Annotated in this window: 115 protein-coding genes (2 of these 115 only partly in view); 70 read left to right on the plus strand and 45 right to left on the minus strand. The window is 68.0% G+C overall.

All coding sequences use genetic code 11. The annotated features are described in order from the left end of the window. A protein-coding gene (locus tag EV645_RS35810) for an adenosine deaminase (protein WP_130448634.1) crosses the window boundary here: on the minus strand, positions 1-854 show its 5' portion. Its footprint begins 172 nt before the window's first position; the window shows 854 of its 1,026 coding nt (coding positions 1-854); the start codon lies at positions 852-854; its stop codon lies beyond the left edge, outside the window. A 230-nt stretch (positions 855-1,084) separates the two neighbouring features. Between EV645_RS35810 and EV645_RS35815 the strand changes: the two genes are divergently transcribed. From EV645_RS35815 to EV645_RS35875, 13 genes are all read left to right on the plus strand, one after another. Continuing rightward, complete coding sequence (locus EV645_RS35815) at positions 1,085-1,864, plus strand: L-threonylcarbamoyladenylate synthase (RefSeq protein WP_242000871.1); 780 nt, start codon at positions 1,085-1,087, stop codon at positions 1,862-1,864. Further along, positions 1,864-2,982 carry a glycosyltransferase family 4 protein gene (locus EV645_RS35820; RefSeq protein ID WP_130448638.1) on the plus strand — a complete coding sequence of 373 codons (1,119 nt, stop codon included), beginning with the start codon at positions 1,864-1,866 and terminating at the stop codon, positions 2,980-2,982. Before EV645_RS35815 ends, EV645_RS35820 begins: the two co-directional genes overlap by 1 nt. Positions 2,983-3,186: 204 nt before the next feature. After that, on the plus strand, positions 3,187-3,651 hold the full coding sequence (locus tag EV645_RS35825) for a Cg1360 family ATP-synthase-associated protein (protein ID WP_130448640.1): 465 nt from the start codon (positions 3,187-3,189) through the stop codon (positions 3,649-3,651). Between the two features lie 123 nt (positions 3,652-3,774). Further along, entirely contained in the window at positions 3,775-3,987 is a 213-nt protein-coding gene (locus EV645_RS35830; protein ID WP_130448642.1) for an AtpZ/AtpI family protein, read from the plus strand. 118 nt (positions 3,988-4,105) lie between these two features. Then, positions 4,106-4,888, plus strand: coding sequence for a F0F1 ATP synthase subunit A (gene atpB, locus EV645_RS35835; RefSeq protein WP_130448644.1), 783 nt, complete (start codon positions 4,106-4,108; stop codon positions 4,886-4,888). A 77-nt stretch (positions 4,889-4,965) separates the two neighbouring features. After that, entirely contained in the window at positions 4,966-5,190 is a 225-nt protein-coding gene (atpE, locus tag EV645_RS35840) for an ATP synthase F0 subunit C (RefSeq protein ID WP_130448646.1), read from the plus strand. A 32-nt stretch (positions 5,191-5,222) separates the two neighbouring features. Then, positions 5,223-5,795 (plus strand): F0F1 ATP synthase subunit B, encoded by a 573-nt coding sequence (locus tag EV645_RS35845; protein WP_130448648.1) that lies wholly within the window; start codon positions 5,223-5,225, stop codon positions 5,793-5,795. Continuing rightward, the gene (locus tag EV645_RS35850) at positions 5,795-6,592 is read left to right on the plus strand and encodes a F0F1 ATP synthase subunit delta (RefSeq protein ID WP_130448650.1); all 798 of its coding nucleotides are present in this window, start codon (positions 5,795-5,797) and stop codon (positions 6,590-6,592) included. The genes EV645_RS35845 and EV645_RS35850 overlap by 1 nt, the downstream gene beginning before the upstream one ends. An 89-nt stretch (positions 6,593-6,681) precedes the next feature. Further along, positions 6,682-8,319: a F0F1 ATP synthase subunit alpha gene (gene atpA / locus EV645_RS35855; protein ID WP_130448652.1), complete on the plus strand. Its 1,638-nt coding sequence runs from the start codon at positions 6,682-6,684 to the stop codon at positions 8,317-8,319. Between the two features lie 6 nt (positions 8,320-8,325). Then, complete coding sequence (locus EV645_RS35860; RefSeq protein ID WP_130448654.1) at positions 8,326-9,237, plus strand: F0F1 ATP synthase subunit gamma; 912 nt, start codon at positions 8,326-8,328, stop codon at positions 9,235-9,237. 5 nt (positions 9,238-9,242) lie between these two features. Next, entirely contained in the window at positions 9,243-10,697 is a 1,455-nt protein-coding gene (gene atpD, locus EV645_RS35865; protein ID WP_130448656.1) for a F0F1 ATP synthase subunit beta, read from the plus strand. 1 nt (position 10,698) lies between these two features. Beyond that, the gene (locus EV645_RS35870) at positions 10,699-11,088 is read left to right on the plus strand and encodes a F0F1 ATP synthase subunit epsilon (RefSeq protein ID WP_130448658.1); all 390 of its coding nucleotides are present in this window, start codon (positions 10,699-10,701) and stop codon (positions 11,086-11,088) included. Positions 11,089-11,174: 86 nt separating this feature from the next. Continuing rightward, positions 11,175-11,606 (plus strand): DUF2550 domain-containing protein, encoded by a 432-nt coding sequence (locus EV645_RS35875; RefSeq protein ID WP_130448660.1) that lies wholly within the window; start codon positions 11,175-11,177, stop codon positions 11,604-11,606. On the opposite strand, the gene EV645_RS35880 is transcribed toward EV645_RS35875, so the two are convergent. After that, positions 11,597-12,625, minus strand: a complete 1,029-nt coding sequence (locus tag EV645_RS35880) for an alpha/beta hydrolase (protein ID WP_130448662.1) — start codon at positions 12,623-12,625, stop codon at positions 11,597-11,599. The two genes, EV645_RS35875 and EV645_RS35880, sit on opposite strands and share 10 nt — an antisense overlap. Positions 12,626-12,931: 306 nt before the next feature. Here EV645_RS35880 and EV645_RS35885 point away from each other — a divergent pair, with 306 nt between their 5' ends. The 14 genes from EV645_RS35885 to EV645_RS35950 all read left to right on the plus strand — a co-directional run bounded on the left by EV645_RS35885 (position 12,932) and on the right by EV645_RS35950 (position 31,938). Next, positions 12,932-13,963 (plus strand): hypothetical protein, encoded by a 1,032-nt coding sequence (locus EV645_RS35885; protein ID WP_130448664.1) that lies wholly within the window; start codon positions 12,932-12,934, stop codon positions 13,961-13,963. A gap of 116 nt (positions 13,964-14,079) precedes the next feature. Continuing rightward, complete coding sequence (locus tag EV645_RS35890; protein WP_130448666.1) at positions 14,080-15,726, plus strand: ABC transporter substrate-binding protein; 1,647 nt, start codon at positions 14,080-14,082, stop codon at positions 15,724-15,726. 4 nt (positions 15,727-15,730) lie between these two features. Continuing rightward, positions 15,731-16,729: an ABC transporter permease gene (locus EV645_RS35895; RefSeq protein ID WP_130448668.1), complete on the plus strand. Its 999-nt coding sequence runs from the start codon at positions 15,731-15,733 to the stop codon at positions 16,727-16,729. A 2-nt stretch (positions 16,730-16,731) separates the two neighbouring features. Further along, positions 16,732-17,592 (plus strand): ABC transporter permease, encoded by an 861-nt coding sequence (locus EV645_RS35900; protein WP_130448670.1) that lies wholly within the window; start codon positions 16,732-16,734, stop codon positions 17,590-17,592. Beyond that, on the plus strand, positions 17,589-18,569 hold the full coding sequence (locus EV645_RS35905; protein WP_130448672.1) for an ABC transporter ATP-binding protein: 981 nt from the start codon (positions 17,589-17,591) through the stop codon (positions 18,567-18,569). Before EV645_RS35900 ends, EV645_RS35905 begins: the two co-directional genes overlap by 4 nt. Beyond that, the gene (locus EV645_RS35910; RefSeq protein WP_130448674.1) at positions 18,566-19,522 is read left to right on the plus strand and encodes an ABC transporter ATP-binding protein; all 957 of its coding nucleotides are present in this window, start codon (positions 18,566-18,568) and stop codon (positions 19,520-19,522) included. The genes EV645_RS35905 and EV645_RS35910 overlap by 4 nt, the downstream gene beginning before the upstream one ends. Continuing rightward, positions 19,519-20,541 carry a LacI family DNA-binding transcriptional regulator gene (locus EV645_RS35915; RefSeq protein ID WP_198682095.1) on the plus strand — a complete coding sequence of 341 codons (1,023 nt, stop codon included), beginning with the start codon at positions 19,519-19,521 and terminating at the stop codon, positions 20,539-20,541. The genes EV645_RS35910 and EV645_RS35915 overlap by 4 nt, the downstream gene beginning before the upstream one ends. 4 nt (positions 20,542-20,545) lie before the next feature. After that, positions 20,546-22,105: an FAD-dependent oxidoreductase gene (locus EV645_RS35920; RefSeq protein WP_130448678.1), complete on the plus strand. Its 1,560-nt coding sequence runs from the start codon at positions 20,546-20,548 to the stop codon at positions 22,103-22,105. Positions 22,106-22,119: 14 nt separating this feature from the next. Next, positions 22,120-23,547 (plus strand): cellulase family glycosylhydrolase, encoded by a 1,428-nt coding sequence (locus tag EV645_RS35925; protein ID WP_157997238.1) that lies wholly within the window; start codon positions 22,120-22,122, stop codon positions 23,545-23,547. 98 nt (positions 23,548-23,645) lie between these two features. Next, positions 23,646-25,646, plus strand: a complete 2,001-nt coding sequence (locus tag EV645_RS35930; RefSeq protein WP_422386666.1) for a DUF6351 family protein — start codon at positions 23,646-23,648, stop codon at positions 25,644-25,646. A gap of 174 nt (positions 25,647-25,820) precedes the next feature. Beyond that, on the plus strand, positions 25,821-26,864 hold the full coding sequence (locus EV645_RS35935; protein WP_242000872.1) for an ABC transporter permease: 1,044 nt from the start codon (positions 25,821-25,823) through the stop codon (positions 26,862-26,864). After that, on the plus strand, positions 26,861-27,757 hold the full coding sequence (locus tag EV645_RS35940) for a carbohydrate ABC transporter permease (RefSeq protein WP_130448684.1): 897 nt from the start codon (positions 26,861-26,863) through the stop codon (positions 27,755-27,757). Before EV645_RS35935 ends, EV645_RS35940 begins: the two co-directional genes overlap by 4 nt. Next, positions 27,754-29,364 (plus strand): extracellular solute-binding protein, encoded by a 1,611-nt coding sequence (locus EV645_RS35945; RefSeq protein ID WP_130448686.1) that lies wholly within the window; start codon positions 27,754-27,756, stop codon positions 29,362-29,364. The genes EV645_RS35940 and EV645_RS35945 overlap by 4 nt, the downstream gene beginning before the upstream one ends. 72 nt (positions 29,365-29,436) lie before the next feature. After that, positions 29,437-31,938 (plus strand): DEAD/DEAH box helicase, encoded by a 2,502-nt coding sequence (locus EV645_RS35950; protein ID WP_130448688.1) that lies wholly within the window; start codon positions 29,437-29,439, stop codon positions 31,936-31,938. Here the strand turns inward: EV645_RS35950 and fabV are convergent. Continuing rightward, positions 31,925-33,094 (minus strand): enoyl-[acyl-carrier-protein] reductase FabV, encoded by a 1,170-nt coding sequence (gene fabV / locus EV645_RS35955; protein WP_130448690.1) that lies wholly within the window; start codon positions 33,092-33,094, stop codon positions 31,925-31,927. The genes EV645_RS35950 and fabV overlap by 14 nt on opposite strands. A gap of 111 nt (positions 33,095-33,205) precedes the next feature. Next, positions 33,206-34,492, minus strand: coding sequence for a UDP-N-acetylglucosamine 1-carboxyvinyltransferase (gene murA / locus EV645_RS35960; RefSeq protein WP_130448692.1), 1,287 nt, complete (start codon positions 34,490-34,492; stop codon positions 33,206-33,208). A gap of 49 nt (positions 34,493-34,541) precedes the next feature. On the opposite strand from murA, the gene EV645_RS35965 reads away from it, so the two are divergent. Continuing rightward, on the plus strand, positions 34,542-35,120 hold the full coding sequence (locus tag EV645_RS35965) for a cob(I)yrinic acid a,c-diamide adenosyltransferase (RefSeq protein ID WP_130448694.1): 579 nt from the start codon (positions 34,542-34,544) through the stop codon (positions 35,118-35,120). On the opposite strand, the gene sppA is transcribed toward EV645_RS35965, so the two are convergent. The 4 genes from sppA to EV645_RS35985 form a co-directional block, all read right to left on the minus strand. Next, the gene (gene sppA, locus EV645_RS35970; RefSeq protein WP_130448696.1) at positions 35,117-36,769 is read right to left on the minus strand and encodes a signal peptide peptidase SppA; all 1,653 of its coding nucleotides are present in this window, start codon (positions 36,767-36,769) and stop codon (positions 35,117-35,119) included. The two genes, EV645_RS35965 and sppA, sit on opposite strands and share 4 nt — an antisense overlap. A gap of 30 nt (positions 36,770-36,799) precedes the next feature. Further along, positions 36,800-37,921: a CU044_5270 family protein gene (locus EV645_RS35975; RefSeq protein WP_130448698.1), complete on the minus strand. Its 1,122-nt coding sequence runs from the start codon at positions 37,919-37,921 to the stop codon at positions 36,800-36,802. Next, the gene (locus EV645_RS35980; protein ID WP_130448700.1) at positions 37,918-38,550 is read right to left on the minus strand and encodes an RNA polymerase sigma factor; all 633 of its coding nucleotides are present in this window, start codon (positions 38,548-38,550) and stop codon (positions 37,918-37,920) included. The genes EV645_RS35975 and EV645_RS35980 overlap by 4 nt, the downstream gene beginning before the upstream one ends. A 142-nt stretch (positions 38,551-38,692) precedes the next feature. Next, positions 38,693-39,025, minus strand: coding sequence for a hypothetical protein (locus EV645_RS35985; RefSeq protein ID WP_130449444.1), 333 nt, complete (start codon positions 39,023-39,025; stop codon positions 38,693-38,695). A gap of 125 nt (positions 39,026-39,150) precedes the next feature. Here EV645_RS35985 and EV645_RS35990 point away from each other — a divergent pair, with 125 nt between their 5' ends. The 5 genes from EV645_RS35990 (at position 39,151) to EV645_RS36010 (ending at position 44,187) form a co-directional block, all read left to right on the plus strand. Next, a complete protein-coding gene (locus EV645_RS35990; RefSeq protein WP_130448702.1) occupies positions 39,151-39,483 on the plus strand; it encodes an STAS domain-containing protein in 333 nt (110 codons plus the stop codon). A gap of 93 nt (positions 39,484-39,576) precedes the next feature. Next, on the plus strand, positions 39,577-41,553 hold the full coding sequence (locus EV645_RS35995) for a protein meaA (protein ID WP_130448704.1): 1,977 nt from the start codon (positions 39,577-39,579) through the stop codon (positions 41,551-41,553). Positions 41,554-41,621: 68 nt separating this feature from the next. Then, a complete protein-coding gene (locus EV645_RS36000; protein ID WP_242000873.1) occupies positions 41,622-42,395 on the plus strand; it encodes an aldo/keto reductase in 774 nt (257 codons plus the stop codon). After that, positions 42,383-43,387, plus strand: coding sequence for a Dyp-type peroxidase (locus EV645_RS36005; RefSeq protein WP_206751463.1), 1,005 nt, complete (start codon positions 42,383-42,385; stop codon positions 43,385-43,387). Before EV645_RS36000 ends, EV645_RS36005 begins: the two co-directional genes overlap by 13 nt. Next, complete coding sequence (locus EV645_RS36010; RefSeq protein ID WP_130448708.1) at positions 43,384-44,187, plus strand: family 1 encapsulin nanocompartment shell protein; 804 nt, start codon at positions 43,384-43,386, stop codon at positions 44,185-44,187. The genes EV645_RS36005 and EV645_RS36010 overlap by 4 nt, the downstream gene beginning before the upstream one ends. Before the next feature lie 10 nt (positions 44,188-44,197). On the opposite strand, the gene EV645_RS36015 is transcribed toward EV645_RS36010, so the two are convergent. From EV645_RS36015 to EV645_RS36035, 5 genes are all read right to left on the minus strand, one after another. Then, positions 44,198-44,545, minus strand: a complete 348-nt coding sequence (locus EV645_RS36015) for a DUF488 domain-containing protein (RefSeq protein WP_130448710.1) — start codon at positions 44,543-44,545, stop codon at positions 44,198-44,200. 21 nt (positions 44,546-44,566) lie between these two features. Beyond that, positions 44,567-45,877: an MFS transporter gene (locus tag EV645_RS36020; protein WP_130448712.1), complete on the minus strand. Its 1,311-nt coding sequence runs from the start codon at positions 45,875-45,877 to the stop codon at positions 44,567-44,569. Then, the gene (locus EV645_RS36025) at positions 45,874-47,067 is read right to left on the minus strand and encodes an amidohydrolase (RefSeq protein ID WP_130448714.1); all 1,194 of its coding nucleotides are present in this window, start codon (positions 47,065-47,067) and stop codon (positions 45,874-45,876) included. Before EV645_RS36025 ends, EV645_RS36020 begins: the two co-directional genes overlap by 4 nt. Positions 47,068-47,130: 63 nt before the next feature. After that, positions 47,131-47,769 (minus strand): GntR family transcriptional regulator, encoded by a 639-nt coding sequence (locus EV645_RS36030; RefSeq protein ID WP_130448716.1) that lies wholly within the window; start codon positions 47,767-47,769, stop codon positions 47,131-47,133. A 95-nt stretch (positions 47,770-47,864) separates the two neighbouring features. Next, entirely contained in the window at positions 47,865-48,353 is a 489-nt protein-coding gene (locus tag EV645_RS36035; protein WP_130448718.1) for a pyridoxamine 5'-phosphate oxidase family protein, read from the minus strand. An 84-nt stretch (positions 48,354-48,437) separates the two neighbouring features. Between EV645_RS36035 and EV645_RS36040 the strand changes: the two genes are divergently transcribed. Continuing rightward, positions 48,438-50,357: a hypothetical protein gene (locus EV645_RS36040; protein ID WP_130448720.1), complete on the plus strand. Its 1,920-nt coding sequence runs from the start codon at positions 48,438-48,440 to the stop codon at positions 50,355-50,357. On the opposite strand, the gene EV645_RS36045 is transcribed toward EV645_RS36040, so the two are convergent. After that, a complete protein-coding gene (locus EV645_RS36045) occupies positions 50,347-51,054 on the minus strand; it encodes an SDR family NAD(P)-dependent oxidoreductase (RefSeq protein ID WP_130448722.1) in 708 nt (235 codons plus the stop codon). The genes EV645_RS36040 and EV645_RS36045 overlap by 11 nt on opposite strands. Positions 51,055-51,200: 146 nt before the next feature. Here EV645_RS36045 and EV645_RS36050 point away from each other — a divergent pair, with 146 nt between their 5' ends. Then, on the plus strand, positions 51,201-52,187 hold the full coding sequence (locus EV645_RS36050; protein WP_130448724.1) for a sigma-70 family RNA polymerase sigma factor: 987 nt from the start codon (positions 51,201-51,203) through the stop codon (positions 52,185-52,187). 9 nt (positions 52,188-52,196) lie between these two features. Here the strand turns inward: EV645_RS36050 and EV645_RS36055 are convergent, their stop codons facing one another. From EV645_RS36055 to EV645_RS36065, 4 genes are all read right to left on the minus strand, one after another. Then, entirely contained in the window at positions 52,197-52,910 is a 714-nt protein-coding gene (locus EV645_RS36055; RefSeq protein ID WP_130448726.1) for an isocitrate lyase/PEP mutase family protein, read from the minus strand. A gap of 13 nt (positions 52,911-52,923) precedes the next feature. After that, positions 52,924-53,385 (minus strand): carboxymuconolactone decarboxylase family protein, encoded by a 462-nt coding sequence (locus EV645_RS36060; protein ID WP_130448728.1) that lies wholly within the window; start codon positions 53,383-53,385, stop codon positions 52,924-52,926. A gap of 90 nt (positions 53,386-53,475) precedes the next feature. Continuing rightward, positions 53,476-53,637: a hypothetical protein gene (locus EV645_RS42035; protein ID WP_157997239.1), complete on the minus strand. Its 162-nt coding sequence runs from the start codon at positions 53,635-53,637 to the stop codon at positions 53,476-53,478. Positions 53,638-53,745: 108 nt separating this feature from the next. Then, entirely contained in the window at positions 53,746-54,420 is a 675-nt protein-coding gene (locus EV645_RS36065; protein ID WP_130448730.1) for a TetR/AcrR family transcriptional regulator, read from the minus strand. Positions 54,421-54,546: 126 nt separating this feature from the next. Here EV645_RS36065 and EV645_RS36070 point away from each other — a divergent pair, with 126 nt between their 5' ends. From EV645_RS36070 to pdxR, 5 genes are read left to right on the plus strand one after another with little or no spacing between them, the layout of a single operon-like run. Continuing rightward, positions 54,547-55,545: an NAD(P)-dependent alcohol dehydrogenase gene (locus tag EV645_RS36070; RefSeq protein WP_242000875.1), complete on the plus strand. Its 999-nt coding sequence runs from the start codon at positions 54,547-54,549 to the stop codon at positions 55,543-55,545. Further along, a complete protein-coding gene (locus tag EV645_RS36075) occupies positions 55,542-56,441 on the plus strand; it encodes an ABC transporter ATP-binding protein (protein WP_130448732.1) in 900 nt (299 codons plus the stop codon). The genes EV645_RS36070 and EV645_RS36075 overlap by 4 nt, the downstream gene beginning before the upstream one ends. After that, the gene (locus EV645_RS36080; protein ID WP_130448734.1) at positions 56,438-57,241 is read left to right on the plus strand and encodes an ABC transporter permease subunit; all 804 of its coding nucleotides are present in this window, start codon (positions 56,438-56,440) and stop codon (positions 57,239-57,241) included. Before EV645_RS36075 ends, EV645_RS36080 begins: the two co-directional genes overlap by 4 nt. Before the next feature lie 20 nt (positions 57,242-57,261). After that, positions 57,262-58,098 (plus strand): SDR family oxidoreductase, encoded by an 837-nt coding sequence (locus EV645_RS36085; RefSeq protein WP_130448736.1) that lies wholly within the window; start codon positions 57,262-57,264, stop codon positions 58,096-58,098. 21 nt (positions 58,099-58,119) lie between these two features. Then, positions 58,120-59,517 carry a MocR-like pyridoxine biosynthesis transcription factor PdxR gene (gene pdxR / locus EV645_RS36090; RefSeq protein WP_130448738.1) on the plus strand — a complete coding sequence of 466 codons (1,398 nt, stop codon included), beginning with the start codon at positions 58,120-58,122 and terminating at the stop codon, positions 59,515-59,517. Here pdxR and mmuM read toward each other — a convergent pair. The 7 genes from mmuM to EV645_RS36125 form a co-directional block, all read right to left on the minus strand. Further along, positions 59,485-60,369: a homocysteine S-methyltransferase gene (gene mmuM / locus EV645_RS36095; RefSeq protein ID WP_242000876.1), complete on the minus strand. Its 885-nt coding sequence runs from the start codon at positions 60,367-60,369 to the stop codon at positions 59,485-59,487. The genes pdxR and mmuM overlap by 33 nt on opposite strands. Further along, on the minus strand, positions 60,353-61,279 hold the full coding sequence (locus tag EV645_RS36100) for an FAD-dependent oxidoreductase (protein ID WP_130448740.1): 927 nt from the start codon (positions 61,277-61,279) through the stop codon (positions 60,353-60,355). The genes mmuM and EV645_RS36100 overlap by 17 nt, the downstream gene beginning before the upstream one ends. Before the next feature lie 171 nt (positions 61,280-61,450). Next, the gene (locus tag EV645_RS36105) at positions 61,451-62,554 is read right to left on the minus strand and encodes an esterase-like activity of phytase family protein (protein WP_130448742.1); all 1,104 of its coding nucleotides are present in this window, start codon (positions 62,552-62,554) and stop codon (positions 61,451-61,453) included. Between the two features lie 70 nt (positions 62,555-62,624). Next, positions 62,625-63,449 carry a M55 family metallopeptidase gene (locus tag EV645_RS36110; protein ID WP_130448744.1) on the minus strand — a complete coding sequence of 275 codons (825 nt, stop codon included), beginning with the start codon at positions 63,447-63,449 and terminating at the stop codon, positions 62,625-62,627. Further along, entirely contained in the window at positions 63,450-64,781 is a 1,332-nt protein-coding gene (locus EV645_RS36115) for an enolase C-terminal domain-like protein (RefSeq protein WP_130448746.1), read from the minus strand. Then, on the minus strand, positions 64,778-65,704 hold the full coding sequence (gene kdgD / locus EV645_RS36120; RefSeq protein WP_242000877.1) for a 5-dehydro-4-deoxyglucarate dehydratase: 927 nt from the start codon (positions 65,702-65,704) through the stop codon (positions 64,778-64,780). Before kdgD ends, EV645_RS36115 begins: the two co-directional genes overlap by 4 nt. 52 nt (positions 65,705-65,756) lie before the next feature. Then, a complete protein-coding gene (locus EV645_RS36125) occupies positions 65,757-66,647 on the minus strand; it encodes a LysR family transcriptional regulator (protein ID WP_130448750.1) in 891 nt (296 codons plus the stop codon). A 72-nt stretch (positions 66,648-66,719) separates the two neighbouring features. Between EV645_RS36125 and EV645_RS36130 the strand changes: the two genes are divergently transcribed. Continuing rightward, the gene (locus EV645_RS36130) at positions 66,720-67,961 is read left to right on the plus strand and encodes a glucarate dehydratase family protein (protein WP_130448752.1); all 1,242 of its coding nucleotides are present in this window, start codon (positions 66,720-66,722) and stop codon (positions 67,959-67,961) included. 79 nt (positions 67,962-68,040) lie between these two features. Here the strand turns inward: EV645_RS36130 and EV645_RS36135 are convergent, their stop codons facing one another. Both EV645_RS36135 and EV645_RS36140 read right to left on the minus strand, forming a co-directional pair. Then, positions 68,041-68,724 (minus strand): FadR/GntR family transcriptional regulator, encoded by a 684-nt coding sequence (locus tag EV645_RS36135; protein WP_130448754.1) that lies wholly within the window; start codon positions 68,722-68,724, stop codon positions 68,041-68,043. Next, positions 68,721-69,839: an L-talarate/galactarate dehydratase gene (locus EV645_RS36140; protein ID WP_130448756.1), complete on the minus strand. Its 1,119-nt coding sequence runs from the start codon at positions 69,837-69,839 to the stop codon at positions 68,721-68,723. Before EV645_RS36140 ends, EV645_RS36135 begins: the two co-directional genes overlap by 4 nt. A gap of 157 nt (positions 69,840-69,996) precedes the next feature. Between EV645_RS36140 and glsA the strand changes: the two genes are divergently transcribed. Further along, a complete protein-coding gene (gene glsA, locus EV645_RS36145) occupies positions 69,997-71,463 on the plus strand; it encodes a glutaminase A (RefSeq protein ID WP_130448758.1) in 1,467 nt (488 codons plus the stop codon). A gap of 138 nt (positions 71,464-71,601) precedes the next feature. On the opposite strand, the gene glmS is transcribed toward glsA, so the two are convergent. The 5 genes from glmS to nucS all read right to left on the minus strand — a co-directional run bounded on the left by glmS (position 71,602) and on the right by nucS (position 75,134). After that, entirely contained in the window at positions 71,602-73,422 is a 1,821-nt protein-coding gene (gene glmS, locus EV645_RS36150) for a glutamine--fructose-6-phosphate transaminase (isomerizing) (protein WP_130448760.1), read from the minus strand. Between the two features lie 35 nt (positions 73,423-73,457). Continuing rightward, complete coding sequence (locus EV645_RS36155; protein ID WP_242000878.1) at positions 73,458-73,742, minus strand: hypothetical protein; 285 nt, start codon at positions 73,740-73,742, stop codon at positions 73,458-73,460. Positions 73,743-73,813: 71 nt separating this feature from the next. Further along, entirely contained in the window at positions 73,814-74,116 is a 303-nt protein-coding gene (locus tag EV645_RS36160) for an ArsR/SmtB family transcription factor (protein WP_130448762.1), read from the minus strand. Then, complete coding sequence (locus tag EV645_RS36165) at positions 74,113-74,427, minus strand: hypothetical protein (RefSeq protein WP_130448764.1); 315 nt, start codon at positions 74,425-74,427, stop codon at positions 74,113-74,115. Before EV645_RS36165 ends, EV645_RS36160 begins: the two co-directional genes overlap by 4 nt. A gap of 47 nt (positions 74,428-74,474) precedes the next feature. After that, positions 74,475-75,134: an endonuclease NucS gene (nucS, locus tag EV645_RS36170; RefSeq protein WP_130448766.1), complete on the minus strand. Its 660-nt coding sequence runs from the start codon at positions 75,132-75,134 to the stop codon at positions 74,475-74,477. 49 nt (positions 75,135-75,183) lie between these two features. Here nucS and EV645_RS36175 point away from each other — a divergent pair, with 49 nt between their 5' ends. From EV645_RS36175 to EV645_RS36190, 4 genes are all read left to right on the plus strand, one after another. Then, positions 75,184-75,507: a hypothetical protein gene (locus tag EV645_RS36175; RefSeq protein ID WP_198682097.1), complete on the plus strand. Its 324-nt coding sequence runs from the start codon at positions 75,184-75,186 to the stop codon at positions 75,505-75,507. Continuing rightward, positions 75,504-76,385, plus strand: a complete 882-nt coding sequence (locus EV645_RS36180; RefSeq protein ID WP_130448768.1) for a class I SAM-dependent methyltransferase — start codon at positions 75,504-75,506, stop codon at positions 76,383-76,385. Before EV645_RS36175 ends, EV645_RS36180 begins: the two co-directional genes overlap by 4 nt. Further along, complete coding sequence (locus EV645_RS36185; protein ID WP_130448770.1) at positions 76,355-76,837, plus strand: NUDIX hydrolase; 483 nt, start codon at positions 76,355-76,357, stop codon at positions 76,835-76,837. Before EV645_RS36180 ends, EV645_RS36185 begins: the two co-directional genes overlap by 31 nt. 64 nt (positions 76,838-76,901) lie before the next feature. After that, positions 76,902-78,680, plus strand: coding sequence for a 3-hydroxyacyl-CoA dehydrogenase family protein (locus tag EV645_RS36190; RefSeq protein WP_130448772.1), 1,779 nt, complete (start codon positions 76,902-76,904; stop codon positions 78,678-78,680). A gap of 27 nt (positions 78,681-78,707) precedes the next feature. Here the strand turns inward: EV645_RS36190 and EV645_RS36195 are convergent, their stop codons facing one another. Beyond that, complete coding sequence (locus tag EV645_RS36195) at positions 78,708-79,490, minus strand: phytanoyl-CoA dioxygenase family protein (protein ID WP_130448774.1); 783 nt, start codon at positions 79,488-79,490, stop codon at positions 78,708-78,710. 168 nt (positions 79,491-79,658) lie between these two features. Between EV645_RS36195 and EV645_RS36200 the strand changes: the two genes are divergently transcribed. The 4 genes from EV645_RS36200 to EV645_RS36215 are packed head-to-tail and all read left to right on the plus strand — an operon-like array spanning position 79,659 to position 82,903. Beyond that, entirely contained in the window at positions 79,659-80,456 is a 798-nt protein-coding gene (locus EV645_RS36200) for a helix-turn-helix domain-containing protein (RefSeq protein ID WP_130448775.1), read from the plus strand. Positions 80,457-80,466: 10 nt separating this feature from the next. Continuing rightward, entirely contained in the window at positions 80,467-81,327 is an 861-nt protein-coding gene (locus EV645_RS36205) for an ABC transporter substrate-binding protein (RefSeq protein ID WP_130448777.1), read from the plus strand. After that, positions 81,324-82,175, plus strand: coding sequence for an amino acid ABC transporter permease (locus EV645_RS36210; RefSeq protein ID WP_130448779.1), 852 nt, complete (start codon positions 81,324-81,326; stop codon positions 82,173-82,175). Before EV645_RS36205 ends, EV645_RS36210 begins: the two co-directional genes overlap by 4 nt. Beyond that, positions 82,172-82,903 (plus strand): amino acid ABC transporter ATP-binding protein, encoded by a 732-nt coding sequence (locus tag EV645_RS36215; protein WP_130448781.1) that lies wholly within the window; start codon positions 82,172-82,174, stop codon positions 82,901-82,903. Before EV645_RS36210 ends, EV645_RS36215 begins: the two co-directional genes overlap by 4 nt. A gap of 4 nt (positions 82,904-82,907) precedes the next feature. On the opposite strand, the gene EV645_RS36220 is transcribed toward EV645_RS36215, so the two are convergent. Together EV645_RS36220 and EV645_RS36225 are read right to left on the minus strand one after the other, a co-directional pair. Continuing rightward, entirely contained in the window at positions 82,908-83,555 is a 648-nt protein-coding gene (locus EV645_RS36220) for a response regulator (RefSeq protein ID WP_130448783.1), read from the minus strand. Then, the gene (locus tag EV645_RS36225) at positions 83,507-84,805 is read right to left on the minus strand and encodes a sensor histidine kinase (protein WP_130448785.1); all 1,299 of its coding nucleotides are present in this window, start codon (positions 84,803-84,805) and stop codon (positions 83,507-83,509) included. Before EV645_RS36225 ends, EV645_RS36220 begins: the two co-directional genes overlap by 49 nt. Positions 84,806-84,936: 131 nt before the next feature. On the opposite strand from EV645_RS36225, the gene EV645_RS36230 reads away from it, so the two are divergent. From EV645_RS36230 to EV645_RS36285, 12 genes are all read left to right on the plus strand, one after another. Next, positions 84,937-85,962, plus strand: a complete 1,026-nt coding sequence (locus EV645_RS36230) for a fatty acid desaturase family protein (RefSeq protein WP_130448787.1) — start codon at positions 84,937-84,939, stop codon at positions 85,960-85,962. A gap of 84 nt (positions 85,963-86,046) precedes the next feature. After that, positions 86,047-87,429, plus strand: coding sequence for a M28 family peptidase (locus EV645_RS36235; protein ID WP_130448789.1), 1,383 nt, complete (start codon positions 86,047-86,049; stop codon positions 87,427-87,429). A gap of 30 nt (positions 87,430-87,459) precedes the next feature. Then, the gene (locus EV645_RS36240; RefSeq protein ID WP_130448791.1) at positions 87,460-87,753 is read left to right on the plus strand and encodes a hypothetical protein; all 294 of its coding nucleotides are present in this window, start codon (positions 87,460-87,462) and stop codon (positions 87,751-87,753) included. Between the two features lie 23 nt (positions 87,754-87,776). Further along, positions 87,777-88,544 (plus strand): alpha/beta fold hydrolase, encoded by a 768-nt coding sequence (locus EV645_RS36245; protein WP_130448793.1) that lies wholly within the window; start codon positions 87,777-87,779, stop codon positions 88,542-88,544. Positions 88,545-88,650: 106 nt separating this feature from the next. After that, positions 88,651-89,757 (plus strand): exo-beta-N-acetylmuramidase NamZ family protein, encoded by a 1,107-nt coding sequence (locus EV645_RS36250; RefSeq protein ID WP_130448795.1) that lies wholly within the window; start codon positions 88,651-88,653, stop codon positions 89,755-89,757. After that, positions 89,754-90,749: a GNAT family N-acetyltransferase gene (locus EV645_RS36255; protein ID WP_130448797.1), complete on the plus strand. Its 996-nt coding sequence runs from the start codon at positions 89,754-89,756 to the stop codon at positions 90,747-90,749. The genes EV645_RS36250 and EV645_RS36255 overlap by 4 nt, the downstream gene beginning before the upstream one ends. A 9-nt stretch (positions 90,750-90,758) precedes the next feature. Beyond that, the gene (locus EV645_RS36260) at positions 90,759-92,051 is read left to right on the plus strand and encodes an extracellular solute-binding protein (protein ID WP_130448799.1); all 1,293 of its coding nucleotides are present in this window, start codon (positions 90,759-90,761) and stop codon (positions 92,049-92,051) included. After that, the gene (locus EV645_RS36265) at positions 92,048-92,986 is read left to right on the plus strand and encodes a carbohydrate ABC transporter permease (protein ID WP_130448801.1); all 939 of its coding nucleotides are present in this window, start codon (positions 92,048-92,050) and stop codon (positions 92,984-92,986) included. The genes EV645_RS36260 and EV645_RS36265 overlap by 4 nt, the downstream gene beginning before the upstream one ends. Then, a complete protein-coding gene (locus tag EV645_RS36270; protein WP_198682098.1) occupies positions 92,983-93,858 on the plus strand; it encodes a carbohydrate ABC transporter permease in 876 nt (291 codons plus the stop codon). Before EV645_RS36265 ends, EV645_RS36270 begins: the two co-directional genes overlap by 4 nt. Before the next feature lie 10 nt (positions 93,859-93,868). Next, entirely contained in the window at positions 93,869-94,609 is a 741-nt protein-coding gene (locus EV645_RS36275) for a PIG-L deacetylase family protein (RefSeq protein ID WP_130448803.1), read from the plus strand. 107 nt (positions 94,610-94,716) lie between these two features. Further along, on the plus strand, positions 94,717-95,454 hold the full coding sequence (locus tag EV645_RS36280) for a carbohydrate deacetylase (RefSeq protein WP_277877155.1): 738 nt from the start codon (positions 94,717-94,719) through the stop codon (positions 95,452-95,454). Further along, positions 95,451-95,957, plus strand: a complete 507-nt coding sequence (locus tag EV645_RS36285; RefSeq protein WP_130448807.1) for a GNAT family N-acetyltransferase — start codon at positions 95,451-95,453, stop codon at positions 95,955-95,957. The genes EV645_RS36280 and EV645_RS36285 overlap by 4 nt, the downstream gene beginning before the upstream one ends. Here EV645_RS36285 and EV645_RS36290 read toward each other — a convergent pair. Continuing rightward, positions 95,941-96,690 carry a helix-turn-helix transcriptional regulator gene (locus EV645_RS36290; RefSeq protein ID WP_198682099.1) on the minus strand — a complete coding sequence of 250 codons (750 nt, stop codon included), beginning with the start codon at positions 96,688-96,690 and terminating at the stop codon, positions 95,941-95,943. The genes EV645_RS36285 and EV645_RS36290 overlap by 17 nt on opposite strands. 63 nt (positions 96,691-96,753) lie before the next feature. Between EV645_RS36290 and EV645_RS36295 the strand changes: the two genes are divergently transcribed. Together EV645_RS36295 and EV645_RS42450 are read left to right on the plus strand one after the other, a co-directional pair. Further along, positions 96,754-97,527 (plus strand): phytanoyl-CoA dioxygenase family protein, encoded by a 774-nt coding sequence (locus EV645_RS36295; protein ID WP_242000880.1) that lies wholly within the window; start codon positions 96,754-96,756, stop codon positions 97,525-97,527. A gap of 147 nt (positions 97,528-97,674) precedes the next feature. Further along, on the plus strand, positions 97,675-98,298 hold the full coding sequence (locus EV645_RS42450; protein ID WP_198682100.1) for a type II toxin-antitoxin system HicB family antitoxin: 624 nt from the start codon (positions 97,675-97,677) through the stop codon (positions 98,296-98,298). Positions 98,299-98,349: 51 nt separating this feature from the next. Here the strand turns inward: EV645_RS42450 and EV645_RS36305 are convergent, their stop codons facing one another. The 5 genes from EV645_RS36305 to mce form a co-directional block, all read right to left on the minus strand. Continuing rightward, positions 98,350-99,756 carry an AI-2E family transporter gene (locus EV645_RS36305; RefSeq protein WP_130448811.1) on the minus strand — a complete coding sequence of 469 codons (1,407 nt, stop codon included), beginning with the start codon at positions 99,754-99,756 and terminating at the stop codon, positions 98,350-98,352. Continuing rightward, entirely contained in the window at positions 99,753-101,726 is a 1,974-nt protein-coding gene (locus EV645_RS42985) for a transposase (RefSeq protein WP_242000881.1), read from the minus strand. Before EV645_RS42985 ends, EV645_RS36305 begins: the two co-directional genes overlap by 4 nt. 94 nt (positions 101,727-101,820) lie before the next feature. Continuing rightward, complete coding sequence (ccrA, locus tag EV645_RS36315; RefSeq protein WP_130448813.1) at positions 101,821-103,152, minus strand: crotonyl-CoA carboxylase/reductase; 1,332 nt, start codon at positions 103,150-103,152, stop codon at positions 101,821-101,823. Between the two features lie 141 nt (positions 103,153-103,293). After that, entirely contained in the window at positions 103,294-104,196 is a 903-nt protein-coding gene (locus EV645_RS36320; RefSeq protein ID WP_130448815.1) for a sensor histidine kinase, read from the minus strand. Positions 104,197-104,248: 52 nt separating this feature from the next. Next, positions 104,249-104,680 carry a methylmalonyl-CoA epimerase gene (gene mce / locus EV645_RS36325; RefSeq protein ID WP_130448817.1) on the minus strand — a complete coding sequence of 144 codons (432 nt, stop codon included), beginning with the start codon at positions 104,678-104,680 and terminating at the stop codon, positions 104,249-104,251. A 126-nt stretch (positions 104,681-104,806) separates the two neighbouring features. Here mce and EV645_RS36330 point away from each other — a divergent pair, with 126 nt between their 5' ends. The 4 genes from EV645_RS36330 to EV645_RS36340 all read left to right on the plus strand — a co-directional run bounded on the left by EV645_RS36330 (position 104,807) and on the right by EV645_RS36340 (position 108,276). Next, on the plus strand, positions 104,807-106,018 hold the full coding sequence (locus tag EV645_RS36330; protein ID WP_130448819.1) for an acetyl-CoA C-acetyltransferase: 1,212 nt from the start codon (positions 104,807-104,809) through the stop codon (positions 106,016-106,018). Between the two features lie 32 nt (positions 106,019-106,050). Continuing rightward, positions 106,051-107,007: a methylmalonyl Co-A mutase-associated GTPase MeaB gene (gene meaB / locus EV645_RS36335; protein WP_130448821.1), complete on the plus strand. Its 957-nt coding sequence runs from the start codon at positions 106,051-106,053 to the stop codon at positions 107,005-107,007. Between the two features lie 305 nt (positions 107,008-107,312). Then, the gene (locus tag EV645_RS42455; protein ID WP_166678426.1) at positions 107,313-107,471 is read left to right on the plus strand and encodes a hypothetical protein; all 159 of its coding nucleotides are present in this window, start codon (positions 107,313-107,315) and stop codon (positions 107,469-107,471) included. Between the two features lie 88 nt (positions 107,472-107,559). Beyond that, entirely contained in the window at positions 107,560-108,276 is a 717-nt protein-coding gene (locus tag EV645_RS36340; RefSeq protein ID WP_130448823.1) for a PH domain-containing protein, read from the plus strand. Between the two features lie 157 nt (positions 108,277-108,433). Here the strand turns inward: EV645_RS36340 and EV645_RS36345 are convergent, their stop codons facing one another. The 4 genes from EV645_RS36345 to EV645_RS36360 form a co-directional block, all read right to left on the minus strand. After that, positions 108,434-109,723 carry an RNA polymerase sigma factor gene (locus tag EV645_RS36345; protein WP_198682101.1) on the minus strand — a complete coding sequence of 430 codons (1,290 nt, stop codon included), beginning with the start codon at positions 109,721-109,723 and terminating at the stop codon, positions 108,434-108,436. Between the two features lie 14 nt (positions 109,724-109,737). After that, positions 109,738-110,085, minus strand: coding sequence for a YciI family protein (locus tag EV645_RS36350; protein ID WP_130448827.1), 348 nt, complete (start codon positions 110,083-110,085; stop codon positions 109,738-109,740). A gap of 76 nt (positions 110,086-110,161) precedes the next feature. Beyond that, positions 110,162-110,884 carry a maleylpyruvate isomerase family mycothiol-dependent enzyme gene (locus EV645_RS36355; protein WP_130448829.1) on the minus strand — a complete coding sequence of 241 codons (723 nt, stop codon included), beginning with the start codon at positions 110,882-110,884 and terminating at the stop codon, positions 110,162-110,164. Between the two features lie 31 nt (positions 110,885-110,915). Continuing rightward, complete coding sequence (locus EV645_RS36360; protein ID WP_130448831.1) at positions 110,916-111,362, minus strand: DUF4231 domain-containing protein; 447 nt, start codon at positions 111,360-111,362, stop codon at positions 110,916-110,918. Between the two features lie 32 nt (positions 111,363-111,394). Between EV645_RS36360 and EV645_RS36365 the strand changes: the two genes are divergently transcribed. Both EV645_RS36365 and EV645_RS36370 read left to right on the plus strand, forming a co-directional pair. Beyond that, positions 111,395-111,895, plus strand: coding sequence for a MarR family winged helix-turn-helix transcriptional regulator (locus tag EV645_RS36365; RefSeq protein WP_130448833.1), 501 nt, complete (start codon positions 111,395-111,397; stop codon positions 111,893-111,895). Positions 111,896-111,986: 91 nt separating this feature from the next. Next, positions 111,987-112,529, plus strand: the start of a protein-coding gene (locus EV645_RS36370) for a coenzyme B12-dependent isobutyryl-CoA mutase large subunit (protein ID WP_130448835.1). Its footprint extends 1,131 nt past the window's final position; only the first 543 of its 1,674 coding nucleotides appear in the window; it begins with the start codon at positions 111,987-111,989; its stop codon lies off the right edge, out of view.

The raw sequence follows: 112,529 nt of genomic DNA on the forward strand, positions 1-112,529 counted from the left end.
AACATCGGCGGGTCGTCGGAGTTGATCGTCACCACCAGGCCGGCATCGGCCATCGCGCGCAGCGGGTGGACGTCGTACGAGGCGACGGCGCGGGTGGCGATGTTCGACGTCGGGCTGACCTCGAGCGGGATCCGGTGCTCGCGCAGGTAGTCGACCAGCTTCGGGTCCTGCATCGTCGACGTACCGTGGCCGATCCGCTCCGCCTTCAGCACCCGGACCGCGTCCCAGATCGTCTCCGGCCCGGTCGTCTCGCCCGCGTGCGGCACGCTGTGCAGACCCGCCGCGATCGCCGCCTCGAAGTGCGGCTGGAATTGCGGCCGCGGTACGCCGATCTCCGGCCCGCCCAGCCCGAACCCGACCAGCCCCTCCGGGCGGATCTTGGTCGCGATCCGCAGCGTCTCCTCGGCGGCCGGGATCCCTGCCTCACCGGAGATGTCGAAGATCCACCGCAGTACGAGACCGAATTCCTTCTCGGCCGCGACCCGCGCGTCCTCGATCGCCTCGCAGAATGCCTCGGCCTGGATCCCGCGCACCACCGAGGTGTACGGCGTGACCGTGAGCTCGGCGTACCGCAGGTTCTGCTGCTCGGCCATCTCGCGGGCGATCTCGTACGTCAGCAGCCGCACGTCCTCCGGCGTCTTGATCAGCTCGACGACGGACAGGTAGATGTCGATGAAGTGCGCGAAGTCGCTGAACTTGAAGTACTCCGTCAGCGCGCCCGGGTCGGCCGGCACCGGCGATCCCGGGTGCCGCGCGGCGAGCTCGGCGACGATCCGCGGCGACGCGGACCCGACGTGGTGGACATGCAACTCGGCCTTCGGCAACCCGGCGAGGAACTCACGCGACACGGTCATGGGGCCTCCCGTCCTGGACTGAGGAGCGGAGGGAGCGAAGCGACCGGAGCGACGAGGGAAGGCCGGGAGTTCCAGCCCCGTGACCCGTCGCGACGGAGTCGCGACAATTCAATACAGTCATGACCGGGATCTTAAGGAGATCGCGGACCGGTCTGCCCGGAAATTGACAATCGACTGTCAGCATCGACCCGGTTAGGGGTGGGGCCCGCCTGAGTGGCACGATTCACCCCGTGAGTGAGCGCTTCGACTTCACCGGGGACGAACTGGCACCGGCGTACCGCGCGGCTGTGGACGCCATCGAGGCCGGCGACCTGGTCGTGCTGCCGACCGACACCGTGTACGGCATCGCCGCGGATGCCTTCAAGGCCGACGCCGTCCAGCGGCTGCTGGACGCCAAGGGCCGCGGCCGGGACATGCCGCCGCCGGTGCTGATCTCGGTGGTCGAGTCGCTGGACGCGCTCGCCACCGACGTACCGGAGAACGGGCGCAAGCTCGCGCAGGAGTTCTGGCCCGGGCCGCTGACGCTGATCTGCCACGCGCAGACCTCGCTGATGTGGGACCTGGGGGAGACCCAGGGCACCGTCGCGCTCCGCGTGCCGGACCACGAGAACACCCGCGAGCTGCTGTCCCGGACCGGACCGCTCGCGGTCAGCTCGGCGAACAAGTCCGGTCAGCCGGCGGCGCTGGACGTGTACGACGCCGAGGAGCAGCTGGCCGAGTCGGTCGCGGTCTACCTCGACGGCGGCCAGGTCACCGGCGGCGAACCGTCCACGATCGTCGACATCACCGGCGACACACCCCGGGTGGTCCGCGTCGGCGCGCTGTCACTCGAGCAGCTACGCGCCGTCGTACCCGAGGTAAGCACCGAGGACGACGAACCGAAGCCGGCCGACGAAACCAACCCGGACGAAGCCGAGCCGGACGAAGCCAAGCCAACTGAAGAGCCGGTCGCAGCGTCCAACCAGGACGACGAGAACACGACCGATCCCGATGCGAGGCCTGCGGACTAGTGCGCGAGTACCTGCTGGTCCTGTTCGTGGCGATGGCCACGACCTTCTTGCTGACCGGCGTCGCCCGGCAGATCGCGCTGCGGTACGGCGCGGTCGCCAAGGTCCGGGCCCGGGACGTGCACAAGGTACCGATCCCGTACTTCGGCGGCCTGTCCATCCTCGGCGGCCTGATCGCGGGGTTCGCGGTCGCGTCCAGCCTGCCGTTCCTCGGCAACAGCCTGCAGGTCGCCCACGATGCTCGCGCCATCCTGATCGGCGGCGTGGTGATCTGCGCGGTCGGTGTGGTCGACGACCTGTACGAGCTGGACGCGATCACCAAGCTGGCCGGCGAGGTCCTCGCGGTCGGCGTACTAGTTGTCCAAGGCATCCAGTTGTACTGGCTGCCGCTGCCCGGCGGCGTGATCTCGCCGTCGCCCGCGCAGCTGGCCGTGCTGACCGCCGGCATCCTGCTGGTCTCCTGCAACGCGGTGAACTTCGTCGACGGCCTGGACGGGCTCGCGGCCGGTGTGACCGCGATCGGCGCGACCGCGTTCTTCGCGTACTCGTACCTGCTGAACTTCCACGAGAACCTCGACCGCGCGACCACCTCGACCCTGATCACGGTCGCGCTGGCCGGCGCCTGCCTCGGTTTCCTGCCGCACAACTTCTTCCCCGCAAGGGTCTTCATGGGCGACTCCGGCGCCCTGCTGATCGGCCTGATGCTGGCCGCGTCGACGATCAGCCTGACCGGCCAGATGGACCCGAACGCCGTCCCGTACGAGGTCGGCGGCTCGAGCCTGCTGCCCGCACTGCTTCCGTTGGTGCTGCCAATCGCCATCCTCGCGATCCCCGCGCTGGACCTGACGCTCGCGTACATCCGCCGTACCAAGGCCGGCCGCTCGCCGTTCGCCGCCGACAAGCAGCACCTCCACCACCGCCTGATGCAACGCGGCCACTCGCACCGCCGCGCCGTCCTGCTGATGTACCTGTGGACCGCCCTGATCGCGTACGGCGTCGTGGTGCTCGGCCTCGTCCTGTACTGGTGGACGGCCCTGATCGTGCTGGCCGTCGCGGTCACCGCGGTGCTGCTCACGACCGGTCTCCCGAGGCGTTCCCGGAAACCGCTCGCCAAGGTTTGATCCCCGCTGGCAGGGACCAGACCACTCGCCTTCCTGGCATACCGATAAGGTGTGGCTGTACAGCGGGAGGGACCCTCGTTTTGCTGACTGTGCAGACTTTGTGCTAGTTTTCACAAGCACCAGCAAAGAACAGCGACACCCCTGACCCCGCCCACCCGACGAATTGGCCGCGAGCCAGTTTCGCCAGCAGGACGGAACCACCAGATGGCTCCCACGGATCACAGCCCGAAACCCGCCGGACAAGCGACAAAGCACCCGGCGCTGGCAATGCTGCGTGGCGCTCTGATCGCCGCCCTGGTCGTCGGAGTGAACGCGACCGCGGTGTCCACGGTTGCGGCCGGAGTCGCCGGTCTCTGGGGTGCCCTGCTCGGCCTGCTGATGGTGATCGTCTTCTCCGGCGCCGGCCTGATCGCGCTGCACCTGTCCCGCAAGACTTCTCCGACCATGCAGCTCGCCGTCGCGATGGCCAGCTACACCGGCCGGATCGCGTTCTTCGGCGGTCTGCTCGCGGTCGCGCTGAGCTCGGACAGCCTGGCCAGGCACGTGAATCTGACCGTGCTCGGCCTGGTCGCCCTGGTCGTCGTGATGGGCTGGATGGCCGGCGAGATCTGGGCCTGGTCCCGGCTCCGCGTGCCGATCTACGACCTCGACAAAGAGGTGACCGCATGAGCACCGTAAGTAACGGCTTGAGCGAGCGGAGCGAGCTCATCATCAAGTTCTTCCCTGCTGTGGTGAGGATTACGTGGCCCGATGTGACCGCATCTGTCGCCAACTGGTACGTTTCGGGTGCCAATGAGCGAGCATCAGGATCCGAAGCCATCACCCCCGAACTCGGGCGACGGCTGGCGGGTCCTGTCCTACTTGATCGGCGGTGTCCTGATCTACGGGGGCATCGGCTTCGGGCTGGATCGCCTCTTCGGCACCGAATTCTTGCTTCCGGTGGGCATCGTCCTCGGTGCCGGGCTCACCATCTTGTTGCTGCACTTCCGGTACGGAAAGTCCTGACCCCCTCGGGGACTGGCGCGATCCGCACCGGGTCTGACGTTGTTGACCGCCATGCCCTGAGCCGCCCTGCCCTTACTTACAAGGCGTCCGACTTGAGCACGACGCGAGAGGAGACCCGGTGATAGCCGGCGTTCCGACCGAGTTCATCCCGCCCGGTCCCCAGAACTTCGACACCCCGCCCATCATCGACGGCGTGGAGTGGTTCACCAAGCCTGTGCTGGTGTCCGCGCTGTCCGTCGTCGTGATCATCTGGTTCTACTGGGCAGCGTCCCGCAAGGCCGCCATCGTCCCGAGCAGGCTGCAGTTCGCGGGGGAGTTGGGCTACAACTTCGTCCGCAACTCGATCGCCCGGGACGCGATCGGCAGCCAGGAGTACATGAAGTACGTGCCGTACCTGTGCGGCCTGTTCTACTTCATCCTGCTGAACAACGTCGCCGGGACGATCCCGCTGGTCCAGTTCCCGACCTTCAGCCATATCGGCTGGGCGTACGCGGCCGCGATCATGAGCTGGATCATCTACAACGCGGTCGGTATCCGGAAGAAGGGCCTCTGGGGCTACTTCAAGCACCAGACGATGCCGGCCGGTGTCCCGGTCTGGCTGATGCCGCTGATGATCCCGATCGAGTTCATCTCGAACATCGTGGTCCGGCCGATCTCGCTGAGCCTGCGGTTGTTCGCGAACATGTTCGCCGGTCACATCCTGCTGCTGGTGTTCGTGCTCGGCGGCCACTACATGGTGTTCGAGTCCGGGAACGTCCTGCTCGGCGGCGTCGGCGTCATCACGTTCATCTTCGGTCTCGCGATCGCCGGGCTGGAGCTGTTCGTCCAGGCCATCCAGGCGTACATCTTCGTGGTGCTGACCGCGCAGTACATCGGCAGCGCCATCGCCGACGAGCACTGATCCGCAGTACCCCTCCATAGACCCGTAGTAACGGAAACCCGGATAGTCCCTATCCGTACCGAAAGGAAACACCTGAAATGGCTCTCGAGATTGCCGGCAACATCGCAGTCCTCGGCTACGGCCTCGCCGCCATCGGCCCGGGCGTCGGCGTCGGTCTGATCTTCGCTGCCGTCATCAACGGCACCGCGCGTCAGCCGGAGGCCCAGAGCAAGCTGCAGTCGATCGCGTGGATCGGCTTCGGCGTCACCGAGGTTCTGGCGATCATCGGTATCGCGCTCGCCTTCGTCTTCAAGGCCAGCTGACCCCTTTCCAGACTGACTGACAGGACGCAGACATGACGACGTTGGTGCTACCGCTCAGCGAGGCAGCCGGTGAGGACGTGAACCCGCTGCTGCCGCACACCCCAGAGATCATCTTTGGCTTCGTCTTCCTGGTCCTGCTGGCCATCCTCTTCGCCAAGGTCGTCGTCCCGAAGTTCGAGAAGGCGTACGCCGATCGGACCGCGGCCATCGAAGGCGGCATGGAAGATGCCAAGCAGGCCCAGGCCGAGGCGAAGGCTGCACTGGACAAGTACAACGCGCAGCTGGCGGAGGCCCGCCAGGAAGCTGCGAAGATCCGCGAGGACGCCCGCGAGCAGGGTGCGGCGATCATCGCGGAGATGCGTGAGCAGGCGAACGCCGAGTCCGAGCGGATCGTCACGCACGCGCGCGCCCAGATCGACGCCGAGCGGGCCCAGGCGGTCGCCTCACTGCGCAGCGAGGTAGGCACGATGGCGACCACGCTGGCCGGCCGGATCGTCGGTGAGTCGCTCGAGGACGAGGCGCGTCAGCGCCGGACGGTCGAGCGCTTCCTGGCCGATCTCGAGGCGTCGGAGTCCGCGCGTCAGGCCGTCGGAACGGACGGCTGATGCGCGGCGCGTCGCACGAGTCACTCGCCCGGGCCGAAGAGGTCCTGGCGGGGACGACGCCGGTCGAGGGGCTGGGCAGCGAGCTGTTCTCGATCGCCCGGCTGGTGGACGGCAACGGCGCGCTCCGGCGCGCACTGACCGACCCGGCCCGTCCGGCCGGCTCGAAGGCGGATCTGGCCCAGCAGTTGTTCAGCGGCAAGATCTCCGCGACCGCGCTGGAGATCCTGACCGCCGCGGTGACCGGTCGCTGGGTCAGCGGCCGGGACCTGGGCGACGCCCTGGACCAGCTCAGCATCGAGGCCGAGGTGGCCTACGCCGACACCATGCGAAAGCTGGACGAGGTCGAGGACGAGCTGTTCCGGCTGGAGCGGGTGGTCGCGGCCGAGCGTGCGCTGGCCGACAAGCTCAGCGACCGCAGGATTCCGGTCGACCGGCGGCAGGAGCTGATCCGCGGACTGCTGCAGGGCAAGGCGGATGCCACCACGGTGCGGCTGGTCGAGCGCGCGGTGGACGGCCGGGGCCGCAGCTTCGCGGCCTCGATGCGGGCCTACCAGGTCGCCGCGGCGGCCCGGCGGAACGCCAGCATCGCGACCGTCCGGGTGGCTGCCCCGCTGACCGAGATGGAGCGCAGCCGGCTCGCTGCCGCGCTCGGACAGCAGTACGGCCGGGACATCCAGCTGAACGTGATCGTCGACCCGAACGTGGTCGGCGGCGTCCGGGTGGACATCGGCGACGAAGTGATCGACGGAACCATCGCGGCCAGGCTCGACGAAGCGCAACGGCGCATCGCGGGCTGAACCCCCTTAACGACATACAGCGGCGCTAAGGGTCGGGAAAGCCTTTAGAGCCACAACAGGCCAGCAAGGGTCAAGGAAGCAGGAACACAATGGCTGAGCTCACGATCAGGCCGGAGGAGATCCGGGACGCCCTGGATCGCTTTGTCACCGAGTACCAACCGGAGCAGACCAGCGCCGAAGAGGTCGGCACGGTTGTCGACGCGGGTGACGGTATCGCGCACGTCGAGGGCCTGCCCTCGGTGATGACGAACGAACTGCTCGAGTTCGAGGACGGCACCCGGGGTATCGCGCTGAACCTCGACGTCCGCGACATCGGTGTCGTCGTCCTCGGTGAGTTCGACGGGATCGAGGAGGGCCAGCAGGTCCGCCGGACCGGCAGGGTGCTGTCGGTGCCGGTCGGCGAGGGCTACCTCGGCCGCGTGGTCGACCCGCTGGGCAAGCCGATCGACGGTCTGGGCGAGATCCAGAACCTCGAAGGCGAGCGGGCCCTGGAGTTGCAGGCGGCCGGCGTGATGGACCGCCAGGAGGTCCGCGAGCCGCTGCAGACCGGGATCAAGGCGATCGACGGCATGATCCCGATCGGCCGCGGCCAGCGCGAGCTGATCATCGGCGACCGCAAGACCGGCAAGACCGCGATCGCGATCGACACGATCATCAACCAGAAGGGCAACTGGGAGTCCGGCGACCCGAAGAAGCAGGTCCGCTGCATCTACGTCGCCATCGGCCAGAAGGGCTCGACGATCGCCGCCGTCCGCGGCGCGCTCGAAGAGGCCGGCGCGATGGAGTACACCACCATCGTCGCCTCCCCGGCGTCCGACCCGGCCGGCTTCAAGTACGTCGCGCCCTACACCGGCTCGGCCATCGGCCAGCACTGGATGTACCAGGGCAAGCACGTGCTGATCGTCTTCGACGACCTGACCAAGCAGGCCGAGGCGTACCGCGCGATGTCGCTGCTGCTGCGCCGCCCGCCGGGCCGCGAGGCCTACCCGGGTGACGTCTTCTACCTGCACAGCCGCCTGCTCGAGCGTTGCGCGAAGCTGTCCGACGCCCTCGGCGCCGGTTCGATGACCGGTCTGCCGATCATCGAGACCAAGGCGAACGACGTGTCGGCGTTCATCCCGACCAACGTCATCTCGATCACCGACGGCCAGATCTTCCTGCAGTCGGACCTGTTCAACGCCAACATCCGGCCGGCCATCGACGTCGGTATCTCGGTCTCCCGGGTCGGCGGCGCCGCGCAGGTCAAGGGCATGAAGAACGTGTCCGGCTCGCTGAAGATCGACCTGGCCCAGTTCCGCGCGATGGAGGCGTTCGCGATGTTCGCGTCCGACCTCGACGCAACCTCCCGCCGGCAGCTCGACCGCGGTCAGCGGCTGGTCCAGCTGCTCCGGCAGCCGCAGTACTCGCCGTACCCGGTGGAGGACCAGATCGTGTCCATCTGGGCCGGTACGAAGGGCCACTTCGACGACGTCCCGGTCAACGACGTACTGCGCTTCGAGCGGGACTTCCTGGACTACCTGCGCCGGGAGAGCAAGGTGCTCGACAGCATCCGCGAGTCCGGCCTGTTCAACGACGACTCGGCCCAGGCCGTGACCGAGGCGCTGGACGCGTTCAAGCCGACCTTCCAGACCTCGGAGGGCACGCTGCTCGGCACCGAGGCCGAAGCCGAGGCGATGAACGAGGGCGACGTCGAGCAGGAGCAGATCGTCCGGCAGAAGCGGGGTTGATCGACCGTGCCAGCCAATCTGCGGGAGCTTCGCGATCGCAAGGCCTCGGTCTCGACGATCAAGAAGCTCACCCGGGCGATGGAGCTCATCGCGGCGTCCCGGATCGTCAAGGCGCAGCAACGCGCCCAGGCGGCCGGTCCGTACGCGCGTGAGCTCACCCGTGCCGTGTCGGCGGTGGCGACGTTCTCGAACGTCGACCACCCGCTGACCACCGAGAAGCCGAACCCGAAGCGGGCCGCGGTGCTGCTGATCACCTCCGACCGCGGGCAGGCCGGGGCCTATTCGGCCAACGTGATCCGCGAAGGAGAGCGGCTGAACCAGCTGCTGCGCGAGGACGAGAAAGCCATCGTCCCGTACATCAGCGGGCGCAAGGGCATCGCGTACTACACCTTCCGGCAGCGCGACATCGCGCAGTCGTGGAGCGGTGACTCCGACGCCCCGTCGTTCGCCCGGGCCCGGGAGATGGCCGACGCGCTGATCGAGGCGTTCCTGACCCCGACCGAGGAGGGCGGCGTGGACGAGATCCACATCGTCTTCACCCGGTTCGTGTCGATGCTGACCCAGCGCCCGGACGTGATCCGGCTGCTGCCGTTGGAGGTCGTCGAGGGCGAAGAGGCGCCGGCGGCCGACGACGTGCTGCCGCTGTACGAGTTCGAGCCGTCCGCCGAAGAGGTGCTCGACGGGCTGCTGCCGAAGTACGTCGCCAGCCGGATCCACTACTGCATGCTGCAGGCGGCGGCCTCCGAGCTGGCCAACCGGCAGCGGGCGATGAAGTCTGCGACCGACAACGCGCAGGACCTGATCGAGAGCCTGACCCGGGACCTGAACCAGGCCCGGCAGGCACAAATTACCCAGGAAATCAGCGAGATCGTCGGTGGCGCCAGCGCGCTGGCCGACGCGAGCGCCGGGAGCGAGTGAGAGAGATGACTGCCACGGTTACCGAGAAGAACAACGAGGCCGGCGCGGCTGCCGTCGGTCACGTCGCCCGGGTGATCGGCCCGGTCGTCGACGTCGAGTTCCCCGCGGACGCGATGCCCGACATGTACAACGCGCTCGAGGTGGACATCACCCTGGGCGACACCACCCAGACGATCACCCTCGAGGTGGCGCTGCACGTCGGCGACAGCATCGTCCGGGCCATCTCGATGAAGCCGACCGACGGCCTGGTCCGCGGCGCCGAGGTGCGCGACACCGGTGCCGCGATCTCGGTCCCGGTCGGCGACGTCACCAAGGGCCGGGTCTGGTCCGTGACCGGCAAGTGCCTGAACCAGGACGAGTCCGAGTTCGAGATCGCCGAGCGCTGGCCGATCCACCGCAAGGCACCGGCCTTCGACCAGCTCGAGTCCAAGACCGAGATGCTGGAGACCGGCATCAAGGTGCTCGACCTGCTCACGCCGTACGTGCAGGGCGGCAAGATCGGCCTGTTCGGCGGTGCGGGTGTCGGCAAGACCGTTCTGATCCAGGAGATGATCTACCGGATCGCCCACAACTTCGGTGGTACGTCGGTGTTCGCCGGCGTCGGCGAGCGGACCCGTGAGGGCAACGACCTCATCACCGAGATGGAAGAGGCCGGCGTCTTCAAGGACACCGCGCTGGTGTTCGGCCAGATGGACGAGCCGCCGGGCACGCGTCTTCGCGTCGCGCTGTCGGCGTTGACGATGGCGGAGTACTTCCGCGACGTGAAGGAGCAGGACGTACTGCTCTTCATCGACAACATCTTCCGGTTCACCCAGGCCGGTTCCGAGGTCTCCACGCTGCTCGGCCGGATGCCGAGCGCCGTCGGTTACCAGCCGAACCTGGCCGACGAGATGGGCGTGCTGCAGGAGCGGATCACCTCGACCCGCGGTCACTCGATCACCTCGATGCAGGCGATCTACGTACCGGCCGACGACTACACCGACCCGGCGCCGGCGACCACCTTCGCCCACCTCGACGCGACCACCGAGCTCTCCCGTGACATCGCGTCGCGTGGTCTGTACCCGGCCGTCGACCCGCTGACCTCGACGTCGCGGATCCTCGACCCGCAGTACATCGGCCAGGAGCACTACGACGTGGCCGTCCGGGTGAAGCAGATCCTGCAGAAGAACAAGGAACTGCAGGACATCATCGCGATCCTGGGTGTGGACGAGCTCTCCGAAGAGGACAAGATCACCGTCGCGCGGGCGCGCCGGATCGAGCAGTTCCTCTCCCAGAACACCTACATGGCGGAGAAGTTCACCAACATCCCGGGTTCGACCGTGCCGCTGAAGGACACGATCGAGTCGTTCAAGAAGATCACCGAGGGCGAGTACGACCACGTCGCCGAGCAGGCCTTCTTCAACGTCGGTTCGCTCGAGGACGTCGACCGCAAGTGGGCCGAGCTGCAGAAGGAAAACTGAGATGGCTGACCACTTGGAGGTGGCGCTCGTCGCCGCCGAGCGGACGGTCTGGCAGGGGCAGGCGAAGATCGTGATCGCCCGGACCACGGACGGCGACGTCGGCATCCTGCCCGGCCACGCGCCGCTGCTCGGCCTGCTGCAGGGCGGTTCCGTGCAGGTGCGGACCGTCGACGGCGAGTACTTCGTCGCGGCCGCACCGGACGGGTTCATCTCGGTCGCGAACGACCGGGTCTCGATCCTGGCCGAGAACGCCGAGATGGGTCACGACATCGACCTCGAGGAAGCCCGGCGGGAACTCGAGGAGGCACTGGCGGCCGGTCTTGCCGACGCCGACGCCGACGAGGTGCGACTCGCCGAGGCCAGGGTCCGGGCGGCCGAGCAGACCTCCTGACCACCTGCCATAATCAAATATCGTCACGAACAGTACGGTTCTCCGGGGTGCCCGGGGTCGGGCACCGGAAATGAGGTCGGCAACGTATGAGAACAGTCCTCGATGTCGTCGGGGTCTGTTTGCTTGCCGCTGTGCTGTTCATCGTGCTCGTCGCGTTCCGCCGTCGCTGGTTGTCCAGGGACGGCGGAACTTTTGATTGCAGCCTGCAGCTCGCCGAGAAGGAGCACGGCCGCGGCTGGGCCCTCGGCCTGGCCCGGTACGTCGGCGACGAGCTGCAATGGTTTCGCGTCTTCAGCCTGGCCTGGTGGCCCAAGCTCGTCGTCAACCGCCGCCAGCTCGACGGCATCAGCACCCGCCGGCCGATGGGCAACGAGCCCCTGGTCACCTACGCCGGCCACGTCATAGTCGACGCCGACCTCAAAGAACGCACCGTCCACTTCGCCATGACCGAAGAAGCCCTGACCGGCGTCCTGGCCTGGATGGAATCCGCACCCCCCAGCACCCAGACCTATCTCTGATTGACGTGCAGGGCCTGGAGCAGCATCGGCAGGGAGGCGTGTAGTTCGCGTTGCCAGTAGCCCCACGCGTGGGTGCCGGGGCCGTAGAAGTTCGTGGTGAGGTGCTTCGCGCCGAGTTGCCGGAGTTCGGCGGCCAGGGCGTGGTTCTGCCGGTTGAAGTCGGCTTCCAGCGCGTCGGTCTTCCCAGGCGGGTCGAACGGTCCGGCGGTGCCGTCGCCACAGGACAGGTAGACCGGCAGCGACTTGAGCCGGCGGGCGAGGTAGTACGGATCGTGCGCCGCCCAGATCGAGCGCTGCGCGACAGGGTCGCCCCAGACGCGGAGCGGGTCGTTGCCCTGACCGGCGAAGAATCCCATGATCCGGTTGATCGACTCGTCGTTCAGCAGCGGATGGACCGAGCCGGAGTACGCCGCGGCCGCGCGGAACATGCCGGGATGGCGGGCGGCGTACAGCAGTGCGCCTTGGCCGCCCATCGACAGGCCGGCCACGACGCGATTCGAACTCGCGCCCCAGCCGTGTTCGAGCAGGTGCGCCAGCTCGACGGTGTGGAACGTCTCCCAGGCCGGATCGCCGCCGGCGCCATAGTTCCACCAGTCGCTGTACCAGCCGTTCCAGCCGGCCTCGGGCATGACGACGAGAACCTTGCGCAAACTCGGGATCGTCGCGATGTCCGTGCCGGACCACGACGTGTAGTCCCCGCAGCAGCCGTGCAGCAGCCAGAACGTCGGCCAGTGTTGCGTGCGGTCGGCGGGATTCCAGCCGTCGGGTGTGAGCAGCCGGACGTTGACGGTGCGGCCACCGAGAGCTTGGGACCGCACAGTCAGGTCGGTCAGCCGGTCCGCGACCTGCTTGACCGCAACGACTTCGGCGCCACGCGGCGCACTGTGGACAGTCGCTGTGGTCCGTGCGGGCACCGCCTGTGCGGGCACCGCCTGGGCGGGTGCGAGGGGAGAGACTCCGAGGAGCACGGCGGCGACGAGGAGCGCTCGCCGGCCGATCCAGGACAGCTTTGCGTGCACGAGAAACCTCCGGGGCGGGGACGGATTCCTGGTCACAGCAGGTCGCCGAGCGACCACCTGAAGTTGAAACCATTCACGATGGTTCCTCAAGACTGCGTCCGGCCGCGTCGATCGGCGGTCCGTGATCTGCGGCGAACGGTCGGGTAATTCAGTGGGCCTGGCGTCCGCTGCATGCCATCATCTCCGCCATGGAGACATACTTCTTCCGCGTGGGCTAGCTTCCGCTGGCCTGTTCGAGGTTTCCCGCGGTCAGCGATGCGGGAGTGACCGGTTGGTTGTTCCCGGGTGCTATCCGGGAGATTCTCCATGCACTGGGTGCTGGTGCGGACTGTCACGGGGTTGGAAGGACTGGCGGCTGAGGAAGTCGTCGCTGCGGGGCATCGGGTGGTCGAGGTGTCCAAGCGGCAGGTGGTTGTCGAGTGGGCGCCGGGTGAGTCCGCTCCGCCGCGGCTGGCGGACGACGTGTTCGTCGTACATGGCATTGCGGTGGATCCTGGGCGGACCAGGGACGCGCTGACGGCGGCGATCCGATCGCTGGAGTTGCCGGCGGGGCAGGGTGCGTTTGCGGTCAGTGCGTCGTTCGTGGGCGTGCGGAACTACAACCGGTTCGACATCGAGGACCTGGTGGGGGCGCGGCTCGGCGGACGGTACTACTCGCGGCGCGACGGTGCCGTACCGCCGGTCGAGCGGTCCGAGTGGCGAGTCGTGCTGGACGGAAAGACGCTGTGGGTCGGGCTGAGGCCGTACGCCGTACCACTGCATCGGCGGGCGTGGCGGACGCGGACGGTGCGGGGGAGTCTGCATCCGCCTGTCGCCGCCGCGATGGCTCGGCTGGCGGGCATCGCGCCGGGCCACACGGTCCTCGATCCGTTCTGCGGTGCCGGGACGGTGCTGCTCGAGGCACACGCGATCGAGTCGCGAGCCAGGTACGTCGGCATCGACCGCGACCTCGCTGCGGTCGGCGCGGCCAGGGCGAACGCGCCCGGGGCGGGCGCCGCAGAGGCGGGAGTCGCGGGAGAGGGCGGCGCCGAGGCGAGTGGCGGGGAGGCGGGCGTCGGTGGGATGTTGTGGCGGGTGGGGAATGCGCGGCGGTTGGACGTGACCGCCGATCGCATCATCACCAACCCGCCCTGGGACGTACGGCTCAGCATCGGCGATCTCGGGCCGTACACCCGCGAGTGGCGTCGGGCGCTGCTCTCCGGCGGGCGGGTCGTCGCCGTCCTCAGCCAAGCGCAGGCCGCTCAACTCACCCGCGGTTGGCGGGTGCAGGCCGCCTACGACCTGTCCGTCGCGGGGCAGCATGCGCGGATTGTTGTTGCTGAGCCGTCTCGGTCTTGACATGCGCGCGTAACGTTCGTAGGTTCCTGCGCATACGTAAGAGCAACCCGGAAATAGCTCATACCAGAGTGCTCATACGTATGAACGTGCAGCCGCTCTAGTCTGGGGTGGGAGATATGCGCAGTCGGTGGCGGGTCCTACTGGTGGTCGGTGCGGTGCTGGCGGCGGGGTGCTCAGGCCCCGCGGCCAGGCCGGCGGGCGGCGGCGGCGCGGCGGACGCGTCGGTTGTCTACGCGAAGACCGACGGCGGTACGACGTTCGTCCGCAACTACAACGTGATGGGCCCGGCGACCGACAAGGCGCCGAACATGGAGCTCGTCTACGAGCCGTTGATGCGGGTCGACTACGGCGACGGCGGCGTGGTGAAGCCGTGGCTGGCGGAGAGCTGGACGTTCTCCGCGCAGGGCAAGCAGCTGACGATCAAGCTCCGTAAGGACGTGACCTGGTCGGACGGGCAGAAGTTCACCGCGGACGACGTCGTCTACTCGCTCGGCCTGCCGATCGAGAAGCCGGACTTCAGCATCGCCGGTGTCACCTACAAGTCGGTGAAGAAGGTCGACGACGCGACGGTCGCGGTCACCTTCGCCGAGCCGTCGTACGCGACGCTGAACCAGTTCGCGAACATCCTGCTCCCGATGGTCCCCAAGCACATCTGGTCGACGCAGAACCTCAACACCTGGACGAACCCGGAACCGACCGGCACCGGCCCGTTCAGGCTGAAGGAGTTCAAGCCGCAGCAGATCACGCTCCAGGCCCGCACCGATTACTGGGGCGGGAAGCTGCCGATGACGACGTACAAGATCATCCCGACCAGCGCCGACGCGCTCAAAGCCCAGCTGCTGAAGGGCGATATCGACTGGGCGTCCGCGAGCTGGCCGAACGGCGAGAAGGAGTACGTCGCCAAGGACCCGGACAAGCACCTCTACCAGCTCTACTCCAACGGCGGAGCGATGTCCGTCCTGTTCAACACCGCCAAGGCACCCTTCGACGACGTGCACGTACGCCGGGCCCTCGCGCTCACCATCGACCGCACCGCCGTCGTCACCACGCTCCAGCGCCCCGGCACCGAGGCCGGCCCGACCGGACTGTCCGACCAGCTGTTCGCCGACTGGCTCGACCCGGCGTACAAGGGCAAGGTCCAGAAGGTCGACGCCGCCGCGGCGAAGGCCGAGCTGGCGGCGGGCGGCTGGACGATCGACAACGGCGCGCTGGTCAAGGACGGCAAGCGGTACCAGCCGAGCATCCTGTTCAACTCGGACTGGGGCTGGGGCAACTACGCCGACATCCTGATCAACACCTGGAAGCAGAACCTCGGCCTGCAGGTGAAGGGCGCCGGCCAGCCGAGCGCCGGGTACTACGACAAGCAGAACCTCGGCCAGTTCGACCTGGCCGCCGCATCGACAGGCGGCTCCGGGGTGTACGGCGTCTACCGCTTCCTGAGCAGCTCGTACAAGGTCCCGATCGGCAAGTCCGCGACGCTGAACCAAGGTCGTTGGAGCGACCCGCAGACGGACTCGATCCTGGCCTCGATGGAGCGCACCGACAACGTCGACCAGCTGAAGACGCTCGGCCGCGAACTGCAGAAGATCGTCGTCGACAAGGTCCCGTTCAGCCCTATCTACAACAACTTCTACTTCGTCGACATCAACGCGACCCGCTGGACGGGCTGGCCGACGCCGGACGACTTCGACCACATCCCGTTCGTCGGGATGGGACCGGACACGATCCTGACCATGCTGAAGCTTCAGCGCCGGGGGAGCTGAGACGATGCGATGGGCTTTCCTGGCCCGGCGGCTGGGTTTCTACCTGGCCGCCGCGGCCGCCGCGATCGGGCTGAACTTCCTGCTCCCCAGACTCATGCCGGGCGACCCGTCGTCGGCCATCGTCGAGGAGCTGGAACGCGTCAGCGGTCAGCAGGTCCCGGCCGAGACGTTGATGTCGATCCGTGCGATCTTCGGCAACCCGCACGCCAACCTGGCCCAGCAGTTCGCCGACTACCTCCGCCAGTTGTCCCACGGTGACCTCGGCGTCTCCGTGGTCAACTTCCCGGTCCCGGTCGCCGACCTGGTCTGGCAGGCGCTGCCGTGGACGCTGCTGCTCGTCGGTACGACGACGATCACCGCGTTCGCGATCGGCACCCTGCTCGGCGTCGTCGCCGGCTGGAAAGCAGGCAGCCGCCTCGACGCGATCCTCACCCCGTTCACCACGTTCCTGAGCAGCGTCCCGTACTTCTGGGTCGCCCTGCTCGCCCTCTGGATCTTCGGCTTCGTCCTCGGCTGGACCCCGCTCTCCGGCGGGTACGACGCCGACCTGCCGCAGGGCTTCAGCCTCGCGTACGCCGTCAGCGTGCTGCACCACGGTGTGTTGCCGGCAGCAACCATCGTGTTCTCGGCCTTCGGCGGCTGGCTGCTCGGGATGCGCAACATGACCGTCACCACGGTCCGCGAGGACTATGTCCTGCTGGCCCAGGCGAAGGGCCTGTCGCCGAGGCGGGTGATGTTCAGGTACGCCGCCCGAAACGCGATGCTGCCGAGCTTCACCGGGTTCGCGATGGCACTCGGCGGTGTCGTCGGCGGCGCCCTGCTGACCGAGATCGTGTTCAGCTATCCCGGCATCGGCTACCTGCTCTACGAGTCGCTGCAGAAGCGCGACTACCCCATGATGCAGGGTGTCTTCCTGCTGATCACGCTCGCCGTACTGCTGGCCAACCTGGTCGCCGACCTGGCCTATGTGCTGCTCGATCCGCGCATCCGGGCGAGGGGATGACCATGCTCAAGAGCTGGAAGGTCCGCATCGGCCTCTCAATCCTCACGTTCTTCGTGCTGCTCGCCGTCCTCGGACCCGTGATCGGCGGTGACCCGCGAGCGAACGACATCAGTTCGATCTCGCAGCCGCCCAGCGCGCACCACCTCTTCGGTACGACGCAGTTCGGCCAGGACGTGCTCGCACAGACCGTCGCCGGCGCGCGGGGTTCGATGCTGGTCGGGATCCTCGCCGCGGCGATCGGCACGCTGATCGCGATCCTGGTCGGCGTACCGGCCGGGTACTTCGGCGGCGCGGTCGACAACGGCCTGAACTTCTTCACCAACCTGTTCCTGGTGATGCCGGTCCTCCCGCTGATCCTGATTGTCGCGGGCTACGTGCAGGGCACCGGGCCGTTCGTGATCGCGTTGATCATCGGCCTGTTCGGCTGGTCGGGCGGCGCGCGGACGCTGCGGGCCCAGTCGCTCAGCCTGAGCAGTCGTGACTTCGTGCTGGCGATGCGGATGATCGGCGAGCCGCACCGGCGGCTGATCTTCTTCGAGGTGCTCCCGCATCTGACCGGCTGGATCTCGGCGATGTTCCTGCACGGGATGATCGGCGGCGTGATGGCCGAGGCCGGGCTGGCCTTCCTCGGCATCACCGACTCGGGCTCGATCAGCTGGGGCACGATGATCCAGGCCGCGCAGCAGCAGAGCGCCGTACTGCGGGGCTTGTGGTGGTGGTTCGTGCCGCCCGGGCTGTGCATCGCACTCATCGGTACGGCGGCAACGCTGGTGAACTTCGGCGTCGACGAGATCTCCAACCCGAAACTGCGTCAGGCCCGCCGGTCGGTCGTCGTACGCGCGCGAAAGGTGGTCGAGGCATGAGCGTGCTGACAGTCGAAGGTCTGACAGTCGACTATGTGAGCGGCGAGAGGCCTGTGCGGGCGTGCGACGACGTGACGTTCGAGCTGCGTCAGGGCGAGATACTGGGCGTGGCCGGGGAGTCGGGGTCGGGCAAGTCGACGCTGATCACTGCGCTGACCCGGCTGCAGCGCCCTCCTGCGGTCACGACGGCCGGGCGGATCGAGTTCCGCGGCACCGACCTGGTCTCGCTCAACGCCGACGAGCTCAGGAAGCTGCGCTGGACCTCGCTCGCGATCGTTCTGCAGAGCGCGATGGATGCGCTCAACCCGGTGATGCGGGTCGGCGCGCAGTTCGTCGACGTACTGCGCTCCCACGACAAGACGCTCGGCAACAAGGATGCCTGGGCGAAGGCGGCCGACCTGCTGGGGATGGTCGGGATCTCCGCAGACCGCGTGCGCAGCTACCCGCACGAGCTTTCCGGCGGCATGCGGCAGCGCGCCAGCATCGCCCTCGCGCTCGCCTGCGGTCCCGAGCTGGTCGTGATGGACGAACCGACGACAGCCGTCGATGTGGTGATGCAACGCCAGATCCTCGCCCAGGTGCTGCGTCTGCGCCGCGAGCTTGGATTCGCGGTCGTCTTCGTCACCCACGACCTGTCCTTGCTCCTGGAGCTCGCCGACCGGATCGCGATCATGTACGGCGGCCGCATCGTCGAGATCGGCACCGCCGAATCGCTCTACACGAAGCCCCGGCACCCCTACACCCGCGGTCTGCGCGACTCGTTCCCGCCGTTGCGTTCGCCGCTCCGCAAGCTGACCGGCATCCCCGGCAGCCCGCCGGACCTGCGCAATCCGCCGCCCGGCTGCCCGTTCCACCCGCGCTGCGCGGACCGCTTCGACGGTTGCGACGAGCAACGGCCGGAGCTGCTGACGATCGAGGATCACGCCGACCATACCGTCGCGTGCCGGCTCTATCCGTCAGGAGATGATCAGCTATGAGCCAACCTGTTCTCGAGGCCCGCGCGGTCTCGAAGCACTTCCCGGCGGGCCGGTCGACGGTCCGTGCCGTGGAGGACGCGACGCTCGCGTTGCAGCCGGGCCGGATCGTGGCACTGGTCGGTGAGAGCGGCAGTGGAAAGACCACGCTGGCGCGGCTGCTCGCACGGTTCTATCCGCCGACGTCCGGTGAGATCCGGCTGCACGGCGAGACCGTGAAGGGCAAGCCGCGGGCCTACTACAGCGACGTACAGCTGATCTTCCAGGACCCGTTCGGCTCGCTGAATCCGCTGCATCGCGTCCGCTACAACCTGGAGCGCGCGGTCAAGCTGCATCACGCCGTCCGTTCTCGCGCTGAGCTGGACCAAAAGGTCACCGAGCTGCTGGAGCGGGTCAGTCTGACGCCGACCGAGCAATATCTCGACAAGTTCCCGCACGAGTTGTCCGGCGGGCAGCGGCAGCGGGTGGTGATCGCGCGGGCGCTGGCGGTCGAGCCGAAGGTGCTGCTCGGCGACGAGCCGATCTCGATGCTGGACGTGTCGATCCGGCTCGAGATGCTCAACCTGCTGGACCGGTTGCGGACCGAGGACGGCCTGGCCCTGCTGTACATCACCCACGACATCGCCAGCGCGCGCTATCTGTGTGACGACATCGTCGTGATGTACGCCGGACGCATGGTCGAAGGCGGTCTGAAAGAGGACGTCATCGCGAACCCGTTGCACCCGTACACGCAGCTGCTGATCGACTCGTCTCCCGATCCTGAACGCAGAGACCGGCCGAACCTGTTCGACGCGGAGGACCTGGGCGAGCCGCCGAGCCTGATCGACCCGCCGGCGGGCTGCCGGTTCCACCCACGCTGCCCGTTCGCGATGAACAAATGCCGCACCGAAACGCCGCCCCGGACCGAATTGCCCGAGGGGCGATGGACCCATTGCTGGTTGCAGGAGAACGCATGAAAGCGCCACGACAATCCGACGTCGCCCGGGTCGCGGGCGTATCCCAGTCCGCCGTGTCCCGGGTGGTCAGCGGGGACATCGACCGGATCCCGCAGGAGACCCAGGAGCGGATCCGGGCCGCGGTCAAGGAGCTCGGATACGTCCCGAACGCGGCCGCGCGGAACCTCCGCAACAAGCGCAACCGGCTCCTCGGCGTACACACCTTCGAGGCCGTGTTCCCGCACGCGCGTGAGGACTTCTACTTCGAGTTCCTGCTCGGGATCGAGGAGCGGGCCGAGGAGATCGGGTACGACCTGGTCCTGTTCACCTCGACCGGGACGAGCGACGGCCGGCGCCGGATCTACCGCGACGGCACGAACCGGCTCAACCTCGCGGACGGCACCGTGCTGCTCGGCGCCGCGACCGATCGCGAGGAACTCGCCCGGTTGTGGCACGACGGGTACCTGTTCGTCCACATCGGCCGCCGTGAGGTCCCGGGTGCGGAGATCCCGTGCATCATCCCGGACTACGTGTCGGCCGCCGACCGGCTCGTCACGTCCCTGGCCGAGCGCGGTCACCGGCACTTCGCCTACCTGCGCTCGGGGATCGAGCAGGAGGCGTACGCCGATCGCAGGGCCGGCTACCGCAACGCGGTCGAGCGGCTGGATCTCCAGGACCGCTCGCCCGGATTCCGCGGCGAACCGGAGCTGACGGAGGAGTGGCTGGACGAACTGGCGTCCGGCCCCGAGACCGCGGTGGTCGCCGAGAACATCGGCCTGGCCGAGCACCTGCGGACCGGGCTGGCAGCGCGCGGGCTGAGCATCCCGGGGGACCTGTCGGTCGCGGTGCTGGAGGGGTCGGGTGACGAGCCCGGGCACCGCTGGGACTGCCTCGTCATCCCGCGCAAAGAGATCGGCCGGATCGCGATCGACGCCCTGGTGGCGCGGGTCGAGAACCCGGACGAGGAACCGGTCAGCCAACTGGTGGCCTGTGATCTGGTGGCCGGCGAAACCGTCGCCGCACCTCGAGTAAAGGAGTGAACGGGTGGAACTCGAGACGGATGTCCTGGTCGTCGGCGGTGGACTCGGTGGGGTCGCGGCTGCGCTGACCGCGGTACGGCTGGGTCACCGCGTCGTACTGACCGAGCCAACCGACTGGCTGGGCGGGCAGCTGACCAGCCAGCTGGTGCCGCCCGACGAGCACCCGTGGATCGAGCAGTACGCCGCCACCGGGTACGCCGAACTGCGCGGCCGGATCCGGGAGTACTACCGCCGCAACTACCCGCTGACGCCTGAGGCCGCCGCCGATCCGCTGCTCGATCCGGGCCTCGGTGTCGTCAGCCGGTTCTGCCACGAGCCGCGCGTGGCCGCCGCCGTACTCGAGGAGATGCTCGCTCCGTGGCGAGCGTCCGGCCGGCTCCGCGTGTTCCTCGAGCATCAGTCGGTCGCGGCACATGCGGCTGGCGACGAGATCGAGGCGGTGACGCTTCGGGATCTGCGCAGCGGCGACGAGCTGACGGTGTCCGCGACGTACGTCGTCGACGCGACCGAGCTCGGCGACCTGTTAGAGCTGGCCAACGTCGAGCACGTGATCGGTGCGGAAGGTCGTGACCAGACCGGCGAGCTGCATGCGCCGGCGGTCGCGAATCCCCTTGATCAGCAGGCATTCTCGTGGTGCTTCGCGCTCGAGCATCGGGCGGGGGAGGATCACACGATCGACCGTCCGGCTGGGTATGAGCATTGGCGGGACACGGTCGCGCCGTTCTGGCCGGGGCCGCAGTTGTCCTGGACGGACGTCGTACCGGTGACGCTGGAGCAGCGGGAGTGGAAGTTGCTCGAGGCAAATCAGGATCGCCGGGCCCCGTTCTCGCTCTGGCGCTACCGGCAAATCCTTGCCAGCAGCAACTTTGTCGACAAGGCGATCCCGGATGTCACGGTGGTCAACTGGCCGCAGCTCGACTACTGGGAACAGCCGCTGCTCGGCGGGTCTGACCCCTCGAAGGCTCTCGCTGCCAGCCGGGACCTGTCGTTGTCCTTCCTCTACTGGATGCAGACCGACGGCGGTTACCCCGGTCTGACGCTGCGCCCCGACGTCACCGGCACTGCGGACGGCCTGGCCAAGGCGCCGTACATCCGGGAGTCGCGTCGGATCCAGGCCGAGTTCACGGTGCTCGAGCAGCACGTCGGCGTCGAGGCGCGGCCGGATGGCGCGGGCAGTGAGGTGTTCGCGGACACCGTCGGGCTCGGTCGCTACCGGATCGATCTGCACCCGAGCACGGCGGGGCGGACGTACGTCGACATCGAGGCGTATCCGTTCCAGATCCCGCTCGGCGCGCTGATCCCGGTCCGCGTCGACAACCTGCTGCCCGCGAACAAGAACATCGGCACGACGCACATCACCAATGGTTGCTACCGCCTGCACCCGGTCGAATGGAGCATCGGCGAGGCGGTTGGCGCACTGGTCAGCTTCTGCCTGACCGAAGGCCTGTCACCACGCAAGGTCCGCAACGATCCGACCCACCTCGCTGACTATCAGCGCCTGCTCGCGGACAGCCTGAAGATCCCGCTGGCATGGCCGGAAGAGATCCGCACCCATCGCGACTGAAAAGGGATGATGCTGTGTTCCGAAAGTCTTTGGCCGCCCTGTGTACTGCGTTGCTGTTCTCGGCTGCTTCCCTGGTGAATGCCGCAGCGAACACCACCGCCCTCCCCGCCCTGCACACCGAAGGCAATCGCATCAAGAACAGCGCCGGGACCGCTGTGACCCTGAAGGGTCTGTCGGTCATCGCCCCCGAACAGAACTCGGTCTGCACCGACTGCAACTCCAAGCCGATCAACGACCTGATCGACATGACGGTGTCGAACGGCTGGAACTCCAAGGTCCTCCGCCTGCTCGTCACCGAGGCCATCGGGACGGACCTGAACGCCTACGACGCGACGTACATCAAGCCGTACGTCGACCATGCCGTTGCCAAGGGCCTCTATGTGATCATCGACCTGCATCTGGTCCGCAACTACGGTGACGCGGCCGGCGCCGTACCGCAGTCCGATGTGAAGGGGTTCTGGGACTTCATCGCGCCGCGCTACGCGAACAACCCGAACGTGTTGTTCGAGGTGTTCAACGAGCCGATCGCGCCGGACAACTGGTCCACCTGGAAGTCCTACATCCAGCCGGTGGTCGACTCGATCCGGTCGGTGGCGTCGAACGTGATCCTGATGGGCAGCCCGTCCTGGAGCACCCGGCTCAACGGCGCCGTGACCGACCCGATCACCGGCGGCAATATCGCGTACGTCTACCACCTCTATCCGAACCAGGGCCCGACGACCGCGGCCAGTCTCGATCCGAAGTTCGGCACCGCCTCGGCGACGCTGCCGGTGGTGTTGACGGAGTTCGGCTGGGATCCCTCGTCGTCGGCGAACCAGGTCACGGCCGGTACGACGTCCGGCTGGGGATTGCCGTTGCGCCAGTATCTGGATGCTCGTCCGCAGATCGGTTGGGTCGGCTGGGTGTTCGACAACTTCTGGGCTCCGGTGATGTTCGACAAGAACTGGAATCTGCTGTCGGGCGAGTACGAGGGAGCGTTCATCCGCGACTGGCTGGCCGGAGCGCCGGCGGCCTCGCCGTGTTCCGATCACCTGGCGCGCGGTGCGACGGTGACCGCGTCGTCGACGTACGACGCGAACTCGGGCGCGCCGAAAGCGGTTGACGGGTCCTGTCTGGACAGCGGACGCTGGATGTCGGCCGTCGGTGACACGACGCCGGTGCTCACAGTGGCTCTGGGGACCTACAAGGATGTGAGTCAGGTGGACGTGTACAGCGGGTACGGGTACCCGAACGTTGCCACCGGCACCGTTCTGACCGCGTTCAAGGTCGAGGGACACACCTCCGCGGGCTGGGTCCAGCTCGGGAGTTATACGGCCAACACGAAGGCCCTGGTCTCCACTCCGGTGACGACTGCGGCGATCGACCAGATCCGGCTGACGATCTCCGATCCGTCCAGCACGACTCCTGACATCGCCCGCGTATATGAGGTGGCCGCCCACTAGGAGGACGCGTGATTGGTTCACGACCAGTTCGTTTGGCCGTAGTCCTGCTCGCCAGTGCGCTCGTCCTTCCCGCGGTTCCGGCCGTGGCGTCGCGGGAGGTGAAGCTGGAGATCTTGTCCAGCCGCCCGGACAAGATCACCGGCGGCGATGCGCTCGTCCACGTCGATGGCGCTGACGACAACGTGCACGTCATGCTCAACGGCAAGGACGTGTCGTCGGTGTTCACCGCTGATGGGCACGGTCTGACCGGACTGGTCGGGAACCTCAGCTTGGGATCGAATGTCCTGCAGGCAGAGTCTGGAGGACGACGTACGACGCTTGACGTGCGCAACTATCCGCGCCAGGGTCCGGTGTTCTCGGGTCCGCACGAGCAGCCGTTCGTGTGTGAGACGGCGCAGTTCACGATCCCGGTGATCGGCGGCACGCTCGGTGCTCCGCTCGACGCCGACTGCACGGTCAAGCCGCGGGTCGACTACTTCTACCGGACGACCGCGGGGACCTTCGCGAAGTGGCCGGTCGGTACGACGTCGTACCCGGCGGATCTCGCCAAGACCGACGACGGCGATCCGTTCATCGTCCGGATGGAGACGGGGAACGCGAACCGGGCCGTCGTGCAGACGACGATGCTGCACGATCCGTTGCGCGAGGCAACGCCGACGCCGACCCGACGGTCGTCGAGCTGGAACGGGCGCGCGATCTTCACGCTCGGTGGCGGCTGCGCCGGCGGGTGGCATCGATCGGGATCCACGACCGGTGGCGTGACGGATGCGTTCCTGCTGGGTCGTGGGTATGCGCTGATGTCCTCGTCGCTCAACGTCTTCGGGCAGAACTGCAACGATCTGACCGCGGCCGAGTCGGCGATGATGACGAAGGAGCTATTCGTCGAGCACTACGGGCGGCCGGAGTACACGGTCGGCTTCGGGTGCTCGGGAGGGTCGTACCAGGCGCATCAGATCACCGACAACTACCCGGGCATCTTCGACGGGATCATCGTCGGGTGTTCGTTCCCGGAGGTCGGGTTCGGCACGATCTCGTTCATCAGCGACTCGTGGTTGCTGGACTCGTACTTCAACAAGTCGAGCATCGCGTGGACGCAGGAGCAGAAGCGGCAAGTGGCCGGGTTCGCGACGTACGCGACGCTGCCGAGCATGGCAGCCGGCGCGAACCGGATCGACCCGCGGCGCAACTGCGACATCGTCCCGGCGGCGCAACGCTACGACCCGGTTGCGAATCCTCGCGGGGTGCGGTGTGACGTCTTCGACCACGCGATCAACACGTACGGCGCGGATCCGTCGACCGGGTTCGTACGGCGGCCGTTGGACAACGTCGGCGTGCAGTACGGGCTCGGCGTACTGAAGTCCGGCGTGATCACGCCCTCGCAGTTCCTCGACCTGAACGAGCACGTCGGCGGATTCGACGCCGACGCGAATCTCGTGCCGGCTCGCACTGTCGCGGATCCGCAGGCCGTGCGTACGGCCTACCGGACCAGGCGGCTGACCAACGGCGGGGGAGGGCTGAAGGACGTCCCGATCATCGACTACCGCGCGTACTTCGATACCCAGTCGTACGGCGACATCCACGTTCGGTACCACACGTTCTCGATGCGGGCCCGGCTCGAGAAGGCGAACGGTACGTCGGCGAACCAGGTGAGCCTGCTCGAGGACGCGCGCTACGGACTGTTCAGCACCGAGAGTCCGTTGCTGCAGCACGCGATCGACTCGATGGACAGTTGGCTGACCGTGCTGGACGCCGACGGCACCTCCCGGCCGCGGATCGACAAGATCGTCGCCGCGAAGCCCGACACACTCGTCGAGGGTTGTCGCGGGCCGGACGGTTTCGTCGCCCAGCCGCTGAACCGCGACCCGGCCTCGCGCTGCGAGCAACTCTTCCCCTCAGCCTCGTTCCCCCGCGAGGTCGCCGGCGCCGGAGTCGCCGCCGACATCATCAAATGCAAGCTGCGTGCCCTGGTCCGCTCGGACTACCCGGCCTTCAGCGACGCGCAGTGGACGCGACTGCGGACGATCTTCCCCGGCGGTGTCTGCGACTGGTCCAAGCCCGGCGTCGGCCAGCAACGACGACCGATCGGGACCTGGCAGTAATTTCGTCGTAACCGTCCGTGCGATTGATCACGTGTGGTGGTCATGCGGCCACGAATCCGGGATGACGCTCCGAACGAAGCTGCGCGATTCCCCAAGACACGACAGCATCGAACAAAGGGGAACGGAAAACGCTCTCCGTTGCGGGAGCGACGACAACCACCCAGGGAGTCTCGCGTGGCTCGAACAGACGCAATCAACAGCCTCCAGACGGACCGGACCACCCCGAGCGACAGCGCCGGGGCGACCGGTTCCGGACCACCGGGCGCGGCCGTTCAGAACGGCGCCGGGCTGCGCTCGGCCGCCAAACCGCTGTCCTGGTGGGCCCGGGCCCGCCGGGACAAGATCCTGCTGCTGATGGCCCTTCCCGGGCTGGTGCTGCTGCTGGTGTTCCACTACCTGCCGCTGCTCGGGAATCTGATCGCGTTCCAGGAGTACCTGCCGTTCGTCCCGTTCGGACGCAGCGCGTGGGTCGGACTGGACAACTTCGCCGTGATCTTCAACGGCGACCAGGAATTCCTCAACGCCCTCAAGAACACGCTGCTGATCACCCTGGTGCAGGTCATCTTCGTGTTCCCGGCGCCGATCGCGCTGGCGCTGCTGCTGAACAGCCTGCTGTCGGAGCGGATCAAGCGGATCGTGCAGTCGGTGCTGTACCTGCCGCACTTCCTGTCCTGGGTGATCGTGATCGCGATCTTCCAGCAGATCCTCGGCGGCAGCGGCCTGATCAACAACTTCCTGCGCTCGCACGGGATGGGCACGATCGACTTCCTCGGCAATCCGGACGGCTTCATCGCGTTGCTGACCAGCCAGGTGATCTGGAAGGACACCGGGTGGGGAACGATCCTGTTCCTGGCCGCGCTGACCCAGATCGATCCCGGGTTGTACGAGGCCGCTCGCGTCGACGGAGCCTCCAGATGGCGGCAACTGTGGCACGTGACGGTGCCCGGTATCCGCGGACTGATCATCCTGCTGCTGATCCTGCGGCTCGGCGATTCGCTGACTGTGGGCTTCGAGCAGATCATCCTGCAGCAGAACCTGGTCGGCAGACCGGCCTCCGAAGTACTTGACACGTACGTCTACAACAACGGCGTACTCGCCGGCCAATGGGGTGTGTCCGCCGCGGTCGGTCTGGTGAAGGGACTTGTTGCCGTCGTCCTGGTGGTCGGCGCCAACAAGATCGCGCACATCTTCGGCGAGGCGGGGGTGTACCAGAAATGAGCACGATTCAGAAGGGAATCGAGGATGGACCGGCGATGTCGTCGCGGGTCCTCAAAACCCTTGTACTGGTGGTCTGTTGTGCGGTCGTCGTCATCCCGTTCCTCGGGGTGATCTCGACCAGCATCGCCAGCCAGCAACACGTCACGAACTCCGGTGGGTTCGTGCTGTGGCCGGACGCGTTGCACCTGGACGCGTACAAGGCGATCTTCAACGGCGGCGTGGTGCAGCGGGCGCTGCTGGTCAGCGTCGTGATCGCCGTCGGCGGCACGCTGATCAGTCTCGCCGGGTCGACGATGCTGGCCTACTCGCTCAGCCGGAAGGGGTCGTTCGGGCAGCGGCCGATCCTGATGATCGTGTTGTTCAGCATCCTGTTCAGCCCGGGCCTGATCCCGAACTACCTGGTGGTGAAGCAGTTCGGGCTGCTCGACTCGCTGTTCGCGCTGATCCTGCCGACGGCGATCAGCGGCTTCAACGTGATCGTGCTCCGGTCGTTCTTCATGGGCATCCCGGACTCGGTGCTGGACTCGGCCCGGATCGACGGCGCCGGCGACTTCCGGATCTTCTGGTCGATCGTGCTGCCGCTGTCCCGGGCAGTGCTCGCGGTCGTCGGGTTGTTCTACGCGGTCGGCTACTGGAACGCGTTCTTCAACGCGATGCTCTACATCAGCGACACCGCGAAGTGGCCGTTGCAGCTGGTACTGCGGACGTACGTCATCAACAACACCGAGCTCAGCAGCGGTGATCTCGGTGGCGCGGCGGCCGATCAGCTGCCGCCGCAGGAGTCGATCCAGATGGCGATCCTGGTGGTATCGCTGGTCCCGATCCTGATCGTGTACCCGTTCCTGCAGCGGCACTTCGCCAAGGGCATGCTGACCGGGGCGGTGAAGGGATGAACGTCAGCAGAAGGACCCTCCTCGGCGGGTCGCTGGCCGCGGCCGCCGTCAGCCTCACCGGGTGCTCCACGGTGACCCGCTCGGACGACATCGCAGCGTTGAACAAGCCGGTCGCGCTGCCGACGTACAAGCGGTTCGACGGGCCGAAGCCCGACCTGCCGCGGAGCCATCCGTTGATGCCGGACTGCTTCTACCGGTTCCCGGCCGATCCGCAGAAGGTGACCAGCGGGGTACCGGGCGACGGGAGCGAGGTGGCGGGATCGACCCTGACGTCGAACCCGATTCCGCCGACCGCCGATCGCAACAAGTACTGGCAGGAACTGAACCGCAGGCTCGGGTCGCCACTCGAGCTGACCATCACGGCGGCGACCGACTATGTCAACAAGTTCGCCACGTCGGTGGCCGGTGACACCTTGGGCGACGTGTTCAACGTGGACGGGTCGTTCGCGTACCTGCCGCAGTTCCTGGAGGCGCGGGCGCAGGACCTGACCGAGTTCCTGTCCGGCGACGCCATCCTCGAGTACCCGTTCCTGGCGAACGCGCCGCAGGCGTCGTGGCGCGGGTGCGTGTTCTCCGGCGGTATCCGCGCCGTACCGATCCAGCGCGGCGTGATGTCGTCGAACACATTGCTGGCCCGCCAGGACCTGCTCGACAAGCTCGGCGTCGAGCTCGGCTCGCCGACCGTCGACGAGCTGCAGAAGGTCGCGAAGGCGGTCACCGACGGGAAGAAGAACCGGTGGGGCTTCGCGGTGCCGCCGACCGCCGCGGTGAGCGCGATGCTCGGCCTGCCCAACGGCTGGGAGGTGCGCGACGGGAAGCTGGTGCACAGCCGGGAACTGCCGGAACACAAGGAGATGCTGGCGGTCACGCGGCAGATGGTGAAGGACGGCACGATCCATCCGGACGGGGTGGCGAAGAACAATCAGAAGGTCTGGTTCACGCAGGGGTCGGCGGTGATGACCCAGGACACGTACTCGTCGATCCAGAGCTTCTACCGGCGAGCCACGGACCAGGACTTCAACATCTCGATCCCGGTACCGCGTGCCGACGACGGCAAGGTCGGGCGGGTACTGCTCGGTTCGCCGAACAACTCGATCGCCGCGATCAGGCCGGGCCCGCCGGAGCGGACGAAGCTGCTGCTCCGGATGCTGAACTGGATGGCGGCGCCGTTCGGGACCGAGGAGTACCTGTTCCGCAAGTTCGGCCTGCCCGGGCGGCACTACACGCTGAACGGGACCGATCCGGTGCTGACCAAGGACGGTGGCAGCGAGGTGTGCCTCGGGGAGTTCCCGATCCAGTACCTCTCCGACGGGCCCTACCCGGCGTACTTCCCGGGCCATCCGGAAGCTGTCGACACCGCGTACGGCCACTTCAAGGCAGTGCTGCCGACGGCGATCCTGCCGCCGACGTACGGTCTGTACTCACCCACCCAGTCGACCAAGGGCAAGATTCTCGACACCCGGATGGACTCCATCACCAAGGACATCCAGCTGGGCCGCGCCGACCTCAACTCCTGGGACGAGGCCGTGGCCGACTACCGGAAGGCCGGCGCGGACGCGATCCGTCACGAGTACGAACAAGCCCTGGCCATCCAGGGCCGCAAGTAACCACCGCTGCCGTCGCACCTTCCCGGAGGTGCGGCGGCAGCAGTTTCGGTTGGTCAGGGACAATGGGTGACGATGACGCTGACTGAGCAACTGCCGGGGACGACCGAGCCTGACGACCTGTACGACGTGTTCGCGCGTTGGGTGGGGGAGCAGGGGATCTCGTTGTATCCGGCTCAGGAAGAGGCGTTGATCGAGGTGATGACCGGGTCGAACGTGATCCTGTCGACGCCGACCGGCTCCGGGAAGAGCCTGGTGGCCACCGGCGCGCACTTCGCGGCGCTCGCGCACGGGCAGCGGACGTTCTACACGGCCCCGATCAAGGCGCTGGTGTCGGAGAAGTTCTTCGCGCTGTGCGACGTGTTCGGCGCGGACAAGGTCGGCATGCTGACCGGCGACGCGTCCGTCAACGCCGGCGCCCCGATCATCTGCTGTACGGCGGAGGTCCTGGCCAACATCGCCCTGCGCGAAGGGGCGGAGGCGGACGTCGGCCAGGTGGTGATGGACGAGTTCCACTTCTACTCAGAGCCGGATCGCGGCTGGGCCTGGCAGGTCCCGCTGCTCGAGCTGCCGAAGGCGCAGTTCATCCTGATGTCCGCGACTCTCGGCGACGTCGAGCGGTTCAAGATCGACCTGTCGCGCCGTACCGGCCGCCCGACCTCGATCGTCGCGTCCGGCGAACGCCCGGTGCCGTTGATCTACAAGTACGTCACGACCCCGTTGCACGAGACGCTGGTCGAGCTCCTCGTGACTCACCAGGCCCCGGTGTACGTCGTCCACTTCACGCAGGCGGCCGCCCTGGAACGCGCCCAGGCGCTGACCAGCATCAACGTCTGCACGAAGGAAGAGAAGGAGAAGATCAAGGAGCTGATCGGGCACTTCCGGTTCGGCTCGGGCTTCGGCCGGACCCTGCAGCGGCTGATCATGCACGGGATCGGGGTCCACCACGCCGGCATGCTTCCGAAGTACCGCAGGCTGGTCGAGCAGCTCGCGCAGGCCGGTTTGCTGAAGGTCATCTGCGGCACCGACACCCTCGGCGTCGGGATCAACGTGCCGATCCGGACCGTCCTGCTGACGGCGCTCAGCAAGTACGACGGACGCCGGCAGCGGATCCTCAAAGCCCGCGAGTTCCACCAGATCGCGGGCCGGGCCGGCCGAGCGGGGTACGACACGTCGGGCACGGTCGTCGTCCAGGCGCCGGACCACGTGGTCGAGAACGTCCGGCTGCTCGCGAAGGCCGGCGACGACCCGAAGAAGCAGCGCCGGGTACAGCGCAAGAAGCCGCCGGAGGGATTCGTCACCTGGGGCGAGGACACCTTCGACCGGCTCGTCGCCGCGGATCCGGAGCCGCTGCAGTCGAGGATGCGGGTCAGCCACGCGATGCTGCTGAACGTGATCGCCCGCGACGGCGACGCGTTCGCGAGCATGCGGCACCTGCTGCAGGACAACCACGAGGACTCCCGGGCGCAGATCCGGCTGATTCGCCGCGCGATCCAGATCTACCGCACGCTGCTGACCGCGGGAGTGGTCGAGCGCCTCGACGAGCCCGACGAGTTCGGCCGGTCCCTGCGGCTGACGGTCGACCTGCAGAAGGACTTCTCACTGAACCAGCCGCTGTCCACCTTCGCACTGGCCGCGCTGGATCTGCTCGACCCCGAGGACCCGTTGTACGCGCTGGACGTGGTGTCGGTGGTCGAGGCGACGCTGGAGGATCCGCGCGCGATCCTGATGGCGCAGCTGCATCACGCCAAGGGCGAGGCCGTGAACTCGATGAAGGCCGACGGCATCGAGTACGAGGAGCGGATGGAGCTGCTCGAGGACATCAGCTGGCCGAAGCCGCTCGAAGAGTTGCTCGAGGCAACTTTGGAGATGTACCGGCAGACCCATCCGTGGATCGCGGAGGCCGGGCTGTCGCCGAAGTCGGTCGTCCGGGACATGTTCGAGCGGGCGATGACGTTCGGCGAGTACATCCAGTACTACGGTCTGGCGCGCTCCGAGGGCATCGTCCTGAGGTATCTGAGCGACGCGTACAAGGCGCTCCGGCAGACCGTGCCGCCGGACAAGGTGAACGAGGACCTGACCGACCTGATCGAATGGCTCGGCGAGGTCGTCCGGCAGACCGACTCCAGCCTGCTCGACGAGTGGGAGGAGCTGACCAACCCCACCGACGAGCCGGAGGCCGAGGTCACGCCGACCGGCCCGCGCCGGATCACCTTGAACACAAGGGCTTTCCGCGTCCTCGTCCGCAACGCGATGTTCCGCCGCGTCGAGCTCCTGGCCCTGCACCGCTGGGCCGAGCTAGGCCAACTCGACGCCGGCGCCGGCTGGGACGCGGGCCGTTGGGCCGAAGCCGGCACGGCGTACTACGCCGAACACGACGTGGTCAACACCGGCCCGGCGGCCCGCGGCCCCGCGCTGTTCATGGTCGAGGAGCACCCCGGCTACTGGGAAGTCCAGCAAATCATCGACGACCCCGAAGGCAACCACGACTGGCGAATCAACGCATCAGTAGACCTGGCCGCCTCCGACGAAGCCGGAGACCTCGTGCTCGAGCTCGCGTCGTTCAAGCCTTTGTAGGCCACTCCACGTCGACCTCGGTTTCGGCTTCGTAGTTCACGCCTGGTACGCCGAAGCCGTAGAGGCGGTGTACTTCGGCGAGGAACCACTCGGTGTCGGCTACCTCGGCGATGTTGGTTGGGGTGGCGGACTCCCATTGGGTGCGGATCGCGGACTGGACGTCGTCGGCGAGTTCCCAGCGGTCGAGGCGGATGCGGCCCTCGTCGTCGAGGTCGAGCGGGGCCTCGCCGGTGAGCTGGTCCCAGAGCGAGATCGACTGCTGCACGGGAGTCTGCAGGCCGTGCACCTTGTGCAGGATGCTGACGTAGAGGCCGATGCCCGGGATCGCGGACGATGCCTGCGTGACGGCCGCGCCGTTCACCGAGGTCATCGCGGTCACGCCGTCCTTCGCGAGGTTCAGCGCGGTCTGCTCGAGGTCGGCCTTCGCGGTGCCGATCGAGCCCTGGCGGTAGATCGGCCCGGTCAGCTCAGATCCGATGTACGTCAGCGCAACGGTGTTGAACCCGGGCTTCAGCAGGTCACGCTCCTGGAGCGCGGTGATCCACCGGGCCCAGTCCTCGCCGCCCATCACCTTCACGGTCTGGGCGAGCTCGTCGTCGGTCGCGACGTCGATCCCGACCTCCTGCAACACCGGCTCGCCGTCCTCGTACGCGAGGCTCTTGGTCGAGTACGGCGTACCGATCGTCTTCAGCGCGGACTGGTACGTCTCGCCGTTGCGCGGATCCACCCGCCGCGGCGCGGCCACGCTGTAGATCAGGTGGTCGATCCCGCCGAGCTCCGCGACCTTGTCGAGTACGTCGTTCTTCGTGTCGTCCGAAAACGCATCCGCGTTCACGAAGCTCCACGACCGCCCGAGCTCCTCAGCCAGCGCGGCGGTCTCTGCAGTGCGATACCAGCCCGCGGTCGCCGTACGTCGAGCCGTCGGCGCCTTCTCGAACGACACCCCGATCCCGTCGACGCCGTACCGCGCCAGCCCCGCGATCGTCGTCGCCAGCCCGTACCCGGAGCTGGACCCGATCACGAGCGCCGTACGACGGGCCGGAGTCCGTGGCTCGACCTCCGCCGCCATCTCCCGGACCACCCGCACACATCCCGCCGGATGCGAGTCGAGAAACAGAAAACCGCGGCCAACGGGCTTGATCACGCGCTCAGTCATGCCTCAGACCCTAACCCGCCGGCCGGCTGGCGGGTTGTGTGACGGATGACGCGCTACAACGCGCCGGCAGGCAAATAACCCGCCAGCGGGTGGACTCCGCGCGGGCGGGCGTCAGTTCCAGTACAGCTCGGCGTCGTCGGGCTCGACGACCACGTCGGCGCCGAGGCGGCGGAGGTTGCCGGCGAAGTCGGTGTAACCGCGGTGCACGTGATGGGCGGCCGACACCAGCGTCTCGCCCTCGGCCGCAAGACCGGCGAGCACCAGCGCAGCGCCCGCGCGGATGTCAGAAGCGACCACTGGCGCACCAGACAGCCGCGGTACGCCGCGAACGACAGCGTGATGCCCGTCCGTCTGGATCTGCGCCCCGAGCCGGGTGAGCTCCTGCGCGAACGTGAACCGGCCCTCGAACAGGTTCTCGGTCACCATCGCGGCGCCGTCGCTCAGCGCGTTCAACGCGATCACGAACGCCTGCAGGTCCGTCGCGAACCCCGGGTACGGCAGCGTCACCACGTCCACCGGCTTCGGCCGGTCGTGCATCCGGACCCGGAACCCCGGGTTCAGCACGGTGATCTCCGCGCCGGCCCTGTGCAGCTTGTCGAGCGGCAGCTCCAGATGCTCCGCGTGGCCGTTCGCGATCGTGATGTCACCCTTGGTGATAGCAGCCGCGAACGCCCAGCTCCCGGACACGATCCGGTCCGGCACGACGGTGTGGTCGACCGGGTTGAGCAGCCCGTCCACGCCGGTGATCTCGATCCGCGGCGAGCCGGCGCCGTCGATCTGGGCGCCCATCTCGACGAGCATCTTGGCGATGTCCTGGATCTCCGGCTCGCGGGCGGCGTTCTCGATGATCGTCGTGCCCTTCGCGAGCACGGCCGCCATCATGATCGTCTCGGTCGCGCCGACGCTCGGGAAGTCCAGCCAGACCTCGGCGCCGTGCAGCCCCTGCGGCGCCTCGGCGATGACGAACCCGTGCTCGATATGCACCTTCGCGCCCATCGACTCCAGGCCGGCGACGTGCATGTTCAGCCCGCGGGAGCCGATGTTGTCGCCGCCCGGCAGCGCGACCTCCGCCTGACCGCAGCGGGCCAGCAGCGGGCCGAGCACCGAGATCGACGCGCGGAGCTTGCGCACCAGGTCGTAGTCGCACTGGTGCTTGACCGTGGCCGGTACGGCGATCGTCGCGAGCTGTCCGTCCGGATCGACCTTCACCGAACACCCGAGCGTGTCCAGCAGTTGGGCCATGAACGTGACGTCCAGGATCCCCGGCACCTGCCGCAGCGTCGTCGTACCCTCAGCCAGCAGCGCTGCCGCCATCAGCTTGAGCACACTGTTCTTCGCCCCGGCTACCTCGACAGCGCCGTCGAGCCGTGCCTCACCCGCGATCCGAAACCGTTCCACCGGTCGACTGTAGCGTTTGACCGGATCCGCCTTTGCGTAGAGTCCTGGCATGGCTGTGAACTTGACGCGGATCTACACGCGCACCGGTGACGCCGGCGAGACCCGCCTGGGCGACAATTCCTCGATCTCGAAGACGGATCCGCGCCTGGCGGCGTACGGCGAGGTGGACGAGGCGAACTCCGCGATCGGTGTGGCCATCGCGGCCGGGCACATGAACAGCGCGATCGTGGTGCTGCTCACCCGGATCCAGAACGACCTGTTCGACGTCGGGGCCGATCTGTGCACGCCGATCGCGCCCGATCCGGAGTACCCGCCGCTGCGCATCACGCAGGACTACGTCGACCGGCTGGAAGGCTGGTGTGACGACTACAACGGTCGTTTGACCAAGCTCCGCTCGTTCATCCTGCCCGGCGGGACCGAGGGCGCGGCCTACCTGAACGTCGCGCGCGCGGTCGTACGCCGTGCCGAGCGGGCCGGCTGGGCCGCCGTCGAGGCGCACGGCCCGTCGGTCAACCTGCTGGCGATCACGTACCTCAACCGCCTGTCCGACCTGCTCTTCATCCTGGGCCGCGTCGCCAACCTGTCCTCCGGCGGTGACGTCCTCTGGGTCCCAGGTGGCGAGCGCTAGCTGATCTCCCAATTGAAGGGCATCCGGAGTACTCCGGCCGGCGGGAGGCCCAGTGCGCTGTAGAGACCGCTGGTCAGGCCGTCGAGCGTCAACGGGGCCGCACTGACAGCTAGATCATCGGTCGTGACAGGCGCACGCAGCTGGCTGAGCAGATTGCGGTGTGGCACGGCCGTCACGCCGATCTCGTCGCGGTCCAGACCAGCGCGGTTGCAGGCGAGCGTCAGCGCGTGCTGGAACCCGCCCAGCTCGTCCACGAGCTTGTGACCGTGCGCGTCAGCGCCCGTCCAGACACGTCCGCGTGCAAGGGACTCCAGTCGCTCTTCGGGCAGTCCGCGGTCCTGAGCGGCTTTGGCGACGAAGTCCTTGTAGATGCGGTCGAGTGTCTCCTCCAGCCGCGCCCACTGCTCGTCGGTGAACTCCTCCTGCGCCGAGTACATCTGCGCGTTCGCGCCCTCGGACACGGCGTCCCGTGAGATCCCGATCCGGCCGAGTGCATCGCGTACGACGCCCTTGCCGGTCAGTACGCCGATGGATCCGGTGATCGTGCCGGGCTGCGCAACGATCACGTCGGCCGGCATCGCCACGAAGTACCCGCCTGATGCGGCCACGCTGCCCATTGACGCGATCACAGGTCGTCCGGTCGAGCGGAGCCGCAGGACCTCGTTGCGGATCGCGTCGGAGGCGACGTACGAGCCGCCGGGGCTGTCCACTCGCAGTACGACGGCCTTCACGCGCTCGTTCTCGGCCACGGCACGCAGTGCGGCGCCGACGGTGTCGGAGCCGGATCCGGGGCCGCCCATCGGGCTGTTGGAGTTGCGGCCGACTGAAATGCCGCCCGCCACGCGGACGACTGCTACCAGAGGCTTCTGCGGCCAGGGGACTGTTTTGCGCAGGTCCTCGAGACTGCGCGGACCACGCCGGATGTACCGCTCGGCCAACAGCCGGTCGTCGTACTGGAGCTGCTTCTCGAGCTCGTCGTACACATCGGACCGGTAGCCGAGTCGATCGACCAGTCCTGCGTCCAGACCGTCCTGTGCGGGCAGCGGTGCGGTGTCGACGAGCTCCCGAACCCGCGTGGTGTCCAGACGCCGCCGTACTGCGATGCCCTCGACGATCTGCTCGTACGCCGACTCCGCGAGCCGCGACGCCATCTCGCGTCCCGGCTCGGTCATCTCCTTCTCGGTGAACGTGTCCGCCGCCGTCTTGTACTCACGCCGCTTGCCGAACTGCGGGATCACACCCGCCTTGTCCAGCGCACCGCGGATGAACACGGCCTGCACGGTCACACCGGTGATCGCCAGGTCACCGGACGGCTGCAGCCAGATCTCGTCGAACGCGGTCGCCAGGTAGTAGGGCACCGTGCCCTGACCGGACTCCCCGAACGACTCGCTCCAGGCGACCGCAGGCTTCCCCGACGTACGGAAGTCGGCCACCGCCTCCCGCAGCTCCTGCACCTGCGCCAGCGAGAGCCGAGAACCGCCCAGGTGGGCGACCACGCCGACGACCGAGTCGTCCCGCGCACCCTTCCGCAGGGCAGACACCAGCTCGCGCAGCGTCGGCAGATGACGGGCCCGAAAGGCCGCCAACGGAGAGGCAGGCGGCGTCTCGAGAACACCACGGGTCAGATCCAGTTCCAGGAGAGTCCCCATGCACCCAACCTAGACGCTGGATCCAACCGGTCAACGGACGGCGGCGGAGGGACGAGTCGGCTTGTCGTCGGTCCAGCCGGACTCCAGTACGACGGTCGAGCCGGGCTTCGGCCCGCCGAGCGTGGAGCTCAGGAGCCGACCGGTCGTCGGGTCGATGATGTACGTCGCTCCGCTCCAGAACAGGCTGGTCCGGTTACTACTGGGCTTGCTCAGGGTCGCGGTGATGCTGACCTCGGTGCCTACGCGGCCGAGTGGATCCTTGACGCCGGTGCGGACACGTGTGCCCGGCAGTCCGGCAAGCACCCGGAGTGCTGCGCCACGGAGCTTCGGGGGAGCGGGCATCTCGAACAGGAGCCTGCCGGCAGCGGCGAAGACGGCGTACTCACGGTCGGCTGCCGCCTCGTGCAAGCCGGCGGTGTTGGCGAGGTACTGGTAGAGCTGGACCGGGCTGGTGGGAAGGGCCGCGATCTGCTCCGCGCTGAGCGGCTTGTCGCCGGTCAGGTAGTACCCGGGCGGGACGTCGCGGAACGACATCTTGTTCACCACAGGTACGCCGTCCGTCATGGTGATCGGAGTGCGCTCGTACGGCAGCTGCCAGGACGTCGGCGACCCCTGCGCACGCCACTTCGCGACATCGGCCGGGCTGATGAGCTGATAGCCGAGGTTCACCCAGCCGAACCAGGACTCCACGCCCGGCTTCATCGGCATCCAGCTCTCGGTGATCGACCGCCGCTCCAGCGTGTACTTCGGGTTGCCGACCCGCGTCGTCGGGTTCAGCTGCAGACTGCGCACCCGGTAGTACTTCCCGGACACCTTCTCGTCCTTCTCCTGGCGGACCGCTGCTGCGATCAGCACCTCCGCTGCTGCGGTCAGCCGAGGCGCAGTAGTAGTCGTCGGGCCACTTGGCATTGACCCGCCACCGTTGCCTCGCCCCACCACCAGTGCGCCACCTAGCCCGACTACCGCTACCAGTGCAGTGGCAGCAGTAACAGCAGTGCCGAGCCACCCCGCCCGGACAAAGCTCGTGAAAGACCTGGCTGGCTTGGCCTGGTGGATCAGCTCCTCCACCTGGCGCCGGGCCGCGTCGGTCGCCTCCGGTGTGGGCCCGTCTGTCTCGGGGAACGCCTTCCGCAGTACGTCGAACTCGTTCATGCCGGATCCTCCGCGGGGTTGGTCACGGCTGCCCGTACTACCCGGCGCGCACGCGACAGCCGCGAGCACACCGTCCCGTACGCGATCCCGAGTGCCGCCGCTACCTCGTCGTACGTCAGTTGTCCGAGCGCCACGAGCAGCAGGACCTCCCGATCCTTCGCGTTCAGCTTTGCCAACGCGGCCGCCAGCTCTGGCGAGGCCCCCTGCGCGGTCACCTGTGCGGCGACCCGGTCCTCATGTGTCGCGGCCGGGACCGGCAGCGGAAGCTTTGCCGCTGCGCGCCACGCCCGTACCTCGTCGCGGCGGTGCCGGCGGATCAGATTGGTCGCGATGCCGTACAGCCACGCCCGCACCACCCCGCTGCGCCGGTCGAAGCGCGCCCGCTGCCGGAACGCGATCAAGAATGTCTCCGCTGCCAGATCGTCCGCGACATCGCTCCCGAGCCGGCGGGCGACGTACGCGTGCACCTGGCCGAAGTACCGGTCGAAGATCGCCGCGAACCGCTCCGGCTCCTGGACCGACGCCTCCAGCTCCCACCCGTCGTCGTCCGCGGGTACGGCGTCACGGCGTAGCGCGCGCTGTCTATGGCTGGGCAGCGTGACGGCCGCGAGGGCCACCTCGGGCGTCATGGTCCTCCTCGTGGGCTCGCTCTGTTCTTGTCCGATGTCCCCAGACCCCTTCTCGCGACCCCCGTCGTCGCTAGAGGACGCACGAGAGCGCTCTCCGGATGACAGCCGGAGAGGATCAGCGCCGCTGGATCAGCGGAGCTGATCAGGAGTGGTCGAGCAGCCCGCGGGCGGCGGCTTCGTCGCGCGGCCAGACATAGATGGTCCAGCCGTCCTTGGTGTGCGCCGCGGTCGCCTTGATGCCGAAGTCCTTGAGCCGCGACACGAGCACGCGCGCCTCGTTGTAGTTCGGCACCGTCCGGATGTCGGTGAGCAGGCCGAACGCGTCCCGCTCGGCCGGGCGGTGGTCGACCCGCCGGACCAGCGAGCCGCCCTTCGCCTTGGAGAAGGCCCAGCGGCACAGCAGCACCATCACGCCGGCCAGGGCGATGGCCACCACCGGGAACAGGAAGTAATGCTCGGCGAACACGGACACCATTGTCTCGCGAAACAAAAGATCGCGAGCTCTTGGCAACCTTCCGTGTCTGCGGGGAGTCTTTACCATCAAGACGCTGCCACGCGGCCGATCACTCGGGGGCCGCCGTAAGAGCGGAGGGCACGGACATGCTCGCACCGACCCACAGAACACCAGCTGAGCCTGACAACGTCATACACCTGACCGGCATCCTCGACGTCCGGTCCGTCGGCGACGTCCGCCAAACTCTCAACCACCTCATCGACACCTCCGACGGCGACGTGATCGTCGACCTCGAGGAGGTCGACGCGGTCGACGCCACCGGCCTCGGCCTCCTGGTCGCCACCCACCGCCGCACCCAGTCCCTGGGCCGCCAACTGGTCCTCTGGCATCCCCTACCCTCGGTCATCCGCATCCTCGCGGTAACCCGCCTCCACCGAGTCCTCAAGGTCGAGCGAACCCCGCTACCGCTGAGCGCCTAGGCCGTGTCTGGTGGTCCCCTGTGATCCACGCCCCTCGTGACACCAGTCACGAGGGGCAGACTCACAAGGGCACACAGTCCTACTCTCGGGTACATGGCGACCTCGGATCGACCCTGGGTGATGCGCACGTACGCGGGCCACTCGTCCGCGGCTGAGTCCAACGCGTTGTTCCGCCGGAACCTGGCGAAGGGGCAGACCGGGCTGTCGGTCGCGTTCGACCTGCCGACGCAGACCGGGTACGACGCCGATCATCCGCTGGCGAAGGGTGAGGTCGGGAAGGTCGGCGTACCGGTCGCTCATCTCGGCGACGTCCGGGCGTTGTTCGACCAGATCCCGCTCGCGCAGATGAACACGTCGATGACGATCAACGCGACCGCGATGTGGCTGCTCGCGCTGTACCAGGTCGCGGCCCAGGAGCAGGGCGCGCTGCCGGACGAGCTGACCGGTACGACGCAGAACGACATCGTCAAGGAGTACCTGTCGCGCGGGACGTATGCGTTCCCGCCGGACGCGTCGCTGCGGCTGACGACCGACGTGATCGCGTACACGGTCGCGCAGATGCCGAAGTGGAACCCGATCAACATCTGCAGCTACCACCTGCAGGAGGCGGGGGCGACGCCGGTGCAGGAGCTGGCGTTCGCGCTGTCGACGGCCACCGCCGTACTCGATCGGGTCCGCGACGGCGGGCAGGTGCCGCCGGAGCGGTTCGGCGACGTCGTACAGCGGATCTCGTTCTTCGTGAACGCCGGCGTGCGGTTCATCGAGGAGACGTGCAAGATGCGCGCGTTCGTGCAGCTGTGGGATCAGCTGACGCTCGAGCGGTACGGCGTGACAGATCCGAAGGCGCGGCGGCTGCGGTACGGCGTACAGGTGAACTCGCTCGGGCTGACCGAGGCGCAGCCGGAGAACAACGTGCAGCGGATCGTGCTCGAGATGCTCGGCGTCACGCTGTCGAAGAACGCGCGGGCGCGTGCGGTGCAGCTGCCGGCGTGGAACGAGGCGCTGGGGCTGCCGCGGCCGTGGGACCAGCAATGGTCGCTGCGGATGCAGCAGGTGCTGGCTTATGAGAGCGACCTGCTCGAGTACGACGACATCTTCGACGGATCGCACGTGATCGAGGCGAAGGTGGCCTCGCTGGTCGAGGGCGCACGCGAGGAGATCGACCGCGTGCAGGCGATGGGCGGTGCGGTCGCCGCGGTCGAGAGCGGGTACTTGAAGCAGGCGCTGGTCGCATCGCACGCCGAACGTCGCCAGCGGATCGAGTCCGGCGAGCAGGTCGTGGTCGGCGTGAACCGGTTCGAGAACACCGAGCCGTCGCCGCTGACCGCCGACCTCGACACCGCGATCCAGACCGTCGACCCGGCCGCCGAGTCGGCTGCGCTGACCTCGTTGCAGAGTTGGCGCGCTCAGCGTGACGCCTCCGCGGTTGACGCCGCGCTGGGCAAGCTACGCGCCGCTGCCAAGACCACCGACAACCTCATGCCCGTCACGCTCGAGTGCGCTCGCGCCGGTGTGACGACGGGGGAGTGGGCCGGGGTCCTCCGCGAGATGTACGGCGAGTACCGCGCGCCGACCGGCGTATCCGGATCGGTCGGAGTCTCTGCGGGCGGCGCCCAGATCGCGGCGGTCCGCGCGAAGGTCGCGGAAACCTCCTCGGAACTCGGTGGCCGCCTCCGTCTCCTCGTCGGCAAGCCGGGCCTCGACGGTCACTCCAACGGCGCCGAGCAGGTCGCCGTCCGCGCCCGCGACGTCGGCTTCGAGGTCATCTACCAAGGCATCCGCCTGACCCCCGAGGAGATCGTCGCCGCCGCCGTAGCCGAGGACGTCCACTGCGTAGGCCTCTCCATCCTCTCCGGCTCCCACATGGAGCTGGTCCCACAGGTGGTAGCCGGTCTCCGCGAGGCAGGCCTCGAAGACGTGCCCGTTGTCGTCGGCGGCATCGTCCCCGACGCCGACGCCAAGTCCCTGCGCACCGCCGGCGTAGCCGCCATCTACACCCCGAAGGACTACGACCTCACCGGCATGATGGCCGACGTCGTCCAAGTAATCCGCCACGCCAACAAGCTGTAGGTCGCGCGTGGTAGAAGAAGTACATGACCGTGACGACTCGTAAGCTCTCGAATGGAACTGAGATCCCGATGTTTGGGTTGGGGGTCTGGCAGGTTGACGACGGTGCGCAGACTGAGCGCGCTGTCACCTGGGCGCTCGAAGCCGGTTACCGGCTGATCGACACAGCTCAGGCGTACGGGAACGAAGCCAGTGTCGGAAAGGCGATCCGCGAGAGCGGCGTACCGCGGGAAGAGATCTTCCTCACGACGAAGTTCTACCCGGGCGGCAAAGACGCGCGGGTCGAGGCGGAGAAGAGCCTCGAGCGGCTCGGCACGGAGTACCTCGACCTGTACCTGATCCACTGGCCGCAGGGCGGTCCGACCTGGGCCTGGCCGGGCATGGAGGCTGCGGTCGAAGCCGGCCTGACCAAGGGCATCGGCATCTCGAACTTCGGCGCCGACGAGATCCAGGAGCTCTCGAAGGTCGCCAACATCCAGCCCGCCGTGAACCAGATCCAGTTCAGCCCGTTCGAGTACCGCGCCGGGCTGGTCGCCGCCGGTGAAGAGGCCGGCGTCGTCTCGCAGGCCTACAGCCCGCTCGGCACCGGCCGCCATCTCGACGGCCCGGCCCTCGCCCGGATCGCGGAGGCCACCGGCCACACCCCGGCTCAGGTCCTGATCCGCTGGGCGATCCAGAAGGGGCTCTCGGTCATTCCGAAGTCCGTCCACCAGGACCGGATCGTCGAGAACTTCAACGTGTTCGACTTCGAGCTCGACGACGCCGCGGTGGCCGACCTCGACGCCCTCGACACCACGCACCAGACCGCGGACGCGCTGTCCAGCAGCGGGAAGTGGTGGTCCTGATTCAGGAGGTACTGCGTGAGCCCGCGAAGGCGGCGGTCTTCCTGGTGCTCGCCGTACGTCCCGGATCCGAGGACACCGCGCGGGCCCTGCTCGAGGACGTCGCCGGGCTCACGCGTGCTGTCGGATTCCGCGCGCCGGACGACCAGCTGAGCTGCGTCGTCGGCATCGGCGCGTCCGCGTGGAGCCGGCTGTACCGTGCGCCGGCTCCACGCGAGCTGCATCCTTTCCGGGCGTTGTCCGGTGCGAAGCACAGCGCGCCGGCGACGCACGGTGACCTGCTGTTCCACTTCCGCGCCCGCCGCCTCGACCTGTGTTTCGAGCTCGCCCGCCAGGTGATGGCCCGGCTGGCCGGCCACGTGAAGGTGCTCGACGAAGTACAGGGCTTCAAGTACTTCGACGAGCGCGACCTGCTCGGCTTCGTCGACGGCACCGAGAACCCGACCGGCTCGAAGGCGGTCGCCGCGATCACGGTCGGCGACGAGGACCCGGCGTACGCCGGCAGCAGCTATGTCGTCGTACAGAAGTATCTGCATGACCTCGACGCCTGGCAGGCGCTGCCGGTCGCCGAGCAGGAGCGCGTGATCGGCCGGGAGAAGATCAGCGACTTCGAGCTGTCCGACGCTGACAAGCCGGCCAACTCGCACGTCGCGGCCACCACGATCGTCGACCCGGACGGCACCGAGCGGCAGATCGTCCGCGAGAACATGGCCTTCGGCTCACCCGGGGCGGCCGAGTTCGGCACCTATTTCATCGGGTACGCCGCCACGCCGGACGTGATCGAGCGGATGCTGCACCGGATGTTCGTCGGTGAGCCGCCCGGGAACCACGACCGGATCCTTGACTTCTCGACCGCGGTCACCGGCAGTCTGTTCTTCGTGCCGACCGCGGAGTTCCTCGAAGACCCGTCGCCTGCACCCACCCGGACCACGCCCGCAACGAATACCGCGGACGGGTCGCTGGGTATCGGCAGCCTCAGAAGGAGTCGCACATGACGAACAACCTGCACCGCGAGCTGGCCCCGGTCTCGGACGCCGCCTGGGGCGAGATCGAGGAGGAGGCTCGCCGTACCTTCACCCGCGACATCGCCGGGCGACGGGTGGTCGACCTGGTCGGCCCGTCCGGACCGGAGCTGTCCTCGGTCGGCACCGGCCACCTCGAGACGGTCGAGGCGCCGGGCGACGGCGTGATCGCGCACCGGCGGCTGTCCCAGCCGGTCATCGAGCTGCGCGTCCCGTTCACCGTCACCCGGGCGGCCGTCGACGACGTGGAGCGCGGCGCGAAGGACTCCGACTGGCAGCCGGTCAAGGACGCCGCGAAGCAGATCGCGTACGCCGAGGACCACCTGGTCTTCCACGGCTCCGGCGCCGCCGGGATCGAGGGTCTCGCGCCGAGCAGCTCGAACGACGTACTCGCGTTGCCGTCCGATGCTAAGGACCTGCCCGACTCTGTGGCTCAGGCACTGAGCGTGCTTCGACTCGCCGGGGTCGACGGGCCGTACAGCTTGCTGCTGTCCGCCGACCTGTACACCGCGGTCGCCGAGACAACGGACCACGGCTACCCGATCCGCGACCACCTGGCCCGGCTGGTCGGCGACGGCGAGATCATCTGGGCACCGGCTCTCGAAGGCGCTCTGCTGGTGTCGACGCGCGGTGGTGACTACGAGCTGCACCTCGGCCAGGACCTGTCGATCGGCTACCTGTCCCACGACGCCGACACCGTCGAGCTGTACCTGCAGGAGTCGCTGACCTTCCTCGCCCTGACGTCGGAGTCCAGCGTCGTGTTGCGCGGCTGATCTGCTGTTCTCAGTCGACGAGTTCGGCGAGGACGGCTGCCTGGCTGATTGCGAAGTCCTTCGTGGCGGTGAGGAGTGTCAGGGTGCCGTTCTCGGCCAGCTCGCGGAGGTGGCTGAGGGCGGCAGCGCGGACGGGATCGTTGAGCTCGGTGCGGTAGCGGCGCGCGAACTCGTCGTACCGGGTCGGGTCGTGGCCGTACCACTCGCGCAGTTCGGTCGACGGGGCAACGTCCTTGCACCAGTCGTCGATCCGCGCCTTCGATCGGCTGAGCCCGCGCGGCCACAGCCGATCGACCAGCACCCGCTCGCCGCCGTCGTCCTCCACCGGGTCGTAGACCCGCCGAACCCTTACCGCCATCAGCCCTCCTTCAGAGGAAGCTCACGGAGTCACGGTAGTTCGTCCGGTGCTGTGACCGCCTCCCTGGTCGCCTCCCTGGTCGCCGCTGTGGTCGCCGCTGTGGTCGCCGCCGTAGCGGAGGAGTCGCGGCGTCCAGATGCCGAGGGCGGCGACCGTAACGACAAGCAAGACGGCGCTGACGAACGTGGTGATGTCGACGCCGTAGCGCTCGGCGAAGGCACCGAGAACGAGGCTCGCCGCAGGCATGATGCCGATGGCAAGCTCCTGGACGCCCAGCGCACGACCGTGAAGGGACTCAGGCGTCGTCATCAGGAGCAGAGTGGTTTGCAGTACGCCGAACGCCGCGCTCATCACACCGATCGCGGTCATCAGGACGAACGACGCGATCACGCTGTGGGACAGACCGAACATGCCCCAGAGCGCGCCCCACACGGCCGTGCCGACAAGGAACATGCCGCCCTTGAAGCGGAAGTCGCCCAGCCAAGCGATCACCAGCGAACCGGCCAGACCTCCGACGCCCGCACAGGTGAGGAGCCAGCCGAGGCCGGCAGCATCGAGGCCGAGCGACTCCTGCGCGAAGACCGGTATGAAGCCCTGCGCGACCGGCCACAGCAGAGTGTTCGCCGCCAGGGTGATCAGGAGGACGGTGGCGGCGAGCCGGTTCCGGGCGATCTCGCGTAGGCCGCTCGTCACCATTCGCACTGCTGATTCGGTATGCCCGCCGACCACCTGCCCGTACCGCCGCAACGGCAGCAGGGTGACCAGAGAAATGGCATACCAAAATGTCGAGACCCACAGCGCGGCCGGCGCACCGAGCCCGGTGATCATCAGACCGCCGATCGCCGGCCCGATCACCTGCGTCATGTTCAGCGCCATCGAGTTGAGTGCGTTCGCGTTGCTGAGGTTCTGACGCCCGACGAGATCGAGCACGAGGGAGGCACGCGCCGGTTGCGACGGGGACTGCGCGAGCCCGATCGCGAACCCGCCGAGCACCAGCACCCAGTACGTCGCCCGCCCGAGCGACGCCAGCGTGGCAACGGCACTGACCGCGACGAGCGCCCACGAGGCCGCGATGATCAGCAAGCGGACCCGGTTGTGCCGATCCGCGAACGCACCCGCGAACGGTCCGAGCAGCAAGGGAGCCAGCCGCACAGCCGTGAACACCGCGACGAGAAAGTCGGAGTGCGTGGTCTGATACGCGAGCCATCCGAGTACGAGCGTCTGGGTCCACACGCCACCGAAGAAGAACAGATTCGAGAACCAGAACAGGCGAAACGCCCGGTTGTCCCGCAGCGAGCCAAGCGTCCGCTCGACGACAGAGTTGGTGCTCACGCCCGGAGTTCGCCGTCGCGTACGACGACCTGCCCGCCGGCGATGACCAGCTCACGACGCGGCGCACGAACGAGCACATCCGGCACGTTCTCGGCATCGAGCAGTACGACGTCCGCGCGCGCTCCCGGCGTCAGGCCGTAGTTCTCGCGGTGGACGAACGGCGCGCCGTACGTGGTCGCGAGCTCGATCGCGTACGTGAGGTCCTCGTCGGCGCGCAGCCCGTGCAGCCGCGCGAACTGGCGAGCAACCTGGAGCAGGTCGCCATCGCCGTACGGCGACCAAAGATCGCGGATGCCGTCGGTGCCGAGCCCGATCGCGACGCCCGCCGTACGCATCTCCTGCCAGGGCAGCGGCGCCGAGTTGATCGGCGCGACCGTCGTCCACGAGATCCCGGCTTCGCCGAGTTGGTCTACCATTTCGGCCCGTCGCGCCGGGGCCAGCTCGCCGAGGGCGAATCCGTGGGACACGTTGACCTTGCCGCCGAGGCCGGCCTGCTGGGTGCGCTCGATGATCAGCTCGTACTGGAACGCGCCGAGGTCACCGCGGTCGTGGAGATGGATGTCGATGCCGACCTCACGCCGCGCCGCGATCTCGAACAACGCATCGAGCTGGCCAACGGGGTCGCGGTCGATCGACGCCGGGTCGAGTCCGCCGATGCTGGTGGCGCCCTCTGCCGCGGCCTTGTCCAGCAGCTCGAGTACGCCGGGACGCCGCAGTACGCCGTCCTGGGGGAATGCGACGATCTCCACCTCGACCGCACCGCCGAGCGCGTCGGCCGCCTCGCGCACGTTCGCGATCCCGTCGAGTCCGACACCGAGGTCGACGTCGACGTGCGTGCGGGTGGCCGTCGTGCCGTGCCGCAAGAACTCACGCAGTACTGCGGTGGCGCCCGCGACGCTTGGGATCCCGTACTTGCCGCGCTCGGCACGCTCGTGGGCGATCCGGCCCTGCGTCGTCGGCTCGCCGCCGTACGAGACCCATGGCTGGCCCCACCAGCTCTTGTCCACGTGAGCGTGCGCGTTGACGAAGCCCGGCAGCGCAAGAAGACCGCGACCGTCGATGACCTGCTGCTGATCTGCCGAGGCCCGACGTCCAGTCTCCGTGATCTCCGTGATCACACCATCGGCGATCGCGAGGTCGACCGGGTCACCGCCCCACGGGCGCACGTCAGCAAGCAGCAAGGAGGTCATGACAAAGAATGGTATACCAAATTTACCTCACCGCCATCGGCCGGGAGAGCGCCCGGCCGGCCGTCAATCCATGCCGCGGCTGAACCGGAACAGGACCTGCGACTGGGCCAGATGGTCGCTCGCCAGCCGCTCGGCTTGGTCGACATCGCGGTTCGCTATCGCCCTGTACAGCTCGAGGTGCTGACCGGCGACCGCGATCAGGTCGTCGTGCTGGGTGAGCAGCCAGCGCATCCGGCTGCGCAGCGGGCGCTCGATCTCGATCAGGAGTTCGTTCGAGGCCAGCTCGGTGACGATCTCGTGGAAGTCGGCCGCCTTCCGCCGGGCGACCACGGCGTCCTTCGCGCGTGCTGCCACAAGCTGTTCGTCCAAAGTCTTTCTGAGCCGATCGAGCCCTTCGCGGGTCCGGCGCTCGGCCGCCAGCCGGAACGTCAGCGGCTCGAATGCGGTCCGCACCTCGGTCAGATCGGCGATGTCGGAATCGGTGAACGTGCGGACGACCGACCAGGACCGCGGCCGCGGAGTCACCAGTCCTTCGCTCACCAGCACCTTGAGCGCCTCCCGGACGGGCACTCGGCTAACATCGAGCGCGGTCGCCAGCTCTCGCTCGACCAGCCGCTCACCGGGTGGCCGCACGCCGTCGAGGATCTCGTCCCGCAGCTGCCGCGTGACCCGCTCGGTTTCGGACTCCCGGCTGTCGCTCATCGACGTCTCCTGGGTTTGGTATACCATTCCCCAAGCATGCCGTACTCCACCGACAGTGTCGGACAGGGGCAGACCGGTTCCGGCACGGGCCGTGCTCAGCCGGCGCTTTTCTCCTTGATCAGGTCCTCGACGGCCTTCGGGATCGTGGTCTCGAAGTCGAGCAGCTTGGCCCAGGTCGGCGTGATCGTGATGACGACCATCTCGTCGTACAGGCTCTGGACGCCGGCGGCCCAGTCCGGGTACTGCTCGTCGGTCATCACCTTGTGGCCGGCGGTCAGGTAGCCCTCCGGGACGCCCTGGACCAGCTCCAGCGAGGCGGTGCCGCGGATCAGCAGGACCTTGGGCGGGAACGCGCCGGTGTCGATGGTCAGCGCGACCTTCGGGTTCTTGCGGAGCGCCGCGACCTTGGCGGACTTGGGCACCGTGGCGATCAGGAGCTGCTCGCCTTCGACCCAGAAGCCGATCGGGATGACGCGCGGGTCGCCGTCCAGTCCGTCGTAGGCGAAACGCGCCGGCTCGGGGCCGTTGAGGAGCTGCTGGGCGTACGGCTTGGCGAGGATCTCGGCGATCTGCTGCTTGTTCACTGGAGTCGACCTTTCGCTTGAGCGTGTTCTCATCAGGGGGACGGAGCCGTAGAACGGTTCTCGACATCGATAGGTTGGCGAACCGTGGAAAGTTTCGGATTCGGTGAGAGCGAGAGCAAGGGCGAGGTCCAGGTCGGCGACGACGGGGCGGTCGTGCAGGTGCTGCACCCGGACGGCCGGCGAGTGCTGCTGGACGACGGGGTCGTGCACGACAGTCTGCATGCCTGGGGCAAGGGATTCGTGATCACGGACCGTGCGGCATACCGTTTCGACAACCCCGCGTTCACTCGGTGGCGGAGCAGCGGCATCGACCTGATGTACCAGTTCGGCGAGCTGGAGCTCCGCGTCGGCCGCCGGTTCGGCGAGCAGTGGACCGAGACGTACGAGCTCCGCAACACGAGCAGCGAGTCCATCGAGATCGGCTCCCTTGCGATCAGTACGCCGTACCGCGACGTCTACACGTCCAGCCGCGAGAGCCTCACGGGCGCCGTGCACGCGCATGTCTGGACCGGCGGCGCGGACGCGTGGGTCTGGGCGGTGCCGATGGACGGCAGCGGACCGGGGCTCGGTCTGCAGCTGAAGGAAGGCGAGCTCTGGGCGTACTCCGTCGAGTCCCGCGAGCCCGGCACGAGCAGCAACATTCGCGGGCACATCTACCTCCACGTCACCGACCACGCCCGGGTACCTCACGCGATGGGAGGCCAACCGGCCATCACACTCGAGCCCGGCGCCTCGTACCGGTGGACCTGGCAGCTCGGTTGGTATACCGATCTGCCCGCCTTCCACGCGGATCGTCAGCCACTGATCGGAGCCGACCGCCTGGCAGCCGCGATCACCGAGCCGATCCAGCTCCACGACGGCCGCGAGATCACCGCCACCGAGCCCGGCCTGCAGTACGTCGAATCACCCGACGGCAGGTCCCGGATCGCCGTCCTCTTCCACGAACCACTCCAGCAGCTCGCTGAACGCCGCGTCCGCTTCATCCTCGACCACCAACGCCGCCCCGAGCTGGGCGGCAGCCGCAAGTACGCCTTCGTGCCGTACGACAACGACAGCGGCCTCACCGTCCTGTCCAGCGCCTGGCGGGACTGGTCGGACGCGCGCGAACGAGTCGGGATGGCCCTGCTCCTGCAGGAGGTTCGCGACCGCGGCTGGGGCGACCGCGCCGAGTTGGACGAGGCGCTCAACGGGTACGAGCGGTTCGTCCGCGAGTACTTGCTCGATGACGCCGGCACGATCCAGGACGACAGCGTCCACCAGAGCGCCGTGCGCCTCTACAACTTCCCGTGGTTCGCGCGCTTTCTGCTCGGCCAGGGCGACCGCGCCGGCGCGACCCGCGTCCTCAATCGGTACTACGAACTCGGCGGCGACCACTTCCTCGCGTTCGATCTCGGCCCGCTCCTCAGCGAGCTCGGTCTCCGCGAGCACCTGATCCGGCATACCAAAACCTTCATCGGGTACGGCGACGAGCTGCCGCCGCACGAGGTCAACTACGAGCAGTCGATGGTTGCCCCGCTCCTCGAGCTGCTCGTTTCGGCATACCAAATCGCGCCGGACGAGATCGACGGCGCCGAGCTGACCCGCCGCCTGCCCTGGCTGACCGCGTTCGCCGCCGACCAACCCGACGTACGGCTGCGGCATGTTCCGATCCGGCACTGGGACGGCTACTGGTTCGGCCGGCTGCGGTTGTGGGGCGACGTCTTCCCGCACTACTGGTCGGCGCTGAGCGCGGTCGTGTACGCCGCCTGGCCGCGCGAACTCGTCACGCCTGAGCAGGCCGCCTGGCTCGACGCCGCCGAGGACGCGATCCTCCGCGCGAACCTGGTCAGCTTCACCGCGGACGGATCGGCGACCTGCGCGTTCGTCTACCCGAGCTGCGTCAACGGCCAGCCCGCGCACATCGCCGACCCTCTCGCGAACGACCAGGACTGGGCCCTCGTCTACGCGCTCCGGCTACTCAGCCATGGCGCGCCGCTCAGCCGATCAGCTCCGATCAGCCGATGAGCGCCGCATTCTGACGCTCAAGAGCCTTCACCGAGCCGTCCGCCCAGCTCGGAGCCAGCATCGCCGACAACGGATCCGGGAAGATCTCCTCGTCCCCGGCCGCGACCCCGTCGAAGATCGCCCGCGCGACCGACTCCGGTGACGCCTTGGGTACGTCGAGATCCCGCGACATCTCGGTATCCGTCGGCCCGGTCAGGACGGCATGCACCCGCACACCCTGCGGCGCGAGCAACGCACGCTGCGACTGCGTGAGCGAGAACGCCGCCGCCTTCGAGATCGAGTACGCCGGGATCATGGGCAGCGACGCGAGCGCCGCCACCGACAACACGTTGACGATCGCGCCCCGCGACTCGACGAGCTGCGGCAGGAACGCCGAGGTCATGGCATGCGGCCCGAAGAGATTGACGGCCAGGTGCTGCTCCAGCAAGGCGCGGTCCCCGAGGTTGTCGTACGCCGCCAAGCCGGCGTTGTTGACCAGGACGTCGAGCGATTCGACGGTCTTCGCCGCCGCCTCGATCTGGGCCTGGTCGGTCACGTCCAGGCTCAGGTACGTCACCCGTTCATCCGGATGGATGAGCGCGACCCGCGTTCCGGCGTACACGCGCTTGGCGCCTCGGCGCAGGGCTTCCTCGACCAGGGCACGTCCGATGCCTCGGTTGGCGCCGGTGATCAGGACAGTGCGGTTCTCGATCGACATGGTGGTGTCTCCGTTCGGTCTTCACAGTGCTTGCACAGGAGACAGACAGCACCGACGACCAGAACTGCTCGCTCCGCGACCGATCAGTTCGGGCCCATGCCGGTGTCCACAACCAGTGCGAGGATTGATGACTACGGAGGTGACTCATGCCGGACGACCTGCTCCAGCGTGCGCGGGAAGGTGACCGGGAGGCATTCGCGGCGCTGGTCGAGCCGCATCGCCGGGAGCTCCAGCTGCACTGCTACCGGATGCTCGGATCGTTGCAGGACGCCGAGGATGCGCTGCAGGAAACGTTGCTCTCGGCATGGATCGGGCTGAGCGGATTCGAGGGCCGGTCGTCGATCCGCACCTGGCTCTACCGCATCGCCACCAACCGATGCCTGAACGTACTGCGGTCGTCGTCGCGCCGACCGTTGCCGACGGCACCGCTCCCGGTCCCGGCGCCGGAGCCCTATCGTTCGGGCGAAGTGCTGTGGCTGCAGCCCTATCCCGATGTGCTCCTGGATGGCATACCAGATCAGCTGCCCGGCCCAGAAGCGCGGTACCAGTCGCGCGAGGCGATCTCGCTCGCCTTCGTCACCGCAGTACAGCTCCTCCCGCCGAATCAGCGCGCGGTGTTGTTGCTGCGCGACGTACTGGGCTATCGAGCCAGCGAGACCGCGGAGCTGCTCGGCCTCACCGAGGCCGCGGTCAACAGCGCACTTGCTCGCGCTCGGTCGACGATCGACGCGGCCGACCGGCCATCAGGTGTCGGCGGGGCAGAGGAGCGGGAGCTGGCCGACCGCTTCGTCGAGGCGTTCACCGCGCAGGACGTCGATGCGCTGGTCGCGCTGCTGACCAGCGACGCGTGGGTGCGGATGCCGCCGCTGCCGTTCGAGTACCACGGCATCGAGGCCGCGCACCGATTCTTCACCGCACTCGTCGCGCACCGGCGGCTGATCGCGGCGATGGTGCCGGTCGGCGCGAACGGTCAGCCGGCCTGGGGCGAGTACATCCGTGATCCGGTCACCGGCGGCCTTCACCTGATCGGGGTGGTCGTGATCGGCATCGCCGGCGACCGGATCCACGAGATCATCCACTTCGAAACGACAGTCGCGTCCTACTTCGGTCTACCACGCACGCTCGAGGGTTAGGGCATGTGCCTAGCCCAACGTCGGCAGTAGTTCCTGCAGCTTGGTCATCAGGTAGGCGTGAACGCTTGTCCCATAGGAGATTCGCGTCGCACCGACCGCCGCAAGCTCGGAAGGCGTAGGCCCACCCGGCGAAGCGTGCGCGTTGATCGGTCCGCCGACGCCCTCGACCACCTCAGCCAATTGGTATACCGGCGCGAGGATCGGATAGACGCAGTCGACACCGGCGCGACGGTACTCACGTCCCCGGCGTACCGCCTCGGCGACCGGATCGTCGACGGGTCGGACGAATGTGTCCACCCGCGCGTTGATCACCAGCTCAGCTCCCGCGGCGGCGCGCACCTCGGCCAAGTAGTCGGCCTGCTTCGCCACGTCGACAAGCCCGCCGTCGAGCGAGTCCTCCAGGTTGCAACCGACCGCGCCGGTCTCGAGCAACCTCTCCGCGAACTCCTTCGCCGGCAGGCCGTACCCGGCCTCCATGTCCGCCGTGACGGGTACGTCGACCGCGCGGACGATCTTGGCGACCGCGCTGAACATCGTCGCCGGCGGGGTCAGCTGCCCGTCGTCGTACCCGAGGACGCGGGCGACCGCCCCGCTGCTGGTCGCAACAGCGGGGAAGCCGGCCTCGGCGATCAGTCGGGCGCTCACCGGATCCCATGCGTTCGGAAGGATGAGGGGAGTGCCCCCGTGGTGCAGTGCTCTGAACAACTCTGCAGTCTGTGTCATAGGGGATACGACCTCACGGCTTGTAGTGGCCGGGCTCCATCTTCCCGGTGACACCGACCCGGGTCCACATGTTGATCGTGATGATCAGCGCGATCAGCTGGGCCAGGTCCTTCTCGCCGAAGGCCGCGGCCGCGACCTCGTACACGTCGTCCGGCACGTGGTCGACGCTGATCAGCGTGATCGCCTCGGTCAGCTGCAGCGCGGCCTTCTCCTGCTCGGTGTAGAACTTCTCCGCCTCCCGCCAGACCGGGAGCAGCGCGATCCGCTGCTGCTGCTCCGAGCCGAACTCCATCAGGTCGAGCGAGTGCATGTCGGTGCAGTACGCGCAGCCGTTGATCTGCGAGGCGCGGATCCGGACCAGGTGCGCGAGCTTCGGGTCCAGCCCGGTGTCGGACACCTTGTCCAGCTCGATCAGGGCCTGGTAGAAGTCGGGCGCGAGGTTGGCGAGCTTCACTCGCCGCGTGGTTGAACTCATGCCTTCACGCTATGACCAGATCGGCCCAGGGACGTGGTCCACTTCCGTGGAGGATCCCTGGGCCAATGCGGTCAGCGTGACGGCAGCCGGTCAGGCCTTGTCGCGGCGTACGAGGTTGCGCAGCTGAGTCCAGGCGGTGCGCAACGGCGTACGCGGCGCCCGCTTCGTCAGCGGCTTCATCAGCTCGTCCACGGGCGACGGCGGCGGCGTGACGGGGGCAGCGCTTTCAGGCGTGCTCTGAGGATCGGACATGACGTTCCCTAACGGGAGGGCCGGTTTGGCTGCACCACGAGGTGGGATGTCGTCGTTCCGGAGCTACCCTCACCGTACTCCGGTTTGGACCGGAAAGCGCTGGCCCGGCTATGACAGGGAGTTGCTCAGGGCGTCGAGGATCAGGTTGAGGCCGAAGTCGAACTCGTCGGCGAAGTCGTAGCTGGTTTTGAAGTAGTAGCCGGTGGCCATCTCGACGAGGTGGGGATAGTCGCCTGCGGGAAACTGCTCCATGATCGAGTCCGCGACCGGGGCCACCGTGTCGGGGCCCTCGAAGGGGAGGCCGGCTTCCTGGAGTGCGAAGCCGTAGGTGTAGCTGTCGATCAGCGCGTAAGCGTGGGCCGTCATCTCCAGTGAGAAGCCGGCCGCGCGAAGGGTCGCGATGACCGCGTCGTGGTGGCGTAGCGTCGCTGGACCGGGGGTGGTCCGTGACTCCATCAGCCCGATGGCCCAGCGGTGTCGCCGCAGTACCTGCCGGGCCGAGGCTGCGCGCCGGCGCAACTCCGAGCGCCAGTCGCCGCCGGGCGACGGCAGGTCGATCTCGCTGAAGACCACATCGACGATGCCGTCGAGGATCGCCTCCTTGCCGGCCACGTGGTAGTAGACCGACATCGGTTTCGCCCCGAGCTCCTGGGCGAGTGAGCGGATCGTGAGTGCGCCGATCCCGCCCGCGTCGGCAATCCCGACGGCGGCGTCCAGTACCCGCTCGCGGCTGAGCCGCTGCCGTCCCCGCGGGGTGTCGCCAGTGCTCACGGACCTTTCCATCCCCGGACCATAGCAGTTTCGTACAAAGTACGATACGGTCGCCGTACTTAGTACGAAAAGCCATCGGCGCTGGGGGCTCCGAGATCCGGCACACGCTCCGAGATCCAGCTCACCAGGGGGAACACCATGGCCAGCACGACCACGACCACGATGCGAGCGATCGTGCAGGACAGGTACGGCGAGGCCGACGTCCTGCGGGTCGGCCAGATCGCCCGTCCCGAACCGGCCGCCAACGAGGTGCTCGTCCGCGTGCACGCCGCCGGCCTCGACCGCGGCACCTGGCACGTGATGACAGGTACGCCGTACCTGCTGAGGCTCGCGTTCGGACTCCGCGGCCCGCGAAACCCGGTGCCCGGACGGGATGTGGCCGGCACGGTCGAGGCCGTCGGGCCCGGCGTGACCAGGTTCTCCGTCGGTGACGAGGTGTACGGCGTCGCGCCCGGCTCGTTCGCCGAGTACGCCGTGGCCCGCGAGGACAAGCTCGCCCACAAGCCGGCCAATCTCGCCTTCGAAGAGGCTGCCGTGGTGCCGATCTCGGCCCTCACCGCCCTCGACGCGTTGACCACCGGCCGGATCGAGGCCGACCAGCATGTCCTGATCATCGGCGCATCGGGTGGAGTCGGCAGCTTCGCCGTACAGCTGGCCAAGGCCTTCGGGGCGGAAGTCACCGGCGTGGCCAGCACCTCCAAGCTCGACCTCGTCCGCGCGCTCGGCGCCGATCACGTCATCGACTACACGCGCGACGACTTCGCGGCGACCGGCAAGCGTTACGACCTGATCATCGATATCGCCGGCAACCCGACGCTGTCCCGCCTGCGACGCGCACTCACCCCGACAGGGACGGCCGTCATCACCGGTGGTGAGGACGGCGGCGGTCTGAGCGGCGGGATGAACCGGCAGTTCCGCGCGCTGGCCCTGTCGCTGTTCGTGCGCCAGCGGCTGACCTTCTTCGTCAACAAGGAACGCGGCAGCGATCTCCCGCGGCTCACCGCCCTCATCGAGACCGGCAAGATCACCCCGAGCCTCGACCGGACCTACCCGCTCGACCAGGTCCCGGATGCCATGCGCCACCTGACGACCGGCAAGGTCCGCGGCAAGATCGCCATCACCGGCCTGTCCGCATGATCACCGTCGAAGGACTCTCGAAGAGGTACGGCGGCACGCTCGCTGTCGACGACGTCAGCTTCACCGCGGCCGCGGGGCGGGTGACCGGATTCCTCGGCCCGAACGGCGCCGGCAAGTCGACCACCATGCGGATCATGGTCGGGCTCACCCGGGCCACGTCCGGCACTGCCACGATCGCCGGGCGGAAGTTCGCGGATCTGCCCAACCCGGGACGTGAGGTGGGAGTCCTGCTCGACGCGTCGGCCCAGCACGCCGGCCGCACCGGCCGCGAGATCCTGACCCTGGCCCAGCGTCTGATGGGCCTGCCGCGCACCCGGGTCGAGGAGATGCTGACCACGGTCAGCCTGACCCCGGACGAGGCGTCCCGGCGGGTGGGGGAGTACTCCCTCGGCATGCGTCAACGGCTCGGTATCGCGACCGCCCTGATCGGCGACCCGGACGTGCTGATCCTCGACGAGCCCGCGAACGGCCTGGACCCGGCAGGTATCCGCTGGATGCGTGACCTGCTCCGCGGGTACGCCGACCGCGGCGGAACTGTCCTGCTGTCGTCGCATCTGCTGCACGAGATCGAGGTCATTGCCGACGACATCGTGATGATCGGCCACGGCCGGATCGTCTCCCACGGCACCAAGACCGAACTGCTGCACGCGGCCGGCACCATCGTTCGCGCAGTGGACCTGGCCCGCCTCGAGCAAGCACTGATCGACTGGGGACTCACCGCGAGCCCGACCGGTGACGGCGCGCTGCGGACCGACGCGGACGCAGCACTCGTCGGGACGGTGGCGCTCGAGTCGGGCATCGCCCTCACCGAACTGCGGGCCGCCGAAGGTGCCGGCCTGGAGGAGATGTTCCTCGAGCTCACCTCCACGACCCAGCGCGAAGGAGCACCGGCATGACCGCCGCCGCAGTGGAAGGCGTCCGATCCCACCGAGCCGTCGTCCGTCCGGTCCCGTTGACCCGGATCATCGCCGTCGAGCTCCGCAAGATGTTCGACACCCGATCCGGTTTCTGGCTGATCGCCAGCATCGCGATCACCGCCGTACTGGCCGCCGCCGGTGTGATCCTGTTCGCCGAGCACGACCAGCTCACCTACTCCACCTTCGCGACCGCGATCCGCTTCCCGGTGGTGATCATCCTGCCGCTCGTCGCGATCCTGGCCGTGACCAGTGAGTGGAGCCAACGCACCGGCCTGACCACGTTCACGCTGGTCCCGCACCGGGGCCGGATCATCACCGCAAAGGCGATCTCGTCGGTCGTCATCGCGATCGCGGCGATGGCGCTGACGTTCGCGGTCGGTGCCCTCGGCAACCTGTTGGGCGCCGCCGTCACCAGCACCCCGCTGGTGTGGGACGTCACGATCACCCAATGCCTGTACTACGTCCTCGGCATGGTGCTGAGCCTGCTGATCGGTTTCATGCTGGGCGTCCTGATCCGGGCGTCGATCGGGGCGGTGGTGGCGTACTTCGTCCTCACCTTCCTGCTGCCCACGATCTTCAGTCTGCTGGCCGCAGGCTCACAGTGGTTCCACACCCTGCAGCCCTGGGTCGACATCCAGTTCGCGCAGAGCGGTCTGTTCGTCTTCGACAAGTCCCTGACCGGCGAGCAGTGGGCCAACATCGGCGTCACCGGGATCGTCTGGCTCGTCCTGCCGATGCTGGTCGGGCTCCGGATGGTCATGCGGGCCGAGGTCAAATGAGGATCGCACAAGAAGGGCGGATGACCGGGCGGACGGTCCTGGTCACCGGCGGCAGCGGCGGCATCGGGAAGGCGACCGCCACCGGCCTCGCCGTCCTCGGCGCCCACGTCGCGATCACCGGCCGCGACCGGGCGCGGGCCGAGTCGGCCGCGGCCGAGATCCGGGCCGCGTCCGGTGCCCAGGTGGACGTGTTCGTCGCCGAGCTGTCGTCCCAGGCGGAGGTACGTCGCTTGGCCGCCGACGTACTCGCGAAGCTTCCCCGGATCGACGTACTGGTCAACAACGTCGGCGGGTACTGGGACACGCGGCACGTCACCGCCGATGGCCTCGAGCGGACGTTCGCAGTGAACCACCTCGCGCCGTTCCTGCTCACTCAGCTGCTCCTCGACCGGCTCGAGGAGAGCGCGCCGGCGCGTGTGGTCACGGTGTCGTCGAATGCACAGGCCAGCGGACGGATCGATTTCGGCGATCTCCAGGGAGAGCGCTCGTACTCCGGTGCGGCCGCCTACAGCCAGTCCAAACTCGCCAACCTCCTGTTCAGCTACGAGCTCGCCAGGCGAGTGGGATCTGGGCGCATCACGGCCAACGCGCTGCACCCCGGTGTCGTGAGTACGTCGTTCGGCGCTGAGGACCCCAGCGGCGTACACCGGGTGCTGGTCCCGTTCCTGCGGCCGTTCATGCGGTCCGCGGCCAAGGGCGCGATGACTTCGATCCACCTGTCATCGGCGCCTGCGCTCAACCGGGTGACGGGCGGATTCTTCACCAACGGCAGACCCACCAGATCCTCGGCGCGCAGCTACGACGAGGCGGCCGCGTCCCGGCTCTGGAAGATCAGCGAGGAACTGGTCGCGGCGTGAGGCGCGATAAGGTCCGGTTTCATGGAGACCTCGGGGGATCAGGGGGTTGATACCGGCGTCGCCGGGGCGGATCTGCATCTGGATCTGGCCGCGGCGCGGGGTCGCAACGAGCTCGTCGACGCCTTGCACGAGTCGATCCGGACGGGGCGGCTGCCGGCCGGGACGCGGCTGCCGTCGTCCCGGTCGCTGGCGAAGGACCTCGGGATCGCGCGGAACACGGTCGCGGACGCGTACGGGCAGCTGGTCGCCGAGGGCTGGCTGACCGCGCGACAGGGGTCCGGGACGGTGGTTGCGAGCCGTGCCGCCGTACCGTCGATGCCGGCTGTGGTGCTGCCGGAAGAGCGGTCATTTCGGTACGACCTGAGGCCCGGGTCACCTGATGTGGCGACGTTCCCGCGGACGGAGTGGCTGGCGGCGGCTCGGAAGGCGTTGACCTCGGCGCCGAACGAGGCCTTCGGGATGGGAGATCCGCGCGGCCGGATCGAGCTGCGGCGGGTGCTCGCGGACTACCTCGCGCGGGCCCGCGGGGTGCGGGCGGATCCGGACCGGATGCTGATCTGCTCGGGGTACGTGCAGGCGGTGAGTCTGCTGGGCGAGGCGATCAGGAACATGGGCGGTACGACGATCGCGGTCGAGGAGTTCGGGTACGGGTTGCACCGGGACGTGATCCGGGCGCGGGGGCTCTCCGCGGTGCCCGTGCCGGTGGACGAGCTGGGTGCGCAGACGTCACACCTCGCAGGGCAGGGCGTGTTGCTGACGCCGGCGCACCAGATGCCGACGGGCGTGCCGCTCGCGCCAGAGCGTCGTACCGCTGCCGTGGAGTGGGCGCGGGAGACGGGGGCGGTGCTGATCGAGGACGACTACGACGGCGAGTTCCGGTACGACCGGCAGTCGGTGGGGGCGCTGCAGGCGCTCGATCCGGAGCGGGTCGTGTACACGGGTACGGCGAGCAAGAGCCTCGCGCCCGGCCTGCGACTGGCGTGGATGGTCCTGCCGCAACGCCTGATCGAACCGGTCGTCGCCGCGAAGCGCACCGCGGACTACCAGACCGCGACGCTCGAGCAGTTGACCCTCGCCGAATTCATTGCCTCCGGCCACTATGACCGCCACGTACGCCGCTCCCGCCTGCACTACCGTCGCCGCCGCGACCGCCTGGTGGAACTCCTGGCCGTCCGCGCCCCGAACGTCCAGGTAGCCGGCATCTCCGCCGGCCTCCACGTCCTCCTCGATGTCCCCGCCGACGCCGAAGACATAGTCAGTCGAGCTGCCCGCCAGGGCCTCGGCTTAGCCAGCCTCTCCACCTACCACTTCAACCCAACCCCCGCCACCCGCCAAGCAGTAATCGTCGGCTACGGCACCCCACCCGACCACGCCTACCCCGGAGCCCTAGACCTCCTCTGCCAGGTACTTGGTGTGTAGCTCGCGGATGTCATCGGGTCCGACCCGGCAGCAGCCGCCGATGTATGTCGCCCCGGCTGCCGCCCAGTCGCGGGCGAAGGTCGCTGGGGCTGTGCCGTCGCCGACCCAGCCACGCGCGACCGGGTCCCACGACTCGCCGCGGTTGGGGTAGGCGATGACGGGCTTGCTGGATGCGCTCACTGCAGTTCGGATGGCAGGCAGCACGTCGATGGGGGTGCAGCAGTTGATGCCTATGGCAACCACCTGGTCGATCGCCGGGATTGCGAATGCTTCGTCGAGCGGTTGGCCGGCCCTCGTGAATGCGCCGTCGATCGAGTAGGAGAACCAGGCGGGGAAGTTCAGCTCGGTCAGCAGCCTGACCAGGACTTCGGCTTCCTGCGTGTCCGGGATTGTTTCGATCGCGAGCAGGTCGGGGCCGGCGCTCATCAGCAGTTCGAGGCGCGGCCCGTGGAAGTCGCGTAGGACCGCAGCTGAAACGCCGTAGTTCCCGCGGTACTCCGAGCCGTCCGCGAGCATCGCGCCGTACGGTCCGGCAGACGCGGCGACCAGCCGCCCGGGGAACTCGTCGCGCACCTCCCGCGCGATCCGCACGCTGCTCGCGATCAGCCGCTCCGCCTCGGCTCGCCCGACGCCGGCCCGCTCGAACCCGACCACACTCGCCTGGTAACTCGCCGTCGTCGCGACCATCGCCCCGGCGTCGTAGTACGCGCGATGAACCGCCGCGATCTCCGCCGGATCGTCCCTCAACAGCCGCGCCGACCACAGTGCGTCGGACAGGTCGTGCCCGCGGTCCTCGAGAGCGTTCGACAGACCACCGTCGAGGATGACCAAGCGGTCAGAGACCTTGGACAAGTTCGAAGACCTCGTCCGCGCAGCCCCACGACAGCGTCACACCAGACCCGCCGTGCCCGTAGCAGTGGATCACAGGCTCGCCGGGCCGCGTACGCACGAGCTCGCACCGGATCGTCGGCCGTGCCGGACGCAGACCGACTCGCTGCCGGACGATCTTCGCCTTACGGAGCTGAGGAACGAGCTCCGCCGCCCGCTCCAGAATTGCCGAGCTGGTCGCAGGATCCACGGCCATGTTCCAGTCGCCCGGCTGACTGGTCCCACCAACGACCACGTCGTGCTCACGCGGTACGACGTACGTCAGCTCGGTCGGCGAGCGATCCGCGAGCAGCCACTCGGTCAGCCCGCACGGCTCGACCGTCATCACCTGACCGCGGACTGGCGTCACCGTCGGGTCGCTCGCAGTCAGTCGCGCACCGAGCCCGGTGCAGTTCACGACCAGATCGGCCCCGGTCGGCAACGCGGACAGCGCCGCCCGCGTCAACGTTCCGCCCGCTTGCTCGAGCCGCTTCACCAACGCCGGCAGGTACGCCGGCATGTCGATCACCGGCGCCGTGAACGACCACCCGTCCGCGAAACCCTCCGGCGGCGACCCCACCCGGGCCAGATCAGGCAGTACGTCGGCCCACCGCGGATCCGGCGTACGGTCGGTCAGGAACTCGCGCCCGTGCCGCAACTGCACCGACGGCTCGATCTCCGCCAGCTTCGCGAACTCCTCGTACGACGCCCGCGACCAGCCGGCCACCCGGTCCTCGGGCGCCGACAGGTACGGGTACCAGATCGCGGCCGCCACCGACGACGTCGTCTCCAACGGCAGGTCCCGGGCGAAAACAGCCACGTCGTACCCGCCCTCGGCGAGCCGGATGGCACAGCTCAGCCCGATCACGCCCGCCCCGACCACGATCACGCGCATCCACACAGTGTTCCCCACACTCCGTGATCACGCCAGCGCGTCGCGGCGTTGGTGAGTGGCGCAGGTAGGCGGGCCGGATGCCCAGGCCATCACAATCACCGACTCGTGCGCTTGCTCCCGCGGTGGGACCCGTGCTCGAGCGCATTGTGATGGCCTGGGGATCCGCCTCGATCAGTGGAGGTTGACGGCCAGCGAGTAGAAGCGGGTGATCTGGGTCGCGCCGTTGTTGTCGTCGGACATGAGGTACAGCTGGCGCCGGCCGCCCGGCAGGTATCCGCCCAGCGCGAGCGCCTCGACGTTGTCCAGCAGCGGGTTCGGTTGCGGCTGCTTGGCGACCGCGCCAGACGGCGGGCAGTTCACCAGGTCGAACAGCTGCTTCTTCTGCAGGAAGACCTTCTCCGACGCATCCGCCAGCGACGCCACCTTGGTCACGTCGGTCGCGCGGCGCAGCGAGACCGTGAACACGCGGATCGTGTTCCCGACGCCCGCGGTGAACGTCCGCTCCATCGACACCAGCTCCGTCGGGCTCACCCACGCCAGCTCGACCAGCGCGAGGCCCGGGTCCGGCTTGTAGGCGTACTGCGCGATCGGCCGGTACTGGTGCCCCGGCAGACCGACGTACCGGATGATCCGGTTCCGCGTCCGGTTGTTGGCGTCCGTGCCGTCCGGCGCGAGCGGACCCTCCATGCCGGCGAACAACGACAGCCCGTCGCGGCTGACCGCGAGCGACTCGAACGTCGCGTTGCTCGTCGCCTCGCCGGCCGGCGCGACCTGGAACCGGCTCGGGACCGGCAGCGACGCGATCTCCTTGCCGTCCGACAGCCGGAAGCGGCGGATCGACGGCTCACGCTCCGAGGTCGCGAGGATGGTGCGGTCGCCGCGCTCGACGACGAGGCCCTCGCCGTCGAAGTCGCCACCGTTGTACGGCGTACCGTCCGGGCGCGTCAGGATCGTCATGCCGTCGACGCGGACCGAGGTCGGCTTGCTGTTGACCTTGAGGTCGAACACGCGGGCCGGCGTGGTCCCGACGTTGTCGACCAGCGCGAGCGCGCTGTGCGGCCCTGTGACGTTGAGTGCGGACAGGCCTGCGACCGGTTGTCCGTCGAACGTCGTCTTGTCCAGCGCGTCGCTGAACCCGAGGAAGTTCGCATCCGGCGAGCAAGCACTGCCGCCATTACCGCCGCCGTCGTGCCTTGGGACCGTGGCCGACGCGGTCAGCGTCGTGGTGAGTGCGGTCAGGACAACTGCTGCGGCAAGCGGCTTGTGCCAACGCATTGCGGGCTCCTCGGTCGAGACGACAGCTGCGATCAAAACCTATCCTGCGCAACAGCAGTTGAACGCCCGGTTACTCACTCACTCCGCGGCTCAGCAGCACGGTGGCGATGAAGGTCCTGTACAGCTGCAGCGGATCATCGTTGCGCAGAGCAACGACCTTGTCCTCGCGGCGTTCGACGTTCCGCAGTGCGCAGGCCAGTTCGGCGAACGCCCGGCTGTGGAACCGGACGGTCAGCTCGGCCGGCAGCGTGATGCTCGGCGGCCTGATGTCGCTCAGCCGCGCCAGCGCACGCCGGGCGCCGTCGTGGATGAGCTCCCGGGCCCGCTCCGGATGCACGGAGAGGGCGGCGTTGTGCGAGATCGAGTCCTTGACGACGACCGACTCGATGTCCGGGCAGAACGGCTGTGCCTCGTCGATCGTCACCCGGTCGCCCGAGATCAGTACGACGGGAACGCCGTGCGCGAGCGCTACCAGCGCGTTGATGCCAGCCTCACCGGTGACGACGCCGTTCAGCCGTACTTCGGCGATCGCGCGCGGGTTGTACGTGTGGTGCAGTACGGAACCAGTCGACCCGGCCGACCCGTGGTACGAGACGAAGAACGCCGCGTCGTACGAATCGTCGAGGCCCTCCATCATGTAGAGCGGCTTGTGCTTCCCGGACAGGTAGCTCGCGCGACCGTGCAGCTCGTCGGGACGCAGGTTCTGCATGGTCGAGTGCGAGTCGTTGACCAGGAACTCCGTACCGCCCGCAGCCATCGCACCGTCGATCGCGGCGTTGACCTCCGCCTGGAGCTGACCCCGGTAGTAGTCGTACTCCTGGCCCGGCCCGCGACACTGACTCCAGTCGACGACGCCCGCCGTACCCTCCATGTCCGTTGACAAGAAGACCCTCATCTAGCGCACCATACAGGGCCTTTTCGGGTCGAACTCCCAGTCCTCGATGAGGTACTGCATCGCGATCGCGTCGTTGCGTCCGCCGAGCCCATGCTGCAGATACAGCTCGTGCGCCGCGTCCAGCGCATCACGGTCCAGCTCGACGCCCAGGCCGGGACGTGTGGGTACGGCGATCTCGCCGCCGACGATCTGCAACGGCTCCTTGGTGAGGGCCTGACCGTCCTGCCAGATCCAGTGCGTGTCGAGCGCCGTGATGTCGCCGGGCGCGGCGGCTCCGACCTGCGTGAACATCGCGAGCGAGATGTCGAAGTGGTTGTTCGAGTGCGAACCCCAGGTCAGGCCGAAGTCGTTGCAGAGCTGCGCGACCCGCACCGATCCGGCCATCGTCCAGAAATGCGGGTCGGCCAGCGGGATGTCGACCGCGTCCATCCGGATCGCGTGCGCCAGTTCGCGCCAGTCGGTCGCGATCATGTTGGTCGCCGTCCGCAATCCGGTATACCGCTTGAACTCGGCCATCGTCTCCCGCCCGGAGAACCCAGGCTCAGCACCGCACGGGTCTTCGACATACGCGAGTACGTCGTCCAGCCCCGAGCAGACTGCGATAGCTTCGCGGACGGACCACGCGCCGTTCGGGTCAACCGTGATCCGTGCCGCCGGGAACCGTTCGTGCAGCGCCCGCACCGCGTCGATCTCAACCTGGGCGTCGAACACGCCGCCCTTCAACTTGAAGTCCGCAAACCCGTACCGCTCCTGAGCAGCCTCCGCCAAGGCAACGACATCCTCTTGGGTGAGTGCCGGCCGACGCCTCAGCTGCGTCCACTTGCCACGGCCGCCTCCGTCGCCGTCCTCCGTCTGATAGGGCAGGTCGGTTTGGGCTGAATCGCCTACGTAGAACAAATAGCCCAGCACTGGGACAGCGGTGCGTTGCTGCCCGTCACCAAGCAGCTCGGCGATTGGTATACCAAGGTGCTGGCCAAGCAGATCCAACAGCGCAGACTCGAGCCCGGTGACCGCGTGAACCGTCGTGCGCAGGTCGAAGGTCTGTAGTCCGCGCCCATCGCTGTCCCGGCCCGCGAATGTGGTCGAGATGGAGCGGAGCAAGCTCCGATGGTGGCTGAGCTGGTGGCCGACCAGCAGGGGCGCCGCGTCGCGGATGGTGGACGCGATCTTCTCCCCGCCCGGTACCTCGCCCAGGCCTGTGTTTCCCGAGCTGTCCGTCACGATCACAACGTTGCGCGTGAAGAACGGCCCGTGCGCACCGCTGAGGTTGAGCAGCATGCTGTCGTGGCCGGCGACCGGCACGACCTCGACGGACACAACGGTCGGAGTCATTTGACCTTCCCGATCAACTCGGTCAGCTGCGCGAGCTCGTCGTCGGTCAGGTCCTGCAACGGCGGCCGCACCGGCCCCGCCGACCGCCCGATCGCGTTCACGCCGGCCTTCACGATCGAAACGGCATACCCCTTCGTCCGGTCGCGGATGTCCAAGTAGGGCAGGACGAACTCGTTGAGCTTTTGGTATACCGAAGTACGGTCCTGCGCGACCACGTCCGCGTAGAAGCTGAGCGCGAACTCGGGCACGAAGTTGAAGATCGCCGACGAGTACGTGCTGTACCCGAGCTGCAGCAGCGGCAGCGCGAACGTCTCGGCCGTCGGCAGGCCGCCGATGTACGTGAGCCGCTCGCCCACCCGCGCGTACGTCCGCGTCATCATCTCGATGTTGCCGACGCCGTCCTTGAGGCAGACCAGATTCGGATTCCGCTCTACGAGCTGAGCGACCGACGCGTCGTTCAGAATCGCGTTCGCGCGGCTGTACACGGTCACGCCGAGGCTGGTGCTTTGGCATACCGCCGACACGTGCTCGATCAGACCGCGCTGCCCCGCCTCGGTCAGGTAGGGCGGAAGCAGCAGGATCCCATCGGCTCCAGCAGCCTCGGCAGCCTGTGCTCCGGCGATCGCCGTCGCCGTACCGCCGGTCGCCGGGGCGATCACCGGAACCCGGCCGTTCACCTCGGACACGGCCGCTCGTACGACTGTGTCGATCTCGGCTGTCGTCAGCGAGAAGCCCTCGCCGGTACCGCCCGCGGCGAACAGACCCGCGACGTCGTACTGGCTAAGCCAGGACAGGTGCTCGCGGTACGCGGCCTCGTTGAAGCTCAGATCCGGGTGGAAATGCGTCACGGGGAACGAGAGCAGCCCGGTCTTCAGCTGCGCGGCGAGTTCGCTGGGGGAGTAGCGGGGGGAATTGTCGGTCACACTCGCCAGCGTAGGAAGAGTCGTGGATACCTGTCCAAGATCGATTTTGGATCTAGTGATGCTCTGGGAGCATCGTGAGCACCCGTCGCAGCACCGGACTGGTCGCGTCCCGCCGCCAGATCGCGTGCAGTTCGACCGGGTCGCCGGCACCGGTGCCATCGAGGTCGAGGTCGCAGTACGCAACGCCCTCCACGCCGAGGCTGCGGGCCGACGCCGGGACGAGCGCGACGCCGCGGCCGGCCGCGACCAGCAGGATCACTGTGAGGATCTGCTGCACCCGCTGTTCGATCCGCGGATGCGACTCGGCGAGGAACCGGACCGTCAGCTCGTGGAAGTACCGGGCCTGCGTCGGCGAATAACTGATCACCTGCTCACCCGCGAAGTCGCCCGCAGACAACGGTCGCCCGAGCGCCGCCAGTCGATGGTTGCCGGGGACAACGGCACACAGCGGCTCGCGGTATACCACTCGCGAGTCCAGTACGTCGGTGTCGAACGGCGGCCGTCCCAGACCGAGATCGAGTTCGCCACGCAGCAGGCCGTCGAGCTGAGCGGGTGTCACTCGCTCGTGCAGGATCACGTCGACGTCCGGCAGTTCCTCGGACATCCGGCGCAGGAGCGGACCGAGCGTACGAATCGCCGACGTCGCGGTGAAGCCGAGGCGTAGCGTCCCCGCTGCACCCTGGTCGACGCGCCGCGCGAGATCGCCCGCGGTCTCGACCAGCGCAAGTAGCCGGCGAGCCTCGACCAGGAACGCCTGGCCGGCCTCGGTGAGCTCAACCTTGCGATTGTCGCGTTCGAGCAATCGGGCCCCGACGGCGCGTTCGAGCTTCTGCACCTGCCGGCTCAGCGGCGGCTGAGTCATGTTCAGCCGTTCCGCGGCCCGGCCGAAGTGCAGTTCCTCGGCGACGGCGACGAAGGCGCTCAGTTGATCGAGCGAGAACATGATTCCCGAAAGGTATCACTCGATGCCCTATCGGCCTTGGACACGCATGATCAGCGTTCCTAGGCTCGTCCGATGAGCACGGTTGCGCGGATCGAACTGACACCGGTCGCGTTCGCGGATCCGCCGCTGCTCAACGTATCGGGGGTGCACGAACCGTTCGCACTGCGGACGATCGTGCAGATGTGGACGGACGACGGGCTGGTCGGGCTGGGCGAGACGTACGCCTCCGACGACCACCTGGCACGGTTGCAGGCTGTCGCCGACGTACTGCCCGGGCTGGACGTGTTCGACCTGAACGGTCTCCGCCGGCGGGTCAGCACCGTGCTCGCGCCTGGTGGTATACCAAACCACCAAGACCCCGTTGATGTGGTGATGTCCCCATTCGAGGTCGCCCTGCTCGATGCCCAGGGCAAGCAGTTGGGCCGGCCTGTGGTAGACCTGCTCGGCGGCGCGGTACGGGACGAGGTCTCGTTCAGCGCATACCTGTTCTACAAGTGGGCCGGCCATCCGGGGCGTCCCGGGCAGGAGCCGGACTCGTGGGCTGAGGCGCTCGATCCGGACGGGATCATGCGGCAGGCGCGAACGATGATCGAGCAGTACGGCTTCACGGCGATCAAGCTGAAGGGCGGCGTGTTCCCTCCCGAACAGGAAGCCGAGGCCGTCCGCGCGCTGGCCGCGGCGTTCCCGGAACACAAGCTGCGGATCGATCCGAACTGCGCGTGGACCGTGGACACCTCGATCCGGCTCGCGCGTGAGCTGTCCGGGATTTTGGAGTACCTCGAGGATCCGACGCCGGGGATCGACGGGATGGCGGAGGTCGCGCAGCATACCGAGATCCCGCTGGCGACGAACATGTGCGTCGTCGCGTTCGCCCATCTCAAGCCGGCCGTCCTCGCGGATGCCGTGCAGGTCGTGTTGTCGGACCATCACTACTGGGGTGGATTGAGGCGGTCGCAGCTCCTGGGCGGGATCTGCGGCATGTTCGGCCTGGGGCTGTCCATGCACTCCAACTCGCACCTCGGCATCAGCTTGGCCGCGATGACACATCTGGCCGCGGCAACGCCCAACCTCACGTACGCGTGTGACACCCACTACCCGTGGAAGACCGAGGACGTCATCAAGCCCGGCGTCCTGTCGTTCGAGTCCGGGAGCGTGCGGGTCCCCAGCGGACCCGGGCTCGGCGTCGAGCTGGACGACGATGCGCTAGGGGAGTTGCACGAGCAGTACCTCCGCTGCGGCATCCGCAAGCGCGACGACACGACGTACATGCGGACCTTCCACCCGGCCTTCACCCCAAACACCGCCCGCTGGTAGCCACGGACGACGACCGCCATCCACACTGGCGGGCCTGCAGCCGAGCGCTGCGGGTTTGGTGGGTCGGTGGCCGGCGGTGCTACTCGGGGTGGTGGGTCTGCAGTCGGTGGCGCGTGCTCGAGAGGTGTACCCGCATCGCCGCGCGTGCCGACTCGGGGTCGGCGTGTTTGATCGCCGCGTGGATGTTCTCGTGCTCGTGGATTACCCGGGTCAGATGGTCGGGGTCGGACATCTCGTAGGCCGGGTCGAGCCGGGTTCGCGGCAGCATGATCATCATCGGGCCGAGGTCCGCGATCAGGTCGGAGTAGAACCGGTTGCCTGAAGCAACCGCTACCTTCAGGTGGAACGCGAAGTCAGCCTCCACCGACCGGGCCGGATCGTCCCCGATTCGCCGGTACTCGTCCAGTGCTCGCTCGATCCCCTTCAGTTGGTATACCGTCCGTCGGCCCGCGGCCAGCCCGGCGGCCTCACTCTCCACGCCGACACGGAAGTCCATCAGCTCCAGCACGTCCCGATGCGAGCGCACCTCGCGCAGTCCCGACGTACGCTCCGGAACCTCCAGCACGAACGAGCCGCGGCCCTGGAACGTCTCCACGAGCCCGGCCGCCTGCAGCCGGGAGACGGCTTCGCGTACGACGGTGCGGCTGACGCCGAACTCCTCGACCAGGCTGTTCTCACCCGGCAGCTTCTCGCCGGGTGCGATCTCCCCGCTCAGAATTCGTTGCTTCAGCTCCTCAACGATTTGGTATGCCAAACCGCTCATCGGCCGAACTCGCAACTGTCGACCGTCCAGCGCGCGCACTGCTCGCTGGTCGTGAAGCCGAGGCCCGGCCGGTCCGGCACGAGCATGCGGCCGTCGACCGTCTCCAGACGCTCGTTGAACAAGGGGTTCAGCCACTCGAAATGCTCGACCCACGGTTCGCGCGGATAAGCGGCCGCGAGGTGCAGGTGGATTTCCATCGCGAAGTGCGGAGCCAGCTGAAGACCATTGTGATCGGCAAGCATCGCCAACTTGAGGAACGGCGTGATGCCACCGATCCGCGGTGCGTCCGGCTGGATGACGTCGGCGGCCCGCGCCTCGATCAGCCGGACGTGCTCGCCGACGCTCGACAACATCTCACCGGTCGCGATCGGGGTGTCCAACGCTGCGGCAAGCTCCGCATGGCCCACGGCGTCATACGCATCGAGCGGCTCCTCGATCCACACCAGGTTGAACTGCTCGAGCACGCGGCCGAAACGCAGCGCTGTCGGGCGGTCCCATTGCTGGTTCGCATCGACCATCAGCGGTACATCGTCGCCCAGGTGCTCGCGGACGGCGCTGACCCGTTCGAGATCGATCCGGGCATCGGGCTGCCCGACCTTGATCTTGATCCCGCCGATGCCGTCAGCAAGCGATTTCGAGGCGCGTTCTTTCACCTCCTCGATCGGCGCCTGCAGGAAGCCGCCGGAGGTGTTGTATGCGCGGACCGAGTCCCGATGAGCGCCGAGCAGCTTGGCCAGCGGGAGGTCGGCCCGCTTCGCCTTGAGGTCCCAGAGCGCGATGTCGATCGCCGCGATCGCCTGCGTCGCGACCCCGGACCGGCCGACCGACGCGCCGGCCCAGAGCAGCTTGTCGTACACCTTGCCGATATCCGACGGGTCCTCGCCGATCAGACCGGCCGCGATCTCCTTCGCATGCGCGTACTGCGCCGGGCCGCCGGCGCGCTTGGAGTAGCTGAACCCGATCCCGTGCTGCTCCTGCTCGGTCGCGATCTCCGCGAACAGGAACACGATCTCGGTCATCGGCCGCTGCCGCCCGGTCAGCACCTTCGCGTCGCTGATCGGCTGGTCGAGCGGAAGAACCACGGACGAGAGCTTCACCTGGCGGATGCGATCCATGACAAGTGATCGTACAAGTCGTCAACTTGTCCAACAAGAGCGCGGATTGACGTTCCCGTAACACCAGGTGACCTGCGCGGAAACACGAAAGAGACAGGCTGCTGCCCGCCGACAGCGTCGTCGTGTGCCCACATCTGCCCTGGGGAAGGAAGTCGCGATGGATGTGTCGGAGTCCGAGCTCCTGCGGACGTTCACGTCGGTGGACAAGGACGACAACGGCCGGGTCTGGGCCTGGGAACTGCTGAGCTCGCTGGGACAGGCCGGGATCCAGCCAACGGATCCACGGGTCCGGGCCGCGCTCGCCGACGTCCGTGGTGAAGACGGCCGTGAGATCAGGATCGACATCCAGCCTGTGGAGATCGACTTCCGGCAGTACGCCGAGATCGCCCAGCACGGCGACGGGGTGGTGTACCGCGCCCTGGCCGGTCAGTTGGCGGTCTCGCCGGAGGAGTTCCGGGAGTACGCGCGGAGCATCGAGGCGATGTACGCCGACCTGCTGCCGAACCGGGACGGGCACGTCGCCGACTACATCCCGACGCTGCGGGACGCCGATCCGGAGAAGTTCGGGATCGCGATCTGCACGGCCGACGGCCAGGTGTTCTCGATCGGTGACACGACGGACGAGTTCAGCGTCCAGTCGACGTCGAAGCCGTTCAACTATGCGATCGCGCTCGAACAGCTCGGGCCGGAGGAAGTGCATCGCTGGGTCGGCCAGGAGCAGAGCGGTGGTCCCTTCAACGACCCCAACCTGTCGCTGGGACGGGACGGCAGGCCGCGCAACCCGATGATCAACGCGGGAGCGATCGGTACCCTCGCGCTGGTTGATACCGGCCAGGACCAGTCGGCCCGGTTCACCACCGTCCGGGACACCTGGGCCGCGATGACAGGCAAGCGCCCGGAGCTGCATGGCGCAACGTTCCTGGCTGAGCGCGACACCGGATTCGGGAACGTCAGGTTCGCGAACGGCCTGATGCAGGCGAACAAGCTGAGAGGCGCCCGGCCGAACGATCGGCGTGCCCCGGAGGACGCCGTCGAGTTCTACACGATGATCTGTTCGCTCAACCTGAACGCCGAGCTGCTGGCCAGGGCCGGCGCCACACTCGCGAACGGCGGAGTTGCGCCGAGCGGTGAACGTGTGTTCTCGCCGGAGACCGCTGGACGGGTGCTGGCCGTGATGGGGCACAGCGGGATGTACGACGGCTCCGGGGAGTTCTCCGACCAGGTCGGGTTGCCGGCCAAGAGCGGTGTGTCAGGCAACGTGATGATGGTGGTGCCGTCGGAGGGTCTGGCGGTGGTGACGTACTCGCCCCGCCTGGACCCGACCGGCAACTCCGTCCGCGGGGTCGAGGTCTGCAAACGCTTCGTCAACGAGTTCGGCCTCCACCCGTACCGCGGAACGGGCGCCGAGCGCGGGCGGCCCGCGGCCGCGGGCTCCGGCCAGCAGTTCGCCGGCGCGCTCAACGAGGCGGACCGACGAGCCGAGGCGGCGAGTGCCGTCGACCGCGCGCTCGGCGGCCTGTCCAGGCCGGGCACCGGTGGCGCGGGTGTCCTGCAGACCACCGACGCCGAGCGAACCGGCGTGGCCGCCACCCGCCGTGCCGCCCAACCAGGCCAGCAGCTCTGACGGGCGGCTGCGCTCGTCCGCCCAGGAGTCCTGGCGGGCGAGTGCGGATCCCCAGGCCATCACAACGCACAGACCCCCGCCGCGCTGAGCGTGGCGGGGGTCGTGATGTTGCAGTTGTGATGGCCTGGGGATCCAGGGCTACTCGACGGTGACGGACTTCGCCAGGTTGCGGGGCTTGTCCACGTCGTGGCCGAGGGCAACCGCCGCGTAGTACGCGATGATCTGCAGCGGGATCGTCAGCAGGATCGGGTCCAGCTCGTGCTCGTTCTTCGGGACCACGATCTTCGCGGCGACCCCGTCCGGGACCTCGACGCCCGGGTGCGTGACGACGTAGAGCGGGCCCGACCGGGCGCCGATCTCGTGCAGCGCGCCGATGTTGCGGTCGAGCAGCTCGTCGTCCGGGACGATCGCGACGGTCGGCACGTCCGGGGAGATCAGCGCGAGCGGACCGTGCTTCAGCTCGGACGTCTGGTACGCCTCGGCGTGCCGGTACGAGATCTCCTTCAGCTTCTGCGCGCCCTCCCGTGCGACCGGGTATCCGCGGGTCCGGCCGACGAAGAACAGCGATTCGTGCTTGGCGAGCCGGCCGGCGATCTTGGCCAGTTCCTCTTCCTGCGCGACGATCGCGGCGATGTCCTCGGGCAGCTTCTTCAGGCCGTCGATCAGCCGGCGACCGTCGGCGGGGGAGACGTCGCGGATCCGGCCGAGGTGGATGCCGAGCATCGCGAACCCGACCGCCATGTTCGTCAGCGCCTTCGTCGACGCGACCGAGACCTCCGGGCCGGCGTGCAGGTACACACCGCCGTCGACCTCGCGGGCGATGCTCGAGCCGACCGCGTTCACCAGGCCGATCACCCGACCGCCCTTGCGCTTCAGCTCCTGCACCGCGACGAGGGTGTCCAGCGTTTCGCCGGACTGCGACACGGCGACGTACAGCGTGTCCCGCTCGACGACCGGGTTGCGGTAGCGGAACTCCGACGCCGGCTCGGCATCGGCGGGGATCCGCGCGACCTCCTCGATGAACTGCGCGCCCATCTGACCCGCGTAGTACGCCGAACCGCAGCCGAGGATCTTGACCCGCTTGATCTCGCGCGCCTCGCGGGCGTCCATGTTCAGGCCGCCGAGGTGCACGGTGTGGAACCGCTCGTCGAGGCGACCGCGGATGGCCCGGCCGACCGCGTCCGGCTGCTCGTGGATCTCCTTCATCATGAAGTGCTCGTGCAGGCCGCGCTCGTACTCGTCGGCTTCCCACTCGACCGTCTTCGCGGTCTTGGTGGTCGGCGCGGCGTCCTGCGTGAACGTGCGGTACCCGTCGGCGCGGACGGTCGCCATCTCGCCGTCGTCCAGGTACACGACCTGGCGGGTGTAGCGGATCAGCGCGGCCGCGTCGGAGGCGACGTGCATCTCGCCGTCGCCGATGCCGAGGATCAGCGGGCTGCCGTTGCGGGCGACCACGATCCGGTCCGGGAAGTCGAGGTCGATGACGGCGATGCCGTACGTGCCCTCGATCCGGCGCAGCGCGGCCATCACCTTCTCCTCGAGGGTGGCGCCATCGGACTGCTCGATCAGGTGCGCGAGAACCTCGGTGTCGGTCTCGGAGCGCAGCTTGACGCCCGCGTCCTCGAGCTGGGTGCGCAGCGCGCCGGCGTTGTCGAAGATGCCGTTGTGTACGACGGCGATCCGCTCGTTGCCGCTGGCATGCGGGTGCGCGTTGTCCTTGCTCGGACCGCCGTGCGTCGCCCACCGGGTGTGGCCGATGCCGAGCTTGCCGCCGAACCGCTTCGGCAGCGACGCCTCCAGCTCACGGACGCGGCCGGCGTCCTTGTGCACCTTCAGCTCGCTGGACCCCAGTACGGCGACACCCGCCGAGTCGTAGCCCCGGTACTCGAGGCGGGCCAGTCCGTCCACCAGGATGGGCGCGGCCGGCTTGGTGCCGACGTACCCGACGATTCCGCACATGTAGTGGGTGCCTTTCGTATGGGTTCGGTCCCGCGTCAGCCGTAGACGATCCGTCGCAGCTGGCGGGCAGAGAGTTCGGGTGAGCGGACCGGCCAGTGCCGGAGCTCGGCGCCGAGGCGGGCGAAGATCTCGTCGTTACGGGCGCCGTAGGTCTGCAACTCACGGTGCCGGCGCCGGACGTAGTCCTCGGTCGTCTCGGTGAAATAGGCCAGTACGTCGGCGACCACGCGCCGCGCGACATCCGCCGACAGACCGGTCGTCCGGCTGACCTGATCGGCCAGCTCGTCCACCGGCTCCACAGCCGCCGCCTCACTGATCACCCGACCACCATGCAGTGTTTTCGAGGTCACTGCAAAGCTTCTGCCCGAAATCGGGCAGATTTCCTGATTTGTCAGGATCTGGACTGAAATCGGTCGATCCAGGATGAGCCCACTGCGAACAGTGGTCCGGCGTGCAGACGGTACACCCGCTCCCGTCCGCGCAGCACAACCTCCACCAGCCCGGCCTGCTCGAGCACCCGCAGATGCCTGGTCACCGTGGGCCACGAGTAGTCGAACCGGCCGGCGATCTCACCCGACGTCATCTCGCCGCCACGCAGGTGCAGCACGAGCAGGATCGTCCGCCGCGAGTGGTGCGCGAGCGCCGTGAACACGCGGTCGAGCTCGTCGAGCTCCCGCCCGCCGCGAGCGGTCAAATCTGCTGCCGCTGGTAGTGCGGGAACTCCCACTTCGGCCGCCCGTCGCGATCCTCGAGCAGCGGGTCCATCCGCTCCCACAACGTCAGTACGTCGGGATGCTCGTGCGCCCGCCCGAACCCGCCGTCCACCCAGGTGAAGATCTCGACGTACGTCGGCGGCGCGTCGACATCCCGCAGCACGACGGACCGCTCGTCCGTGACGAACCCGAGCGCACTCAGCGTCGCCCAGTGTTCCGCGAGCAGTTCGCGGAACGCGTCCTCCGCGTCGGCGCGGACGCGGTAGGTGCAGATCACCGTTTCCTTAGCCATATTGCTAAGTAACCGGCAGTCAACGAACGCTGTCAACAGCTCAGCGGTCAGAACAGCCGGAGTACGTCGGATTCCATGCCGCGGAGCGCGTCGTAGTCGACGGTGACGCATTCGAGGCCTCGGTCGGTGGCCAGGAACTGGGCCTGGGGCTTGATGAGCTGGGCGGCGAAGATGCCGCGGACCGGAGCCAGCAACGGGTCGCGGTTGAGGAGTTCGACGTACCGGGTCAGTTGCTCGACGCCGTCGATCTCGCCGCGGCGTTTGATCTCGACGGCGACGTGCTTGCCGTCGGCGTCGCGGCACAGCAGGTCGACCGGGCCGATCGCGGTCGGGTACTCGCGGCGTACCAGCGTCCAGCCCTCGCCGAAGGTCTGGACGTGCTCGGCGAGCAGTTCCTGCAGGTGCGCCTCGACGCCGTCCTTGATCAGGCCGGGGTCGGTCCCGAGCTCGTACGACGTGTCACTGTGCACCTCCTCGAGCGTGATCCGGAGCTCCTCACCAGCTTTGTTGGTGACGCTCCAGACCCCCTCTTCCTCGGTCAGCTTGCACGGCGGCGACATCCAGTTCAGCGGTTTGTACGACCCGCCGTCGGCGTGGATCAGCACGGATCCGTCCGCCTTCACCATCAGCAGCCGCGGCGCCATCGGCAGATGAGCCGTCAGCCGCCCCGAGTAGTCGACAGAACAAGTAGCAATCACCAAGCGCACGAGAAAGCACCGTAGTGCACTGGCCGTCCCGAGTGGGAGGGTGGTGAGCATGATGCCGAAGGTGAGCGATCAGGCAGTCGCGGCGTACGACGCTGTGGCCGCCGAACTGGAGTCGGCCGGGGTGGTCCGGGGCAGCATGTTCGGTATGCCCTGTCTCAAGGTCGGCAAGAAGGTCCTCGCGGGGATGTTCGGCGACGCCATGACCTTCAAACTGCCGCCGGAACCGCGCGAGAAGGCGCTCGCGCTGCCCGGCGCCGAGCCGTTCGACCCCGGGATGGGCCGGCCGATGAAGGAGTGGGTCGTGATCCCGCTGGCGCAGTCGGAGGCCTGGCCGGAGTACGCCGCCGAGGCATTGGAGTACGTCGGCCGATGAATCTCATGTGTCCGGCGCGGATCCTGCTGCTGCCCGGTGATGTCCAGGAAGCGGCGGTCGGCGAGCGGGTCGCCCAGGTGTACGCCGGAACGTTCGAGGCGGCCGCGGGATCGCGCCTGGCGGAGCGCCTCGGCGTACGGCTGACCGTCGTACCGGAGCTGACCCAGCGGCCGGACGAGGAGCTGCAGTCGATCGCGGACCTGCATCGCGGCGAGACGGTCGTCGTGCTCGGCGTGGATCTCGGCCTCAAGCTTCCGGCGACGGTCGAGCACAACGGCGACGGGTGGACGCGGGTCGCGACCGACAACGAGGTGACGTTGTCGGCGTACGAGCAGGCGGCGGAGAAGTTCCGGGCCTCGATCCCGACGGAGCCCAACAACACGCTGATCGATCTGCTCGCCGAGCTGATCCAGCCCGGTGGGCGGGTGCTGGAGATCGGCAGCGGGACCGGACGCGATGCGCTCGAGCTGGAACGCCGCGGTTTCGTCGTACGCCGGACCGACGCGACGCAGGCGTTCGTCGACATGATCCGGGCCGACGGGTACGCCGTCGACCGGTTGAACGCGCTCACCGACGACTTCGGCGGACCGTACGAGGCGGTGTTCGCGGACGCCGTCTTCCTGCACTTCGACCGGCCCGACCTGGCTCAGGTCCTGAAGAAGGCGGCGCGATCGGCCCCGGTACTGGCGTTCTCGACGCGTGAAGGCAAAGGCGAGGAGTGGTCCGATCGCAACCTGGATCTGCCGCGGCATTTCGTCCACTGGCAGGAGGATGCGCTGCGTGAGCTGCTGACGAGCACCGGCTGGCAGGTGCAGCGGTTGGAACGCGGCGAGGGCAAGCTCGGGGTGTGGTTCCACGTGCTGGCGACGCGCGCATGATCCGGGCCGGCGTCGTACTGCTCACCGACGACGGGATCGCCGCGATCGAGCGCGTGCGGGACGGGATGACGTACTACGTTCTGCCCGGCGGCCAGGTCGAAGACGGCGAGAGCCCGGCCGAGACCGCGCGGCGCGAGATCTACGAGGAGCTCGGGCTGCTGGTCAAGATCCGCAGCGTCGTCGCGGTCGTGCACTTCGGCGACAGTACGCAGCACTACTTCTGCGCGGACGTGATCGGCGGCGAGTTCGGCACCGGCGACGGCCCGGAGATGACGAGCCCGGCCGAATCCGAGCGGGGGAGCTACCGCGCTGTCTGGCTGTCGCTGCCCGAGCTCGCCGGACGGGACCTGCGGCCGCGGCCGATCGCGACGGCACTCCTGGCCGCGCCCGATCCACTCTGGTTGCTGGACGGCTGGATGGAGACTCCGGTCGTGTACGACGAGAACGTGTGAGCTTGGCCTCGCCGGTGATGCAACTCATGGGCGGACCACTATCCGGACTGGCATAGTGCAGAGCATGGCTCGCGAATTGACGACGGTGGGTGTGGTGGGTCTCGGCACGATGGGCGCCGGGATCGCCGAGGTGTTCGCGCGCAACGGCCTGACGGTGGTCGGCGTCGAGCGTGACGACGAGGCCGCCGAGCGCGGCCGCGGCCACATCCAGCACTCGACCGACCGGGCCGTGAAGCGCGGCAAGCTGTCCGTCGAGGACCAGCAGGCACTGTTCGACCGGGTCACGTTCGCCACCTCGATGGAGGCGCTGGCCGACTGCGACCTGGTGATCGAGGCTGTCGTCGAGCGGCTCGAGCTGAAGCGCGAGATCTTCGCGGCGCTGGACAAGATCGTCGGCGAGGACGCGATCCTCGCGACCAACACCTCCTCGTTGTCGGTCACCGAGATCTCCGTCGCCACCCAGCGCCCCCGCCGCGTCGTCGGCATGCACTTCTTCAACCCGGCGCCGGTGCAGGAGTTCGTCGAGGTGATCAAGACCGTCGTCACCGAGCCGGACGTGGTCGACGACGTACAGGCGCTGGCTCGCCGCCTCGACAAGGTGCCGGTGGTCGCGGCCGACCGGGCCGGCTTCATCGCCAACGCGCTGCTGTTCGGTTACCTGAACCACGCGGTCTCCATGGTCGAGTCCCGCTACGCCACGCGTGAGGACGTCGACGCGGCGATGCGGCTCGGCTGCGGGTACCCGATGGGTCCGCTGGCGCTGCTCGACCTGATCGGGCTCGACACGGCGTACGAGATCCTCGACACGATGTACAAGCAGGGCCGCAACCGGCTGCACGCGCCGGCGCCGATCCTCAAGCAGATGGTCACCGCCGGACTGCTCGGCCGGAAGACCGGGCGCGGCTTCTACACCTACGAGGGCCCGGACTCGCCGGTCGTGGTCGACGACGAGAGCACCCCTTCGGTTTCGGCCGACGGGCCGGCGGTCCGCCCGATCAAGCAGGTCGGCGTGGTCGGGTCCGGCACGATGGCGGTCGGCATCGTCGAGGTCTGCGCCAAGGCCGGGTACGACGTCCTCTATGTTGCCCGCGGCACCGAAAAGGTCGACCGGGTCCGCGCGACGCTGGAACGCTCGCTGGAGAAGGGCGTCCAGCGCGGCAAGCTGTCCTCCGACGAGCGTGACGCCGCGCTGCGCCGGGTGACCGGTACGGCGAAGCTCGACGATCTGGCCACGGTCGACCTGGTGGTCGAGGCCGTGGTCGAGGAGCTCAGCGTCAAGCAGGCGCTGTTCGAGACGTTCGACGAGATCTGCAAGCCGGGCGCGATCCTGGCGACCACGACCTCGTCGCTGCCGGTGATCGACCTCGCGATGGCGACCAAGCGGCCGTCCGACGTGGTCGGCCTGCACTTCTTCAACCCGGCGCCGGTGATGCAGCTGGTCGAGGTCGTCAGCACGGTCAGCACCGCGCACGAGGTCGCCGACACGGTGGCCGCCGTAGCTGTTGCCGCCGGCAAGCACCCGGTCCGCTGCGGCGACCGCGCCGGCTTCATCGTCAACGCGCTGCTGTTCCCGTACCTGAACGACGCGGTCCGGATGCTCGAGGCCCACTACGCCGGCGTCGACGACATCGACGCCGCGATGAAGCTCGGCTGCCGCCTCCCGATGGGCCCGTTCGCGCTCCTCGACGTGGTCGGCCTCGACGTCGCGCTCGCGATCCAGCGCACCTTGTACCTCGAGTTCCGCGAGCCCGGCTTCGCTCCGGCCCCGCTGCTCGAGCACCTCGTCACCGCCGGCTACCTCGGCCGCAAGACCGGCCGAGGCTTCCGCGACTACGCCAGCTGACTGTTACGGCTCGGTTTACGGATCGGTTTACGGCTCGGCCTGGGCGTAGTCGCCGCAGGGGCCGCCGCCGATCGCCTCGGGGAGAACTGTTTCGCGGCGGTCGAGCTTGACGAGCGGGTTGTAGAAGGCGGCGATCTCGACGCTGTCCTCGGGGATGTAGTGGAAGATCAGCGAACGGCGGAAGCGGTCGTCGGTGCCGTTCGGGCGTGACCCGTGCACGACGCTGCCGTGGAAGAACAGGACGTCGCCGGCCTTCATCTTCGTCTGCACCTTGCTGAGCCCGTCCGGGATCGGGACCTCGACGCTGGTGAAAGACTCGGTCAGGTCGGTGGGCTCGGGGCAGACCAGCTCGGTCTTGTGTGACCCCGGCACGACGGCGAGCCCGCCGTTGTCCGCGTCCACGTCGTCGATCGCGATCCACGCGGCCAGACAGGTCTCCGGATCGGCGCGCAGGAACGTGTTGTCCTGGTGCAGCGCCTGCCCGCGAGCACCCGGCGGCTTGAAGTAGAACATCGACTGGGCGGCGAGCGCCGGACCGATGAGCGCCTGCACGACATCGACGATCCGGCTGTCCAGCATCAACTCGAGCGAGAGCCGCCCGGCCTCCAGGTCGGCACGCCGGTGCGGGTGCACGAACCGCGGGTACTTCGCCAGCGGGTCGCCCTCGGGTACGCCGTCGTCGATCGCGAGCGAATGATCGACGGCGACCTGCTCCATGAACACGGTCTTGATCCGCTCGACCTCAGCGGAATCCAGCAACTGGGGGACCTGGACGATGCCGTCCCGCTGGTAGATGTCAGCGACGGTCATGGGGCCTCCCGGCCTGGACTGAGGAGCGGAGGGAGCGAAGCGACCGGAGCGACGAGGGAAGGCCGGGAGTTACAGCCCCATGACCCGCCGCGCCGGAGGCGTGGCATTAGCACTGTCATATCTCAAGGATCTGTCGGAGCCGCTGGGCGGGCGATAGCCTATCTAGCTGTGAACATTCGAGATCCTGCTGACTCGCCGATCCCGCTGGTCCGCCGGCTGGCGACCGGTGAGTTCGACGAAGGCCCTGACTACGCGACGTACCGGCGGCGCGGGACGACGGACTGGCTGCTGGTGCAGACACTCGACGGCCAGGGACGATTCGGTCATGTTCGCGCCGAGCCGGGCAGCGTCACACTGGTCCGTCCTGCCACCCTCCACGACTACGCCACGGTCGGCGATCGCTGGCATTTCCTGTACGCGCATGTGAACCCGAAGCCCGACTGGCTCCCGCTCCTCGACTGGCCGGAGGTTGCTCCCGGCATCGTTCAGCTCCATCCGGCCGGCCCTACCTTCGAGCGGATCGCCGATCATCTGCGCGACGCCGTACGGCATCAACGCAGCGTGCTCCCGCAGGCCGAGCAGCTGAGCGCCAACTCGCTGGAGGCCGCGCTGCTGTGGTGCGACACCCAGAACCCGAAGGCCGTCCAGATCGACGACCGGCTGCTCCGCGCGATCGAGCTCATCGACCAGGACCTGACCGCCAACCTCGACATCCCGCGGCTCGCGCGAGCGGTCAACCTGTCGGTCTCGCGCTTCGCCCACCTGTTCCGCGACCAGCTCGGCGTCGGCCCGCAACAGTTCGTCGAACGCCGCCGGCTCGACGCCGCGGCCAGGCTCCTGGAGCTGACCAGCCGCCCGGTCGCCTCGATCGCCGCGCAGGTCGGCTACGCGGACCCGCTCTACTTCTCGACACGCTTCCGTCTACACACCGGATCAAGCCCCACCGCCTACCGCAAGAGGTCTTAGGCTTCTCGCCATGAGAACGCGTGCAGTGGTGGTGGGCGTGGCGGTTCTGGCTGCCGTGGGGCTCGGGGCGTGTGCGCCGGAGGACAACAACTCGTCCGGCTCGTCGACACCGTCCGGGGCGGATGCCTGTGCGAAGGACAAGCTGGCGGTGAAGACTGCCGGCACGCTGACGGTCGGCACCGACAAGCCGGCGTACGAGCCGTGGTTCAGCGACAACAACCCGAGCAACGGCAAGGGGTACGAGTCGGCCGTCACCTATGCGGTGGCGAAGAAGCTCGGGTTCGAGCAGGCCGACGTGAAGTGGCTGACGGTGCAGTTCAACACCGCGTTCGCACCCGGCACGAAGAAGTTCGACCTGGATGTGAACCAGGTGTCGATCTCGGAGGACCGACGCAAGGCCGTCGACTTCTCGTCCGGGTACTACGACGTCCGGCAGACCGTGATCACGACCGCGGGCAGCAAGATCGCGAACGCGAAGTCGGTCGCCGAGCTGGTTGATGCGAAGCTCGGGGCCCAGGTCGGTACGACGAGTTACACCGCGCTGCGCGACCAGGTGAAGCCGAAGCAGACGCCGGCCGTGTTCGACACCAACGATCTGGCCGTGCAGGCGCTGAAGAACAAGCAGATCGACGGCATCGTGGTGGACCTGCCGACCGCGTTCTACATGACCGGCGCGCAGCTCGACAACGGCAAGATCGTCGGGCAGTTGCCGTCGACCGGGACCACCGAACAGTTCGGGTTCGTGCTCGAGAAGGGCTCGAAGCTCACCGGCTGCATCACCCAGGCGGTCGACGCGCTCAAGGCCGACGGCACCCTGGCGAACCTGCAGAAGCAGTACCTGACCGAGTCTGGCGCTCCCGAGCTCTCGTGAGCACCTGGACACCATCGGAGTTGCAGCGCGAGCGGATCGCGTACCGGCGCGCCCGGGCCCGGCGATCGACGCTGATCGCGGTGGTCAGCTCGGTGGTCCTGATAGCTCTGGTTGCCGTCGGCATCGGTTCGACGCCGGGCTGGCCGCGGGTCCGGGCAACGTTCTTCGACTTCCACCGCGGGTGGGAGGCGCTGCCGATCGTTGCCCAGGGCCTCTGGTTGAACATCCGGGTGATGCTGATCTGCGCTGTGCTCATCGTGATCTTCGGTATGACGCTGGCGATCATGCGCACCTTGCGCGGCCCGATCTTCTTCCCGTTGCGCGTGTTCGCGGCCGCCTACACGGACGTGTTCCGCGGCCTCCCTTTGCTGCTGGTGATCTTCCTGCTCGGCTTCGGCGTACCGGCATTGCAGTTGCGTGGCCTGCCGAACCAGGCGGTGATCTGGGGCGGGGCGGCACTCGTGCTGACCTACTCGTCGTATGTCGCCGAGGTGTTCCGCGCCGGCATCGAATCAGTGCATCCGTCGCAGCGGGCGGCGGCGCGCTCGCTCGGGCTGACGTATCGCCAGACGCTGCGCTTCGTCGTACTCCCGCAGGCCGTACGCCGGGTGCTGCCGCCGTTGCTGAACGACTTCGTCAGCCTCCAGAAGGACTCCGGTCTGATCGCCGTCCTAGGTGTGATCGACGCGATCCGCGCCGCACAGCTGGAGACGGCCGAGGACTTCAACTTCACGCCGTACGTCGTGGCCGGCCTGCTGTTCGTCGCGCTGACGATCCCGCTGACCCGCCTGACCGATTACGTCGCCCGCCGCCAAGGTTGGTACGGCGGGGGAGGTGGTCCGGTGTGAGCCTGCTGTCCCTGCGTGGAGTGCGGAAGGTGTACGGCGAGAACGTCGTCCTGGACGGGTTCGATCTGGACGTCGACGCGGGGGAGTGCGTCGTACTGATCGGCGCATCCGGGTCCGGGAAGTCGACGCTGTTGCGGTGCGTGAACCTGCTCGAGACGGTCGACGACGGCGTGGTCGAGCTGGCCGGCGTGGACATCACGGATCCGCGGGTCGACGCCGACAAGGTGCGATCGGGGATCGGCATCGTGTTCCAGTCGTACAACCTGTTCCCGCATCTCAGCGTGCTCGACAACATCACGCTGGCCCCGATCCGCGTGCACGGCGTACGGCGGGACGTCGCGCGGGGACGCGCGCTGGAGATGCTGGAGCGGGTCGGGCTGGCCGACAAGGCCACGGCCAAGCCGGACGAGCTGTCCGGCGGTCAGCAGCAGCGGGCGGCGATCGCCCGCGCGATGGTCAACTCGCCCCAGCTGATGCTGCTCGATGAGGTGACGTCGGCGCTCGACCCTGAGCTCGTCGGCGAGGTCCTGGACCTCCTCCGCGAACTCAAGTCCGAGGGCATGACGATGCTCCTCTGCACGCACGAAATGGCCTTCGCCCGCGACGTCGCCGACCGGGTCTGTTTCCTCCACCAGGGCCGCCCGCTCGAGGTCGGCCCGCCCGCCCAGGTCCTGGACGCGCCGCACGAGCCGCGCACCCAGGAGTTCCTCCGCCGGATCCGGACCTGACTACTCAGCGCGACGACAGGTAAGTGAGTACGGCGATCACGCGGCGGTTGTCGTCCTCGGACGGCGGCAGGTCGAGCTTCGAGAAGATGTTGTTCGTGTGCTTGCTGACCGCCTTCTCGGTGACGAACAGCGCGGCGGCGATCGCGGCGTTCGAGCGTCCCTCGGCCATCAGACCGAGGACCTCGGACTCGCGCGGCGTGAGCCGGCCGATCGGTTCGTCGCGGGTGTTGCGGGCCAGCAGCTGACCGATCACGTCCGGGTCCATCGCGGTGCCGCCGGCCGCAACCCGGCGTACGGCGTCGAGGAACTCGGCGACGTTCGACACCCGGTCCTTCAGCAGGTACCCGACGCCGCCGCCACCGCCGGTGAGGAGCTCGCGCGCGTACAGCTGCTCGACGTACTGCGAGAGCACCAGGATCGGCAGGCCGGGGACCTGGCTGCGGGCCTCGATCGCCGCTTTCAGGCCCTCGTCGGTGAAGGTCGGCGGCAGCCGGACGTCGACCACGGCAACGTCCGGCCGGTGCTCCACGAGGGCGGGCACCAGCCGGGGTCCGTTGTCGACCGCCTCCACGACCTCGAAGTCGTGCGCCTCCAGCAGGCGGATCAGGCCGTCCCGGAGGAGGGCGTGGTCTTCAGCGATGAGGACTCGCAAGGCAGCTCCATGATCACGGTGGTCGGCCCGGCGCTCGGGCTCACCACGGTCAACGTACCGTCGAAGGCGGCCAGCCGCCTTTCGATACCGTACAGACCGCCGCCGGGCCTGATCACGGCACCGCCGACACCGTCGTCGCCGACGATCATGTGCAGCTTCTCGTCCTCGTGGGTGATCTGGATCCACGCGGTGGTGGCGGCCGAGTACTTGACCGTGTTCGCGAGGCATTCGGCCACCGCGAAGTACGCCGCGGACTCGACCGGCGCGGGCGGACGGCCCGGTACGTCGAAGGTGACGTCGACCTTGAACGGGCAGGACATCGCGAGCGCCTTGACCGCGCCGTCGAGACCGCGGTCGGCCAGCACCGGCGGGTGGATCCCGCGGACCAGGTCGCGCAGCTCGGACAGCGCCGTACTCGCCGACTCGCGGGCCTCGGTCAGCAGCGCCGCCGCCTGCTTCGGGTCGCGGGCCACCATCTCCTCGGCCATCCCGAGGTTCATGCTCAGGGCGGCCAGGCGGGCCTGGGCGCCGTCGTGCAGGTCGCGCTCGATCCGGCGCAGCTCGGCCGCCTGGGTGTCGACGGTCTCGGCGCGGGACTCGGCCAGCTCGCGGACCCGCATCGCCAGCTTGGCGCTCTCGGTCGGGCCGAGCAGCGAGCGGGCCAGGAACGCGTTGGCCTTCAGCAGCCGCTCGCCGGCGGCCTGCCAGATCAGGAACGCGATCAGCGCGACCGGCATCAGCAGGAAGCTGGTCCAGAAGTTCACGGTCAGCAGCCCGCCGAAGGGCTCGGTGAACACGCCCTCCGGCGTCACGCCGACGAGCAGCGGGTAGACCAAATAGAAGAGCATGGCAAGGAACAGCACGGCGCTCAGCAGACACAGCGTGAACCCGAGCACGGCGTTCACGAGCAGCCAGATGATGTCCCGCCAGGTCTGCGGGTCGGTGAGGATGGTCCGCAGCCGCATCAGCATGCCGGGCATCGGCGGCTTCTTGTACGGGCGGGGGATCCGCTCGCCGAGGAAGCCCGCGAGGATCGTCCGGTGGCAGTTGGCGAACCAGCGCGCGGCCGGCACCACCACGAGCAGCAGCGGGATGCCGACCCACACCGCGATCAGCGGCACCGACACCACGCTCAGCACGAACAGAGCGATCCCCAGCTCGGCCAGGATCGCCAGGAACAGCGCGATCCAGGGCTGGGCGAGCTTGGGATACCGCATCGGCGGTGCTTCGGTGGTCACGACGGTGCTCATGCCTCCATCATGACTCAGCGTGTGCTCAGGCGCGGTGGACTTAACTCCCCTCTGGCCGGAGGGCTGCCACCCCCCGGCATCTGGGTAGTAGCGCTCATGTTTTCCGCGGTGCCGAGGATGAGGCTGGATGCATGACAGCGACAGTGACCCGACCAGGGACCAAGGGTAGTGATTTCGCACCTCTGCTCCGGGAGATCAAGGCAGCCGGCCTGCTGGAGCGCCGTACGGCGGCGTACGCGATGGCGATCGGGATCAACGTCGCGCTGATGGCGTTGACCTGGGCTGCGATCGCCGCGATCGGCGCCTCGTGGTGGGTGGTGCTGCTCGCCCTCCCGCTGGGGATCCTGACCACCCGGGCGGCCTTCTTCGGGCACGACGCCGGCCACCAGCAGATCGCCAGCTCGCGCAAGCTGCACGACTGGATCGGGATGCTGCACGGCAACGTCGTACTGGGGATGAGCTACGCCTGGTGGAACGACAAGCACAACCGTCACCACGCCAACCCGAACCACACCGACAAGGACCCGGATGTCGGCGAGGGCGTGTTCGTCTGGACGCTCCAGCAGGCCGAGGGCCGCAAGGGTCTGGAGGGCTGGCTCACCCGCAACCAGGCGCGGGTCTTCTTCCCGCTGCTCACGCTGGAGGGCTTCAACCTCAAGGTGTCGAGCATCCGCTTCCTGCTCGCGCGCCGTCGTACGCATCAGCTCGAACTCGGCCTGATGGCTGCGCACGTGGTGCTGTATCTGACCGCGCTGTTCCTGATCATGTCGCCGGCGCAGGCGCTGGTGTTCGCGCTGGTGCACCACATGGTGTTCGGGCTGCACCTCGGCAGCGTGTTCGCGCCGAACCACAAGGGCATGGAGATGCCCGACGACGACAGCAACTGGGGTCATCTCGAGAAGCAGGTCCTGACGTCCCGCAACGTCAACGGCAGTCTGGTCACCGACTGGATGATGGGCGGACTCAACTACCAGATCGAGCACCATCTCTTCCCGAGCATGCCGCGAGCCAACCTCCGGTTCGCCCAGCCGATCGTGCGCGCGTACTGCGAACGCATCGGAATGCCCTATATTTCAACGGGTTTGATCGATTCGTACCGAATGGGGTTGCGCCATATGCACGAGGTCGGCGAGGAACTTCGTGCCAATACCCAGTGATTCCCGGTGACTCCTAGGCGACTCAGTCGCAGGTGGGTTACGGTCTGGCTTCTCGGGGCCGCCCACCTTCGTGAGGAGACCTTCATGACCGACAGATCCGGTCTGAGTCGCCGTGGATTGCTCATTGCCGGCGTCGCCGCCGCAACCGCCGTTCCTGTTGCACCCGCATGGGGTGCCGACGAGCTTCGGCCGGGGGCGGTGACCCGGCCGAAGCTGGACAAGTACGACCGGCAGATCGTGTCGGGCCTGTCCTCCGACCGCGCCCTGCAGCACCTACAGGTGTTGTCGGAGCGCATCGGCCCACGCATCGGCGGCACGCCGAGCGAGAAGCGTGCGGCCGACTACATCGCGGGACAGCTCGACAAGTTCGGCTACCGGACGAAGCTCGAGCCGTTCCCGGTAGCGGACAAGTTCCTTGCCCAGATCACCGATATCCGCGGGATGCTGCCGGACGACCTGTGCTGGCAGGCCGGCGCAGCGCCGGGCGGCAAGCTGGACGTCACCGTCGAAGGCCCGGTGCGTGACGTCGGTCCTGCCAGTGCACCGGTCTGGCCGGCCGATGTCGCGGGAGCGATCGTCATCGCGGACGACACCGCGGCGGCTCGACCGGCGTTTGTCGCGGAGGCTGCTGCGCGGGGTGCGGTCGGTGTGATCCTGCTGCCTGCCGATCAGGTGTTCCCGCGTCGGGCGTCGGCGTTCTCGCCGAGCGGTCTGACCGGTGCGCCGATTCCGGTGATCGGTGTTGCGCAGGTGCAGAAGCGGTTGATTCGCGAGGCGCTGGCGGTCGTCACTGCGTTACCGCTGCGGATCAGTACGGCGGCGTACCGCGGGCTGATCTCCAACAACGTCATCGGCGAACGGCGTGGGAAATCCGACGGTCCGATCGTGATGGTGAGCGGTCACTACGACTCGGTGATCGGTGCGCCCGGGGCGAACGATGACGGCTCGGGCACGGTGCTCACGATGGAGCTGGCGCGGGTGTTCAGCCGGATCCCTGTTGATGCGACGCTGCGGTTCGCGCTCTGGGGCTCGGAGGAGCAGGGCCTGATCGGCTCGCGGTACCACGTGGCGCAGTTGCCGCAGGCCCAGCGCGACCGCTATCGGGCTGTCTTCCAGAACGACATGGTCGCGACCAGCTGGGATCCGGCCGTCACGTACTGGCTGCTGTCGTTCACCGGGCTCGCCAATACTGCGACCGATGCGGTGCGGGCGGCCGGTCAGCGGCTCGGGTACGACGCGCAACTGGTCGGACCGGTCGAGCGCGGCGCGTCCGACCACCAGTCCTTCCAGGAGGTCGGGATCGCGGCGGCCAACTTCTCCTGGCGGGGCGAGCTCGCGCCGTCGTACCTCGAACCGCCGTACCACTCGCCCGAGGACACCATCGCGAAGAACGTCAGCCTCGAGCGGCTCCAGGTCTCGATGGAGCTGATCGGGTGCGCGGCGTACGCCGTCGCCCGCAGCTCGTGACCTAGGTCATACGGCTAGCCTTGAGGGGCTATGTCGCGCAGAAGGCCTTCCAAGTGGCAGCGGCCGGTCAATGACCGGCCGCTGCTCGGTGGTACCCAGTCGCGTGAGGAGAAGGCCGGCGGTGAGTGGAACGTCCGGCGGGTGTCAGGGTCCGCGTCCGCGAAGTCGTACCGTTGCCCGGGCTGCGACCAGCTGATCCCGCCCGTCACGCCGCATGTCGTGGTGTGGCCGGACAACCCCAGCCTGCTCGGCGCGATCGGCGGCGCCCAGTCGCTCGACGAGCGGCGCCACTGGCACACCGCGTGCTGGCAACGGAGCCGTTGATCTAGGCACGGAAAGGTGTCTGCATGAAGCTTCCGGTTACGTCGTACGGCGAGACCGGTTCGCCGGTCGTGGTGATGCACGGGCTGTTCGGCTCGGGGCGGAACTGGATGACCGCCGCGCGCCGGCTCGCCGACAAGCACCGGGTCTTCGCGTTCGACCTGCGCAATCACGGGACCTCGCCGCACGTCGACACGATGAGCTATCCGGAGATGGCCGCCGACGTCCGCGAGACTATCGAGTCGCTCGGGGTCGGGCCGGTCGCGTTGGTCGGGCACTCGATGGGTGGCAAGACCGCGATGCTGACCGCGCTGCAGTACCCGCAGGTGGTCGAGCGCCTCGTCGTCGTCGATGCGGCTCCGGTCGAGTATCCGCCCGCCTTCGTCGAGTACGCGCAGGCGATGCGGAACGCCGACCTGTCCTCGGTTGCCCGTCGTGCGGAGGTGGACGCGCAACTGGTCGACGCCGTACCCACCCCGGGGACCCGTGCGTTTCTGCTGCAGAACCTGATCCTCGACGCGGACGGTGCTCGGTGGCGGCCGAACCTTCCGGTGATCGAGGCCGCGCTGCCGGCCATCTCCGGCTGGCCGGCGGAGGCTGCCGGCCTGCGGTACGACGGGCCGACGCTGTTCATCTTCGGCGGGAAGTCCGACTACGTGCAGCAGGACCATCGCGCGACGATCGCCGCCTACTTCCCGCAGGTCCAGTACGCCGAGGTTCCCGAGGCCGGGCACTGGGTCCACGCCGAGCGGCTCGACGACTTCCTCGCCGCGCTCACGCCGTTCCTCGGATGACTCTGGTAAACGTTTGTCGGTAATCCATTGACCTCCACCTGACAACATCGGTAAGTTTTCAACCCAGTTCCTGCGGGATCCAAGATCTGGGTTGGTGGTGGCGGCGATGGTGGTCCGGACCGGCGCGCAGCGTCTGGCCGAGGACCGGGGGCTGGTGCCCGACGGGCGCCTGGGACTGATCACGAACTTCACCGGCGTACTGCCGGACCTCACGCCGACCTCGGTCGCGTTGCGTGCGGCCGGTCTGCCGTTGACGGCGTTGTTCGGTCCTGAGCACGGTCTCCGCGGTACGGCGCAAGCGGGTGCGAGTGAAGGCGAGGGTGTCGATCCCGACACCGGGCTCCCGGTCTTCGACACCTATCTTCGGCACGGGCGGGAGCTCGACGACCTGTTCTCCGGTGTCGACGTGCTGCTGTTCGACATCCAGGACATCGGGACGCGGTTCTACACCTACGTCTGGACGATGTACGACTGCCAGCAGGCGGCGGCGCGGCTTGGTATGCCATTTGTCGTCCTCGACCGGCCGAACCCGCTCGGCGGGGTCCGGGTCGAAGGTCCACTGCTGCAGCCGGGGTTCGAGAGCTTCGTCGGACGGGCGCCGATTCCCTTGCGGCACGGGCTGACCGTCGGCGAGCTGGCCCGGCAGTTGGGTGAGGCAACGGTCATCCCGGTCGAGGGCTGGACGCGCTCGTCGTCCGGGACCGGTATGCCGTGGGTGCCGCCGTCGCCGAACATGCCGACGCCGGACACAGCTTTGGTATACCCCGGCACGGGCTTGTTCGAGGGGACGAACCTCAGCGAGGGCCGCGGTACGACGCGGCCGTTCGAGACGATCGGGGCGCCGTACGTCGACGATCGGCTCGTCCCGGCGTTGTCCGCGTGTGGGCTGCCCGGCGTGATCTTCCGGCGGACCTGGTTCGAGCCGGTGTTCAGCAAGTACGCCGGTCAGGCGGTGTCCGGCGTACAGCTTCACGTTGTCGATCGGGATGCGTTCGAGCCGGTGCGGACCGCGCTGGTGATGCTTCGCGTGCTGAACGAGCTGTATCCGGACGACTTCGGGATGCTGCCGTCGCTCGACAGGCTGTGGGGCTCGGACTCGCTGCGTAAGGCACTCGAGGCCGGGGACGACCCGATCGATCTATTGCCTGCGGCAACCACGCCTTCCGGGTGGGTGCGACCTGACGTGCTGCTCTACGAAGGGACTGCCCGATGACAGCCTCCGGCTCGACGCCGCCTTCCGGTGTGACGGTTCGGTCGTTCCAGGTCGGCGACGGACCGGCATTGGCTTCGGCCTGGACGGCTGCGGCGCCGGCCGATCCGATCAGCTACCAGCGGTTCCGTGACCTGTTCCTGCTCGACCGGAACTTCGACGCGGCCGGTCTGCAGGTGGCCGTGATCAATGATCAGATCGTCGGCGCGGCGTACGCGGTCCGGCGGTTGATCGCGGTTGACGCGGACGACCTCGAGCCGGCGGCCGGGTGGATCCCGTTCTTCTTTGTGCATCCGGAGTACCGCGGTCGCGGGATCGGTCGCTCGTTGTTGTCGGCGGCAATGGATTGGCTGCGGTCGAACGGGCGGTCCGAGGTCTTCTTCTCGTCGTACACGCCGAACTACTTCCTCCCCGGTCTCGACAGCGCTCGCTACCCGTCCGCCGCCCGGTTGCTGGCTGATCTCGGCTTCGAGCGGCAGTACGACGCCGTTGCGATGGACCGCAGTCTGGTCGGGTATGCCATTCCGGACGAGGTCCGCAAGCGGATCGACGCGCTGACGGCCGAGGGCTACAGCTTTGGTATACCAACCGACGACGAGCTGACCGCGCTGATCACGATCGCCGGCGTGGAGTTCAACCCGGACTGGGCGCGCGCGATCCGCGAGGGCGTCGTGTCCGGTCTGCCATTGGAGCGCATTGTGGTGGCGCGCAACCCCGGCGGGGCGATCCTCGGCTGGGCGATGCATGGCACCTATGAAGGGGTGATCGACCGCTTCGGGCCGTTCGGCGTACTGCCGGTCTCGCGCGGCACCGGGCTCGGGAAGGTGCTGCTGCACCTGACGCTCGAGCGGATGGTTGCCGCCGGCGCCCACTCGGCCTGGTTCCTGTGGACCGGCGAGAAGTCCGCGGCCGGGCAGCTGTACCTGAAGACGGGGTTCGACATCACCCGCACGTTCACCATCCTCCGGGCGCCTCTTGCCCGGTCCGACGCTTAAGGAACACACATGCGTATCTCGAAGGGACTGCGACTCGCGGTCGTCGCCGGGCTGTTGGCCTCGGCCGCTGCCTGTGGCGGCAGCGGCGACTCGGGCGGTGGCTCCGGCAGTGGTGGCAAGGTCGAGCTGACGCTGCTCAGCCACTACAGCGACGGCCCGTCGAAGGACGGGCTCGACAAGATGATCGCCCAGTGGAACAAGGACAACCCGAAGATCCAGGTGAAGGCGCAGGTGGTCAAGTTCGACGACCTGCTCACCACGATGACGGTCCGGCAGACCGGCGGCCGCGGCGCGGACATCGTCAGCGCCTACGGCCTGTGGGGCGGACAGCTGATGAAGGCGAACGTCGTGGCGAAGGTGCCGGACGACATCGCGACCAAGATCAAGGCGGAGTACAGCCCGGCCGCGCTCGGCGCCGTGACGACCGGTGACACGCTCCTCGGCTATCCGACCGAGCTGAACACCTACGTGCTCTTCTACAACAAGAAGATCCTCGCCGCGGCCGGCATCACCAAGCCGCCGACCACCTGGGCCGAGCTCGCCGACGACGCGAAGAAGACTGTGAAGCGGGATGCCAAGGGCAACATCCAGGTCGAGGGCCTGAGCCTGATCCAGGACGGCGACAACAAGTCGGTACACCCGTTCCTGTCGCTGCTCGACTCGGCCGGCGGCAAGTTCCTGGGTGCGGACGGCACACCGCAGTTCGACAACGACCAGGGCAAGGCGGCGCTGAAGTTCGAGGGCGATCTCGCGGCCGCGAAGGCGTCGAACACCTCGATCTCGCCGACCAAGCAGTTCCGCAGCGGCGGCGTCGCGATGGCGCTCCAGGCCGGCTGGTGGATCGGCAGCCTCAAGACCCAGATGAAGGACAAGTACGCTTCGGACGTCGGCGTGACCGCGATCCCCGGTCCGACTCCGGGGAGCAAGGGCTCGCTGGCGTACGGGTTCTTCATGGGCGTGAACCAGCGCAGCAAGCACGCCGACGAGGCGTGGAAGTTCCTGACTTGGATGAACGAGCACAAGGCCTCGGGTGGCGATGTCACCGAGACCGGCAAGTGGCTCGCCGACCAGGGCCTGATCCCGCCGCGGACGGCCGACCAGGCGGAGTACAAGAAGTCGTTGTCCGACCCGAACCTGGCGCCGATCTACGACGCGGCGACGTACGCGATGGCGGAGCCGAACCAGCCGGGCGCGTACGAGGCGAAGACCGGGCTGCACAACGCGATCATGACGGTGCTTGCTGATGGCAAGAATCCGGACGATGCGCTGGCGCAGGCGGCGAAGGCCGTCAAGCCGCAATGACAACCGCGGTCAGCGGGGTCGGCGCTCTGGCGGCGCCGGCCCGGCGGGTCGGGAAGCTCCACCGCGAGGGGCTGGCGGCGTACCTGTTCCTCTCTCCGGCGCTGCTGTTCTTCTGCGTGTTCCTGATCCTGCCGTTCATCTTCGCGATCGTGCTGGCGTTCTCGGACTGGGGCGGGTTCGACCTCAGCACGCTGAAGTGGGCGGGGTTCTCGAACTTCGGTGACGTGCTGAGCTTCGACGGGACCTTCGTCAAGCCGATCCTCGTCAACACGTTGCTGTTCGCGTTCGGATCGGTGTTCCTGGCAACGTTCGGCTCGGTGCTGGTTGCCTACTGCATCGACCGGCTGTCCTTCCAGGGGTTCTGGCGGGTGCTGTACTTCCTGCCGGTCGTCGCCACGGTGGTTGCGATCGGCAACGTGTGGAAGATGATGTACCAGCCGGCCGGCCTGATCAACGCAGTACTGAACAAGCTCGGTGTGAACAGCGTCGGCTTCCTGTCGGATTCGTCGTACGCGCTGCCGTCGGTGACCGTCGTCCATGCGTGGGCCTCGATCGGCGGCGCCGTACTGATCCTGACCGCCGGCCTGAAGGCGATCCCGGAGATGTACTACGAGGCCGCCGAGGTGGACGGGGCGAACTCGTGGCACATGTTCTGGTCGATCACGTTGCCGTTGCTGCGGCCGGCGTTGCTGTTCGTGCTGATCACGCAGTTCATCGGAGGGTTGCAGTCGTTCGCGCTGATCATCGTGATGACGGGTGACGGCGGGCCGGTGAACGCGACCAATGTCGCGGCGTTCGAGATGTACCAACGGGCGTTCAAGTTCGGCGCGTGGGGAACGGCGAGCGCGATGGCGATGGTGCTCTTCGTGATCATCCTCGCGATTACGTTGCTGCAGCTGTGGATCGCCCGGCGGCGCGGAGAGGAGACCTCGTGAAGCGGCGCGGCAAGTTCCCGTGGTTCGCGTACCTGGTGGTGATCCTCGGCGGGGTGGCGATGGTGATGCCGTTCCTCGACATGGTGATGAGCTCGTTCAAGGGGCCGGGGGAGTACGGCGTGATTCCGTACAAGCTCCTGCCGTCGTCGTTCAACCTGGACAACTACCGTGAGGCGTTCTCGCAGCTGGAACTGCTGCGGCTGTTCCGGAACAGCGTGATCGTCACGGTGTCGGTGACGATCTCGGTGCTGGTCACCTCGTCGATGGCCGGGTACGCACTGGCGAAGCTGCGGTTCCGCGGGCGAGCGGTGATCTTCCGGTTCATCCTCGCGACGATGATGCTGCCGCCGTTCCTGCTGCTGATCCCGACGTTCCTGATCATGCTGAACTGGCCGCTTGCCGGCGGCAACGACATCCTCGGCCGCGGCGGCGACGGCGGGCTGACGACGAGTCTGATCGCGCTGATCCTGCCGTTCGCGGTCAGCGGGTTCGGCATCTTCCTGATGCGGCAGTTCATGGTGTCGCTGCCGGACGAGATGCTCGAGGCGGCCAAGATCGACGGCGCGAACCAGTGGCAAACCTGGCGGCTGATCGTGCTGCCGCAGACCAAGCCGGTCGCGATCACGCTCGGGCTGATCACGTTCATCGGGACCTGGAACGAGTACATCTGGACGCTGCTGATCTCGTCCTCGGATCCCTCGCTGCAGACCCTGCCGGTCGGCATCCAGTTGCTGCAGAGCTTCCTCGACCCCGACCGCACGATGCCGATCGTCATGGCCGGGCTGGTGATCAGCACGCTGCCGGTGCTGGTCGTGTTCCTGCTGTTCCAGAAGTACTACGTGCGCGGCGTCGTACTCAGTGGCCTGAAATGAGGAGATCCTTGTGAACAGAAATGTGCTCGCCATCGGGGCGCACATCGGCGACATGGACCTGACCGCCGGGCCGACGCTGGCCAAGCTGACCCTGGAAGGCGCGTCGGCCACGATCGTCGCGCTGACGCCGGGCGAACGCGGTCACCCGCGGATGACGCCCACGGCGTACAAGAAGCAGAAGATCGCCGAGGGTACGGCGTTCGCGGAGGCGATCGGCGCGGACTTCGTGGTCTTCGACCAGAGCGACGGATTCCTGCCTGCGAGCGACGACGTGGCGCTCGAGCTGGCCCGGATCATCCGCGAGAAGCAGCCCGACACGATCATCACCCACTGGAAACACTCCATCCACAGCGACCACGAGAACGCCGCCGTCCTGGCCGAACGCGCCCGCTTCCTGGCCGGCCTGCCGATCGACCCCACGGACGATTTCGCCACGCCGTACCCCGAGTTGGTCGCCAAGCTGGCCGAGCTCCCGCGGCACGGCGTACGCAGCTTCCTCCACGCCGAGAACTGGGAGGACATGGAGGGCTTCACCCCGTCCCTCTACGTCCCCATCCCCGACGAGGCCTTCTACCGCTGGGTCTCCGCCATCCGCCACCAAGCCTTCGCCCGAGGCGAAACCTACGGCTTCCGCTACATCGACTACTACACAGCGTTGATGACCACCCGAGGCTGCCTAGCCTCCTACCCCCGGGCCTGCGCCTTCCACACCAACCAAGCCCCCGAGGTATCCAAGCTCGCAGGCCCGTAGATCTCTCCTACGTGGACATCCGTGCGGTTGCCGGGGTGCACGAAGTACGGTCGTAGGCGGTTCTGTCGGCTAGGGATGGAGTGGGCGTGGCTGAGGTTCGGTTGGTTGTGCAGGCGGATGACTTTGGGATGCTTCACGCTGTGAACGTCGGGACGGTGGAGGCGTTTCGGGATGGGATCGTCACGCAGGTTTCGACGATGGCGGCTTGTCCTTGGTTTACCGAGGCGGCGGCGTTGGGGCGGGAGTTCGGGATTCCGCTGGGCGTGCATCAGACGTTGACGTGTGAGTGGGACTTCCTGCGGTGGCGGCCGTTGACGGATGGGGCGTCGTTGGTGGGGGAAGACGGGACGTTCCTGCGGTCGGTGGCTGAGGCGCAGGCGGCGGTGACTCATGAGGACGCGGTGCGTGAGCTGACGGCGCAGGTCGCGAAGTTCGCGGCGGAGGGGCTGCCGATCGAGTACCTCGACGTACACATGGGTCAGTCGGCGACGCCCGCGGCGTACGACGAGGTGTCGAGTGCGGCGGGGAAGCCGTTCATCTATGGCGAGGTGGAGTCGCAGCGGTTCGCGTCGATCGAGACGTTGAGCGATCGGGACGCGGACGTGAAGAGGGCCTGGCTGCTCGAGTACCTGGACAAGCTGACGCCGGGAGTGCATCTGCTCGTCACGCACTGCGCGGCGGCGGAGCCTGAGCTCGGCGCGCTGCACAAGCCCGGGTCCTACACGTACCGCTGGGCCGAGGAGTATCGGCTGTCCGACCAGGAGCTCGTCACCGATCCCGAGATTCGCAAGGCGATCGAGGAACGCGGCATCGAGCTCACGACGGTCTGCGCCGCCTTCTCGTGATCAGCGCAGGCCGGCTGTTGCTGCGGCCGTTCACGATGGGGGACGTCTCGTGGGTGTACGAGGTGTCGCAGGACCCCGTGCTGCAGCAGTACGTCGGCGTGCCCTCGCCGTACCTGATGGAGCATGCGCAGTACTTCGTTGAGCACCTTGCCATCGGGAATGACCAGCGGGTCGAGTTCGTGGTCGAGGAGGCCGGTGAGCGGGTCGCGCGCGTCGGGCTCGGTCTGCGCGGGGACGGTACTGCGGAGGTCGGCTATTGGACGGCCCCGGCCGCGCGTGGCCGGGGCGTTGCGCCGGCGGCCGTGCGGGCGGTCTGCGGGTGGGCCTTCGAGACGCAGGGCTTGGAGCTCATCGAGTGGCGCGCGGAGATCGGCAACGATGCGTCGCGTCGCGTTGCGGAGAAGGCCGGCTTCGTGATGGAGGGGCAGTTGCGTAAGCGGCTGGTGCATCGCGGGCAACGCGTCGATGCGTGGATCGGCTCACTGCTCAAGGGCGAAGTCTGAGGGCACCAGGTGGTGAGCCGGTGGAGGCCTTGACGTGGCGGGTCAGGTGGCTGACGGAGTGGTAGCCGGTCAGGTCGGCGATCGCTTGCAGCGGGAGCGTCGAGTTGCGGATGTGCGAGAGCGCGTGGCGTAGGCGTACCGCTTGGAGTGCGGCTTGAGGGCTGGCGCCGCGAAGTCGGGTGAACGCGGCGCGGAGGCCGGACGGGGAGATGCCCAGGTCGGCGGCGACGGCGGCGATCCTGAGACCGCCGGCGAAGCGCTCTTCGAAGATGCGTTCTGCTTCGATGACTAGTTGCTCAGCTGGGGTCGTGGGTGGGGCCGTGGCTGAGCGGCGTAGGCGGAGGTCCAGCTCGGACAGGAGGAGCGTCCGGAGCTCTTCGTTGTTCTCGCGTACGAGGGCGTCGAAGACTCGGCCGAGAGTGTGATCGGCGTCGTCGTAGCACAGGCGGGGCCACGGGTGGGCGGCCGCGGCGTCGACCTGGAGGAATCGGTTGGCGTATCCCGTGCGGCTCTGTTCGGCATGCCAGGTGCTCGGCGGAGTCAGCAGTACGGTGCCGGGCGTCGCGGCGTACGTCTCTTCGCCGACGGGGCAGGTGATGCGGCCACGGACGTAGTACACGAGCTCCCACGTGGTGTGCGCGTGCAGCGGGTAGTCCTTGCCGGGTGCGGCGGTGTGTACGCCGGCGCCGAGCAGTCGTAGCGATTTGTGCATAAGCCCTGTCGCCTTCTGCATTGTTTCCTGGGTACGCCGGATTGATGCTGGCATCGATTCGTGCATCTTGGGAAGGAGACCCTGATGGATATGGCGATGGATATGGCGACGGCTTTGCGGGATCTCGGCGTGACGGATGACGTACTGACGCAGGCCGAGAAGGACCAGCTCGACCGGGACGGGTTCCTCCCGCTGGAGGGGGTTCTGACGCTCGAGGAAGTGTCGGCGCTCAACAAACGGCTGGCGGAGCTGACCGCTGCGGAAGGCGATCGCGCCGGCCTCGAAGTACATCAGGAGAAGGGCACGGACCGGCTCGCCGACTTGGTCAACAAGGACGCGAAGTTCGAGGTCTGCTTCAGCCATCCGCGCGTGCTGGCCGCGATGCAGCACGTGCTCGGCGAGTTCAAGCTGTCGTCCCTCAACAGCCGCGCCGCTCTACCCGGCGAAGGTCACCAAGCTCTCCACGCGGACTCCGGGCATCCCGTGCAGCCCGGTGAGTACGAGGTCTGCAACTCGATCTGGCTGCTCGACGACTTCACCCCCGAGAACGGCGCTACCCGCGTAGTCCCCGGCTCCCACCGCCGCGGCACCATGCCCGGCGACGAGATGCCCAACCCAGGCGACCCCCACCCCGACCAGATCCAGCTAACCGGCAAAGCAGGCACCGTCGTCATCTTCAACAGCCACCTCTGGCACGGCGGCACCCGAAACCAAACCCAATCCCCCCGCCGAGCCCTGCACTCCTACTTCTCCCTCCGCCACCTACCGCAACAGCTGGACCAGCAGTCCTACATCCGCCTGGAGACCTACAAACGCCTAACCCCACCCCAACACTTCATCCTCGACGTCACCAACTGATTCTGTCTATGCGATTTGCCTTGAAACTGGCTAGCTTCCTAGACTGAAATCCATGCTCAGTGAGCAGCCGGACGGCCATCGGGTGATCTCGCCGGGCGTTGTGCGAAAGGCCGACAAGGCACTCGCTGAATGTGAGGGGACAAGCCAGTGAAGACCTACGACGTGACGGTTGAGCGGGACGGCCGGTGGTGGATGGTGGCGATTCCTGAGCTTGACGGACTGACACAGGCCCGCCGCCTGGACGAGGCCGAGCAGATGGCCCGCGAGTACATCGCTGTGACGACCGACGTTCCGCTCTCCCGGGTCGCGGTCGAAATCTCCGGGATCGCCGCCAAAGGACAGGATCTACTGCAAGCGAAGCTCCTTGTCGACGGTCTCCGTCGTCGCGCGAAGGACCTCGAAACGCTGGTCGGTGAACTCACCCGTGAAGTCGCGTCCTCGTTAACCGACGCAAGCGTTCCGGTCAGGGACGTGAGCACCGTCCTCGGCGTTTCCCACCAACGCGTCTCCCAGTTGGTGCAGGCAGCCGAGGGCGACTCAACGAAGGTGATGCGAAAGGCGCAACAAGAGTTCGCCCACGACCTCGTCATCAAACTTGCCGACGGCCGAGCAGTCAGAATCGTCGAGGTGACTGCGCCGAAGGGTGCGCGATCCGACAAGGTAGCGGCTCAAAAGCCCGCATCGCATCAGAGCGATCATCAGCGTCCGAAGGGTGCCGGTACGCGAGCCCGACCAGCCAAGCAGACCGCCGCGGCCAACCGCTCCGCCTGACGAACAGAGATCTCAGCGGCGACGTGGCCGTTGCGAGGCTGGTGCGTCGGGCTAGGAAGCGTCGGCTTTGCGGACCCAGACTTCTCGGATTATTAGGAGGATGGCGGCGGCGGAGGGGATGGCTAGGAGGGCGCCTACTACGCCTAGGAGGGCGCCGCCGAGGAGGGCGGCGATGACGGTTACGGCGCCGGGGATGTCTACGGCGCGGCGCATGATGCGGGGGGCTACGACGTAGTTCTCGACCTGCTGGTAGATGATGCCGTAGATCAGGCAGCCGAGGCCGGTCCACAGGCCGCCGGTGAAGCCGATCAGGGCGACGATGACGACGCCGATCAGGCCGCCGACCATCGGGATGAAGTCGCAGAACATCACCACGATCGCCAGCGCCACGGCGTAGTCACGCAGGCCGATGATCTCCAGGAAGATGAACATGCAGACGCCGGCGCACAGCGCGACCAGGAACTGGCCGCTGACGTAACCGCCGACGCGGCCGAGGACCTCGTCGCCGAGGATCGCGACGCGGGTACGTCGGGTGCTCGGGACCAGGCTGTACGCCGCGCGCTTGACCGACGGCAGCGACGCGAGGAAGTACAGCGTCAGGACCAGGATCGTGAACGTGTTGAACAGCGCGTTCGCGACCACCTTGCCGACGCCGAGGATGCCGCCGAACGCACGCTGCGCCAGCGCCGGGTCCTGGATGTAGTCCTGCGCCTTCTGGATGAAGTGGTACTTGTCGTCCAGCTGGTTTAGCGTCTTCGACTTCTGCAGCAGGTCGAGGTACCCGGGCGCGTTCTTGATCAGGCTGTCGATCTGATCCGTGACGACCGGGACGATCGCGAAACCGACGCCGACGACCGCGAGGATCATCAGCAGGAACACCACGCCGACGGACAGGCCGCGCTTCAGGCCGCGGCGCATGAACCACTCGACCAGCGGGTTCAGGCCGACGGCGATGAACATCGAGACCAGCAGCAGGATCAGCACCGAACGGGCCTGGCCGGCCGCGTTCCACAGACCCCAGGCGACGAGTACGCCGAGCGCCGCGAAGAACCCGAACGTGAACGGGTTGCCGCGCCGCAGCGGCGGACCGGGGACACCCATCCCGACAGACGGGTGCCGCTCCTCGATCAGCAGTTCGTCGGCGATGTTCTCGTCGGTGTCCTCCGCGTCCTTGGCGGACGCCGCCGCTGCCTTGTCAGCAGCTTCCTCAGCCGACTCGTCCGCCTTGTCGGCAGACGAGTCAGCCTTGTCGGCGGACGCGTCTGCCTGCTCGGCGGATGCGTCGGCGGCGTGCGCCGAGCCGGCGGCTTGTCCAGCAGCGGCTTCCGCCTCGTCGGCGGAGTCGTCCGCCTTGTCGGCGGCGGCTTCGGCCTGGGCGGCGGCGGTCTTCGCTTCGCGAGTGGCTTCGGCGAGGTCCGGGTCGGTCGCTGTGGAGGTGTCGTCGCCGGCTGGCGTCACATCTTGTCCTTCGGGGATCGCGCGCTCGAGGTGGCCGCATCGGTCTTGTCGTCGGCGGACGACTTGCCCGCGGAAGACTTCACCGAGGCGGCCGGCCGCTGGCCACGAGTGTCCTCGTCGCCGAGGTCATCGAGCCGGAACTCGTCAACCTTCGTCGAATCCTTCGGCTCGTCCTCCTCGTCGGGAGCCGGAGCATCCTCGGAGTCGGCAGCCTCAGCGGAGCCGTTGACCGAAGCAAGAGGAGAGTCGGCCGGTCCGCCGGCGGACTTGCTCGTCTTGTCTGCGAGGTCGGGCGTGTCCTTCGGGTCAACGCGCAGAGCGGTGTCGATGCGGGTCTCGTCGACGCGCGCGTCGCCGGCGCCGATCCCGACGAACGGGCTGGCGCCGGTGAACGGTCCGTCCCCGTCGTCGTACGCCGAGTCGCCCGCGAGCGCACCGGACGTGCTCGACGGCGCGTACCGGCTCGCTGCCGGCGTCGCACCTGGGAACGGGTTGTCGTCGCTGGTCGATCCAGGCGCCGCCGAGCCGGCGGTCCCGGCGCCGAGCGCGGACTCCGTCTCACCGGCATCGAGCGAGCTGTCAGCCGAGTCCGTCGCGCCGGACTTGAACGGGCTGTCAACCGAGTCGCCGGACTTGAACGGGCTGTCCGCCGAGTCGCCGGGCTTGAACGAACTGTCGGCCAAGTCCGTCGTACCGGAGTTGAACGGGCTGTCGCCCAGGTTCGGCGTACCGGAGTTGAACGGCGCGTCCGACGGTTCGGTGGCCGCGAAGGGGCTGCCGGTCGCCGAACCGGGGGCCGGGCTGAAGGGGCTGGCTGCCAGCAGATCGTCCGCGCCGGCGCTAGCGGTCGTGCCGGCTCCACCAGTGGTGGGGCCGGTGTTCGGCCGGGCGAAAGGGTTGACGTACGCCGGTGCCGCGGTCTCGGAGTCGAGCTCTGCCGCCTGGCGCGCGATGTTGCTGGCGATCTCGTTGAGCCCGGCGATCTGGGTAAGGATGCCGTCGCGGCGCTTCGCGAGCCGCTCGGTCTCGCGGGCGACGACGGTCCGGGACCGCTCCGCCTCGTCGGCCGCGTTGGCCAGCTCGGCCTCGGCGCGGGTCCGCGCGGTGGTGAGCAGCTGCTCGGCCTCGCGCCGGGCGCGGGACAGCGTCCGCTCGGCCGACTCCTCGGCCTCGGAGCGGATCTTGCGGGCCTGCTCGGTCGCCTCGGCCACCCGGCGCTCGGACGCCTCGGCGGCCTCCTTCATCTGGGTGGTGAGGCTGTCGGTGTCGGCCGCGATCTGCTGGTGCTTGTCGGCGAGCTCCTTGGCCTGCTGCTCGCGCTCGTCCGCCAGCCGCGCCCGCAGCGCCGCCGACTCGCGCTGGATCGCGGTCCGGATCTTCTCCGCCTCGTGCAGCGCGCCGTTCTTCAGCGTGCTCGACTGCGACTCGGCCGTCAGCTGCAGCTGCTCGGACTTGCGCCGCGCCGCCTGCAGGACCTCGGCTGCCTCGGTCTCGGCAGTACGCCGGACCTCCGCCGCGTCGCCCTCAGCGGTCCGCCGCATGCTGTCGGCCTCGTTGAGTGCGACAGTGCGGATGTCCTCAGCCTCGCGGTCACCGGTCGCCCGCGCCGCGGATGCCTCTTTGGCGGCGTTCGCCCGCAGCTCCTCGGCCTCGCGCTTGGCCTCCTCGAGCGCCTCGGACGCCTGGTCCTGCGCGAGCCGGAGGATCTGCGCGGCCCGGTCGCCGAGTCCGGCGTACGACGGGTTGGCGCTGGCTTCGAGCTGGCGCCGCGTCTCCTCGAGCTGGTGCTGCATCGGCGCGACACTCTGCTGGAGCTCGTCGGCGCGGTTACGCGCCTGGACAAGTTGCATCTCCAGCGCGCGCACATAGTCGTCCACCGCCTGTTTGTCGTACCCACGACGGCTGACCGGGAAGCCCCCGGCCGCGGTCGCCGTGCGGTCGAAGAACGGCAGGCTCGACTCGTCAGGCATCTCCCGAGATTCCCTTCTGGCGGCTCAGCGTGAATCCCCCACCATAAGCCTGTCAGAACCCACCCGAAACCAGCCAATCGAGGGCTGTGGACAACTACCTGTTCCGGAAGCGATTAATCCCCGCCAGGTGCTGCTCCCGCAAAGCCGGATCGCGGACGCCGAGGCCTTCCGAAGGAGCGAGGGTGAGGACGCCGACCTTGCCCTGGTGCAGGTTGCGGTGGACGTCGTACGCCGCCTGCGCCGTCTCCTCCAGCGCGTAGACCTTGCTGACCGTCGGATGCACCATCCCGCGGGCGATCAGCCGGTTCGCCTCCCAGGCCTCGCGGTAATTCGCGAAATGCGAGCCGATGATTCGCTTCAAGTTCATCCACAGGTACCGGTTGTCGTACTCATGCATGAATCCGGACGTCGACGCACACGTCACGATCGTCCCGCCGCGCCGCGCGACGTACACGGAGGCTCCGAACGTCTCCCGGCCCGGGTGCTCGAAGACGATGTCCGGGTCGTCCCCGCCGGTCAGCTCGCGGATTCGCGCCCCGAACCGCTTCCATTCCTTCTGGTCCTGGGTGTGCTCGTCCTTCCAGAACTTGTACCCCTCGGCAGACCGGTCGATGATCAGCGACGCCCCCATCGCCCGGCAGATCTCCGCCTTCTCCGGTGACGACACCACGCAGACCGGGATCGCCCCGCCGTTCAGCGCGAACTGCGTTGCGTACGAACCCAGTCCGCCGGACGCGCCCCAGATCAGCACGACGTCGCCCTGCTTCATGTTGGCGCCGTTCGCCGAAACCAATTGCCGGTACGCCGTGCTGTTCACCAAGCCCGGTGACGCAGCCTCCTCCCAGGTGAGGTGGGCCGGCTTCGGCATCAACTGGTTCGACTTGACCAGTGCGAGCTCGGCGAGACCGCCGAAGTTCGTCTCGAATCCCCAGATCCGCTGCTCGGAGTCGAGCATCGTGTCGTTGTGCCCGTCCGGCGACTCCAGCTCGACCGACAGGCAATGCGCGACTACCTCGTCGCCCGGCTTCCACGCGTTCACGCCGGGCCCGGTCCGCAGTACGACGCCGGCCAGGTCGGAGCCGACCACGTGGTACGGCAGGTCGTGGCGGGCCGTCAGTGGCGACAGCTTCCCGTACCGCTTCAAGAAGGAGAACGTCGACACCGGCTCGAAGATCGAGGTCCAGACGGTGTTGTAGTTGATCGCGCTCGCCATCACCGCGACCAGCGCCTCACCCGGCCCGAGCTCCGGCGTCGGTACGTCGTCCAGGTGCAGACTCTTCCGCGGATCCTTCTCCTTGCTGTCCAGACCCTCGAACATGCCCGCCTCGTCGGCGTGCACGGTGATGCCGCGGTAGTGCTCCGGTACGTCGAGCTCGCCGACGGCAGCGGAGTCACCGGACAGAATCGCTTCGAGGATCTGCTTCACATCTACCTCCGGGAGCGGGGCCTGGTGAGCGGAACTTACCGCTGAGTATGCACGCCTGGCTGTGCCCTGTAACACAGCGAGCGACGGTTGAGACGACCGTCACTTCATCAGTCCACCGTTGTCAGTGGTCTTACCCGCCGATTACCGCAGCCGGGTGTACAACCGGACCTGGGTGAAGTCGTCGCCGGAGCGCAGCTGGACCAGGTCGCACAGCTGGTTCGCCAGCCAGACGCCCCGCCCGCCGAGTCCGTCGAGTGGCGGCAGCACCCGCCCGACGAGCAGGTCGTCGATCCGGCCGCGGTCGGTCACGTTGCAGATCAGGGACCCGTCCGCGATCCAGACCGCGAGCGCGCCGCGGCCGCCGCCGAACCGGATGCTGTTCGTACAGATCTCGTGCAACGCCAGCGACAGGTCCTCGAGCCGGTCCCGCGACACCCCGTGCGACGAGGCCTGCCCGCCGACCCATTGCCGCACCTGGCCGAGCTCGTCCGGACCGAACTCCCATCTCTCGGCACGATCCGGTACGTCGCTCAACGGCGTCCGGAACGTCTTGTCCGCAAGGGCTTCTCCGCCGGAATGAGTCGCCGTCGGATCGATGCCGACCGACGCCTCGTACGCGCAACAGAGCCGGAACGAACGGTCCGCCGCGAAAGCGATATCGCTCAACGCCTCGTACAGCAGGACCTCGTCGTACGCCGCGGCGCTCCGGCCCGGGTACGCGGCCTCGCAGAGACCCCGCACCGGTCGGCCGGGCTCCTGCTCGAGGATGGCGCGCCAGAACGGGATCAGCCGCGCAGGGTTGCCCCCGGCAACAGTCGCGTCGACGACGGTGACCTCGGAGTACTGCGAGTCCAGGGCGTCACGCAGTACCGCAGTCCGCTCCGGTGGTAGGACGGCTACGACCTTTTCCCCCGCCGCCAGCCCCTCGCGTATGAACGCAGCCGCGCGCAGCACGAACTCCTCGTCCGCTCCGTGGACGAAGGCGTCGTGCTTGAACCCGGCCGGCGCACCGTGCAAGGAGTCGGTGGCGCTGTCCTTCAGCACCTGAACAGAGTAGTCCGCCTGGACCAACCGGGCAGGCTCTCAGCGCGCGCCGTCACGCCCTGTTCTGGATCCGTGGCTCAACGAGTTCGATCAGCACGCCACCGGCCGACTTGGGGTGAATAAAGTTCACTCGCGATCCGGCCGTGCCGCGGCGTGGTTCGTCGTACAGCAGGCGGGCGCCGCGTTCGCGCAGTACTTCGGAGACCGCGTCGAGGTCGCTGACCCGGTAGGCCAGTTGCTGGATGCCGGGACCGCGCTGGTCGAGAAACTTCGCGATCGGTGATGCGTCCGACAACGGGGCCAGCAGTTGGATCGACGACCCCGAGTCGCCGACCGAGAGCATCGCCTCGCGGACGCCCTGCTCCTCGTTGATCTCCTCGTGCGCAACGGTCATGCCGAACACGTCCGCGTAGTACCGCACGGCCTCGTCGAAGTCGGCGACCGCGATGCCGACATGGTCGATCGCGTCGAACAGCTGATCCATCCCGCCAGCGTGGCGCAAACCCCCTTTGGCGGGCTATCGAAAGTGGCCCAGCCGACACGATCCGTGTGACCGGTCTGACGCGTCCGGGCAGCGGCGTACCAGTGCCGCCGCAGGTATCGTGACGATATGTCTGACACGCGGAACACCACCGTTATCGTCGCCGGCGCGCGGACCCCGATCGGGCGGCTGCTGGGCGGTCTCAAAGGCTTCACCGGCGCCGAGCTCGGCGGCTTCGCGATCAAGGGCGCACTGGACAAGGCCGGCGTCGCGCCGGACCAGGTCGAGTACGTGATCATGGGCCAGGTCTTGCAGGCCGGCGGCGGTCAGATCACCGCCCGCCAGGCCGCGGTCAAGGGCGGCATCCCGATGGACGTTCCGGCCATCACGATCAACAAGGTCTGCCTGTCCGGGCTGAACGCGATCGCGCTCGCCGACCAGCTGATCCGCGCCGGCGAGTACGAGATCGTCGTCGCCGGCGGCATGGAGTCGATGACGAACGCGCCGCACCTGCTGCCGAAGTCCCGCGAGGGCTTCAAGTACGGCGACGTGCCGCTGGTCGACTCGATGGCGTACGACGGGTTGTGGGACGCCTTCACCGATCAGGCCATGGGCGCGCTGACCGACCAGAAGAACAACGCCGACGAGAAGCTCAGCCGCGAGGAGCAGGACGAGTTCAGCGCTCGTTCGCACCAGCGTGCCGCGGAGGCCTGGAAGAACGGCGTGTTCGCCGACGAGGTCGTGCCGGTCGAGGTCCCGCAGCGCAAGGGTGACCCGCTGGTGGTCGACGCCGACGAAGGCGTTCGCGGTGACACGTCGGTCGAGGTGCTGGGCAAGCTCCGGCCCGCGTTCGGCAAGGACGGCACGATCACGGCCGGCTCGGCATCGCAGATCTCCGACGGCGGCTGCGCTGTCGTCGTGATGAGCAAGGCGAAGGCCGAGGAGCTCGGGCTCAGCTGGATCGCCGAGATCGGCGCGCACGGTTCGGTCGCCGGGCCGGACTCGACGCTGCAGAGCCAGCCGGCCAACGCGATCGCCAAGGCCTGCAAGAAGGAAGGCATCGAGCCCGCCGACCTCGACCTGATCGAGATCAACGAGGCCTTCGCCGCGGTCGGCATCGCGTCCGCGCGCGAGCTCAACGTCGGCGAGGACAAGGTCAACGTGAACGGCGGTGCGATCGCGCTCGGCCACCCGATCGGGATGTCCGGCGCACGCCTCGTCCTGCACCTGGCGCTCGAGCTGAACCGCCGCGGCGGCGGCGTCGGTGCGGCCGCGCTGTGCGGCGGCGGCGGTCAGGGCGACGCGCTGATCGTCCGCGTGCCGCAGAAGACCCAGAGCTGACCGAGAGCTGCCAGAGAGCTGATACTGACCTGATGCCACGACGTACGCCGCCGGTCGGTGAGTTGGTCGAGCGCGCCCGCGAAGGGGATTCGCGGGCGGTCGCTCGGCTGATCTCGCTGGTCGAGGACGAGTCCCCGCTGCTGCGCGAGGTGATGGCCGCGCTCGCGCCGCATGCCGGGCACGCGCACATCGTCGGCATCACGGGCTCGCCGGGCGTCGGGAAATCCACCTCGACGTCGGCGCTGGTTTCGGCGTACCGCGAGACCGGCAAGCGCGTCGGGGTACTCGCGGTGGACCCGTCGTCGCCGTTCTCCGGTGGTGCACTGCTGGGGGATCGGGTGCGGATGCAGGATCACGCGACCGACCGGGGCGTGTTCATCCGGTCGATGGCTTCGCGCGGGCATCTCGGCGGGCTGTCGTGGTCGACGCCGCAGGCGCTGCGGGTGCTGGACGCGGCCGGGTTCGACGTGGTGCTGGTGGAGACGGTCGGGGTCGGGCAGTCCGAGGTCGAGATCGCCGGGATGGCGGATACGACGCTGGTCCTGCTGGCGCCGGGGATGGGCGACGGCATCCAGGCGGCCAAGGCCGGGATCCTCGAGGTCGGCGATATCTACGTGGTGAACAAGGCGGACCGCGACGGCGTCCAGTCGGTCACGCGGGACCTGCGGTCGATGCTGGCGCTGGCCGAGCGGGCCGAGGGTGCCTGGACGCCGCCGATCCTGAAGACGGTTGCCTCCCGCAATGAGGGCGTCGCCGAGGTGGTGCAGGCGATCGAGGACCGGCTGGTCTGGATGCGCGGGAACGGCGTCCTCACCGAGCGCCGGCAGTCCCGGGCCCGGGACGAGATCGAGGCGATCGCGACGACGGCGCTGCGGGCCCGGTTCGCGCATCTGCACGGCGACGCGCGGCTCGACGTACTGGCGGCCAAGGTCGCGGACGGCGGCACCGACCCGTATTCTGCGGCGGACGAGCTGATCGCGGCTTTGTGACGTCGGTCTCGCTATCGAGCCGTCTGGAACACTCGACCACGCAGTGTCACAATGTGTCTTTGCTTTCCGTTCATCGGATGTTGTGCCGAATTCGGGCAAATGCCGCAGGATTTCCGCGGTGCGGACCGATCGCTGTCTCAGGGCGGCGCGCCGGTAGCCACCTTGCCCCCGAATCCGTTACAGAATAGAACTTGTAGCTGGTGAGCATGTGCGGTGGGCTGTGTTCAGTCAGTGACAATTGGTGACGGTCCGTGATACAAATTCCAACACAGTCGACCGAGTGGTTAGGAACAAGGAGTGGCGACATGCCCAAGAAGCTGTTGATCTGGTCGCTCATCGCCTTTGCCGGCTTCTATCTGTTCACTCAGCCGGCGAACGCCGCCAACGCGGTGGGAGGTGCGTTCTCGGCCGTCGGCGACGCGTTCGGGAGCGTTATCACCTTCCTGACCGCGCTGTTCAGCTGATCTGCCGTTCGAGTGTCCCGTTGCGAGCGATCGTGCGGGACACTTGGCTGTACGGGGTCACACAACAGCGCGCCAGGGGAGTGAGTGGATGGCCGGAGTAGGCGTGTTCCGGATCTTCGACCCGAAGGTCCGGCGCCACCTGATCTCGGACGAGGGCGAGGTCGTCATCGACGAGGTGCGGCAGCACTGGGTGGTGTACTCGGTGCCGATGCTCGAGGTTGCGCTGGCGGCCGCGCTGCTGCTGACGATCGCCGCCACCGGGATCGGTGGGCAGCCGGTGCTGCTGGCAATCGTGCTGGTGTTGCTGACCCATGCCTTCTGGCAGTTCCTCACCCACCATCGGGACCGTTTCGTGGTCACCAACATGCGGGTGATGCGGATCCGCGGCGTCTTCTCCCAGACCGTCGCCACCACCCCGATCGCCCGGGTCCTCGACATCACGCTGCAGAAGCCGATCATCGGCCGGATGCTGGGCTACGGCCACTTCGTCTTCGAGTCGGCCGCGCAGGACCAGGGCTTCCGTGAGATCAAATGGGTCAGCCGGCCGGACGACCGCGACCTGACCATCCAGCGCGTCATCCAGCGCACCGGACTGCGCGCGTCCGCGAGCGTCGACGTACTGCAGGGCGACGAGGACTCCGACGACGACGGCACCGGCCCGATCGGGATGGACTCCGCGCAGGAGGTCACCACCACTGCTCCGGTGATCACGACCACCGCGCCGCAGGCCCGTCAATCGTCGTCCCCCTCCGCGACCAAGTCGATCTTCAACAGCGAACGCGGCAACTGGACCGACGAGGACTGACCCCGCGCCCCGGCGCGGCTCCGGCTGGCACATCCCAGGGGGATATCCACTGCTGTGGTGGGTTCTCTGCTTGTACACCAGCAGAGAACCCCCAACGCGAGTGGATATCCACCCGTGTTGGGGCGTTTGGTGGCCGTCGCCAAGGGAGTGGAACCTGTCAGGTGGTGGGGTTGGGGTGGTGCTCGGGGGTGGCGAGTTGCTGGAAGTGGCTGCGGCGGCGTTCTCGATGGGACCGTTCCGGATGGGTGGATGGTGCTGTGTCCAGTGCCTGGTCCAGCGCGGCGATCGCTTCGGCGTAGCGGTGCTGGCGCGCGAGGAGTTCAGCGCGGATTGCGTGCGAGCGTGAGCTCGTCGGGATGGCGTCCAGGAGATCGAGGGCGGCGTTGACCTGGCCGGCTTCGGCGATGGCGACGACGCGGGCCAGCTCGGAGGCAGGGCTGGGGGAGACCTCGACGAGTAGGTCGTACAGGCGGACGATCTCGCGCCAGTCGGTTGCCGTGTAGCTCGGGACGCGGGCGTGCTCGGCGGCAATCGCGGCCTGGAGCTGGTACGCGTCGGCCTGCCGATCGGAGCGCTCCAGCGACTCGTTGAGGAGCGTGACGCCGCGGGTGATCAGGCTCTGGTCCCAGCGCGACCGGTCCTGGAGGTCGAGGGTCACCACGTCGCCGGCGTCATCGATGCGGGCCGGTCGGCGAGCCTCGGTCAGGAGCAGGAGCGCGAGGACCGCGGTCGGCGTGGGCTGGTCGGGCAGCAGCGTGTGCAGGAGCTCGGCCAGGCGGATCGCCTCCGCGCAGACGTCGACGTCGTACGCCGCTTCGCCCTCGGCCGGCGCGTGGCCCGCGGTGTAGAGGCTGTGGATGACCGCACAGACCGCCGGCAGCCGGTCGGGCAACTCGGTCTCGGGCGGGACTCGGTACGGGATGCGAGCTGCGGCGATCTTCTGGCGGGCGCGGACCAGCCGCTTGGTCGTCGCGACCTCGGTGGTGAGCAGTACGTCGGCGATCTGCGCGGGAGACAGCCCACAAAGCGTGCGCAGGGCGAGCGCGACCCGGGTCGGCGGCGACAGCGACGGATGGCAGCAGGTGAAGATGAGCCGCAGAAGGTCGTCCTGCACGACCTCGTCGGGGTCGAGGGCGCCATCCGGATCCAGGGCGTCGAGGTCGTGGCGAGTGAGATCCTGCAGCTCGGCGCCTGCCCGTTCCTTATCGGCGCGGGCGCCTTCGCGGCGGATGATGTCGATCGCCTTGCGCCGGGCGGTCACGGTCAGCCAGGCCCGCGGCTCAGGCGGTACGCCGGTGACCGGCCACGCGCCGAGAGCCGCCAGCACGGCCTCCTGTACGGCGTCCTCGGCGAGCTGCACGTCGCCGACCGTCCGGATCAGGGTGGCGAGGATCCGCGTCCCCTCGATCCGGATCGTGTCGGCAACAGCGCCAAACTGCTCGTTCAAGGTGGCCCGCCGGCTCATTTAGCAACGATCACCGGGCGTACCTCGACCGCGCCGCCCCAGGCCGCCGGGATCTCGGCCGCGATCTTGACCGCCTCCTCGAGGTCGTCGGCCTCGATCAGGTAGTAGCCGGTCAGCGCTTCCTTGGTCTCGGCGTACGGGCCGTCGGTCGTGATGACCGGACCGCCGCGCGCGCCCTCGACCCGGACGACGGTCGCCGTCGCGGTCGGATGCAGCACGGCGCTCGCCTTGAGCTTCTCGGCGTACTCGGCGCCGAACTTGCGGTACTCGGCCAGCTCCTCGGCCTGCTCGGGCGCCCACCAGTCCACGTCAGCGGTGTAGGTCAGTGCAAGGTACTGCGCCATCGGAGTCCTCCTTCTCGCTGAGACCACTCTGGTCTCTTGTGAAAGGAACGAACAGGCAGACCCGCGGAGGACATCGCTACTGCGTGGCTTCCGAGATCCTGCCGCGGAACGCCCGGACGACATTCGGGTCGCCGACGGTCTGGATGGCGTCCTCGCCGACCCGGCCCCACAGCCACAGATAGATCGGCGTCGGATCGCCGAAGATCTCCGCCGCCGCCTCGCCCTCCGCACCCTGCTGTACGTCGACGCTCGTCGCGTCGGCCTTGATCGTCCAGGAGCGGCCGGCCGCGGTGATCCGGAGCGTCGCGTCGATCGGGTACTCCGTGTCGCCCTCCTCCCACCACGGGCCGGCGATGGTCGGATACAGCACCTCGTCGATGCCGTCGAGCGCGAGGTCGGCGTCGATCGGAGTGACGACGTGGTGGGCCTGCTCGACGTCGATCCGGTGGATGACGCTCTCGTGTGCCATCCGCCGGTACCAGAACGTGGAGGTCGTGTCGCGCGGGTTGAACGTCCACGTCTCCGTCTCGGTCCCGGCCGCTTCCAGCGCGCTGATGAGTGCCGCGCGAGCCTCGTCGTACCACTCGAGGGTCTCGCGTGCGGAGAAGTCCGGCGGCCACGGGTCGGGGCGGGCGCCGAGCTTCAGCACCTCGACCTTGTGGACGTAGACCTGCGCCACATGGCGGACCACGTCGTCGACGATCCACCCCGGACAGCTGGGCACGGGCGCGTCGAGCCCCATCCGCGCCACCTCACCCAGCCGCGCGCTCTCGGCCCGGACATGCTCGAGAAATCTCATGCCCGCACCTTGCCAGAGCCCGTGGACAGTTTCATACGCTCCGCGCCTTGAGTGCCTCCTCCCAGTCGGAAGTCTCCGAATGGCTGACCTCGACCACCCGCTGGGTCAGCAGTTTGCCGGCGTCCTCGGCGGTCGCGTACTGCCCGGCGCGCTGCACGTACAGCCACGCCTCGTTCCGCAGGTCCTCGGCGGTACGGCGATAGGTCGGGTAGGAGTCCTTGAACCCGAACAGCGTCCGGATCCCTTCGGCCAGCGCGATCACGCCACCGAGCGCGGCCGCGAACCACTTCGGTACGTCGAACGCGACCGAGACCGCGATCAGCAGGGCGGCGACGAGCTGGACGGTCCCGAGGCCGCGGTAGGCGATCCGGGCCCAGTTGGCCTGCCGGTTGTACCACTGGAACCGGAGGCTGATCAGTTGTTCGGCGGGGGTATCGGTCCCGAGGGCGGGGAAGTCCGAATCTCTGAGTTTCGACATGGTCTGCCTAGTGTCGGGCTAATCTTCGGCCCATGGCGAGGAAGAGGGCGTTGCCGTTCGACCCGATCGACGAGGCGTCGCGGCAGTGGGGGCGGCGGTGGGGCGCGGTCGAGCAGATGCGTGCCGTCACGTCGCTGATGCGCGCGCAGCAGATCGTGATCAACGAGCTGGACGACATCCTCCGCAAGCACGGGCTGACCTTCGCTCGGTTCGAGGCGCTGGTCCTGCTCACGTTCTCGCGCCGCGGTTCGCTGCCGCTGGGCAAGATGGGCGAGCGGCTGCAGGTGCATCCGACCTCGGTGACCTCGATCGTCCGACGGCTCGAGGCGGCCGGGCTGGTGACGCGGACGCCGCACCCGGACGACGGACGGGCGATCCTGTGCGAGATCACCCCTGCGGGTCGTGACCTGGTCGAGCGCGCCACCGCGGATCTGGTCGCGGCCGACTTCGCCGTCTCCGGCCTCACCGACGAGCAGCTGAAGATGCTCTGGACCGTCCTCGAGCCCCTCCGCCACAACGCCGGCGACTTCTGACCCCCGCATTGCCGAACCCGCAGGCCTCTCGCGGTTGGAAATAGTTGGACGTCCTAGTATTTTGGGACCAGTTCCCGAGGAGGTCTGACTGATGGATGCCGAGCAGATTGCCGCCGGCCGGAGCCGGTGGCAGCAGCGGTACGACGCGGCGCGCAAGCGGGAGGCGGATTTCACCACGCTCTCCGGCACCGAGGTCGAGCCTGCCTACGGGCCTCCCGAGGGGGTCGAGGACCCGCGGATGGAGCGGATCGGCTGGCCGGGGGAGTTCCCGTTCACCCGCGGGCTGTACCCGACGGGGTACCGCGGCCGGACCTGGACGATCCGTCAGTTCGCCGGCTTCGGCAACGCCGAGCAGACCAACGAGCGGTACCGGATGATCCTCAACGGCGGTGGCGGCGGCCTGTCGGTCGCGTTCGACATGCCGACGCTGATGGGCCGCGACTCCGACGACCCGAAGGCGCTCGGCGAGGTCGGCCACTGCGGCGTCGCGATCGATTCGGCCGCGGACATGGACCGGCTGTTCAAGGACATCCCGCTGCAGGACGTCACGACATCCATGACGATCTCCGGCCCCGCCGTGCCGGCGTTCTGTATGTACCTCGTCTCCGCCGAGCGGCAGGGCGCGGACATCACC

The sequence above is a fragment of the Kribbella rubisoli genome, from assembly GCF_004217145.1.
In the GTDB taxonomy this organism is placed as follows: Bacteria; Actinomycetota; Actinomycetes; order Propionibacteriales; family Kribbellaceae; genus Kribbella; species Kribbella rubisoli.

What these genes read in the sequence shown, in the direction of transcription:
- EV645_RS35950 (WP_130448688.1), top strand. Translation starts at nt 29,437, where the DNA reads ATGACGCTGACTGAGCAACTGCCGGGGACGACCGAGCCTGACGACCTG.
- EV645_RS35885 (WP_130448664.1), top strand. Translation starts at nt 12,932, where the DNA reads ATGCACTGGGTGCTGGTGCGGACTGTCACGGGGTTGGAAGGACTGGCG.
- EV645_RS36030 (WP_130448716.1), bottom strand. Translation starts at nt 47,769, where the DNA reads ATGAGCGACAGCCGGGAGTCCGAAACCGAGCGGGTCACGCGGCAGCTG.
- EV645_RS36225 (WP_130448785.1), bottom strand. Translation starts at nt 84,805, where the DNA reads ATGAGCACCGTCGTGACCACCGAAGCACCGCCGATGCGGTATCCCAAG.
- atpD (WP_130448656.1), top strand. Translation starts at nt 9,243, where the DNA reads ATGACTGCCACGGTTACCGAGAAGAACAACGAGGCCGGCGCGGCTGCC.
- EV645_RS36140 (WP_130448756.1), bottom strand. Translation starts at nt 69,839, where the DNA reads ATGGATCGCATCCGCCAGGTGAAGCTCTCGTCCGTGGTTCTTCCGCTC.
- EV645_RS35875 (WP_130448660.1), top strand. Translation starts at nt 11,175, where the DNA reads ATGAGAACAGTCCTCGATGTCGTCGGGGTCTGTTTGCTTGCCGCTGTG.
- EV645_RS36255 (WP_130448797.1), top strand. Translation starts at nt 89,754, where the DNA reads ATGACAGCCTCCGGCTCGACGCCGCCTTCCGGTGTGACGGTTCGGTCG.
- EV645_RS36085 (WP_130448736.1), top strand. Translation starts at nt 57,262, where the DNA reads ATGACCGGGCGGACGGTCCTGGTCACCGGCGGCAGCGGCGGCATCGGG.
- EV645_RS35975 (WP_130448698.1), bottom strand. Translation starts at nt 37,921, where the DNA reads ATGAACGAGTTCGACGTACTGCGGAAGGCGTTCCCCGAGACAGACGGG.
- EV645_RS42985 (WP_242000881.1), bottom strand. Translation starts at nt 101,726, where the DNA reads ATGCCTGACGAGTCGAGCCTGCCGTTCTTCGACCGCACGGCGACCGCG.
- EV645_RS36295 (WP_242000880.1), top strand. Translation starts at nt 96,754, where the DNA reads ATGGATATGGCGATGGATATGGCGACGGCTTTGCGGGATCTCGGCGTG.
- EV645_RS36045 (WP_130448722.1), bottom strand. Translation starts at nt 51,054, where the DNA reads ATGTCGATCGAGAACCGCACTGTCCTGATCACCGGCGCCAACCGAGGC.
- atpE (WP_130448646.1), top strand. Translation starts at nt 4,966, where the DNA reads ATGGCTCTCGAGATTGCCGGCAACATCGCAGTCCTCGGCTACGGCCTC.
- fabV (WP_130448690.1), bottom strand. Translation starts at nt 33,094, where the DNA reads ATGACTGAGCGCGTGATCAAGCCCGTTGGCCGCGGTTTTCTGTTTCTC.
- EV645_RS36360 (WP_130448831.1), bottom strand. Translation starts at nt 111,362, where the DNA reads ATGTCGAAACTCAGAGATTCGGACTTCCCCGCCCTCGGGACCGATACC.
- glsA (WP_130448758.1), top strand. Translation starts at nt 69,997, where the DNA reads ATGGATGTGTCGGAGTCCGAGCTCCTGCGGACGTTCACGTCGGTGGAC.
- EV645_RS36100 (WP_130448740.1), bottom strand. Translation starts at nt 61,279, where the DNA reads ATGCGCGTGATCGTGGTCGGGGCGGGCGTGATCGGGCTGAGCTGTGCC.
- EV645_RS36350 (WP_130448827.1), bottom strand. Translation starts at nt 110,085, where the DNA reads ATGGCGCAGTACCTTGCACTGACCTACACCGCTGACGTGGACTGGTGG.
- EV645_RS36235 (WP_130448789.1), top strand. Translation starts at nt 86,047, where the DNA reads ATGACCGACAGATCCGGTCTGAGTCGCCGTGGATTGCTCATTGCCGGC.
- EV645_RS36195 (WP_130448774.1), bottom strand. Translation starts at nt 79,490, where the DNA reads ATGACCGTCGCTGACATCTACCAGCGGGACGGCATCGTCCAGGTCCCC.
- EV645_RS36240 (WP_130448791.1), top strand. Translation starts at nt 87,460, where the DNA reads ATGTCGCGCAGAAGGCCTTCCAAGTGGCAGCGGCCGGTCAATGACCGG.
- EV645_RS36075 (WP_130448732.1), top strand. Translation starts at nt 55,542, where the DNA reads ATGATCACCGTCGAAGGACTCTCGAAGAGGTACGGCGGCACGCTCGCT.
- EV645_RS36115 (WP_130448746.1), bottom strand. Translation starts at nt 64,781, where the DNA reads ATGACTCCGACCGTTGTGTCCGTCGAGGTCGTGCCGGTCGCCGGCCAC.
- EV645_RS35965 (WP_130448694.1), top strand. Translation starts at nt 34,542, where the DNA reads ATGGCTGTGAACTTGACGCGGATCTACACGCGCACCGGTGACGCCGGC.
- EV645_RS36000 (WP_242000873.1), top strand. Translation starts at nt 41,622, where the DNA reads ATGTTTGGGTTGGGGGTCTGGCAGGTTGACGACGGTGCGCAGACTGAG.
- EV645_RS35845 (WP_130448648.1), top strand. Translation starts at nt 5,223, where the DNA reads ATGACGACGTTGGTGCTACCGCTCAGCGAGGCAGCCGGTGAGGACGTG.
- pdxR (WP_130448738.1), top strand. Translation starts at nt 58,120, where the DNA reads ATGGAGACCTCGGGGGATCAGGGGGTTGATACCGGCGTCGCCGGGGCG.
- meaB (WP_130448821.1), top strand. Translation starts at nt 106,051, where the DNA reads ATGCCACGACGTACGCCGCCGGTCGGTGAGTTGGTCGAGCGCGCCCGC.
- EV645_RS35890 (WP_130448666.1), top strand. Translation starts at nt 14,080, where the DNA reads ATGCGCAGTCGGTGGCGGGTCCTACTGGTGGTCGGTGCGGTGCTGGCG.
- EV645_RS36355 (WP_130448829.1), bottom strand. Translation starts at nt 110,884, where the DNA reads ATGAGATTTCTCGAGCATGTCCGGGCCGAGAGCGCGCGGCTGGGTGAG.
- atpA (WP_130448652.1), top strand. Translation starts at nt 6,682, where the DNA reads ATGGCTGAGCTCACGATCAGGCCGGAGGAGATCCGGGACGCCCTGGAT.
- EV645_RS35985 (WP_130449444.1), bottom strand. Translation starts at nt 39,025, where the DNA reads ATGGTGTCCGTGTTCGCCGAGCATTACTTCCTGTTCCCGGTGGTGGCC.
- EV645_RS36055 (WP_130448726.1), bottom strand. Translation starts at nt 52,910, where the DNA reads ATGACACAGACTGCAGAGTTGTTCAGAGCACTGCACCACGGGGGCACT.
- EV645_RS35905 (WP_130448672.1), top strand. Translation starts at nt 17,589, where the DNA reads ATGAGCGTGCTGACAGTCGAAGGTCTGACAGTCGACTATGTGAGCGGC.
- EV645_RS36250 (WP_130448795.1), top strand. Translation starts at nt 88,651, where the DNA reads ATGGTGGTCCGGACCGGCGCGCAGCGTCTGGCCGAGGACCGGGGGCTG.
- EV645_RS36175 (WP_198682097.1), top strand. Translation starts at nt 75,184, where the DNA reads ATGATGCCGAAGGTGAGCGATCAGGCAGTCGCGGCGTACGACGCTGTG.
- EV645_RS36060 (WP_130448728.1), bottom strand. Translation starts at nt 53,385, where the DNA reads ATGAGTTCAACCACGCGGCGAGTGAAGCTCGCCAACCTCGCGCCCGAC.
- EV645_RS36205 (WP_130448777.1), top strand. Translation starts at nt 80,467, where the DNA reads ATGAGAACGCGTGCAGTGGTGGTGGGCGTGGCGGTTCTGGCTGCCGTG.
- EV645_RS35940 (WP_130448684.1), top strand. Translation starts at nt 26,861, where the DNA reads ATGAGCACGATTCAGAAGGGAATCGAGGATGGACCGGCGATGTCGTCG.
- EV645_RS36165 (WP_130448764.1), bottom strand. Translation starts at nt 74,427, where the DNA reads ATGGCTAAGGAAACGGTGATCTGCACCTACCGCGTCCGCGCCGACGCG.
- EV645_RS36190 (WP_130448772.1), top strand. Translation starts at nt 76,902, where the DNA reads ATGGCTCGCGAATTGACGACGGTGGGTGTGGTGGGTCTCGGCACGATG.
- mce (WP_130448817.1), bottom strand. Translation starts at nt 104,680, where the DNA reads ATGGATCAGCTGTTCGACGCGATCGACCATGTCGGCATCGCGGTCGCC.
- EV645_RS36105 (WP_130448742.1), bottom strand. Translation starts at nt 62,554, where the DNA reads ATGCGTTGGCACAAGCCGCTTGCCGCAGCAGTTGTCCTGACCGCACTC.
- EV645_RS36025 (WP_130448714.1), bottom strand. Translation starts at nt 47,067, where the DNA reads ATGACCTCCTTGCTGCTTGCTGACGTGCGCCCGTGGGGCGGTGACCCG.
- EV645_RS35990 (WP_130448702.1), top strand. Translation starts at nt 39,151, where the DNA reads ATGCTCGCACCGACCCACAGAACACCAGCTGAGCCTGACAACGTCATA.
- EV645_RS36365 (WP_130448833.1), top strand. Translation starts at nt 111,395, where the DNA reads ATGGCGAGGAAGAGGGCGTTGCCGTTCGACCCGATCGACGAGGCGTCG.
- EV645_RS35870 (WP_130448658.1), top strand. Translation starts at nt 10,699, where the DNA reads ATGGCTGACCACTTGGAGGTGGCGCTCGTCGCCGCCGAGCGGACGGTC.
- EV645_RS35995 (WP_130448704.1), top strand. Translation starts at nt 39,577, where the DNA reads ATGGCGACCTCGGATCGACCCTGGGTGATGCGCACGTACGCGGGCCAC.
- EV645_RS36010 (WP_130448708.1), top strand. Translation starts at nt 43,384, where the DNA reads ATGACGAACAACCTGCACCGCGAGCTGGCCCCGGTCTCGGACGCCGCC.
- EV645_RS35910 (WP_130448674.1), top strand. Translation starts at nt 18,566, where the DNA reads ATGAGCCAACCTGTTCTCGAGGCCCGCGCGGTCTCGAAGCACTTCCCG.
- EV645_RS36080 (WP_130448734.1), top strand. Translation starts at nt 56,438, where the DNA reads ATGACCGCCGCCGCAGTGGAAGGCGTCCGATCCCACCGAGCCGTCGTC.
- EV645_RS36065 (WP_130448730.1), bottom strand. Translation starts at nt 54,420, where the DNA reads ATGGAAAGGTCCGTGAGCACTGGCGACACCCCGCGGGGACGGCAGCGG.
- EV645_RS36230 (WP_130448787.1), top strand. Translation starts at nt 84,937, where the DNA reads ATGACAGCGACAGTGACCCGACCAGGGACCAAGGGTAGTGATTTCGCA.
- EV645_RS36050 (WP_130448724.1), top strand. Translation starts at nt 51,201, where the DNA reads ATGCCGGACGACCTGCTCCAGCGTGCGCGGGAAGGTGACCGGGAGGCA.
- EV645_RS42455 (WP_166678426.1), top strand. Translation starts at nt 107,313, where the DNA reads ATGCCCAAGAAGCTGTTGATCTGGTCGCTCATCGCCTTTGCCGGCTTC.
- EV645_RS36125 (WP_130448750.1), bottom strand. Translation starts at nt 66,647, where the DNA reads ATGTTCTCGCTCGATCAACTGAGCGCCTTCGTCGCCGTCGCCGAGGAA.
- EV645_RS35980 (WP_130448700.1), bottom strand. Translation starts at nt 38,550, where the DNA reads ATGACGCCCGAGGTGGCCCTCGCGGCCGTCACGCTGCCCAGCCATAGA.
- EV645_RS36130 (WP_130448752.1), top strand. Translation starts at nt 66,720, where the DNA reads ATGAGCACGGTTGCGCGGATCGAACTGACACCGGTCGCGTTCGCGGAT.
- EV645_RS36110 (WP_130448744.1), bottom strand. Translation starts at nt 63,449, where the DNA reads ATGAGGGTCTTCTTGTCAACGGACATGGAGGGTACGGCGGGCGTCGTC.
- EV645_RS35945 (WP_130448686.1), top strand. Translation starts at nt 27,754, where the DNA reads ATGAACGTCAGCAGAAGGACCCTCCTCGGCGGGTCGCTGGCCGCGGCC.
- glmS (WP_130448760.1), bottom strand. Translation starts at nt 73,422, where the DNA reads ATGTGCGGAATCGTCGGGTACGTCGGCACCAAGCCGGCCGCGCCCATC.
- EV645_RS35825 (WP_130448640.1), top strand. Translation starts at nt 3,187, where the DNA reads ATGGCTCCCACGGATCACAGCCCGAAACCCGCCGGACAAGCGACAAAG.
- EV645_RS36070 (WP_242000875.1), top strand. Translation starts at nt 54,547, where the DNA reads ATGGCCAGCACGACCACGACCACGATGCGAGCGATCGTGCAGGACAGG.
- EV645_RS36015 (WP_130448710.1), bottom strand. Translation starts at nt 44,545, where the DNA reads ATGGCGGTAAGGGTTCGGCGGGTCTACGACCCGGTGGAGGACGACGGC.
- EV645_RS35900 (WP_130448670.1), top strand. Translation starts at nt 16,732, where the DNA reads ATGCTCAAGAGCTGGAAGGTCCGCATCGGCCTCTCAATCCTCACGTTC.
- EV645_RS35895 (WP_130448668.1), top strand. Translation starts at nt 15,731, where the DNA reads ATGCGATGGGCTTTCCTGGCCCGGCGGCTGGGTTTCTACCTGGCCGCC.
- EV645_RS35830 (WP_130448642.1), top strand. Translation starts at nt 3,775, where the DNA reads ATGAGCGAGCATCAGGATCCGAAGCCATCACCCCCGAACTCGGGCGAC.
- EV645_RS35915 (WP_198682095.1), top strand. Translation starts at nt 19,519, where the DNA reads ATGAAAGCGCCACGACAATCCGACGTCGCCCGGGTCGCGGGCGTATCC.
- EV645_RS36135 (WP_130448754.1), bottom strand. Translation starts at nt 68,724, where the DNA reads ATGAGCGGTTTGGCATACCAAATCGTTGAGGAGCTGAAGCAACGAATT.
- sppA (WP_130448696.1), bottom strand. Translation starts at nt 36,769, where the DNA reads ATGGGGACTCTCCTGGAACTGGATCTGACCCGTGGTGTTCTCGAGACG.
- EV645_RS36340 (WP_130448823.1), top strand. Translation starts at nt 107,560, where the DNA reads ATGGCCGGAGTAGGCGTGTTCCGGATCTTCGACCCGAAGGTCCGGCGC.
- EV645_RS36260 (WP_130448799.1), top strand. Translation starts at nt 90,759, where the DNA reads ATGCGTATCTCGAAGGGACTGCGACTCGCGGTCGTCGCCGGGCTGTTG.
- EV645_RS36265 (WP_130448801.1), top strand. Translation starts at nt 92,048, where the DNA reads ATGACAACCGCGGTCAGCGGGGTCGGCGCTCTGGCGGCGCCGGCCCGG.
- EV645_RS35850 (WP_130448650.1), top strand. Translation starts at nt 5,795, where the DNA reads ATGCGCGGCGCGTCGCACGAGTCACTCGCCCGGGCCGAAGAGGTCCTG.
- EV645_RS42035 (WP_157997239.1), bottom strand. Translation starts at nt 53,637, where the DNA reads ATGTCCGATCCTCAGAGCACGCCTGAAAGCGCTGCCCCCGTCACGCCG.
- EV645_RS36180 (WP_130448768.1), top strand. Translation starts at nt 75,504, where the DNA reads ATGAATCTCATGTGTCCGGCGCGGATCCTGCTGCTGCCCGGTGATGTC.
- EV645_RS36290 (WP_198682099.1), bottom strand. Translation starts at nt 96,690, where the DNA reads ATGCAGAAGGCGACAGGGCTTATGCACAAATCGCTACGACTGCTCGGC.
- EV645_RS36330 (WP_130448819.1), top strand. Translation starts at nt 104,807, where the DNA reads ATGTCTGACACGCGGAACACCACCGTTATCGTCGCCGGCGCGCGGACC.
- EV645_RS36245 (WP_130448793.1), top strand. Translation starts at nt 87,777, where the DNA reads ATGAAGCTTCCGGTTACGTCGTACGGCGAGACCGGTTCGCCGGTCGTG.